Origin of the sequence: Azospirillum sp. B510, from assembly GCF_000010725.1 — a bacterium.
In the GTDB taxonomy this organism is placed as follows: domain Bacteria; phylum Pseudomonadota; class Alphaproteobacteria; order Azospirillales; family Azospirillaceae; genus Azospirillum; species Azospirillum lipoferum_B.
The window spans coordinates 1-115,343 of the sequence record NC_013860.1 but is presented as its reverse complement, the minus strand read 5'-3'; the positions used below and the strand labels follow the sequence as shown (position 1 = coordinate 115,343).

General features: G+C 65.9%; 83 protein-coding genes, 16 pseudogenes and 1 other annotated feature (1 of these 100 running past the window's edge). Of the genes and pseudogenes, 50 read left to right on the top strand and 49 right to left on the bottom strand.

Annotated features, from left to right (window positions below; genetic code table 11):
- The 7 genes and pseudogenes from istB (AZL_RS32745) to AZL_RS32715 form a co-directional block, all read right to left on the bottom strand.
- On the bottom strand, window positions 1-567 hold the 5' portion of the coding sequence (istB, locus tag AZL_RS32745; RefSeq protein ID WP_012972684.1) for an IS21-like element ISAzs2 family helper ATPase IstB. The gene continues 189 nt to the left of window position 1, outside the view; 567 of the gene's 756 nt are visible here — the first part of the coding sequence; the start codon lies at window positions 565-567; its stop codon lies off the left edge, out of view.
- 10 nt (window positions 568-577) lie between these two features.
- Complete coding sequence (gene istA, locus AZL_RS32740; RefSeq protein ID WP_012978635.1) at window positions 578-2,092, bottom strand: IS21-like element ISAzs2 family transposase; 1,515 nt, start codon at window positions 2,090-2,092, stop codon at window positions 578-580.
- A gap of 179 nt (window positions 2,093-2,271) precedes the next feature.
- Window positions 2,272-2,352 (bottom strand): annotated as a pseudogene (locus AZL_RS37750) (Tn3 family transposase); the annotation flags it as partial.
- Between the two features lie 173 nt (window positions 2,353-2,525).
- Window positions 2,526-2,798 (bottom strand): annotated as a pseudogene (locus AZL_RS35135) (type II toxin-antitoxin system death-on-curing family toxin); the annotation flags it as partial.
- A gap of 9 nt (window positions 2,799-2,807) precedes the next feature.
- A protein-coding gene (locus tag AZL_RS35130) for an IS630-like element ISAzs37 family transposase (RefSeq protein ID WP_076611132.1) occupies window positions 2,808-3,750 on the bottom strand; the annotation gives its coding sequence in 2 pieces (ribosomal slippage) (window positions 2,808-3,413 and window positions 3,415-3,750; 942 coding nt in all).
- 96 nt (window positions 3,751-3,846) lie between these two features.
- Window positions 3,847-3,969 (bottom strand): annotated as a pseudogene (locus AZL_RS37345) (type II toxin-antitoxin system death-on-curing family toxin); the annotation flags it as partial.
- Entirely contained in the window at window positions 3,966-4,193 is a 228-nt protein-coding gene (locus AZL_RS32715) for a transcriptional regulator (RefSeq protein ID WP_012978631.1), read from the bottom strand. The gene AZL_RS32715 and the pseudogene AZL_RS37345, both read right to left, overlap by 4 nt.
- 217 nt (window positions 4,194-4,410) lie before the next feature.
- On the opposite strand from AZL_RS32715, the gene AZL_RS32710 reads away from it, so the two are divergent.
- The 3 genes from AZL_RS32710 to AZL_RS32700 are packed head-to-tail and all read left to right on the top strand — an operon-like array spanning window position 4,411 to window position 7,581.
- Window positions 4,411-4,971, top strand: coding sequence for a recombinase family protein (locus AZL_RS32710; RefSeq protein ID WP_012978630.1), 561 nt, complete (start codon window positions 4,411-4,413; stop codon window positions 4,969-4,971).
- A gap of 10 nt (window positions 4,972-4,981) precedes the next feature.
- Window positions 4,982-6,616, top strand: coding sequence for a DDE-type integrase/transposase/recombinase (locus AZL_RS32705; protein ID WP_086935531.1), 1,635 nt, complete (start codon window positions 4,982-4,984; stop codon window positions 6,614-6,616).
- On the top strand, window positions 6,610-7,581 hold the full coding sequence (locus tag AZL_RS32700; RefSeq protein ID WP_012978628.1) for an ExeA family protein: 972 nt from the start codon (window positions 6,610-6,612) through the stop codon (window positions 7,579-7,581). The genes AZL_RS32705 and AZL_RS32700 overlap by 7 nt, the downstream gene beginning before the upstream one ends.
- A gap of 341 nt (window positions 7,582-7,922) precedes the next feature.
- Here the strand turns inward: AZL_RS32700 and AZL_RS32695 are convergent.
- Together AZL_RS32695 and AZL_RS32685 are read right to left on the bottom strand one after the other, a co-directional pair.
- Window positions 7,923-9,112, bottom strand: a pseudogene (locus AZL_RS32695) (IS3 family transposase).
- Between the two features lie 249 nt (window positions 9,113-9,361).
- Window positions 9,362-9,889 (bottom strand): annotated as a pseudogene (locus tag AZL_RS32685) (IS5-like element ISAzs10 family transposase); the annotation flags it as partial.
- A gap of 59 nt (window positions 9,890-9,948) precedes the next feature.
- Between AZL_RS32685 and AZL_RS32680 the strand changes: the two are divergent.
- From AZL_RS32680 to AZL_RS32665, 3 genes and pseudogenes are all read left to right on the top strand, one after another.
- Window positions 9,949-10,956: pseudogene (locus AZL_RS32680) on the top strand (IS256-like element ISAzs19 family transposase); the annotation flags it as partial.
- A 64-nt stretch (window positions 10,957-11,020) separates the two neighbouring features.
- Window positions 11,021-12,117 (top strand): IS630-like element ISAzs14 family transposase gene (locus tag AZL_RS35125; protein ID WP_148219284.1). Its coding sequence is split into 2 segments (ribosomal slippage): window positions 11,021-11,537 and window positions 11,537-12,117, totalling 1,098 coding nucleotides; the frame shifts between segments, so codons are not numbered across the junction.
- 12 nt (window positions 12,118-12,129) lie between these two features.
- A pseudogene (locus AZL_RS32665) lies at window positions 12,130-12,348 on the top strand (transposase); the annotation flags it as partial.
- A 45-nt stretch (window positions 12,349-12,393) separates the two neighbouring features.
- Here AZL_RS32665 and AZL_RS32660 read toward each other — a convergent pair.
- A pseudogene (locus AZL_RS32660) lies at window positions 12,394-12,948 on the bottom strand (IS5-like element ISAzs10 family transposase); the annotation flags it as partial.
- Between the two features lie 113 nt (window positions 12,949-13,061).
- Window positions 13,062-13,229: pseudogene (locus tag AZL_RS35120) on the bottom strand (ISL3 family transposase); the annotation flags it as partial.
- A 463-nt stretch (window positions 13,230-13,692) separates the two neighbouring features.
- On the opposite strand from AZL_RS35120, the gene AZL_RS35115 reads away from it, so the two are divergent.
- The 11 genes from AZL_RS35115 to AZL_RS32610 all read left to right on the top strand — a co-directional run bounded on the left by AZL_RS35115 (window position 13,693) and on the right by AZL_RS32610 (window position 38,325).
- Window positions 13,693-13,905 (top strand): MbtH family protein, encoded by a 213-nt coding sequence (locus AZL_RS35115; RefSeq protein WP_012978621.1) that lies wholly within the window; start codon window positions 13,693-13,695, stop codon window positions 13,903-13,905.
- A gap of 128 nt (window positions 13,906-14,033) precedes the next feature.
- Window positions 14,034-16,322: a M28 family peptidase gene (locus AZL_RS32655; protein ID WP_012978620.1), complete on the top strand. Its 2,289-nt coding sequence runs from the start codon at window positions 14,034-14,036 to the stop codon at window positions 16,320-16,322.
- A 54-nt stretch (window positions 16,323-16,376) separates the two neighbouring features.
- The gene (locus tag AZL_RS32650; RefSeq protein WP_012978619.1) at window positions 16,377-16,898 is read left to right on the top strand and encodes a dihydrofolate reductase family protein; all 522 of its coding nucleotides are present in this window, start codon (window positions 16,377-16,379) and stop codon (window positions 16,896-16,898) included.
- A gap of 371 nt (window positions 16,899-17,269) precedes the next feature.
- The gene (locus tag AZL_RS35110; RefSeq protein WP_158306035.1) at window positions 17,270-17,707 is read left to right on the top strand and encodes a nuclear transport factor 2 family protein; all 438 of its coding nucleotides are present in this window, start codon (window positions 17,270-17,272) and stop codon (window positions 17,705-17,707) included.
- A 155-nt stretch (window positions 17,708-17,862) separates the two neighbouring features.
- Window positions 17,863-18,690: a class I SAM-dependent methyltransferase gene (locus AZL_RS32640; RefSeq protein ID WP_158306034.1), complete on the top strand. Its 828-nt coding sequence runs from the start codon at window positions 17,863-17,865 to the stop codon at window positions 18,688-18,690.
- A gap of 65 nt (window positions 18,691-18,755) precedes the next feature.
- A complete protein-coding gene (locus AZL_RS32635; RefSeq protein ID WP_158306033.1) occupies window positions 18,756-27,182 on the top strand; it encodes a non-ribosomal peptide synthetase in 8,427 nt (2,808 codons plus the stop codon).
- A gap of 3 nt (window positions 27,183-27,185) precedes the next feature.
- Window positions 27,186-30,467, top strand: coding sequence for a non-ribosomal peptide synthetase (locus AZL_RS32630; protein ID WP_012978616.1), 3,282 nt, complete (start codon window positions 27,186-27,188; stop codon window positions 30,465-30,467).
- Between the two features lie 25 nt (window positions 30,468-30,492).
- Complete coding sequence (locus tag AZL_RS32625) at window positions 30,493-34,938, top strand: non-ribosomal peptide synthetase (RefSeq protein WP_012978615.1); 4,446 nt, start codon at window positions 30,493-30,495, stop codon at window positions 34,936-34,938.
- 24 nt (window positions 34,939-34,962) lie between these two features.
- Entirely contained in the window at window positions 34,963-36,027 is a 1,065-nt protein-coding gene (locus tag AZL_RS33765) for a hypothetical protein (protein ID WP_148219824.1), read from the top strand.
- A 184-nt stretch (window positions 36,028-36,211) separates the two neighbouring features.
- A complete protein-coding gene (locus AZL_RS32615) occupies window positions 36,212-36,877 on the top strand; it encodes an O-methyltransferase (RefSeq protein WP_012978613.1) in 666 nt (221 codons plus the stop codon).
- 11 nt (window positions 36,878-36,888) lie between these two features.
- Window positions 36,889-38,325 carry a cytochrome P450 gene (locus AZL_RS32610; protein ID WP_012978612.1) on the top strand — a complete coding sequence of 479 codons (1,437 nt, stop codon included), beginning with the start codon at window positions 36,889-36,891 and terminating at the stop codon, window positions 38,323-38,325.
- 358 nt (window positions 38,326-38,683) lie between these two features.
- Here the strand turns inward: AZL_RS32610 and AZL_RS32605 are convergent, their stop codons facing one another.
- Both AZL_RS32605 and AZL_RS32600 read right to left on the bottom strand, forming a co-directional pair.
- A complete protein-coding gene (locus AZL_RS32605; protein ID WP_012978611.1) occupies window positions 38,684-39,103 on the bottom strand; it encodes a type II toxin-antitoxin system VapC family toxin in 420 nt (139 codons plus the stop codon).
- Complete coding sequence (locus tag AZL_RS32600) at window positions 39,103-39,348, bottom strand: FitA-like ribbon-helix-helix domain-containing protein (protein ID WP_012978610.1); 246 nt, start codon at window positions 39,346-39,348, stop codon at window positions 39,103-39,105. The genes AZL_RS32605 and AZL_RS32600 overlap by 1 nt, the downstream gene beginning before the upstream one ends.
- 186 nt (window positions 39,349-39,534) lie before the next feature.
- On the opposite strand from AZL_RS32600, the gene AZL_RS32595 reads away from it, so the two are divergent.
- The 3 genes from AZL_RS32595 to AZL_RS32585 are packed head-to-tail and all read left to right on the top strand — an operon-like array spanning window position 39,535 to window position 42,702.
- Window positions 39,535-40,089 (top strand): recombinase family protein, encoded by a 555-nt coding sequence (locus AZL_RS32595; protein WP_012978609.1) that lies wholly within the window; start codon window positions 39,535-39,537, stop codon window positions 40,087-40,089.
- Entirely contained in the window at window positions 40,082-41,737 is a 1,656-nt protein-coding gene (locus AZL_RS32590; protein ID WP_012978608.1) for an IS481-like element ISAzs36 family transposase, read from the top strand. The genes AZL_RS32595 and AZL_RS32590 overlap by 8 nt, the downstream gene beginning before the upstream one ends.
- On the top strand, window positions 41,731-42,702 hold the full coding sequence (locus AZL_RS32585) for an ExeA family protein (RefSeq protein ID WP_012978607.1): 972 nt from the start codon (window positions 41,731-41,733) through the stop codon (window positions 42,700-42,702). Before AZL_RS32590 ends, AZL_RS32585 begins: the two co-directional genes overlap by 7 nt.
- Window positions 42,703-42,851: 149 nt before the next feature.
- Here AZL_RS32585 and AZL_RS32580 read toward each other — a convergent pair whose 3' ends face one another.
- The gene (locus tag AZL_RS32580) at window positions 42,852-43,928 is read right to left on the bottom strand and encodes an IS5-like element ISAzs10 family transposase (protein ID WP_012973766.1); all 1,077 of its coding nucleotides are present in this window, start codon (window positions 43,926-43,928) and stop codon (window positions 42,852-42,854) included.
- 255 nt (window positions 43,929-44,183) lie between these two features.
- Between AZL_RS32580 and AZL_RS35105 the strand changes: the two are divergent.
- The 3 genes and pseudogenes from AZL_RS35105 to AZL_RS32565 all read left to right on the top strand — a co-directional run.
- Window positions 44,184-45,176 (top strand): annotated as a pseudogene (locus AZL_RS35105) (ISAs1 family transposase); the annotation flags it as partial.
- Window positions 45,177-45,403: 227 nt separating this feature from the next.
- The gene (locus AZL_RS36110; RefSeq protein ID WP_148219823.1) at window positions 45,404-45,691 is read left to right on the top strand and encodes a hypothetical protein; all 288 of its coding nucleotides are present in this window, start codon (window positions 45,404-45,406) and stop codon (window positions 45,689-45,691) included.
- Between the two features lie 374 nt (window positions 45,692-46,065).
- Window positions 46,066-47,223 (top strand): HAD-IIIA family hydrolase, encoded by a 1,158-nt coding sequence (locus AZL_RS32565; protein ID WP_247894596.1) that lies wholly within the window; start codon window positions 46,066-46,068, stop codon window positions 47,221-47,223.
- 49 nt (window positions 47,224-47,272) lie between these two features.
- Here the strand turns inward: AZL_RS32565 and AZL_RS32560 are convergent, their stop codons facing one another.
- Both AZL_RS32560 and AZL_RS35100 read right to left on the bottom strand, forming a co-directional pair.
- The gene (locus AZL_RS32560) at window positions 47,273-47,518 is read right to left on the bottom strand and encodes a YkvA family protein (protein WP_371304269.1); all 246 of its coding nucleotides are present in this window, start codon (window positions 47,516-47,518) and stop codon (window positions 47,273-47,275) included.
- Between the two features lie 121 nt (window positions 47,519-47,639).
- Window positions 47,640-47,996, bottom strand: a pseudogene (locus AZL_RS35100) (hypothetical protein); the annotation flags it as partial.
- A 48-nt stretch (window positions 47,997-48,044) separates the two neighbouring features.
- On the opposite strand from AZL_RS35100, the pseudogene AZL_RS32550 reads away from it, so the two are divergent.
- Window positions 48,045-48,415: pseudogene (locus AZL_RS32550) on the top strand (transposase); the annotation flags it as partial.
- Window positions 48,329-48,421 (top strand) — a sequence feature (AL1L pseudoknot). (Overlaps the previous pseudogene by 87 nt.)
- A gap of 63 nt (window positions 48,422-48,484) precedes the next feature.
- Window positions 48,485-49,657: an IS110 family transposase gene (locus AZL_RS35095; protein WP_012978600.1), complete on the top strand. Its 1,173-nt coding sequence runs from the start codon at window positions 48,485-48,487 to the stop codon at window positions 49,655-49,657.
- Here the strand turns inward: AZL_RS35095 and istB (AZL_RS32540) are convergent.
- From istB (AZL_RS32540) to AZL_RS32530, 3 genes are all read right to left on the bottom strand, one after another.
- Window positions 49,654-50,409: an IS21-like element ISAzs2 family helper ATPase IstB gene (gene istB / locus AZL_RS32540; protein ID WP_012972684.1), complete on the bottom strand. Its 756-nt coding sequence runs from the start codon at window positions 50,407-50,409 to the stop codon at window positions 49,654-49,656. The two genes, AZL_RS35095 and istB (AZL_RS32540), sit on opposite strands and share 4 nt — an antisense overlap.
- A gap of 10 nt (window positions 50,410-50,419) precedes the next feature.
- Window positions 50,420-51,934 (bottom strand): IS21-like element ISAzs2 family transposase, encoded by a 1,515-nt coding sequence (istA, locus tag AZL_RS32535; RefSeq protein ID WP_012973785.1) that lies wholly within the window; start codon window positions 51,932-51,934, stop codon window positions 50,420-50,422.
- A 365-nt stretch (window positions 51,935-52,299) separates the two neighbouring features.
- Complete coding sequence (locus AZL_RS32530; protein ID WP_012973088.1) at window positions 52,300-53,640, bottom strand: IS1380-like element ISAzs3 family transposase; 1,341 nt, start codon at window positions 53,638-53,640, stop codon at window positions 52,300-52,302.
- 110 nt (window positions 53,641-53,750) lie between these two features.
- Here AZL_RS32530 and AZL_RS36100 point away from each other — a divergent pair.
- Together AZL_RS36100 and AZL_RS32520 are read left to right on the top strand one after the other, a co-directional pair.
- Window positions 53,751-53,870, top strand: a pseudogene (locus AZL_RS36100) (IS110 family transposase); the annotation flags it as partial.
- Between the two features lie 302 nt (window positions 53,871-54,172).
- Window positions 54,173-54,849: pseudogene (locus AZL_RS32520) on the top strand (IS3 family transposase); the annotation flags it as partial.
- A 152-nt stretch (window positions 54,850-55,001) separates the two neighbouring features.
- Here AZL_RS32520 and AZL_RS32515 read toward each other — a convergent pair.
- Window positions 55,002-56,078 (bottom strand): IS5-like element ISAzs10 family transposase, encoded by a 1,077-nt coding sequence (locus AZL_RS32515; protein WP_012973766.1) that lies wholly within the window; start codon window positions 56,076-56,078, stop codon window positions 55,002-55,004.
- Window positions 56,079-56,163: 85 nt separating this feature from the next.
- Between AZL_RS32515 and AZL_RS36090 the strand changes: the two are divergent.
- Together AZL_RS36090 and AZL_RS32505 are read left to right on the top strand one after the other, a co-directional pair.
- A pseudogene (locus AZL_RS36090) lies at window positions 56,164-56,346 on the top strand (IS3 family transposase); the annotation flags it as partial.
- A gap of 129 nt (window positions 56,347-56,475) precedes the next feature.
- Window positions 56,476-56,967, top strand: coding sequence for an RT0821/Lpp0805 family surface protein (locus AZL_RS32505; protein WP_012978597.1), 492 nt, complete (start codon window positions 56,476-56,478; stop codon window positions 56,965-56,967).
- A gap of 59 nt (window positions 56,968-57,026) precedes the next feature.
- Here AZL_RS32505 and AZL_RS32500 read toward each other — a convergent pair whose 3' ends face one another.
- From AZL_RS32500 to AZL_RS32490, 3 genes are all read right to left on the bottom strand, one after another.
- The gene (locus tag AZL_RS32500; protein WP_012978596.1) at window positions 57,027-57,971 is read right to left on the bottom strand and encodes an NAD-dependent epimerase/dehydratase family protein; all 945 of its coding nucleotides are present in this window, start codon (window positions 57,969-57,971) and stop codon (window positions 57,027-57,029) included.
- Between the two features lie 260 nt (window positions 57,972-58,231).
- Entirely contained in the window at window positions 58,232-58,816 is a 585-nt protein-coding gene (locus tag AZL_RS32495) for an NUDIX hydrolase (protein WP_042446956.1), read from the bottom strand.
- A 59-nt stretch (window positions 58,817-58,875) separates the two neighbouring features.
- Window positions 58,876-59,913 (bottom strand): kinase, encoded by a 1,038-nt coding sequence (locus AZL_RS32490; protein ID WP_012978594.1) that lies wholly within the window; start codon window positions 59,911-59,913, stop codon window positions 58,876-58,878.
- A gap of 237 nt (window positions 59,914-60,150) precedes the next feature.
- Here AZL_RS32490 and AZL_RS32485 point away from each other — a divergent pair, with 237 nt between their 5' ends.
- From AZL_RS32485 to AZL_RS32450, 7 genes are all read left to right on the top strand, one after another.
- Window positions 60,151-60,984 carry a transketolase gene (locus AZL_RS32485; protein WP_012978593.1) on the top strand — a complete coding sequence of 278 codons (834 nt, stop codon included), beginning with the start codon at window positions 60,151-60,153 and terminating at the stop codon, window positions 60,982-60,984.
- Window positions 60,981-61,946 (top strand): transketolase family protein, encoded by a 966-nt coding sequence (locus AZL_RS32480; protein WP_052293830.1) that lies wholly within the window; start codon window positions 60,981-60,983, stop codon window positions 61,944-61,946. Before AZL_RS32485 ends, AZL_RS32480 begins: the two co-directional genes overlap by 4 nt.
- A gap of 49 nt (window positions 61,947-61,995) precedes the next feature.
- Window positions 61,996-62,961 (top strand): NAD-dependent epimerase/dehydratase family protein, encoded by a 966-nt coding sequence (locus AZL_RS32475; RefSeq protein ID WP_012978591.1) that lies wholly within the window; start codon window positions 61,996-61,998, stop codon window positions 62,959-62,961.
- 5 nt (window positions 62,962-62,966) lie between these two features.
- Window positions 62,967-63,950, top strand: coding sequence for an aldo/keto reductase (locus AZL_RS32470; RefSeq protein ID WP_148219821.1), 984 nt, complete (start codon window positions 62,967-62,969; stop codon window positions 63,948-63,950).
- A gap of 71 nt (window positions 63,951-64,021) precedes the next feature.
- Window positions 64,022-64,714: a TylF/MycF/NovP-related O-methyltransferase gene (locus tag AZL_RS32465; protein ID WP_247894595.1), complete on the top strand. Its 693-nt coding sequence runs from the start codon at window positions 64,022-64,024 to the stop codon at window positions 64,712-64,714.
- 52 nt (window positions 64,715-64,766) lie between these two features.
- A complete protein-coding gene (locus AZL_RS32460; protein WP_012978588.1) occupies window positions 64,767-67,607 on the top strand; it encodes a glycosyltransferase in 2,841 nt (946 codons plus the stop codon).
- A gap of 343 nt (window positions 67,608-67,950) precedes the next feature.
- Window positions 67,951-69,440 (top strand): IS3 family transposase gene (locus tag AZL_RS32450; RefSeq protein ID WP_247894349.1). Its coding sequence is split into 2 segments (ribosomal slippage): window positions 67,951-68,377 and window positions 68,377-69,440, totalling 1,491 coding nucleotides; the frame shifts between segments, so codons are not numbered across the junction.
- Window positions 69,441-69,629: 189 nt separating this feature from the next.
- On the opposite strand, the gene AZL_RS32445 is transcribed toward AZL_RS32450, so the two are convergent.
- From AZL_RS32445 to AZL_RS32415, 7 genes are all read right to left on the bottom strand, one after another.
- Window positions 69,630-72,560, bottom strand: a complete 2,931-nt coding sequence (locus tag AZL_RS32445; RefSeq protein WP_042446950.1) for a tetratricopeptide repeat protein — start codon at window positions 72,558-72,560, stop codon at window positions 69,630-69,632.
- 58 nt (window positions 72,561-72,618) lie between these two features.
- Window positions 72,619-73,683 (bottom strand): radical SAM/SPASM domain-containing protein, encoded by a 1,065-nt coding sequence (locus tag AZL_RS32440; RefSeq protein WP_158306032.1) that lies wholly within the window; start codon window positions 73,681-73,683, stop codon window positions 72,619-72,621.
- Between the two features lie 221 nt (window positions 73,684-73,904).
- The gene (locus AZL_RS32435; RefSeq protein ID WP_012978585.1) at window positions 73,905-75,146 is read right to left on the bottom strand and encodes a tetratricopeptide repeat protein; all 1,242 of its coding nucleotides are present in this window, start codon (window positions 75,144-75,146) and stop codon (window positions 73,905-73,907) included.
- 155 nt (window positions 75,147-75,301) lie between these two features.
- A complete protein-coding gene (locus AZL_RS32430) occupies window positions 75,302-75,814 on the bottom strand; it encodes a dTDP-4-dehydrorhamnose 3,5-epimerase family protein (RefSeq protein ID WP_247894594.1) in 513 nt (170 codons plus the stop codon).
- An 84-nt stretch (window positions 75,815-75,898) separates the two neighbouring features.
- Window positions 75,899-76,993: a 3-oxoacyl-ACP synthase III family protein gene (locus tag AZL_RS32425; RefSeq protein ID WP_012978583.1), complete on the bottom strand. Its 1,095-nt coding sequence runs from the start codon at window positions 76,991-76,993 to the stop codon at window positions 75,899-75,901.
- A 127-nt stretch (window positions 76,994-77,120) separates the two neighbouring features.
- Entirely contained in the window at window positions 77,121-77,417 is a 297-nt protein-coding gene (locus tag AZL_RS32420) for a helix-turn-helix domain-containing protein (RefSeq protein ID WP_012978582.1), read from the bottom strand.
- Window positions 77,404-78,774 (bottom strand): type II toxin-antitoxin system HipA family toxin, encoded by a 1,371-nt coding sequence (locus AZL_RS32415; RefSeq protein ID WP_012978581.1) that lies wholly within the window; start codon window positions 78,772-78,774, stop codon window positions 77,404-77,406. Before AZL_RS32415 ends, AZL_RS32420 begins: the two co-directional genes overlap by 14 nt.
- A gap of 238 nt (window positions 78,775-79,012) precedes the next feature.
- Here AZL_RS32415 and AZL_RS32410 point away from each other — a divergent pair, with 238 nt between their 5' ends.
- Both AZL_RS32410 and AZL_RS32405 read left to right on the top strand, forming a co-directional pair.
- On the top strand, window positions 79,013-79,792 hold the full coding sequence (locus tag AZL_RS32410) for an SDR family NAD(P)-dependent oxidoreductase (protein ID WP_012978580.1): 780 nt from the start codon (window positions 79,013-79,015) through the stop codon (window positions 79,790-79,792).
- A gap of 46 nt (window positions 79,793-79,838) precedes the next feature.
- Complete coding sequence (locus AZL_RS32405; protein WP_012978579.1) at window positions 79,839-80,402, top strand: GNAT family N-acetyltransferase; 564 nt, start codon at window positions 79,839-79,841, stop codon at window positions 80,400-80,402.
- A 38-nt stretch (window positions 80,403-80,440) separates the two neighbouring features.
- On the opposite strand, the gene AZL_RS32400 is transcribed toward AZL_RS32405, so the two are convergent.
- The 6 genes from AZL_RS32400 to AZL_RS32375 all read right to left on the bottom strand — a co-directional run bounded on the left by AZL_RS32400 (window position 80,441) and on the right by AZL_RS32375 (window position 86,392).
- The gene (locus tag AZL_RS32400) at window positions 80,441-81,730 is read right to left on the bottom strand and encodes a DUF1501 domain-containing protein (protein WP_012978578.1); all 1,290 of its coding nucleotides are present in this window, start codon (window positions 81,728-81,730) and stop codon (window positions 80,441-80,443) included.
- A gap of 14 nt (window positions 81,731-81,744) precedes the next feature.
- Entirely contained in the window at window positions 81,745-83,379 is a 1,635-nt protein-coding gene (locus tag AZL_RS32395) for a DUF1800 domain-containing protein (RefSeq protein WP_012978577.1), read from the bottom strand.
- A 105-nt stretch (window positions 83,380-83,484) separates the two neighbouring features.
- A complete protein-coding gene (locus tag AZL_RS32390) occupies window positions 83,485-84,603 on the bottom strand; it encodes an aromatic ring-hydroxylating oxygenase subunit alpha (protein ID WP_012978576.1) in 1,119 nt (372 codons plus the stop codon).
- A 66-nt stretch (window positions 84,604-84,669) separates the two neighbouring features.
- Window positions 84,670-85,812: a sialidase family protein gene (locus AZL_RS32385; RefSeq protein ID WP_247894593.1), complete on the bottom strand. Its 1,143-nt coding sequence runs from the start codon at window positions 85,810-85,812 to the stop codon at window positions 84,670-84,672.
- Between the two features lie 47 nt (window positions 85,813-85,859).
- Window positions 85,860-86,183, bottom strand: coding sequence for a type II toxin-antitoxin system PemK/MazF family toxin (locus tag AZL_RS32380; protein WP_012978574.1), 324 nt, complete (start codon window positions 86,181-86,183; stop codon window positions 85,860-85,862).
- Window positions 86,180-86,392 carry an antitoxin MazE family protein gene (locus AZL_RS32375; protein ID WP_042446943.1) on the bottom strand — a complete coding sequence of 71 codons (213 nt, stop codon included), beginning with the start codon at window positions 86,390-86,392 and terminating at the stop codon, window positions 86,180-86,182. The genes AZL_RS32380 and AZL_RS32375 overlap by 4 nt, the downstream gene beginning before the upstream one ends.
- A 198-nt stretch (window positions 86,393-86,590) precedes the next feature.
- On the opposite strand from AZL_RS32375, the gene AZL_RS32370 reads away from it, so the two are divergent.
- The 8 genes from AZL_RS32370 to AZL_RS32335 all read left to right on the top strand — a co-directional run bounded on the left by AZL_RS32370 (window position 86,591) and on the right by AZL_RS32335 (window position 92,107).
- On the top strand, window positions 86,591-87,586 hold the full coding sequence (locus tag AZL_RS32370; RefSeq protein WP_042446941.1) for a hypothetical protein: 996 nt from the start codon (window positions 86,591-86,593) through the stop codon (window positions 87,584-87,586).
- 111 nt (window positions 87,587-87,697) lie between these two features.
- Complete coding sequence (locus tag AZL_RS32365; RefSeq protein WP_012978571.1) at window positions 87,698-87,931, top strand: type II toxin-antitoxin system Phd/YefM family antitoxin; 234 nt, start codon at window positions 87,698-87,700, stop codon at window positions 87,929-87,931.
- Between the two features lie 7 nt (window positions 87,932-87,938).
- A complete protein-coding gene (locus AZL_RS32360) occupies window positions 87,939-88,322 on the top strand; it encodes a type II toxin-antitoxin system VapC family toxin (protein ID WP_012978570.1) in 384 nt (127 codons plus the stop codon).
- Between the two features lie 28 nt (window positions 88,323-88,350).
- A complete protein-coding gene (locus AZL_RS32355; RefSeq protein ID WP_012978569.1) occupies window positions 88,351-88,959 on the top strand; it encodes an NUDIX hydrolase in 609 nt (202 codons plus the stop codon).
- A 10-nt stretch (window positions 88,960-88,969) separates the two neighbouring features.
- Window positions 88,970-89,242, top strand: a complete 273-nt coding sequence (locus AZL_RS32350; protein WP_012978568.1) for a hypothetical protein — start codon at window positions 88,970-88,972, stop codon at window positions 89,240-89,242.
- A gap of 169 nt (window positions 89,243-89,411) precedes the next feature.
- Window positions 89,412-91,340 carry a PhoX family protein gene (locus AZL_RS32345; protein WP_148219819.1) on the top strand — a complete coding sequence of 643 codons (1,929 nt, stop codon included), beginning with the start codon at window positions 89,412-89,414 and terminating at the stop codon, window positions 91,338-91,340.
- 273 nt (window positions 91,341-91,613) lie between these two features.
- On the top strand, window positions 91,614-91,847 hold the full coding sequence (locus AZL_RS32340; protein WP_042446938.1) for a hypothetical protein: 234 nt from the start codon (window positions 91,614-91,616) through the stop codon (window positions 91,845-91,847).
- Window positions 91,848-91,885: 38 nt separating this feature from the next.
- Window positions 91,886-92,107 carry a hypothetical protein gene (locus tag AZL_RS32335; RefSeq protein WP_012978566.1) on the top strand — a complete coding sequence of 74 codons (222 nt, stop codon included), beginning with the start codon at window positions 91,886-91,888 and terminating at the stop codon, window positions 92,105-92,107.
- A gap of 4 nt (window positions 92,108-92,111) precedes the next feature.
- On the opposite strand, the gene AZL_RS32330 is transcribed toward AZL_RS32335, so the two are convergent.
- Window positions 92,112-93,605 (bottom strand): bifunctional class I SAM-dependent methyltransferase/glycosyltransferase family 2 protein, encoded by a 1,494-nt coding sequence (locus AZL_RS32330; RefSeq protein WP_012978565.1) that lies wholly within the window; start codon window positions 93,603-93,605, stop codon window positions 92,112-92,114.
- Window positions 93,602-94,699, bottom strand: coding sequence for a lysylphosphatidylglycerol synthase transmembrane domain-containing protein (locus AZL_RS32325; protein ID WP_012978564.1), 1,098 nt, complete (start codon window positions 94,697-94,699; stop codon window positions 93,602-93,604). Before AZL_RS32325 ends, AZL_RS32330 begins: the two co-directional genes overlap by 4 nt.
- 182 nt (window positions 94,700-94,881) lie before the next feature.
- Here AZL_RS32325 and AZL_RS32320 point away from each other — a divergent pair, with 182 nt between their 5' ends.
- Window positions 94,882-95,976: an ISAs1-like element ISAzs12 family transposase gene (locus AZL_RS32320; protein WP_012974334.1), complete on the top strand. Its 1,095-nt coding sequence runs from the start codon at window positions 94,882-94,884 to the stop codon at window positions 95,974-95,976.
- Between the two features lie 37 nt (window positions 95,977-96,013).
- Here the strand turns inward: AZL_RS32320 and AZL_RS32315 are convergent, their stop codons facing one another.
- The 3 genes and pseudogenes from AZL_RS32315 to AZL_RS36080 form a co-directional block, all read right to left on the bottom strand.
- Entirely contained in the window at window positions 96,014-98,731 is a 2,718-nt protein-coding gene (locus AZL_RS32315; protein ID WP_012978563.1) for a right-handed parallel beta-helix repeat-containing protein, read from the bottom strand.
- A gap of 191 nt (window positions 98,732-98,922) precedes the next feature.
- The gene (locus tag AZL_RS32310) at window positions 98,923-99,978 is read right to left on the bottom strand and encodes a M23 family metallopeptidase (RefSeq protein WP_042446936.1); all 1,056 of its coding nucleotides are present in this window, start codon (window positions 99,976-99,978) and stop codon (window positions 98,923-98,925) included.
- A 201-nt stretch (window positions 99,979-100,179) separates the two neighbouring features.
- A pseudogene (locus AZL_RS36080) lies at window positions 100,180-100,344 on the bottom strand (IS3 family transposase); the annotation flags it as partial.
- A gap of 283 nt (window positions 100,345-100,627) precedes the next feature.
- Between AZL_RS36080 and AZL_RS32305 the strand changes: the two are divergent.
- Window positions 100,628-101,575 carry a hypothetical protein gene (locus AZL_RS32305; protein ID WP_042446934.1) on the top strand — a complete coding sequence of 316 codons (948 nt, stop codon included), beginning with the start codon at window positions 100,628-100,630 and terminating at the stop codon, window positions 101,573-101,575.
- Window positions 101,576-101,746: 171 nt separating this feature from the next.
- On the opposite strand, the gene AZL_RS32300 is transcribed toward AZL_RS32305, so the two are convergent.
- From AZL_RS32300 to AZL_RS32270, 7 genes are all read right to left on the bottom strand, one after another.
- On the bottom strand, window positions 101,747-102,337 hold the full coding sequence (locus AZL_RS32300; protein WP_012978560.1) for an IMPACT family protein: 591 nt from the start codon (window positions 102,335-102,337) through the stop codon (window positions 101,747-101,749).
- Between the two features lie 6 nt (window positions 102,338-102,343).
- Complete coding sequence (locus tag AZL_RS32295; protein ID WP_012978559.1) at window positions 102,344-104,827, bottom strand: calcium-binding protein; 2,484 nt, start codon at window positions 104,825-104,827, stop codon at window positions 102,344-102,346.
- A gap of 98 nt (window positions 104,828-104,925) precedes the next feature.
- A complete protein-coding gene (locus AZL_RS32290) occupies window positions 104,926-105,222 on the bottom strand; it encodes a hypothetical protein (protein WP_012978558.1) in 297 nt (98 codons plus the stop codon).
- A 136-nt stretch (window positions 105,223-105,358) separates the two neighbouring features.
- Entirely contained in the window at window positions 105,359-106,918 is a 1,560-nt protein-coding gene (locus AZL_RS32285) for a flippase (protein ID WP_158306031.1), read from the bottom strand.
- Between the two features lie 218 nt (window positions 106,919-107,136).
- Window positions 107,137-108,396 carry an aminotransferase class I/II-fold pyridoxal phosphate-dependent enzyme gene (locus AZL_RS32280; RefSeq protein WP_012978556.1) on the bottom strand — a complete coding sequence of 420 codons (1,260 nt, stop codon included), beginning with the start codon at window positions 108,394-108,396 and terminating at the stop codon, window positions 107,137-107,139.
- Complete coding sequence (pseB, locus tag AZL_RS32275) at window positions 108,396-109,388, bottom strand: UDP-N-acetylglucosamine 4,6-dehydratase (inverting) (protein WP_042447047.1); 993 nt, start codon at window positions 109,386-109,388, stop codon at window positions 108,396-108,398. The genes AZL_RS32280 and pseB overlap by 1 nt, the downstream gene beginning before the upstream one ends.
- Window positions 109,389-109,645: 257 nt before the next feature.
- Window positions 109,646-110,926 carry a glycosyltransferase family 4 protein gene (locus AZL_RS32270; RefSeq protein ID WP_012978554.1) on the bottom strand — a complete coding sequence of 427 codons (1,281 nt, stop codon included), beginning with the start codon at window positions 110,924-110,926 and terminating at the stop codon, window positions 109,646-109,648.
- 213 nt (window positions 110,927-111,139) lie between these two features.
- On the opposite strand from AZL_RS32270, the gene AZL_RS32265 reads away from it, so the two are divergent.
- Window positions 111,140-112,987 (top strand): ABC transporter ATP-binding protein, encoded by a 1,848-nt coding sequence (locus AZL_RS32265; RefSeq protein WP_042447044.1) that lies wholly within the window; start codon window positions 111,140-111,142, stop codon window positions 112,985-112,987.
- Window positions 112,984-113,487: a hypothetical protein gene (locus AZL_RS32260; protein WP_012978552.1), complete on the top strand. Its 504-nt coding sequence runs from the start codon at window positions 112,984-112,986 to the stop codon at window positions 113,485-113,487. The genes AZL_RS32265 and AZL_RS32260 overlap by 4 nt, the downstream gene beginning before the upstream one ends.
- 179 nt (window positions 113,488-113,666) lie before the next feature.
- On the opposite strand, the gene AZL_RS32255 is transcribed toward AZL_RS32260, so the two are convergent.
- Complete coding sequence (locus AZL_RS32255) at window positions 113,667-114,611, bottom strand: replication protein RepA (RefSeq protein WP_012978551.1); 945 nt, start codon at window positions 114,609-114,611, stop codon at window positions 113,667-113,669.
- Window positions 114,612-115,343: the final 732 nt, after the last annotated feature.

Below are 115,343 nucleotides of genomic sequence, written 5' to 3'. Positions count from 1 at the left end.
GCGGTCATCGATCACCTCCATCAGGTCCAGGCGCTGAGGCGCGGTCAGCTCGGTCATCGCCCAGTCATCCAGGATCAGCAGGTCGAGCCGGGCGATCCGTCGCAGCAGCCGGGCGAGCGAACCGTCCAGGCGGGCGGTGGCCAGATCGTCCAGCAGGCGGGTCAGCCGGGTGTAGAGTACGCTGTGGCCTTCCCGCGCCGCCTGGTTGCCGAGTGCACAGGCCAGCCAGGTCTTGCCGATCCCGGTCGGGCCGGTGATCAGAACCGGCCGGTTCTCCTTCACCCAGCGCCCGGTGGCCAGCTCGCGCACAACACCGCGATCGAGCCCACGCGGGGTGCGCAGGTCGAGGTCCTCCAGGCAGGCCGTCTGGCGCAGCCGGGCACGTTTCAGTCGGCTGGCGAGTGCGGTGTTGGCGCGCTCTGCCGCTTCCCGCTCGATCAGCGTGCCCAACTGCTCGTCGAAGGCCAGTTGGCCGCGATCGGGCAGGCGTTCCAGCGCCTCCAACCCCTTGGCCATGCCGTACAGCCGCAACTGGCGCAGCCGCTCGTGGTTGACGTGCTTCATCATCGTATCTCCGTCAGTGATAGTAGGAAGGGCCGCGCAGATTGGTGTGCTCGCCGGCACCGGCCGCGTCCGCCGTTGTGGCCGGGGGAGCGGTCAACCAGCGCTGGACGTAGCGGTAGGATCCGACGTTGGCCTCCAGCGCCGCCTGGCAGGCTTGCTCCAGCCGGCTGGTGCCGTGGGTGGCCGCCAAGCGGATCAGGCCGATCCCGGCCCACACCGCCTGTTCGGGGTGATCGGCGCCGGCCAGGATGCGTTCGAACAGCAGCGCGGCGGCCGGGCCGATGGCGGCCAGTTCGGTCTGGATGGCATCGGGGGTGAAGCGGGCGACGGCCCGGTGGTTGGCGGGGCGATGGGCGTCCAGCGTCACGGTGGCGCCGTCCTGCCGGCGGACATGGCAGGCCATCCGCTTGCCGCGCAGGAAGACGCTGATCACGCCGGCGGTGCTGTGCACGTCGACCGTCTTGCCGATCAGCGTGTGGGGCACCGAGTAGACGCCGCCGTCGAGAGCGAGATGATAGTCGGGCGGGACCTTGTGGCGCGCCCAGGTGCCCGGCACGAAGCGGTCCGGCGGCAAGGGGCGCAGGGTCGGCTGCTCCTCGGCGGCGAACAGGCCGGCGCGCGTGTCCTGCGGCCGGCGGCTCAAGGGAGCGGCATTGAGGGTGGCCAGCTTGTCGCGCAAGGCCGCGTTGGCGGCGTCCAGCGTGGCGAAGGGCGTATCGCGCAGCGGGGCCAGCACCCGCCGCTCGACCTGCTGCACGCCGTTCTCGGCGCTGGGCTTGTCGCGCGGGCGCCGCACCCGGGCCGGCAGGACGGCGGTGCGGTAGTGCCGGGCGAGATCGTGATAAGCCGGGTTGATCGCCGGATCGTAGAAGGAGGCGTGGCTGACGCCGACCTTGAGGTTATCCGGCACCAGCTTGCCCGGCACGCCGCCCAGATGTTCGAACAGCCGGGCGTGGGAGGCCAGCCACTCCTCCGCCTGCTGGGTCCAGGTCGCCTCGGCATAGACGTAGCCCGAATACGGCAGGCAGGCGACAAACACCTGGGCCTGCCGCGCCTCAGCGCCGAGCCCGACGGTCAGCGTCATCCCAGCGTAATCAACCTCGATCGCCGCCCCCGGCCGATGTTCCCGGCGCAGACGCGGCTCGGCATGAGCACCCTGCCATGCCCGGAAATGCTGGACGAATTGGGTGTAGCGATAGCCGCCGGGATGGACCTCCAGGTATTCCTCCCACAGCAGCCGCAGCGTTACGCCACGGCGGCCGAGTTCCCGGCTGATGTGCCGCCAGTCGGGCACCGGGCGCGCCGACGTGACCGGAGGCGGGAACAGCCGCTCCTCCAGCTCGACGTCCGTCCAGCCCAGCACATCCGCGTACTGCAGCCCGGAGGCCCGTAGCCGCTCCAGGTAATCGCGCACGGTGCTGCGCGGCAGCCGGCAGGCATCGGCAATCTGCCGTTGGCTGGCGCCAAACTCATCCCGCAGACGAAGGACTTCTCTGATCCGCCGCATGTCCGACCTCGCTCGGGGCATCCCGATCCTCCTTGGCCTGTGCCGTGGAAAGATCATGGGGATGCCAAAGGCTGGTTCGGACCCCGATACCACCACTCCTACGGGTGGGCGAATTCACCGAAACGGCTGGGCGCTTTCACCGTTCTGCCCGGGCGCTTTCCGCCGTTCCCGCTGGGTGCTTTCCGCCGAAATATGCAATCCATGTAGATCGTGTTCCACAGGATGATGGCATTGACGACCAGACCGAGGGCGCCGAGCTGATCTTCCTGACCCTCGCGGTAGTTGTAGCGGCCCGAGATCATCGGCGGCTGGACCTGAGCTTCAGGGCGATTCCGGGACCGAATTGGGTGAGACCGGATCGGCTGCTCGGCGCAGATTGTGTGAGAGGGGACCCACATTGTTTGAGACGGACCCGAGATCATGGGCGACGGCCCACACTCCGTGAGACGACTTGTCAGGGAATAAGATGCGTGCGGAACCAAGCCGCCAAGTCCTCTTCGGAGAGGCTGCCGGCGGCGACGGCCTCGACAATCCGCACGGCCTCAAGCTTGTCGAACCGCAGGCGGCAACCGTTGTCAGCGAGGAAGAGCCGGGCGACCACCCAAGCCGTCCGCTTGTTGCCGTCGGCGAAGCCATGGTTGCGCGCCAGTCCATACGCGTAGGCTGCGGCGAGCGCGGCGGCGTCGGGATCATCGTAGACAGCGCGGTTCTGAGGGCGCGCTAGCGCGATTTTCGATCAGGTTGGATATCCCGCATTTTTGAAGAGGTTTCTGCACTCGTTTGGCTTGTAGATGTCGATGATGCGTCCGATGGCGTTCCAGAGTCCGTCACGGGAGCGCTCGGCCGCTTTTCGCAGGAGCGCCTTGAGCTTGGCGAAGGCTTGCTCGATGGGGTTGAGGTCGGGGCTGTAGGGCGGCAGGTAGAGGACCCGCGCGCCGCGCGCCTCGACGGCTTCTCGGACGCCGGCGACCTTATGGCTGGACAGGTTGTCGAGGATGAGGATGTCGCCACTTTGCAGGGTCGGGGCCAGAACCTGCTCGACGTAGGCGCGGAAGACGGTGGCATTGATCGGCCCGTCGAGCACATAGGGGGCGACGATGCCGGTGGTGCGCAGGCCGGCGATCAGCGTGGTCGTCTTCCAATGCCCGTGTGGGACGGGAGCCAGGAGGCGCAAGCCGCGCGCACACCGCCCGTGGCGCCTGGTCATGTTGGTGCTGGCCCAGGTCTCATCAAGGAACACCAGGCGCTCGGGATCAAGGGCCGGCTGACGGCGGATGAAGGCGCGCCGGGCCTCGACGACGTCATCACGCTGCTGCTCGGCGGCGTGCAGAGTTTTTTTTAAGGGTGAGGTTCTGGGCCTTGAGGAAGCGCCACACCGTGCCGAGGCTGACGCTCACGCCATGGCGGGCGTTCAGTTCGGCGCGGATCTCCTCCAGCGTCAGGTCGGGCTGGTGGGCGACCAACGTCAGCACCGCCTCACGGTGATCGCTCAGGCGCGAGCGGTGGTCGCCACCCATTGGCCGCGCCTGGGCATGCCCTTCCGCGCCCAAGCGTTTGGCCCAGCGGATCGCCGTGCTGACGCTGATGCTGAACCGCGCCGCCGCAGCGCGCGCCGAGCAGCCGCTCGACACCGCCGCGGCAACGCGGTCCCGAAGATCCTGAGAATAGGGGCCTGCCATGTCCGGCTCCGGGTCGCTTAATCACCCGCTCAGAATCGCTGATTTTACCAGAAATGGGAATCCCACAGAAAAACACCGATTCAACCCGGTCGAATACCGCTCTAACGCCGATTCCACAGCGCCTTGGTCGCGAATGCCGTCCAACCCTCCATGCTCGGCAAGCTGCCGGTCATGCACGGCGTAAACGGTTTTCGGGCCGATCCAGCGCCAAGCCGTCATTTCGCCAACGCCCGCAGAATATCGCGGTCTTCATGCATGATCTCTTCCGCCAGGGCCATCTGGCGCTCGAAGTCGGGATCGTAGGGGGTCAGGCGATAGCCACCGTCCGGTGCCTCGGTGAGGTAGAGCGTGTCGCCCTTTTGAACTTTCAGGCGGGCCATGGCTTCCTTGGTCAGGATGAAACCGGCCGAGGCTCCGACGGTGGTGACCTTGAAGGTGAGCATGGCGTTCACTCCATAAATTATAATGAACATTATATAGATCGAATGGGCGCGGCGCAACCCAGCGGTCAAGAAAACGACCGTTTCTTTTACTCCGGCGGAGCCGTTGCGAACGGCTCGTCTTCCTGCCGCTGCTGTGGTAAAGAAATTCAGTCAGCCTTTCATCGTCTGCTATCGAGTATGCGCCACGGGTTTCCTGCCAAACCGGGGAGCTTGGTCCATGTTGATCGGCTATGCACGGGTATCGACCGACGACCAGAACCTCCACCTCCAGCGCGACGCGCTCAGGGTTACTGGATGCGAGAAGATCTTCGAGGATCGCCGCGGCGGCGCCAAGACGGACCGCCCCGGTCTTGCCGCCGCGCTCGGCACGGCTCGCCGGGGCGACACACTTGTTGTCTGGCGGCTCGACCGGCTGGGACGATCCCTGAAGGATCTCATTCAGCTCGCCGAACAACTTGATGCCGCCGGCATCGGCTTGCGCAGCCTGCATGACGCCATCGACACCGGGTCGAGTGGCGGGCGGCTGGTTTTCCACATGTTCGGAGCCCTTGCGGAGTTCGAGCGCAACCTGGTGCGGGAGCGCACCCAGGCCGGTCTCAGCGCGGCCCGGGCTCGCGGCCGGATGGGCGGCCGGCGCAAGGTTCTGGAACCCGACAAACGCCGGCTGGCCGTCCAGCTCTACCAGGAACGCAAGCATACGGTGATGGAGATTTGCCGGCTCATGGGCATTTCCAAGCCGACGCTCTACGCCTACGTCGAGGAGATGGCCGGTGGCTGAGGGGCGGCGGATCCCTGCCGAAGCGCTGGTGCATTTGCGCCGCCGGCTGGACACCCTGCCGCCCCGTCATCCGGACCGTGCCGAGATCCTCCGGTCGGCCAGGGAACTCTGCGGCGTGTCCCGAGCCACCCTCTACCGCGCCCTTCAGCAACATCTTCGTCCCAAGGCCGTTCGCCGGGCCGATCGGGGAAAGCCGCGGAAGATTTCCACTGCGGAGATGGAACGCTATTGCGAGATCGTCGCCGCCCTGAAGCTGCGGACCACCAACAAGAAGGGCCGCCACCTTTCGACGGTGCAGGCGATCCGGCTGATGGAGGAGCATGGGGTCGAGGCACCGGAGGGGTTGGTGCAGCCGGTGTCGGGCACGCTGCACAAGAGCACGGTGAACCGGTATCTGAGCGCGTGGGGGTTGGACTACGCCAGGGTGACCCGCGCGCCGGCGGCCGTGCGATTCCAGGCGCGGCGGTCGAACGAGCTGTGGCAGTTCGACATGAGCCCGTCGGACCTGAAGCACGTCAAGCAGCCGCTTTGGATCGAACCGGGACGCGGGGCGCCGACACTGATGCTGTTCAGCGTGGTCGACGATCGCAGCGGCGTCGTCTACCAGGAGTACCGCTGCGTCTACGGGGAGGACGCGGAAGCGGCCCTGCGCTTCCTCTACAACGCCATGGCCGCCAAGCCCGAGGAAGACATGCCGTTTCAGGGCATCCCCGAGGCGATCTACATGGACAACGGCCCGGTCACCCGGTCGCGCGTGTTCCAGAACGTCATGGCCTGCCTGGGCATCAAGGTCATGACCCATTTGCCGGCGGGAAGCGATGGCCGGCGCACCACGGCCCGGTCCAAGGGCAAGGTCGAACGGCCCTTCCGCACTGTCAAGGACGTGCACGAAACGCTCTACCATTTCCACGAACCGCAGGATGAAGCGGAGGCCAACCTGTGGCTCCGCCGCTATCTGGTTCGCTACAACGCCCAGGATCACCGGTCCGAGCCGCACAGCCGCATCGAGGACTGGGTCCGGAACCTGCCGGAGAAGGGGTTCCGTGACATGTGCGCCTGGGATCGATTTTGCACCTTCGCCCGCGAGCCCGAGCGGCGCAAGGTCGGCATCGATACCCGCATCGCCGTGGAGGGCGTGGCCTACGAGGTCGATCCGGACCTGGCGGGCGAGGACGTGGTGCTCTGGTGGGGGCTGTTCGACCAGGAACTCTACGTCGAGCATGGCGACCGGCGGTATGGCCCCTACGGTCCGGTCGGCGGCCCCATCCCGCTGCACAAGTACCGCAAGCACCAGAAGTCCAAGTCCGAGGAACGGGCCGATCGGGTGGCCGAACTGGCGGAGCGCATCGGCCTGCCGCGCGCGGCCCTGGACGGCGGCACCTCGCCCCTGCCGCCCCCCGCCACGGCACCGGCCGCCAAGGAGGCGTTCAACGACCCGGACCCCTACCGCACTCTGACCTTTCCCGACATCATCGCGGCCAAGCGCGCCATCGCCGGTGAGATCGGTTTGGCGTTGGCGAAACTGTCGGCCGAGGACCGGGCCTGGATCGACGCGCTGGTGCGGGAGACCTTGGCCAAGGATGAGGTGCTGACGAAGGTGCGGGCGTACTTCAGGCAGCGGACGGGAGGGGGCGGGCGATGCTGACGGAGGTCATGGAGCATTTCAGGCTGGAGCGGGACCTGCTGATGGCCGGGTATTACGAAACCGATCATCACCGCCAGCTCATCAAGGATGTGAAGGCGTCCATCCTGGCCGGCCGACTGGTGGCAGTCGCCGGCGTTGTCGGCAGCGGCAAGACGGTGCTGCTCCGCCGCATCCAAGACGAGCTGACCCGCGAGGGGCGCGTCACCGTGTCGAAGAGCTTGTCGGTGGACAAGGACCGCACCACCATCCCGACCCTCATCACCGCGCTGTTCCACGACCTCTCCCCGGACAAGGATCCGAAGATCCCAACCCTGGGCGAGAAGCGGGAGCGCGAGTTGCAACAGCTTGTGCGTCGCGGCCGCAAGCCCGTGGCCTTGTTCGTAGACGAGGCGCACGACCTGCATGGCAAGACGCTGATCGGTCTGAAGCGGCTGATGGAGGTGGTGGCCGATGGCGGCGGCATGCTCTCTGTGGTGCTGGTGGGCCATCCCAAGCTCCGGAATGACCTTCGCCGCCCGACCATGGAGGAGATCGGCTATCGGTCGGTGGTGTTCGAGTTCGACGGCATGGCGGGGAACCAACTTGCTTACATTCGCTGGCTCCTTGGCCGCTGCGCAGGCGAGGGCGTTGACATCGGCGATCTGATCGAAACGGTTGCCGTGGAATTGCTGGCCGGTCGTCTGAAGACCCCACTCCAGATCGAGCAGCACCTGACCCTCGCGTTCGAGGAGGCGTTCCGGGTCGGTGAACGGCCGGTCACCGTGCAGGTGGTGGAGAGCGTGTTGGCCCGCCACCTCGACGACCTTGAGCCACGGCTGACCCGTCACGGCTACACCGTGCGTTCCCTGGCCGACCAATTCAGCGTCAAGCCGGCGGAGATCCGACAGTTCCTGCGCGGCGAACTTGGCGGGGCGAGGGCGCAGGAGTTGACCCAGCAGATGCAGGCGGCGGGGCTGCCGCTCTGACCGAGCGTCGTCTCACGGAGTGTGGGCCGTCGCCCATGATCTCGGGTCCGTCTCAAACAATGTGGGTCCCCTCTCACACAATCTGCGCCGAGCAGCCGATCCGGTCTCACCCAATTCGGTCCCGGAATCGCCGTGAATCTCAGGTCCAGACGCCGATGATCTCGGGCCGCTACAGATAGTGGCTGCACATCTGCAGGAAGCGCCGGTTGTAGACACGCTCCTTTCCGGCAAAGATCGTGTCGACCGCCGTCTTCATGTTGTCGTAGATGCCCCGCGTACAGGCTCCCTTGAAGAAGGCAAAGTGACCTTGCCCGCGTGCGACGCCTCCCATAGCCGGGAGATTATGCCGCCAGCACGCCGTGCTGGCGACGCCAAGTTTCCTCGAATGCCATGGGGCTGGTGTAGCCCAGGGTCGAATGCATCCGCTTGTGGTTGTAGAAGGCGAGCCAGTCGATGATCTCGTCCTTGGCGTGGCGCCGGGTTTCAAAGCGCATGCCATGCAAGCGTTCGACTTTGAGCGATCCGAACAGGGTCTCGGTCACCGCGTTATCCCAGCAGTTGCCCTTGCGGCTCATCGATCCCTGCATGCCGTACTGGCGCAGGAGCGCCTGGAAATCCGAGCTGGCGTATTGCGAGCCTTGATCGGAATGGAAGATCACGCCCTCGGCCGGCCGGCGCCGGAACCACGCCATGGTCAGGGCGTCGATTACGAGTTGGCGGGTCATGCGCTCGCCCAACGCCCAACCGACAACCTGCCGGCTGAACAGGTCGATGACGACGGCCAGGTACAGCCAGCCTTCCCCGGTGGCGATATAGGTGATGTCGCCGGTCCACACTCGATCGGGCTGCGCCGGCCGGAACGCCCGGTTCAACAGGTTGTCGGACACCGGCAGGCCGTGGGTGCTGTCGGTTGTCGCCTTGAACTTCCGCTTGCCCCGCGCCCGGATGGCATGTTCGCGCATCATCCGGCGCACCCGCTCCTTGCCGACGCGCACCTGACGGTGCCGCAGTTCCCGCCAGATCCGGGGCCAGCCATAGGCCCCGCGGGTCTCGGCGTGGATCGCCTTGATGTGCGTCAGCAGGGCCACGTTGCCCACGCGTCTCCGAGCCGAAGGCGCCGTGTCCGGCGTCGCCTCACGGCAGAGGTATTGACGAAACCCTCGGGCGCTGACACCCAGAGCCGAACACTGAGCGGATACCGGCCACAATTCTCGGTGCCGCTGAATAAAGGCGTACTTCACAGCGACTCCCTGGCGAAGTACGCCGCTGCTTTTTTTAGGATGTCGCGCTCCATCTTCACACGCGCGAGTTCCGTCCGCAGCCGGCTGATTTCCATCTGTTCGGCGCTGACCTTCGGCGCCGCCGGCCCGGTCAAACCGCCGCTGCCGGCCGCCTTGACCTAGTTGTGCAGCGTCTGTTCCGCCAAGCCCAGCGTCTTGGCAACCGCCGCCACCCGCTGGCCGCCGGTGACCAAGCGAACCGCCTCTTCCTTGAACTCAATCGTGTACCGCGCCCGCGTCGTCTTCGCCATCTTGCCCCCAGTCCGTTGCCGAGTGTAGCCGGCTATGGGAGGCGTCGCACGCGGGCAAGGTCACATCGGGGGTCCCGTTTGGATGCCGATCACCCCCTAACAGGACGCGGAAAAAGGCTCGTGTATGGCGTCCTTGCCTCTGCGGAGGCTCGAAATTTGGGCCTTTTGCACCCGCTTTGGTCGAAATCAGCGGGTGCACCCCCGGCCTGGAGCGCCCAAGGCCGCCTTTTGGGCGGACTCCGGGCGTGATTATGCCGTCGGCAGTAGCTTTGGCAGGCGGATCAGGTTGTAGGCGGCGGCGGTCAGGGTGAACATCCAGCCGACACGGGCCATGCCGCGATGGCGGGTCTTGCGTAGCCCGGCCCCTTTGATCCAGCCGAACACCTCCTCGATGCGCTTGCGGATTCGTAGGCTGACTGCATAGCCGGGGTGGCGGGTGGTTCGGCCGTCGATGGCCGAGCGGCGGTTGCGGGTGTTCTGGGCGACGTGCGGGGCGGCGCCCAACTCGCGCATGTTCGCCACGAAATCCTTGGTGTCGTAGGCCTTGTCGGCGCCCACCGTGATGCGGTGGCGGCCGGGGATGGCCTCGACCATGGACACCGCCGCCTCGCGCTCGGCCAAGCCGGTCGCCGCGGTGAGCCGGACATTGACCACCAGGGCGTTCCGGTTCTCCATCAACGCATGACCCATGAAGGCCAGCTTCGCCGGCTGCCCGTTGCCCTTGCGGTACAGCCGCGCCTCGGGGTCGCTGGTCGAGGCATGGGTCTCGTTGGACCGCGGGACTATCCGGAATTTCGTGCTCGGCGGGGTTATCCTGAAGCAGAAGGAGACCCTGAATGGCCCGACGCAAAGAACCGGTTATCCCCGACGCGATCCTCGACCAGCTCCTGGCGGGGGCGGATGCCAAGACGGCGTTCGACCAGAACGGCCTGCTCGACCAGTTGAAGAAGGCGCTGACGGAACGGGCGCTGAAAGCGGAGCTGGATCATCATCTGGCTGGGGACGAGAGCGGCAACCGGCGCAACGGCTACGGCCGCAAGACGGTGCTGACGGAGGGCGGGTCGATGGACTTGGCGATCCCGCGCGACCGGACGGGTACGTTCGATCCGGCGCTGATCGGCAAGTACCAGCGGCGGTTCCCCGGCTTCGATGAGAAGATCATCTCAATGTACGCACGGGGCATGTCGACGCGGGAGATCACGGGGCACCTGCGGGAGCTCTATGGCATCGAGGTGTCGGCCGACCTGATCTCCACGGTGACGGATGCGGTGATCGACGAGGTGACGACGTGGCAGAACCGGCCTTTGGAGGCGGTCTACCCGCTGGTCTTCCTGGATGCCATCCGGGTCAAGATCCGGGACGAAGGGCTGGTCCGCAACAAGGCCATCCATGTGGCCATCGGCGTGCGGGCCGACGGCGCCAAGGAGGTGCTGGGTCTGTGGATCGAACAGAACGAAGGCGCCAAGTTCTGGCTGCGCGTCCTGAATGAATTGAAGAACCGGGGCGTTGAGGACATCCTGCTGGCTGTGGTCGACGGGCTGAAGGGCTTTCCCGAAGCGATCGCGGCGGCCTATCCCGAGACGATCGTGCAGACCTGCATCGTCCACCTGCTGCGCCACAGCATGGAATTCGCGTCCTGGAAGGACCGCAAGGCCATCGCGGGCGCCTTGAAGACCGTCTACGACGCTGTCGACGATAAGGCCGCCGAGGTGGCCCTGACCGCCTTCGAAGACGGACCCTGGGGCGAAAAGTATGCGGCCATCGGCAAGGCCTGGCGGCGCGCTTGGCCGGAGGTCATTCCCTTTTTCGCCTTTCCCCGCGCGGTTCGACGCATCCTTTATACCAGAGCCGGAAACTTCTGACTCGCCGGGTCTGTGGCTTGCGGTTCAGCGCCGGTAGTGATTCCCTGTGCCAGGTCTCACCATTGAGCGAAGCACAGCCATGTCCGCCCTGCCGATCCGCCCCGACCTGAGCTCGGAAGACCTGCGCCGCCTCGCCCGCGGCGAGAGCGATGGGCGGGTGTGCCGGCGCCTGCTGGCGATCGCCATGGCGCTGGACGGCGTCAGCCGGGCGGAAGCGGCGCGGCAAGCCGGCATGGACCGGCAAGCGCTGCGCGACTGGGTCGTGCGCTACAACGCCGAAGGGGTGGACGGCTTGCGGGATCGGGCGCGCTGCGGCCGGCCGCCGCTGCTCGCCGACGCCCTGGAGCCGGAATTGGCTGACCTGATCGCCGCCGGCCCCGAGGTCGAACGGGACGGCGTAGTCGAGTACCGGGTTCGCCACATCCGCGACTTGGCCCTGCGGCATTTCGGGGCGGACTACAGCCGCACCGGCATGCAGGACCGCTTGCACCGCATGAAGCTGTCCTTCCTGACGCCGCGCCCGATCCATCCCAAGGCCGACGCACCGGCCCAGGAGGCGTTTAAAAAAACTTCGCCGAACGCCTCGCCGCCATCGGAGAGGACCACCCCGAGGCGAGCGCCGTGGAGGTCTGGTTCCAGGACGAGGCCCGCATCGGCCAGAAAGGCACCCTGACCCGGCGCTGGGCGCCGCGCGGCAGCCGGCCGCGCGCCGTGCGCGATCATCGTTTCAAGTCGGCCTATCTCTTCGGCGCGGTCTGTCCTGAGCGCGACACCGGAGCCGCCATCGTCATGACGCGCGCCAACACCGAGGCGATGAACCTCATGCTGGAGGAGATCAGCCGCACCGTCACCCCCGGCGCCCATGCCGCCGTGGTGATCGACGGGGCGGGATGGCACACCAGCGGCGATCTCGCCGTGCCGGCCAACATCACCCTCGTGCCGCTCCCGCCCTACAGCCCGGAACTCAACGCCATCGAAAGGCTCTGGCAGGTCATGCGCGACACCCTGCTGTCCCACCGGCTCTTCACCGACCTCAACGCCATCCTCGACGTCTGCTGTCGCGTCTGGAACCGCATCCTCGCCGAACCCGGCCGCATCCGCTCCACATGCGGTTACCCGTGGGCCTTACAGGTCAAAATTTAACGGCTTTGGTATTACACCACAAATGCCATCGAAGCGTTGAATTCCAAGCTGCGCCGGGCGGTGCGGGCCCGAGGGCATTTTCCAAATGACGAGGCCGCGCTGAAGCTCTTGTTTCTGGTCTTGAACCGCTCCGAGAAAGATTGGAAGATGCCGCCACGGGAATGGACGGCCGCCAAGGCACAGATGGCCGTCATGTTCGGCGAGCGTTTCTCAAAGGCGATGAGCGCCTGAGATTAAAACCCGCCCCGCCGAGCACGAAATTCCGGATAGTCCCTTGGACCGCTTCTCGCCGTGAAAGTCGCGTTCGCCGTTGCGTCCCGGCCCCGGCGGCTCACCGCTGCCATCTTTGGGCCGGAAGCTCTTCACGCTGGCCCAGGCTTCGATCAGCGTCCCGTCCACCGAGAAGTGCTCGTCCGACAGCAGCGCTTTCACCTTCGGCTGGCCCAGCACGGTGGCCAGGAACTTGGCCGCCACATCCCCGGCCAGCAGACGCTCCCGGTTCTTGGTGAACACCGTCACGTCCCACACCGGAGCGTCCATCGACAAGCCGACGAACCAGCGGAACAGCAGGTTATAGTCGAGCTGTTCCATCAGCTGGCGTTCCGAGCGCACCGAGTAGAAGGCCTGGAGCAGCAGCGCCCGCAGCAGCTTTTCCGGCGGGATCGACGGCCGGCCGATCTTGGAGTACAGCCCCTCGAACGCCGGTGACATCACCTCCAGCGCTTCGTCCACGATGGCCCGGATCGGCCGCAATGGATGGGTCGCCGGAACCCGTGCCTCGCAGCTCACGTAGCTGAAAAGACCTTCGCTGCGTTCGTCCGAGCCCCGCATCATTCCCTCAACGGTCGCCTTTGCCCTCACTGGAGGGAATCACGACACGACAGCCGTGCACAGCCCTTTTTCCGCGGCCTGCTAAACGGGGTCCTTATTCCATGCCGATTCACACCGTGAATCCGCCGGGATGGCGTCCCACATGCGGTACAGGGAGCCGAAACCGTCGTCTGCTGCGCGCGCAACGTGAGGCGTGGGGAGCCATGGTCGATCTGGTCAATGATATGGAGACCAGGAAGAAAGCCAATCGAATGCAGGGAAAGGTTCAAGGAGAGGACCATGTCGAGGATGCACTTCCTCTCATATAGCGATCCGCGAACTTCGAAGGGCTCCGCCTACTTTCGACTGTTTTAGGCTGCGAGCCCAACCCCTGATTGATCACACAAAACTTCCAAGAGCCCCTTATTCCAGGCCGATTCACAGCCAGAACCGCCGATCCACCCGACCGCCCCACACTTATGCATGCTATTGCGACGATCTCTTGTAGGCACGCCGGGCGCTGCGCCTCCCTCTTCACGCAAGACCAAGCTCGGCACAAGGGGAACGCCGATGCCGGATACCATGTTCTCGTTGTGCGGCAGTCCCTGTGTTATCCCGCGCATCGGAGCATTCAGTGGAAAAAATAATTGCAATGCAAAGAGTGCTTTGCCCAGTATGTATTCATAGAACCGCAGTGCATCATGAATGAATACAAGTGTATTAGTTGATATGGCTGACTAAGCTCGGAAAGGATGTTTTGTGATGATGGATGGCGACGCTGAATTAAGTGAGTATAAAGTTGTTGTCAACGATGAAGGCCAGTATTCTATCTGGCCGGACAAGAGAAAATCTCCTGCCGGATGGCATGAAGAAGGAACGGTGGGCCGGAAAGACGTCTGCCTGAAACGCATCGAGGAGGTTTGGACGGACATGAGGCCCCTCAGTCTGCGCAAACAGATGGAAGGCGCAGTACGATAACGGCGAAACAGCGGTCAACGCGGTGTCCGGTTCGACGCTGAAAAGCCTGTGAAGCGTCTGAAGGAGATACGGGGCGTCAAGTCATCGCCAATTCATTGGCGTGCCGGGATGAGAGGGGTATCTGGCCGATGGGTGTCCGTCTCGCCGTGGCCATCGTTGTATCCGCGATGCTGGTCTTTTTCAGCCTCCGTCCGCTTGCGCAGCCCCCGATGGATTCGGGCGATGGTGCGCCCGAATCCTTTTCGGTTCTCCGCGCGGCGGATCACGTGCGCGCGCTCACCGTGACGCCGCACCACATCGGCACGCCGGAGCATGGACGGGTTTCCGCTTATATCGCCGATGCCATCGTCCGTTTAGGCCTGACCGTTGAGCGGCAGGACGGCACGGCCTCATCCGTTTTCGAGGGGATGAACACCGTCGGGCGGGTCCGGAACATTCTGACGAGGATCGAAGGCACGGACGATCACCGGGCCATCCTGCTGGTGGCTCATTATGATACCGTGCGGCACAGCCCCGGGGCGGGCGACAACACCGCGGCGGTGGGGGCTCTGTTGGAAACCATGCGGGCGGTGCTGGCCGGGCCGCGTCCCCAGCATGACCTGATCTTTCTCTTTTCCGACGGAGAGGAGGTGGGAATGCTCGGGGCGACGGCGTTTCTCGAGCAGCACCGCTGGGCAAGGAATGTCGCTTTCGTCATGAACTTCGACGCGCGGGGCCGCAGCGGCCCTTCGATCATGTTCGAAACCGGACCGGGTACGGCGCCCTACATCAAACAGTTCGCTGCGTTGGACCCTTATCCCGTCGCCGGCTCCTATTCCGCCGACATCTACCGGATTCTCCACAACGACACGGACTTCTCCGTGTTTCGCCGGGCGGGTCTGCCCGGGTTCAATTTCGCCTTTATCGACGACGTATCGGCCTATCACTCACCCACCGACACGGCGGACCGGCTCAACTTGCGCAGCCTGCGCCATCACGGCATGCACGCTCTCAGTCTGGCACGAGGGATAAAGCTTGGCCTCACCGATGCCGGTGCATTTGCCGCTGTCGGAGACGGTGATGCAAGGCCCATGGCGTATTTTACCGTTCCGTGGGCCGGGCTGGTCGTCTATCCGGCGGCCCTGCATCACCCCGTCGTGGCTCTGACCATTCTGGCAGCGGCGGCCGTTTTCCGATTCGGCCTGGTCCGGCGCACCCTGACGCTGTCCCGCTCGGCCCTGTCGATCCTTCTCGCCGCACTCGTCGTCGTTTGCGGTGGCGGGGCCGTTCTGCTCTCCCTGCTTTCAGCGTGGGCGGCCGGACTCGATTTTCCTATGCTCGCCCATCCCGAACCGATCGCCATCGGCACGGCGTTGTGGGCCGGGACGCTCGTCGCCCAGCTGATCCTCACCGCAGCGCGCAGAATCTCCATCACCGATGTTACCGCCGGAGCAACCCTCCTGTGGATCGCCGCGGCGATCCTGACCGTCTGGTTCCTGCCGTCCTCCAGCTATCTTTTCGTCTGGCCGGCGGCGGCCTGCGTCGCCGGTCTGGCAGTCACCGCCGCCGGCCCTTGGCGAGAGGCCAGCCCCCGGATGGCCGCGACGCTTCTGGGGGTTCTCGTCCTGCCCGTGATCCTGCTCTGGGCGCCGTTCGCCACGATGCTGGTGTCGGCGTTCAACGTCTTTTCCGGATTGCCGCTCACGCTTGCCGTCGGGCTGGCCCTCACGGCGCTCGTCCCACAGCTTGTCCTGGTGGCGGGGCAGGGCGCGCGCCCGCTCATCATCGGGGGCTTCTGCCTGACCATCGCTGCCGGGGTGTCGCTGATGCTGTGGTACGACAGCCGCGACGGAAACGAGCCGCGCGGCAATTCGCTGATCTATGCCGTTGATGGCGACAGCGAGCGGGCGCAGTGGGTGAGTTTCGACCGTGCGCCCGATTCCTGGACGGCGCAGTTCGTGACCGACACGCCATCGCGCATCACGCTGGAAGGGTTCCTGCCAATGGCTCTGGAAGGGCTTGCGGCGGACGTGCCGGTGTTCGACATCCCGGCGGCGCTCGTTGAACGTGATCTTGTGGACGGGGACAGTAAAGAAGCGTTCCGCCTGCGCGTGATCCCCAGCGCCGGGGCGACATCCCTCTTCATCACAATCACGTCGTCGTCGATCCGGCATCTTGCCATCGATGGCCGTCCGTTGGCGACCAGCGAAACCCCGAAACAGGAATGGCGGGGTATGTTGTACGGTTGTCCCGCCGACGGGTGTGCCCTCTCCATCGACGTGGCCGACCATGATTCCGTGCGTGTTGTGGCCGTTCAGTACATCCCGCATTTGCCCGATCGGCCGGGAATGCCACAGTCCGTCCGGGATGCGGGGACAATGCCTGCACCTTTCAAGCCGACCGATATGACGCTGATTCGCAAATCCTACGTTTTCTGACGCGGCTCTGCTTTTCCGCTCAGCCGCCCAACAGGCAAGGGAGAATCGGAAGCCATGCGTATCATCTATTACGCAGCCATCAGCGCCGACGGCTTTTTGTCCGGGAAGAGCGGGGAGGTCGATTGGCTGGAACCGTTTCAGGCGGCGGGCGAAGACTACGGCTACGCCAAGTTCTTCTCGAGCATCGACGGGCTGATCATGGGTCGCAAGACCTACGATCAGATTCTCACATTCGGCGATTGGCCATACGCGGGCAAGCCCGTATGGATGCTGTCGTCCGGCCGCCGATCGACAAGCCGGCAGGATGTGACTGTGACCTCCGAATCGCCCGGCGCCCTCGCGCAACGCCTGAGCGCCCAGGGGCATCGGCGTGTTTGGATGGTCGGGGGAACCGCAGCGGCGACGGCATTCGAGCGGGAAGAGCTGCTCACCGACTACGTCCTGACGATCATTCCGGTGTTCCTGGGGGTCGGTCAGTCCCTGTTCAACGCGTCGGTCGGTTCGGGCCAGCTCACCATGGCCGAAACCCGGACCTTTCCGAACGGTGTCGTCCAGGTCCACCACAAGAGACCATGACAGGTGCCGCGGGCATGGGGCGGGCGTGATCGAAGCCGTCCCATAAGCGCGCCGGAACAAAGGGGGCTTTCTGAAATGGGTACAGTGCAGCGGCACAATACCGCCGATTTCTTTCTGCCCATGTAAGCTGCTTTTTTATTTGACTTTATTGCATTTTTTGAGTCGAGCGGCATTAACATGTAATTATCATACAAAAGTAACTCATGACGTTATAAATAAAATATTCATCAAAATAATGGTTTCCAATGTATATATTTATATTCTCCATATTTACGGTATTTGTTTCTCTAGCTATATTTTATATATGGACTCTTTCTTTTTGCAATGTCATGGTTATGGCCTTGATTCTTCAATTTCGGAGTGATCAACCCATGAATCGGAAAGGTATTTTTGCGCTTATCGCCGCCGGGCTCTTCTGCTTTGCATCTGCTGCCAGCGCGGAAGATCTCGAAACCACGTTGCTCAATCTGGAAAAGTCGCTCTGTAAGGCCGTGCAGGAAAAGGATAAGGCAACCTTCAATCGCCTTGTGGCACCAGATGCCGTGATCGTCGAAGAAGGGCGCGTGCAGGAGGCTCGTGCCACAGGGTTTGAGTTCCACGTCGAGCAAGTCCAGATCAAGAGCTATGAGCTAACCTCACCCAAGTTGATCAAGGTGTCGGACAACGTGGCCATCCTGACCGTCGTTTCCGATACCAAGGCGACGCGTGGTGACAAGGTCCTGCCCGCCCGCCACCACATCAGCACGACCTGGGCCAAGCGGGACGGCAACTGGGTGGTGGTCCATACCACCAGCTATCCGCTGTCCTGATCGATCCTTCCCGCTCGCTGGGCGGGGGTGCAGCACCGCATGGTGCCGGCCAGGGACTATGTGCGGGGTCTTTGCACTCCGCACGTTTCCCACCGTCTCCTTTCCCCTCCGTTGCCCCGCTTCCGCCGAAGTAAGCCCCCCTTATGAGGACGTTCATGACGAAGCCTGTATGGCTGGAACGGTTGTCGAACATCATCCACGAACGGTCCATCGGTTTCCGCTATTCGTTCTTTGCGCGGCGTAGCCCGATCACGAAGAAAAGCGGCTTCATGAACATGGGCTATTGGCGTGGCAACCCGGACAGGCTGGAGGATGCCTGCCGGGATATGGCCGTGCTGATCGCCGAGAAGGGCAGGTTCGGGCCGGCGGACCGCATCCTTACCGTGGGCTCAGGGTTCGGGGAAGAGGCCCTGGTCTGGTTAGATCACTGCCGGCCGGGCCGGATCGTCGGGATGGATATCGCCAGCTTTCAGGTGAAGGCCGCGCGTGCCAAGGCCGTAGCGGCCGTCGCCGACGGTACGGTCGAGTTCGTCCAGGGGTCGGCGACGGCGATGGCTTGGCCGGGTGGTTCCTTCGACAAAGTCGTTTCGTTGGAAGCGGCCTTTCATTTCGCGACGCGGGAGGATTTTCTGCGCGAAGCCTTTCGAGTGCTGCGGCCCGGCGGGCGCCTGGTGCTGACGGATCTGATCCCCTATGCGGGCGGGGAGCACCGGCTGCGGGGACTGGCCCCGGCGGCCAACTGCTACGGCCACGACGCCTATCTCGGCCATTTGCGCGCCATCGGGTTTTCGGACATCGCCATGGAGTCGATCCGCGACGATGTCTTCGAGCCGTACCGCTGCTATGTGGCTCGATGTCTGGAGAATGCCACCGCTTCGGTGGGCCGGAACCCACTGACCCGCTGGATGCTGCGCAAGACAGCCGATCCCACGGTGTACGAGGCGCTGGACTACGTCCTGCTAACTGCGTCCAAGCAAGATTGAGCCGGGTGATGTGTCGGTGTACGGAACAGGTGCGTGAGGCTGGCGTGGACGGCGGACCGGCGACCTTGGCCGGTCTCATCGGCCTGCGCACGGAAATCAACGCGCAGGATACCGCGTTCACATTCCTGTCGGATCATGGTGAAACCGCCGTGACCTGGGCCGAACTTGCGGCCAGGGCCGGGCGAATCGCCGCACAGCTTCGGGCAAACGGTCTGAACGGCAGGAGGGCGCTGCTGCTGGCCTCCCCCGGTGCCGGGTTCGTGGCTGGACTTTACGGCTGCCTGCTGGCGGGGACCGTCGCCGTGCCCTGCCATTCCCGCGTCGGCGGAAACCACGGGGACCGTGTGAACCAGCTGGCCGAGGACGCGGCTCTGGGCGGCGTCCTCGCCGAAACCGCGGTGATCGGTCACCTCGACCAACACGATGAGCGACTGCCGGCCCTGCGCGGCCTGCCCCGGCTGCCCTTGGACAGTGACGACTTCGTCGAAGACTCCGGGGCCGGTGCGGGACACTGGGAGCCGCCGCCCATCATCGACCCGGCGGCACCGGCGATCATCCAGTTCACGTCGGGTTCGACCGGGCGGCCCCGCGGAGTAGTGCTGACCCATCGCAATCTGCTGGACAACCTGGCTCACAGCAGCCGCCTGTTCGGTCTGTCCGGCCGAAGCGTCGGGGTCAGTTGGCTGCCCCCCTACCATGACATGGGCCTGATCGGGGGCATTCTGTCGCCGCTCTACGCCGGATTTCCGGCGTTTATCCTGCCGCCCACCCATTTCCTGGGCCGGCCCCTGGACTGGCTGCGGGTCATCGCGCGAACGGGGGCAACCATCAGCGGCGCTCCCAATTTTGCCTACGATCTTTGCGTGGAAAAGGCCACGGACGAAGACATCGAAGCCCTGGACCTCAGCCACTGGGAGGTGGCCTTCTGCGGTGCCGAGCCGATTTTTCCCGACACGCTCGACCGCTTCGCCCGCCGCTTCGCCCGCGCCGGTTTCGACCCGTCCGCCTTTCGCGCCTGCTACGGGCTGGCGGAAGCGACGCTTTTCGTTAGCGGCTCGCCGGGGCGGCCGAAAGCGCGGTCCTTCGCTACCGACGCCTTGCAAAGGTTCCGCGTCGAGCCGGTGGCATCGGATGGGCAGACCTTGGTCGGGCATGGGCACCCGCCACCGGGCATCGACATCGCGATCGTCGATCCCGTGGAACGCAGGCGCTGCGAGGCGGATGAGGTCGGTGAAATCTGGGTTCGCGGTGCCAGCGTCTCCAACGGATACTGGCAGCGGGAGATGGAAACCGGCGACGTCTTTCAAGGGGTGCTTCAGGAAGCAGGGGAGGGGGGGTTTCTGCGAACTGGCGACCTGGGGTTCGTGTTCGACGGCGATCTGTTCATCACCGGGCGGTCCAAGGATCTGATCATCGTCGCGGGGGCGAATCACGCGCCTCAGAATCTGGAGCGGATCGCCGAAACTTGCCACCCTGCGCTCCGTGCCTCTGGCTGTGCGGCATTTTCGGTGCCGGACGAGGCCGCGCGCTGCGAACGGATCGTTATCGTGCAGGAAGTGCTACGCCGGCACCGGCATGGCGACCTTCGGGCCATTGCCGACGCGATACGCCAGTCCGTGCTGTCGGCTCAAGGGCTACAGGCCGATTGGGTGGTTCTCATTCCCCACGGCGCCCTGCCCAGAACATCGAGCGGCAAGGTGCGGCGCCGTGCGTGCCGCGACGCCTTTCTGGACGGTACCCTTACGCGCCGTGCACTGGCCGTCGTTTCGTCCGCTTTGGAAGCAGGGGGCGCCGCAGCGCAAGGCGCGGACATCCCCGCGGACGGCCATGAACGGCGGCATCTGGTGCGGATCTATCTGGAGGAGCAGATCGCGCGAGCCATGGGACGGGACGGGACCATCGACGGTTCGGTGCCGCTTGCCTTTCTCGGCATCGATTCCCTCTCGGGAGCCGTCCTTCTCGGCGGTCTCGAAGCCCGATTCGGCGTTAGAGGCAGTCTACAGCAACTGCTCGAAAGCAGCCTGACGGATCTGGTGGACCGGATCGCCGCCGACGCACCGAACGGTGAGCGTGGCCGGTCGGCGGAGGCGGTCCCCGGCGCCGGAAGCCGGGACGACGGGCTTTCCTTTGTCCAGAAAGGGCTGTGGTACCTTCATGCAGGGCATCCCGAGAGCTCCGAATCGATCCTGGCCTTGGCTTGGCGCCTGCCCGCCAGGACGGAGACCGCCGACGTCGAGAAAGCCTGCCGCGATCTTCTGGAGCGTCATCCTCTGCTGCGGGCTGTGTTCCCGGCGATGGACGACGGCGGTCAGCGCCGGATCGTCCGGGACGAACCGGTGTTCGCGTTCCGCCGTCACGACGGGACGGGTAGCGGGAACGCCCTGGCGGTTGCCCTGAACCGGGAGGCATGGCGGCCCTTCGATCTGACCCACGGCCCCCTGATTCGCTTCGATCTATTCGCCGGCGACGGGGACCGGATGGTGCTGCTGGTCAGCGTCCATCACATCATTTGCGATTATTGGTCGCTTTCGCTGCTGTTCGAGGAACTGGCCACGGCGATCGCCGCCCCCGGTGCGGTGATCCCGGCTCCGGACCGGAGCTTTGCCGATTACGTCGTCCAGCAGAGGGCTATGCTTGCCGGTCCCGATGGCGAACGGCTCCGCGCCTATTGGACGGGGGTGTTGCGCGACCTGCCGCCGCTGGCCAGGCTGGAAGCCGGCTCCCGCCGGATGACGCAGGCCGGCGGGAGTTCTCTGGAATTCTCCATTCCCGCTGCCGTGCTCACGGTGCTGAAGGCACTGGCGGACTCCCGTCGGGTGTCCCTATTCACGGTTCTCCTGGCCGCTTTCAACGTGGTGGCCCAGCGGTTTCTGGCGGAAGATGATTTCGTCGTCGGCTCCGCGGTCGCGGCCCGTCCGTCCCCGGACTGGGGGCGCACCGTCGGTCCCCTGGTCAATCTGCTGCCCTTGGCCGCCCGGATCCGCGGCGACGCGCCGTTCCCGGCCGTGCTCGAACGCACGTGGGACGTGGTTCTGGGGGCACTCGACCACAAGGACTATCCCTTCGCCCTGATGGTCGAGCAGCACCGCGGGGCGCGGCCGGAATCGGGCAATCCGTTCTTCGCCATCGTCTTCAATCTGCTGAGCGCCAGCGTCCCCTTCAGCCGCGGGTTCGATGCCTTGTCTGCCGAACCGATCCCCCTGACCAAGCCCGACAGCCAGTTCGATCTGATGCTCTCGGTCACGGAACGCGAGGATGGGCTGGCCTGCCTCATCGAATACGACCGCAGCGCGGTCGGCGACGAGACCGTGTCCGCCATGGCGGCCCATTACCGGTTGTTGGCCGAGGAAATCGCCCGTGACCCCGAGCGGCGGGTGTCTGAATTCCCGGTCCCCGAAGACGGGCTGGGCCAGGCGGCGGGACGGAACGGCGGTGTTCTACGCGGCGGGGATGGGGTCTGCTGGGTCCGGGATCTGTTCGAAGCTGCCGTCCGGCGCACGCCCGACGCCATCGCGGTGCGCAGCGGTGGCGAAGCACTCACTTATGCGCAGCTTGACGCGCGGGCAAACCGGCTTGCCGATCACTTGCGCGCACGTGGGGCGTTCCCGGACCGCTTCGTGGGGGTGGCGCTGGAACGGTCGTGCGCCATAGCGGTGGCGCTTCTCGCGGTCAACAAGGCCGGTGCTGCCTATGTCCCCCTCGACCCGACCCATCCGCCGGAAAGGAACGCCCGCATCCTGGCGGAGTGCGGAGCCGGAATCCTCATCACCCAGGACCGTCTGGCGCCGACTTTCAGGGGCACCGCCCCGGAACTGGTGGTGATCGACCGCGGCCCGCCGGGGGTGGAGAACCGGCCCGATAGCGATCCGGAACTGTGCGTCCGTCCGGATCATCGTGTGCCGGATCACATCGCTTATGTGCTGTTCACCTCCGGCTCCACCGGACAGCCCAAAGGGGTGATGGTCACCCAGCGCGGCCTGACCAACATGCTGCAATCGATGGTCGGGAAGACCGGCATTACGGCAGAGGACCGTCTGGCGGCCGTCACGACGTTTTCGTTCGACATGGCGCAGGTGGAGCTGTTCCTGCCCCTGATCGTCGGCGGCAGTGTCGACATCCTGCCCGCCTGCGAAACCAACCACGGTGAGGCGCTGCGGGACGCGCTGACCCGCGCGACCGTCATGCAGGCGACCCCAGCGACGTGGCAAATGCTCACCGAGGCCGGATGGCGGGAGGGGCGGCATCTGACCGTTATCACCGGAGGCGAGGCGCTGAACGAGCAGCTGGCCCAACGCATGCTGGAAACCGGCGCCAGAGTGTTGAACTATTACGGCCCGACGGAAACGGCGGTGTATTCGACCGGACAGCTGATCGATCGGGCCGACGACATCGCCATCGGCGGGCCGATCGCCGACACCCAGGTCTATGTGCTGGACGCGTGGATGCGGCCCCGGCCCGCCGGCTTGTCGGGCGAGCTTTATATCGGCGGGGCGGGGCTGGCGCGCGGCTATCTGGGCCGGCCCGATCTGACCGCCGAACGGTTCATCCCGGACCCGTTCGGCCCGGCCGGGGGGCGGCTTTACCGCACCGGCGACAGGGTGCGTTTCAGGCCGGACGGGAACCTCGACTATCTGGGCCGGCTGGACCGCCAGGTGAAGATCCGCGGGCACCGCATCGAGCCGGGAGAGGTGGAGGCTGTCCTGCGCCGGCACCCAGTGGTCGAAGACGCTCTGGTGGTGCCGCGGGCGTCCGTATCCGGCGACACGGTGCTGACGGCCTACGTCATTCTCCGGTCCGCCTTTCGGCCATCCTCCGACGCGGACGCCCGGCACCGGATCGAGGTCCTGAAAGAGCATCTCGCCGCAGCACTGCCCCGCATCATGGTGCCGCGGGATCTGGTCTTCCTCGATGCGATGCCGCGCCTGTCCAATGGCAAGATCGACCGCAAGGCGCTTCCCGTCCCCGACCCGCTGCTGGCGGGGACCAGCGACGCCGCCCCCGCCACGCCGACCGAATATGCGGTCGCGCGGATCTGGGCAGACCTGCTGGGGGCCGGCGCGATCGGGCGGGACGACGACTTCTTCGCCCTGGGAGGCCACTCGCTGCTCGGGATGCGGCTGTCCGCCGCGATCCACAAGGCGTTCGGCGTCGAACTGCGCCAGACGGTATTGTTCCACAAGTCCACATTGCGTCAGCTTTCGGCGGACATCGACCGGCTGCTGGAACGGCGGGTCGAGCCGGATGCACCGCCCCCGGCGAACGCGGCGGTGTTCCAGGAGCCTCTTCCGCTCACCGCACCGCAGCAGCGGGTCTGGTATCTGGAAAGCCTCATGCCAGGGACCCCGGCACTGAACAGCGTCTTTTGCGCCCGCATCTGGGGGACGCTTGATGTCGGGCGGCTGCGTGCGGCGCTGGGAGCCTTGGTGCGCCGCCATCCGATCCTGCGCTCGACTTTCCGGGTCATCGACGGCGAACCTCGCCGGGAGGTGCATGAGCGGCTCGCCCCCGATGCCCAAGTCGTCGAATGGCCAAACGACGCCGACAGCCGCGACGCTCAGGCTTTTGCCCATTTCGATGACGCGATCCACCGGCCCTTCGACCTGGGGACCGGTCCCCTGCTGCGGCTGTTCGTCTATCCCGGACCATCGGACCTGATCCTCGGGCTGGTGACCCACCACCTGATCGCCGACGGGCTGTCGCTCGACATCGCCATGGGCGAGTTGTCCGTCCTCTACAACGGCCTGGCTGCCGCGGACGCTTGGGCGGAGGCCGTGCCGTCTCCGGCCACGGACGGCGGGAGCGAGGCCGTGCATGTTGCCCGACACAAGGATGCACGGCTCGAGGACGGGCTGCGTTACTGGCGCGAGGCGCTGACCGGTCTGTCGCCGCTCAACCTGCCCCCCGATTTCCCGCGTCCGCCCGTCTTGTCCTGGAACGGGGATTGGCGCGAACTGCGTCTCGGTCAGGCCCGGTCGGAGCGGTTGCGTCGTTTCGCCGCCATCGAGCGCAAGACCCCGTTCATGGTCCTCCTGGCCGCGTTGAACATCGAATTGGCCCGCCTGTGCGATCAGCCGGACATAATCGTCGGCACGGCCGTCGCCAACCGGGAAGGGCCAGAGGTGTTTGAGGCCATCGGCAATTTCGTCAACATGCTGGCCTTGCGCACCCACGTGGACGGCGGCGCAACGTTCCGCGACGTTCTGGAGCGGACCCGTGCCACCTGCCTGGAGGCGTTCCGCCATCAGCACGTCCCCTTCGAACAGGTGGTCGCCGAGGTGAAGGCCGACCGCCACCTTGCTCATAGCGTGCTTCTGCCCGTCCTGTTCGTGCTTCAGCCGCCACGCAGCCGGCAGGATTTCGCCGGGATGCCCGTGGAGGTGGTGGAGCGCGGACTGAGGGCGGCTCGCGCCGATCTGGAGATTCATTTCTGGGACGAGCCGGAGTTCATCGGGCGCGTCGTCTACAGCACGGATCTTTTCGCCCCCGAAACCGTCGAGCGGTTCATCGACCGGTTCCTGGCACTGCTCGACCACATGATGGACGACCCCGAACGGAGCCTCGCCGCCGGCCTGCCGCTGGCGGCGGACGACCGGCGGCTGATCGGGCGCTTCCGGTGTGCCGAAGCCGCACTCCCGACACCGTTCGAGCCCGTCCACGCCATGATCCAGCGGCAGGCCGAGCGACAGCCGGACGCCGTTGCCGTGCGCTGTGGCGGCCGGATGCTCACCTACCGCCAATTGGACAAGGACGCCGGGCGGCTGAGCCGGCGCCTGCGACGGCTGGGGGTCGGTCCCGAGGTCCGGGCCGGGGTTCTGCTGCCGCGGTCCGTCGATGCGGTTATCGCCATTCTAGCGGTTCTGAAGGCGGGCGGCGCCTATGTGCCGCTCGATCCGCTTCACCCGCCCCAGCGCCTCAATGCCATCCTGCGGTCGTCCGATGCGGCGGCGGTGATCACCACCGGGGAACTGGCCGACGTTCTGGCGGAAACTGGCCCGGCCGCCATCCTGATCGACGGAGGACAGGACGGGGAAGAGGACGGTGAGGCGCAACGGCCGGCGACGGTCGATTCCGGCCATCTGGCATACGTCATCCACACCTCCGGCTCCACCGGCGTGCCGAAGGGCGTGCAAATCACCCATGGGGCGCTGGCCAATTTGGTCATGTCGATGCGGCATCTGATCGGCATCGGGGCCGGCGATGTCCAGACATCGCAGGCGAGCTTCGCCTTCGACGCTTCGGTCGCGGAGATCTTTCCGCCGCTGGCCGCCGGGGCGACCCTGGCCCTCCTGCCGGAGTCCGCCTTGGCGGACGGACACAGCATGAGGACGGCGATCCTGGATGCCGGAGCCACCGTGGTTCAGGCCACCGCGACCCAGTGGCGGATGCTGCTCGAAGCGGGCGGTTTCGGCAACCGGCAGATCAAGGCTTTGTTCGGGGCAGAACCGGCCGATCCGCAGCTCGTTGCCGCGATCACCGCCACTCACGACCGGGTGTGGCATATGTACGGCCCAACCGAGACGACGGTCTGGTCGGCGGCCCAGGTGGTGTCGGCGGGCATGTCGCTCTCGCTTGGGGAACCGCTGGCCGGCACTGACCTCCACATCCTTGACGACCATGGGAACCCGGTGCCCATCGGCGTGGAAGGGGAACTGTGCATCGGCGGCATCGGGCTGGCGCGGGGATACCTGAACGCCCCGGCGGAAACCGCCCTCCGCTTCATGCCCGACCCGTTCTGCGGCCGGCCCGGCGCTCGCCTCTACCGCACCGGGGACCGCGCCCGGATGCTCGCCAGCGGCGATGTCGTGCTGTGCGGCCGCACGGATCACCAGATCAAGCTGCGAGGCTTCCGGATCGAAGCGGGCGAGGTCGAAGCCGCGCTGCTCCGGCACACCGAAATCGCTGTCGCTGCCGTCACGGTGAACCACCGGCCCGGCCAAGCCGACCGCCTCGTCGCCCATGTCCAAACGGCGGCGGGGTGCGGCCTGCCGCCGCCGGAAGTGCTGCGGCACAGCTTGGGCCGGGTACTGCCCCATTACATGATCCCGTCACTCTTCATCCCCGTCGAACGGATGCCGCGGACCGCCACCGGTAAGCTGGACCGCAAGGCGCTGCCGGCCGTCGAGGATACGCGGCCTTCCCTTGGAGAAGAATTCACGGCACCACGCACCGAAGAAGAACGGAAGATTGCCGAGATATGGCGCAATGTTCTATCGATCGATAGGGTTGGTATCTATGATAACTTCTTCGCACTTGGAGGAGACTCCATGAGGGCGCTGAGGGTTATTTACGAGTCCCGTGCCATTGGGCTGGACATCACGCTTCAATATTTGCTGAGCAACCCGACAGTCTTCGCCCTGGCCCAGAACCTCCCGGAGGCTCCGGCATTGGAGGGGATGCCAGAGGGGGGGGAAGAGACGGTTCCTTTTGCCCTGCTGTCGGTGGAAGACCGCGCCCGGCTGCGCACCTTGCAGTCCCGTGCGGGTGAGAGGTGAACCATGGATTCCGGCTGCGCCAACGGCGCCGACATCATCGACGCCTATCCGTTGACCCGTCTGCAGGCAGGGATGCTGTTCCACAGTCTTTACGACGAGGATGCGGTATCCATTTATCTGAACGTCTTCAGCTTTACGGTGAAAGCCCGGTTGGACGAGACCGCCCTGACCAAAGCGGTTCAGGCCGCCGTTCAGCGCCACGCCGTTCTGCGAACCGGCTTCGACTTGGGTGGGTTCAGCGAACCCGTGCAGATCGTCTATGCCTCCTGCCCGGTTGCAGTGGCCGTGGGCGATTGGCGGTCGGTGCCGCCGGAGAACCGGAAGCAACGGGTGTCCGATTGGATTGCCGGTCAGCGGCGACGCGGCTTCGACATCAAGGCGCCGCCGCTTTTCACCGTGCATGCCCATCTCTGGGACGATGAGACTTTCCAGTTCAGCCTGCGCTTCCACCACGCCATTCTCGACGGCTGGAGCGTCGGCGTTCTATTGGTCGAGGTGTTGAACGAGTACGCGTGCCGGCTGAATGGGATAGTCCCGCCGCCGCTGCCCGGCGCCGGTGCAATTTTCCGGCGCTCTGTGGAATTGGAGCAGGCGGCCGTACGGTCGGCGGCCCAGCGGGAATTCTGGAACGATTACTTGCGCGACAACCCGGCGTCGTCGGTTTCCCGCGGCCACCGCCGGCAGGGGGAATGGGCGGGCGGCGCCACCGAACGGACGGTGGATGTGCCGGCAGCCATCGGGACGTCGCTGGGCCGTCTGGCCGCGAAGCTCGGCGTCCCGCTCAAGAGCCTGTTCTTCGCCGCACACCTCCGCGTTCTAACCGTTCTGTGCGAAAACCGCGAGGTTGTGACGGGGCTGCTGACCAACGGGCGGCCGGAGCAACCCGGCGCCGAAGCAGCTCTCGGCCTGTTTCTGAACGTCGTCCCGTTCCGGCTGCGGCTGCGGCCGGAAAGCTGGCGGGATCTCATCATTCAGACCGTCGAGGCCGAGACGCGGCTTTCCCCGTTCCGGCGCTACCCGCTGGCCGAGATTGTCAAAGAGCAGAGCGGGCGCGCTCCCTTCGATACCGTCTTTAGCTTCACCGACTTCACCGCGGCTGCGGAACGGCTCGACGGCGGACTTGCCCTGACCGACGCGGTGTTCGCCGAGATGACCAATTTCGCCCTGCTGGTGCGGGTCGAAGCCGTTGTCGACGGGGGTGGCTACAGGCTGGTGATCCAGGGCGACGAAAGCGCCCTGGACATTCCGCTGGCCTCGATCGCCGACGCTTTCCTGACCGTCCTTGCGGCCATGGCGGACGATTCCGGCGCCGACCACGACACGCTTCCGCTGGCAGGAGGTGGAGAACTGGCGGCGGCGCTTGGCGGGTGGAACGCCACTCACCACGTCTGGCCCGATCCGGCGGTGATGCCGGATCTGTTTGAACGGCAGGCCGCCCTGACCCCGGATGCCGTCGCCGTCGCCGGCCCGGCGACGATCACCTATGGGGCGCTGAACCGCCGGGCCAATCAGCTGGCCCGCCATCTGCGCGCGCACGGTGTCGGCGCCGAAACCCCGGTCGCTGTATACATCGAGCGGTCGGTGGACCTGCTCGCAGCACTTCTGGCTGTGCTGAAGGCCGGCGGCACCTTCATTCCGCTGGACCCCGCTGGCCCGGTGCCGCGCAACCGCGCTATACTGGCCGCCTGCGGCGTCCCGGTTCTGATCATGGCCGATGACGGTCCGCCGCCGCCGTTGCCCGGCGCGCGTCCGGTGATCGTCCGCCTGGACGAGGAGCGGCAGGCCATCACGGCGCATCCCGACGATGACCTGCCGCACAGGTCATCCCCCGACCAGCTCGCCTATATCATCCACACATCGGGATCCACCGGGACGCCGAAAGGAGTGATGGTCACTCGGCGTGCCCTGGGGAATCTGCTCCTGACCATGGGGAAGCGGATCGGAATCGGGCCGTCCGATCTCTGGGGTGCGGTGACGACGCCGCTTTTCGACATCGCCTATGCCGAGCTGTTCCTGCCGTTGACCGTCGGCGCTGCGGTCAAGATCCTGCCCCTCGACCGGGTGGTCGATGGCAACCTCTGGCGCTCGGAGATGGACGGCACGACCATCGTGCAGGCAACTCCGTCCGGCTGGCGTCTGCTGTTGGACGCGGGCTGGACCAACGGTTCCGGCCTGACCGCCGTCAGCGGCGGGGAGGCTTTGCCGCCCGATCTCGTCCGCCAGCTTCTCGCCACGGGTGTGCGGCTCCTGAATTGCTTCGGGCCGACGGAAACCACGATCTGGTCCAGCAGCCAATGGATCGATGCCGCGTCTGGCGATGAGGTGTCCATCGGCGTCCCGTTCGCCAACACCACCGCTTGGGTGCTCGACTGCTGGGGGCAGCCGGCGCCGTTCGGGGCAGCCGGCGAGCTATTCTTTGGCGGCGACGGTCTGGCACGGGGGTATGCCGGGCAAGCCGGCCTGACGGCGGAGCGATTCCTACCCGATCCATTCGGCCCACCAGGCAGCCGGCTGTATCGGACCGGCGACCGCGTGCGGCAGCGGCCCGACGGCAGCTTGATGTTCCTCGGCCGTCTGGACCGGCAGGTGAAGGTCAACGGCTTCCGCGTCGAATTGGGAGAGATCGAAGCGGTGCTGCAACGGCAGCCCGCGGTCCGGGAGGCCGTGGCCGCGGCCCATTCTGGCGACAGGGGGCGCCCGGAACTGGCGGTGTTCGTGGTCCTGGACGCCGCCGCTACCGCCGGCGTGACCGCGGAACAGGCGGTCGGTGCTCTGGGGGCTGTCCTGGAGCGGTCGCTACCTCGGTTCATGGTGCCCACCCGGTTCGCGGTCCTGCCGGAGATTCCGCGGCTGGCCAACGGCAAGATCGATTACCGCGCCCTGCCGGTTCCCGGAACGCGGCGGACGGCGCCGACGCACACCCCCCCCCGTACCCCCGCCGAGAGTTGGCTGGCCGGTGCCTTCGCCGACCTGCTGAAGGTGGAGCAGGTGGGTGTCCACGACGATTTTTTCGCCGCAGGGGGCGATTCACAACTGTGCTTACAGCTGGTGTCGAAGGTGGAGATCGAATTCGGTGTCCAGCTCCCCATGCGCGCCGTCTTCGAGGCGCCGACGGTGGAACAGCTTGCCGCAGTGGTGCTTGAGGAAGCCGAGCGCCGCCGCCGGATCGCGACGTCGGAAAAAGACCGGATGGACGAGGCCATTCAGAAGCTTTCTGACGCCGACATCGCCTGTCTGCTCAACGACCCTGTGATCCAGCGGGAAATGCAGATGCTGATCACTTGAACGACAAAGAACAGAGGACGGATCCATGAGCATTCAGGACGCCGCGCCGTCATCGCCCTCCGCGTTGCGCGATCTCCTGTCGAAATGGCTGCAAGTCGCCGGAAGCGGCACCAACCTTTCGGTCGAGCAGCACCGTGTGTGGCTACTGCACACCCTCAATCCGGCCAATCTGCCGCCGGTACTGGCGGCCTACTCCTTGGCCGGCGCGCTTGATCCGGTGCGGCTCAAGCAGAGTTTGGACGCCGTGGCGGGACGGAACGACCTGTTGACCACGCGCATCGTCGACATGGCCGGCAAGCCGCTGCGCATTCCGGGATGCCCCATTCCGGCATTGGAGATCGTGGATCTGAGCGGCGTGCCGGACGATCGATGCCGGCAGGAGGTGGTGCGTCTGGTCCACGATCTGGCGGGCCGGACGTTCGACATCGCCGCGGCGCCGGGTTGGCGGGCCACCCTGGTGAAAACGGCCCAAGCCGCTCACGTCCTGCTGGTCGCGATGCACAGGATCATCGCCGCCGACGATACCCCGGACATCCTGATCCGCGACCTGAGGGCGCGGTACGGGGCCGGCAGCGGACCGGCGCCGGAGGGCGAGGCCGCGCCTCCTGCCTTCTCGAACTTCGTGGAGCGGCAGCGCGCCCATCTGGACTCTGCGGCGGCGGAGGACTCACTGCGGTTCTGGCGCGGGGCGCTTGCCGGGAGTCCGGTTCTTTCCCTTCCGTCCGCTCATCAACGGCCCCCGGTTTTGACCCACGACGCCTTCTCGCGTGTCCGGCATCTGGACGGCGGGTCACTGGCGCGGCTCCGGTCCCTGGGGCAGGACGGCGGCGATCCGTCCCTCCCCTACCTGACCGCTTACCGGATCGGTCTGGCTTGGGCCTCCGGCCGGAACGATCTGGCGGTGGGCATGGAGGTCAGGCTCCCAGAATGGCGAAGCACCGCCGGCCCCTGTTCGACCATGGTGGCGCTCCGGACCGTCATCGACCCGGACCACAGCTTTGCCATGGTATTGCGGGACACGGCGTCGGTGCTGCGGAATGCGCTGGCACATGCCGCCGTTCCCTTCGGCCATGTGGTCAAAGATCTGCAACCCCAACGCGACCTGAGCCGGACACCGCTGTTCCAGGCATCGTTCCGCCACGAATGCCGGGAATCTCCCGCCGAAACGGGGGGGATCACCTGGACCCGGTTCCCGGTGGACACGGGCCGTTCACTCTTCGAACTGGAATTCCATGTCGTCGAGGAAGAAGCTGCGGCAACGCTGACCCTCCGAGCCAACCGTTCCATTTACGACTCCGGAACGATAGACCGGCTGCTGGACCATATCCTTGTCCTGCTGGACCGGATGGCCGCTCAACCCGAGGCTGCCGTCCGCCCGACCTCGGCCGATGGAGAGCCGGTTCATCCGGCTCTGCCGGCGGAAATGGGCCGGCAGGATTCGCGTTGCATCCACCACCTTGTGGAAGAGCAGGCTGCGCGCACGCCGGATGCCGACGCCCTCGTCTACGGGCAGCAGGCGCTGAGCTATCAAGAGCTGAACCGGCAGGCGAACCGCATGGCGCATTTCCTGATCCGCCACGGCATAGGGCCGGAGGTGCGGGTGGGCCTGTTCGCGCACCCCTCGCCGGAATTCGTCATTGCGATGCTGGCTGTCCTGAAGGCGGGCGGCGCCTATATACCCATCGATCCCGGCCAGCCGGACGAACGGGTGCGCCTGCTGGTCGCGCGCACAGACTTGCGGCTGATCCTGGCCTGCCCCGGCCTGTCCGGGCGGCTGCCGGACATCGCTGCGGCCAGGGCCGTGGAGATCGGCAATCCCGAGCTTGTCCGGGATGAGCCACACAGCAATCCCGCATGCCCGGTCGCCCCCGCCAACCTCGCCTACATCATCCACACCTCCGGTTCCACGGGGCAGCCCAAGGGGGTGATGCTGACGCACCGGGGCGTTGTCAGCAATCTGATCTGGCGACAGGACATCTGGCCGCTCGGCCAGCGGGACCGCGTGCTGCAGCATTATTCGTTCAGCTTCGATCCGTCGGTCTGGGCCACGTTCTGGCCACTGATGTCGGGGGCCGCCATTGTGCTGCCGCCGTCCCGGGAACGGTTCGATGCAACGCTGTTCGTGCAGGACATCATCGATCATCGGGTCACCGTGTACGGCGCCACCCCCAGCATGCACGGCGCGCTGGTGGAGACTGCCGGCATTGGTCGGGCATCGGCTCTCCGTCTGGTCTTGAGCGGCGGCGAGCAACTGACCAGCGCGTTGCAGAAGCTCATCGAAACCAGGACCGGGGCGCGGGTGGCCAACCTTTACGGACCTACGGAAGCGACCATCGACGCCACGGTCTGGGAAGGAGAGGTGGAGCCGACGTCGTCGATTGTGCCGATCGGGCGTCCGTTGCCCTTCGCGCGGGTTTTGGTTCTCGACGGCAGTCTGCGTCCGGTTCCCGCGGGCGTGATAGGGGAGATCTGCATCGGCGGGCCGGGGCTGGCCCGTGGGTATGCCGGCTATCCCGCCCTGACGGCGGAACGTTTCGTCCCCGATCCCTTCGTCGCCGAACCCGGCGCCCGTCTGTATCGGACGGGTGACCTGGGCAGGGTGCGCCCGGACGGAGCCATTGAGTTCGTCGGCCGCGAGGACGGGCAGATAAAGGTGCGCGGATACCGCGTCGAGTTGGGCGAGATCGAGCATCATTTGGCTGCGCATCCCCAGGTGCGGTCAGCGGCGGTGATAGCGCGTTCGGACGGCCAAGGCTCATCGCGGCTGGTCGCTTTCGTGGCCCCGGCCGGACCCGATTCCGGGGATCTCGCGGATTTCCTCCGGCTGCGGCTTCCCGACTACATGGTGCCCGCCGAGATCGCCGTCCTGGACCGGCTGCCCCACACGCCCAACGGCAAGATCGACCGCAAGGCGCTGGCCGAACGGAAGCCGGAAGCCGGCACCCGTTCGGAAACCGCCATCCCGCCGCGCACCCCCATGGAACGGGAAATCGCCGCCGCCGTGCAGGCCATTCTGTCTGTGGACGGAATCGGCGTTCTGGACAATTTCTTCGATCATGGTGGTGATTCGATCACCGCGGCGCGACTGGCGTCGCGTCTGTCCAATGACTACGATCTCGACCTACCCGTTCAAGAGATTTTCCAGGAACCTACTGTCGAGAGCATCGCCGCCCTCGTCGAGGGACTCCGTTCCGGCGGTGCCGCTACCGGTGCCACCCCGTGGACGGTCGAGCGGCTTCAGGCGGAGGTGCGTCCAGCCCTGGACCTGATGCCCGGCGCACCCCCCGGGGACCACTGTTGGACGGATCCCGAGCACATTTTCATCACAGGCGCCACCGGCTATCTCGGGGCGGTCCTGATCGATGCTTTGGCACGGAGAACCAATGCCACGCTCCATTGTCTGGTACGCGCCACCGGCCCCAATCAGGCGCAGGAGCGCGTCGAATCCACGCTCCGTTTCTTCCGCTGCTGGAACGACGGGCTGCGCGACCGCCTGAACGCCGTGCCGGGCGATTTGGGCAAGCCGGAACTCGGACTGCCGCCGAGAGATTTCCAAGCGCTGGCCGAGCGGATCGACGTGATCTACCACAGCGGCGCCCTGGTCAATTTCGTTTATCCCTATTCGGTCCTGAAAGCCCCCAACGTGCTGGCAACGGGCGACATCCTGCGGCTTGCCTGCACAGGGCGGCTGAAGGCGGTCCACTATGTGTCCACCATCGACACCCTGCTGGGGACCCGCGTTCCCCGGCCTTACAGGGAAGACGATCTGGCGTACCGCGTCCCAGTACGTGTGCCCGACGGCTATCCGCGCAGCAAATGGGTGGCGGAAATGTTGGTTTCGGCGGCGGGCGAACGGGGGGTGCCCGTCACCGTCTATCGGCCGGGCCTGATCATGGGCCACACCCGCACCGGCGCCACCCAGACCAACAATTATCTCGTGGTCGGTCTCAAGGGCTATCTGGAGCTGGGCATCTTGCCCGAGGACGAAAACCTCTTCGACATCATTCCGGTGGACTACGCCGCGGACGCGATCGCCCATCTTTCTCTGCAACGCGGTTCCATCGGCAAGACCTTCCACCTGTGGCATCACAACCCGATCCCCACGATGCAGACATACGACTGGGTGCGGTCGTTCGGCTATCGCGTCGAAACTGTTTCGCGTGAGGTCGCCCGCAAGCGCGTCCTGACCGTTGGCCCCGACAACCCGCTTTACCCCTTCGTCCCCCATTTCCAACGGGAAAACCCGGCCACAGCCGAAAAATCCATGTTTCACCCAGACATCATGAAGGATGTGGACAGTCGTCTGGAATGCCGCAACACGGACGCAGGGCTTGCCGGTTCCGGGATCGCCTGTCCAGAGATCAGCGAAGCGCTGGTCCACAAATGCTTCGAATTCCTTGTGGAGTCCGATTTTCTCCCCAGCCCTCCGGCGGTGTCCGCGGCGACCGGCCGGCCGGGCGCCATCGCTTAGCAGGAGAAGGGCACGATGCCTCCGATGTCTGCCAATTCGATTTCGGTGCCCCACGTCCATCTTCCAAAGCCCGAGAATCTTCCCTTGGGATGGGGGGCTTTCGCCGAACTTTCGTCCCTCGGCCGTTCGGCGGTGACGGCGGTGCTCGACGCCCGGTCGGCACCGGAAAAGCGGTTCCGCTTACGTGACGCGCTCGGGGTTCTGCCCCCGCCGTCACTGCCCGCCACGGCGTATGATCCGGTGTTCGGGGAGAGTGCCGACGGTACCGCCCACGACGTGTATTGCCGGGTGGTGCGGGTGTCCGGCGACGCCACCGCGCTTTTCGTCGGCGGCGCGTTACAGATTCTTCTTCGGCTTGCGGAGGTGCTGGAACGGGAAACGACCTCCCTTGAGCCGGAACAAGCGGTGCAGATGTTCGCCGCCATTGAAAGCGTCCTGTCGGCAGCGGTGGGGAAGGGCGCTGTGGCCCACCCGGCGGCCGGCCCGTCCCTGGCGTCGGCGGCGGATGCGGTTGCGCCCCGGCCCATGGACCGTTGGATCTTCGGTCATCACGTGTTCGTCGTTCTCATCCAGGGACTGATCGTGGCGCTCCACCATTTCGAGTCCGTTCTCACCGCGTCAGGTACCAGTGATGTGGACGGGGAGGGTGCTTTAGACGCGGCGCTCCGGCATTTGACAGAACTGCTGACCGGCTCCGCCATTGCTCTTCGGTTCACCGGCGCTTTTTCCGTCGGTGCCTACAACGATACGGTGCGTCCATCCATGATGCCGCCCGCCGCTCCGAAGGGCATGAGCGGGCTGCTGTCTTCCGATCATGCCTTTCTGGTCCACCGCCTGACCGCCCTGAAACCGCGGTTCGCCACCCTCACGCTGGCCCACCAGCCAGCCTACCGGCAGTTTCGGGACGCGTTCGCCAGCACCTACGACGCGCACAGGTTCGTCTGCCAGCAGTTCACAGGCGACGAAAAGGCAAGCCTGCGGACAACCGCAAAAGCCGAAGTGCCGGCAGTGGAGGTGCTGGACCGCTTCAAGCGAAGCCGGCTCGCCCTGTTTCCCGAAAGCCCTGACCCGGATGCCCCGGCGGGCTGACGAGACCGGCAGACGATTGAACCGCTATTTCAATCGTCTGCCGGCTCCCCTGGCGACGGTGCGCCCGCATCGGCACAGGGAAAACCGCTTGGTGTCTGAATGCGATACGGCAAGGCAAGTCATTGCCTTGCCGGTATGAGACCAGAAACATAAACGAATTCCGTGTATTGCAAGGAATGACCTCATGCTGAACAGACTTCAAATTAACGATGACCTTTACCAGTATGTCTTCGATGTATCAGTAAAAGAAACGGATGTGTTGAAGCGTTTGCGCGAAGAAACCGGAAAGTTGCCGCTGGCGGAAATGCAGATTCCCGCCGAGCAGGGGCAGTTCCTGGGCTTTCTGGTCCAGGCGCTCAGGGCCCGCAAGGTTCTGGAGGTGGGGGTGTTCACTGGCTACAGCACGCTGTGGATGGCGGGCGGACTGCCGGACGAGGGCCGGATCGTGGCCTGCGACATCAGCCGCGAATGGACCGATATCGCCCGGCGCCACTGGCAGGAAGCGGGCGTGAGCGATCAGATCGACCTGCGGATCGGTCCCGCCATCGATACCCTGGCGGGACTGATCGGGCAGGGCCACGCCGACAGCTTCGACTTCGCCTTCATTGACGCGGATAAGGAGAATTACCTCGCCTACTATGAGCACTGCGTCACACTGGTCCGTCCGGGCGGAGTCATCGCCATCGACAACGTGCTGCGCTCCGGTGAGGTGATCGACCCATCCGTCACCGAGGCCGGGACCGTCCAGATTCGCTGGCTGAATGAACGGATACGCGACGACCAGCGGGTTTTATCCTGTCTGTTGCCCATGGCCGACGGCCTGACCCTGGCCATGAAGCGGATTTCCTGAGGAGCAGGGCCATGTCGGTCACGAGCGAGCGCGCTATCCTGCCCGGTCCCTTCGCACCGCCCGGTGTCGGTCATCGCTGGCAGGGGCTTCAGATGCTGTCCGACCAGATCGGCTTTTTCGTCCGGATGCAGCGGCGCTATGGCGAGATCTGTAGTTGGGCGAAGAACGACCAAAAGTTTATCAATATCTACGGTCCGCGCTACAACAGGTTGCTGCTGAGCGATCCGGAAACATTCGTGATCGACGCGTTCCGGGAGCATCACCTGCCGGTCGGATCATCGTTCGAACGTCTGACCCTGAGCCTGATGCGGTTGAACGGCAACGCCCACCAGCGGCACCGCAAGATGATTCAGCCGGCTTTCCGCACTTATCAGCTGGAGCGATACCGGCAGATCATCGTCGACGAGACGGACCGTTTTCTCGCCGGCTGGCAGCCCGGTGAATCCCGGCAGTTGGACGAGGATTTCCTGAAACTGGTCACGCTGATCAGCATGAGGACTATGTTCGGCATGGAAGCCGAAACCGACGGCGAACGGCTGGTGGCTCTGATCAAGCAGTTGATCCGGCAGTTCTCGTCGCCGCTGATCCTCCTCCTTCCCTTCAATGTGCCCGGATTGCCGTTCCGCGCCATTCTGGACACCACGGACAAGATAGAACGGTTCGTCATGGACGCCATCGAGCGGAAGCGGGCGGACTTGGACCGTTACGACGATGTGCTGGCGGAGATGATGAAGGCCAGGGATGAAACCGGCTCCGGTTTCACCAACGAGGAGCTGGTTGCCCACGCCTACACCATCCTGTGTCAGGAAGCGGCGGCGTCGGCCCTGCTCTGGACCTTCTTCCTTCTGGATTGCCATCCTGATGTCTATCGCCGCGTGGCCGCCGAGATCGATGAGAAGCTGCACGGCGCGCCGCCCGGCATGAACGATCTGAAGGAGCTGACGTATCTGGACAGGGTTCTGAAGGAAGCGCTGCGCCTGTTTCCGTCATCGCCCTTCGGCCTGCGCTACGCCGTCCGTGACTGCACGCTCGGTGATCATGACCTGAAGAAAGGAACCGGCATCTTCTTTAGCTCGTATGTCACGCACCGGATGCCGGAGATATTCGAGAACCCGCTGGCGTTCGATCCAGATCGCTGGACCTCTGCCGCCTGTTCGCCCTTCGAATACCTACCGTTCGGGGCCGGCGCCCATCATTGCATCGGCCAGGGACTGGCCCTGGTGGAGCTGAAGGTGATACTGGCCATGATCCTGCAGCGGTTCATGGTGAGGCTTCAGCCCAAGACCCGGATCGATCTGACGGTGAAGATCTCGCTCGTTCCCAAACAGGGTCTGGCGGCAGTGCTGCGGCGGCGGGAAGCCGGCCACGATGGGACCGTTCCGGAGATCTCCGGTAACGTTCTTTCCGCCGTTATCGTATCTGGAAGCACCGCGATCGAGGGAAGCTGATGAGCCCGTCGCAAGATGGGGCGGCCCGGGCGGACGACGGCATCGGGCGGGTGTAAGAGCGGCCTTGGAAACCGCCGCAAACCTGGGGCAGCGTGGTCGGCCCCCGCTCGAGGCGAAGGACGGCGGTGTCGCTGAGCACGGTGTTGTCGTCGCCGACGATGCGGAGATGGAGTTCAACGCGGATAGCTGTAGCTGCTTGAGATCATCGGCGGCCGTGCTCGCTTTCATCGCCGAATCCTGCTCGAAATCGGTGAGAACGAGACGGGGCTTATGCTCAGATTAACTGCGACTGTGCTCACAGTCGGTGCGACATGCTCGCAATCATCCGGCCTTGCTCACATTGCGTGAGACGATGGCTTCAGCGTTCCCACGGATTGACGATGGGCAGCCCACAGTCCAGGAAATCCGCCACGTTTCTGGTTGCCAATGCGGCGCCCCGGGATGATGCGATGGCGGCGATTTGCGCATCGAAAGCGCCGGTCGGCCGGCCTTTCAGCCGCCGTCCCGCCGCGATGGGCGCGAACGCCGTGGCTGCCATGGCGTCGAAAGGCAGCACCCGGCCGGCGAAGTCCTCGGCAAACATCTGCTCGGCTGCCGCCAACAGATCGTTCCGGCGACGCCCTTCCGGCAGCAGGGCGAGGCCGAACAGGATTTCCGCTTGCGTGACGGTTGTTGTGAACAGACTGGCAGCGGGTTGCCCGGCGATCCAACGGAGTACCGCTTCGGACGGTGCGGGACGCATCAACTCCGAGAGCACGTTGGTGTCCAGGACGATCATCAGTCGAAGCTCGGCGGATTGCGCAGAGGCTCGCGGCCCACGTCCGGCACGTCAACGCCACCGAGTCGCGCGAACCGCTGTCGGATAGCCTCTCCGAGGTGGGTCGCGGGCTGGCGCTCTTCCGTGAGCGCCGCGCGCAGAATATGACGGGCTTCCTCTTCCATGGAGCGGCCATGGTGGGCGGCACGGACCCGCAGCCGCGCCTTCAAAGGATCCTCCAAGTTTCGGATCGTGATGCTGGCCATCGGTCGCTCCTGAGATGATCGAGAGGAAGATGTTAAGCGATGATTGCGTTGATTGCAATGATGTGCGGCTCGTTTTGGTAGACCCCATTGGGCCGTCCCGCTGAGACACTTATCACGTCTCATTAGGGTGGATTTCGATATCCGGAGACGCTATCGTCAGCAGGTCTAGATGCATGTGAGACGGACATGGCGATTTACGGCTACGCTCGGGCCTCGACCATTGACCAGGACGTCGCGATCCAGGAGCAGGCGCTGCATCGGGCCGGCTGCGACGTGGTGCGTTCGGAGAAGGCGAGCGGCGCCACGCGTGCCGGCCGGTCAGAGTTGTCGCTGCTGCTGAACTTCCTGCACCCGGGGGACACGCTGATGGTCACCCGCATCGACCGTCTGGCGCGCTCGATCAAGGATCTCCAGGACATCGTGCATGAACTGCGCTTGAAGGGCGCGGTGCTGAAGGCGACGGAGCAGCCGATCGACACGGCCACAGCGGCCGGCAAAGCCTTCCTCGACATGCTGGGTGTGTTCGCGGAATTCGAAACAAACCTCAGGCGCGAACGGCAGATGGAAGGCATCGCCCAGGCCAAGGCGAAGGGCGTCTACAAGGGCCGTAAGCGGTCCATCGATCCGGCGGAGGTCCGTCGCCTGAAGGAACAGGAACGGCTTGGAGCCACGGCTATTGCCGAACGCCTCGGAATCGGGCGGGCTTCCGTCTACCGCGCGTTGGCAGCCGGCGATGTCTGAGGGCCGGCGGCAGGTTCCGTCAGAAGCACTGGTGAACCTGCGCCGCCGGCTGGACGCCTTGCCGCCCCGTCATCCGGATCGCCTGGAAATCCTGCGATCCGCCGCCGAGCTTTATGGGGTGTCCCGAGCCACGGTTTACCGCGCACTGCAACGGCAGTGGCGGCCGAAAGGGGTTCGTCGGGCCGATCGGGGGAAGCCCCGCAAGCTCGATTTGGCCGAAATGGAGCGGTACTGCGAGATCATCGCCGCTCTGAAGCTACGGACCACCAACAAGAAGGGCCGGCATCTGTCCACCGCGCGAGCCATCGAACTGATGGAGGAGCATGGCGTGGAAACGCCTGACGGGTTGGTGAAGCTTCCGTCTGGATCGCTCACCCGGCCGACGGCGGACCGATATCTCAGGGCCTGGGGTTACGATCATGAGCGCCTGACCCGCGCGCCGGCGGCGGTCCGCTTCCAGGCACGACGGTCGAACGAGTTGTGGCAGTTCGACATGAGCCCGTCGGACCTGAAGCATGTCAAGCAGCCGCTCTGGATCGAGCCCGGCCGCGGAGCGCCGACCCTGATGCTGTTCAGCATCGCTGACGACCGCAGCGGCGTCGTCTACCAGGAATACCGGTGTGTCTACGGAGAGGACGCGGAATCGGCTCTGCGCTTCCTCTACAACGCCATGGCAGCCAAGCCCGAGGAGGACATGCCGTTCCAGGGTATCCCTGAGGCGATCTACATGGATAACGGTCCGGTCACCCGCTCACGCGTGTTTCAGAACGTCATGGCCTGCCTGGGCGTCAAGGTCATGTCTCACCTGCCGGCGGGGAGCGACGGCCGGCGCACCACCGCCCGGTCCAAGGGCAAGGTCGAGCGGCCGTTCCGGACCGTCAAGGACGTCCATGAGACGCTCTACCATTTCCACGAGCCGCAGGACGAGGCGGAAGCTAACCTGTGGCTGCGCCGCTTTCTTGTCCGCTACAACGCCCAGGATCACCGGTCCGAGCCGCACAGCCGCCTCGAGGACTGGGTGCGGCACCTGCCGGAGAAGGGCTATCGCGAGATGTGTGCCTGGGACCGGTTCTGCGCTTTCGCGCGGGAGCCGGAACGGCGCAAGGTCGGCATCGACACCCGTATCACCGTGGATGGCGTGGCCTACGAGGTCGATCCGGACCTGGCCGGCGAGGACGTGGTGCTCTGGTGGGGGCTGTTCGACCAGGAACTCTACGTCGAGCATGGTGACCGGCGGTATGGTCCCTACGGCCCGGTCGGCGGTCCCATCCCGCTGCACAAGTACCGCAAGCATCAGAAGACCAAGTCCGAGGAGCGCGCCGACCGGGTGGCCGAACTGGCAGAGCGCATCGGCCTGCCGCGCGCGGCCCTGGACGGCGGCACCTCGCCCCTGCCACCGCCCGTTACGGCACCGGCCGCCAAGGTGGCGTTCGCCGATCCGGACCCCTACCGCACCCTGACCTTTTCCGACATCATCGCAGCCAAGCGCGCGATCGCCGGCGAGATCGGCTTGGCGTTGGCGAAGCTGCCGCCCGAGGACCGGGCCTGGATCGACACGCTGGTGCGGGAGACCCTGGCCAAGGACGAGGTGCTGACGAGGGTGCGGGCGTACTTCAGGCAGCGGACGGGAGGGGGCGGGGCATGCTGACGGAGGTCATGGAATATTTCAGGCTGGAGCGGGACCTGCTGATGGCCGGGTATTATGAGACCGACCATCACCGCCAGCTCATCAAGGATGTGAAGGCGTCCATCCTGGCTGGCCGCCTGGTGGCGGTCGCCGGCGTCGTCGGCAGTGGCAAAACAGTGCTGCTTCGCCGCATCCAGGATGAACTGACCCGCGAGGGGCGCGTCACGGTGTCGAAGAGCCTGTCGGTGGACAAGGACCGCACCACCATCCCGACCCTCATCACCGCGCTGTTCCACGACCTCTCGCCGGACAAGGACCCGAAGATCCCGACCCTGGGCGAGAAGCGGGAGCGCGAGTTGCAACAGCTTGTGCGTCGCGGCCGCAAGCCGGTGGCCCTGTTCGTCGACGAGGCGCACGATCTGCATGGCAAGACGCTGATCGGCCTGAAACGGTTGATGGAGGTGGTGGCCGATGGCGGCGGCATGCTCTCCGTGGTGCTGGTGGGCCATCCCAAACTCCGGAACGACCTCCGGCGCCCGACCATGGAAGAGATCGGCTACCGGTCGGTGGTGTTCGAGTTCGACGGCATGGCGGGCAACCAGCTCGCCTACATCCGCTGGCTCCTCGCACGCTGTGCCGGCGAGGGCATCGACATCGGCGAGCTGATCGAGGCGGTGGCCGTGGAGTTGCTGGCCAGCCGCCTGAAGACCCCGCTTCAGATCGAGCAGCATCTGACCCTTGCGTTCGAGGAAGCATTCCGGATCGGGGACCGACCGGTCACAGTCCAGGTGGTCGAGAGCATCCTGTCGCGTCAGCTCGACGATCTGGAACCGCGGCTGACCCGTCACGGCTACAGCGTGCGCTCCCTGGCCGACCAGTTCAGCGTCAAACCGGCGGAGATCCGCCAGTTTCTCCGTGGTGAACTGGGAGGAGCCAGAGCCCAGGAACTGACGCAACAGATGCAGGCGGCTGGGCTGCCGCTCTAACAGGACGCGGAAAAAGGCTCGTGTATGGCGTCCTTGCCTCTGCGGAGGCTCGCAATTTGGGCCTTTTGCACCCGCTTTGGTCGAAATCAGCGGGTGCACCCCCGGCCTGGAGCGCCCAAGGCCGCCTTTTGGGCGGACTCCGGGCGTGATTATGCCGCCGCCAGTAGCTTTGGCAGGCGGATCAGGTTGTAGGCGGCGGCGGTCAGGGTGAACATCCAGCCGACACGGGCCGTGCCGCGATGGCGGGTCTTGCGTAGCCCGGCCCCTTTGATCCAGCCGAACACCTCCTCGATGCGCTTGCGGATTCGTAGGCTGACTGCATAGCCGGGGTGGCGGGTGGTTCGGCCGTCGATGGCCGAGCGGCGGTTGCGGGTGTTCTGGGCGACGTGCGGGGCGGCGCCCAACTCGCGCATGTTCGCCACGAAATCCTTGGTGTCGTAGGCCTTGTCGGCGCCCACCGTGATGCGGTGGCGGCCGGGGATGGCCTCGACCATGGACACCGCCGCCTCGCGCTCGGCCAAGCCGGTCGCCGCGGTGAGCCGGACATTGACCACCAGGGCGTTCCGGTTCTCCATCAACGCATGACCCATGAAGGCCAGCTTCGCCGGCTGCCCGTTGCCCTTGCGGTACAGCCGCGCCTCGGGGTCGCTGGTCGAGGCATGGGTCTCGTTGGACCGCTTCTCGCCGTGAAAGTCGCGTTCGCCGTTGCGTCCCGGCCCCGGCGGCTCACCGCTGCCATCTTTGGGCCGGAAGCTCTTCACGCTGGCCCAGGCTTCGATCAGCGTCCCGTCCACCGAGAAGTGCTCGTCCGACAGCAGCGCTTTCACCTTCGGCTGGCCCAGCACGGTGGCCAGGAACTTGGCCGCCACATCCCCGGCCAGCAGACGCTCCCGGTTCTTGGTGAACACCGTCACGTCCCACACCGGAGCGTCCATCGACAAGCCGACGAACCAGCGGAACAGCAGGTTATAGTCGAGCTGTTCCATCAGCTGGCGTTCCGAGCGCACCGAGTAGAAGGCCTGGAGCAGCAGCGCCCGCAGCAGCTTTTCCGGCGGGATCGACGGCCGGCCGATCTTGGAGTACAGCCCCTCGAACGCCGGTGACATCACCTCCAGCGCTTCGTCCACGATGGCCCGGATCGGCCGCAATGGATGGGTCGCCGGAACCCGTGCCTCGCAGCTCACGTAGCTGAAAAGACCTTCGCTGCGTTCGTCCGAGCCCCGCATCATTCCCTCAACGGTCGCCTTTGCCCTCACTGGAGGGAATCACGACACGACAGCCGTGCACAGCCCTTTTTCCGCGGCCTGCTAACTGGGCCATCGTCTCACGCAATGTGAGCAAGGCCGGATGATTGCGAGCATGTCGCACCGACTGTGAGCACAGTCGCAGTTAATCTGAGCATAAGCCCCGTCTCGTTCTCACCGATTTCGAGCAGGATTCGGCGATGAAAGCGAGCACGGCCGCCGATGATCTCAAGCAGCTACAACTATTTCTTCAAGGCTTTGGACGTTTTACGGCGGCCGAGGCGGTGTTGGGGGAATGGGCGCGCGGCTCCGGCCCGGTCGGACATGTGGCGCTCGACGGCAAGCGCCTGAAGGGCAGCGCGCCGGCCGGGCACGATGGCAGCGAAGGCGTGCATCTGCTGGCCGCCTTCGCCAGCCGGCTGGGGACGGTGATCGGCCAGTTGCGGGTGCCGCCCGAGGCCAACGAGATCACCGCCGCGCTGACGCTGCTCAAGAGCCTGCCGCTGGGCGGTGCGGTAATCACCGGGGATGCGGTGTTCTGTCAGCGCGCCATCTGCCAAGCCATCCGCGACGGCGGCGGCGATTATCTGTTCACCGTCAAAGCCAACCAACCGGCGCTGATGGCCAATCTCGCCGTCGCCTTCGGTGACGCTTTTCCCCCCGGAGCTGGTGGCGGCGTTCCAGGGCCAGCCCCCGCCTCCCGCCCTGGACCGGCCGCCGCCGGACCGTGAGAGTGCGCAGACCGTGGAGAAGGGGCACGGGCGCATCGAAACCCGCCGCATCATCGTCAGCCGCGAGGTCGTTCCCGCGCTCGACTGGCCCGGCGTGGCGCAGGTCTGCCGCATCGAGCGGACCCGCGAGGTCAAGGGCGCGATCTCACACGAAATCGTCTACGTCATCACCAGCCTGGACCGCGACCACGCCTCGCCTGCGGCGCTGCTCGCGCTCGCCCGCGACCACTGGGGCATCGAGAACCGCCTGCACTGGAGGCGTGACGTCCTCTTGAGCGAAGACGCCAGCCGGGTGCGATCCGGCGCCGTGCCCCAGGCCATGGCGATGCTGCGCAACACCATGCTGGGCATCGCCAATCTCTTCGGCGCCCCACTCCCCGCCGTCTGCATGGCATGCGCCGAAGATCGCTGTGCCACCATCGCAACCGTCAAAAACGGCTTTCTTTGGATGGCCCTGGATGCTCCCCCCCAACGCTCTGGAAAGGTTACGGCGTCGTAGATATCCTCGATCAGGGAATCCGCAGCTTGCGCCATGGGGGAAGTCCTCTGCTGCTGATCAATCTCCCGTATGCAATCGATCTCACTCAAGTGTAACCAGCCGCATATGACGATCGTTTGAAAGTCTGCCCGTCATGTGAGTGATGTGATCGTTGGGATTTTCTTCAAAAGTCAGGAGAGCGCCCCCCTGCCGCAAACAGGAGCCTTCGAACCGGAGCACGCCCCCCGATGACTGGTCCAATGATCATCCTGCTGACCGCCTCCATCGCCTCTTCCATGACCGATGACAGCCGGACGGGTCACGCCGGCCCGTTGCCGCTGCGGCGGAGCACCGAAGGCCGGGTGCGCTGGGCGCTGGTCGCCGACCGCAGCCCCTTGCTGCGCGAGGGACTGCGGCTTTACCTGGAGACGTTGGGCTGGCGGGTCGTCGCAGGCCGGGGCTATCGGCCTTCGACCGGCTGGCCGGCGTGGTGCCGTCGGCCCTGTCCTGCTGTCCATTGCCGCAGTCAACCATGACCTGATGGTCCGGGCGCGGGATCGCGGCTTCGACACCATCCACATCGACATGCCGCCGCTGAACCTGGAGGAATTGCTGCTCGGCTGCGTTCGTCGGATCGAACGCGGATGAAGCGGTAAATGGTCACTATATATTTTCATGAGATCATGATATAATTTTTTCACGTGATCGCTGTCGTCGACGGAAAACAGTGCCGGACGCGGGCGGAAAGAGAACTGCCGCATCCGGGTTGACAAGAGCGCCGTCCGAGCGGCTTTTCAACCCGATCGAATAGCAAGAGCCCACCCGAGAAAGACCATTCGCAACCATGCTGCACCAAGCCGTTATTCTTGTCGGCGGACGGGGGACGCGGCTCGGGCCGTTGACCGACGACATGCCGAAGCCCCTCCTGCCGGTGGGGGGGCGACCGTTCCTCGGCCATCTGGTCGATGAACTGGTCCGGCAGGGCTTCGACGACATCCTGCTGCTGGCTGGCTATCGCGGCGACCGGATGGATAGCTTCTGCGCGGAGATGCAGCGCCCGGGCCTGCGGCTGGTCTGTGTGACGGAGACGGAGCCCGCCGGCACCGGCGGCGCCCTGCGGCTGGCGGCGGATCTGCTGGACACGCAGTTTCTGCTGCTGAACGGTGACACGCTGTTCGACATCAACCTCAACGACCTTGCGGCCCCGCCTTTGCCGGCCGATGGCAGCATCCTGGCGAGGATGGCGCTGCGCCGGGTTCCAGACACCGCCCGTTATGGCGCCATTACCCTGGAGAACGGCCAGGTCACCGCCATGCATGAGAAGGGGCGGACGGGGGAGGGGCTGATCAATGGCGGCCTCTATCTGCTCGACCGTCGCGCGGTCGACCGCCTGCCGGCGTCGCCCTGCTCCATCGAAGCCGGCCTGTTCCCACGGCTGGCGGCGGAAGGTGCCGTTGAGGGGCGAATCTATGACCGCTTCTTCCTGGATATCGGCGTGCCCGACGATTTCGCCCTGGCCCAGAACGCCATTCCCGCCAGCCGTCGCCGCAGGGCCGCCTTCTTCGACCGCGACGGCGTGCTGAACGAGGACATCGGCTTCGCCCACCGCCCCGACCAGATCACCTGGATGCCGGGAGCGCGGGAGGCGGTGAAACGGTTGAACGATGCCGGCTTCCTGGTCTTCGTCGTCACCAACCAGGCCGGGGTCGCCCGCGGCCTCTACAGCGAGGAACATGTGCGCACCCTGCACCGCTGGATGCAGCAGGAGTTGCGCGCCGTTGGCGCCCATGTCGACGCCTTTTATCACTGCCCGCACCATCCCGAGCATGGCCAGCCGCCCTATCGCACCGACTGCGACTGCCGCAAGCCGGAACCGGGGATGCTGTTGCAGGCGATGGCGGAGTGGCCGGTGGAACCGAAGGGCAGCTTCCTGATCGGCGACCGCGACACCGACCTGCAGGCGGCGCAGCGGGCGGGCATCGAGGGAACGCTCTACCGCGGCGGCGATCTCGACGCCATCGTCGCCGGCATTCTGGCACGCTCCATGGACGGGCCGCGGGCGGGATGACGGCAAGCGGCTAAGGCAGCCAGCCTTCAAGCCACGGAGCCAGCCACCGTCACAGCAGGAGGCCCGCCGCCAGCCACAGGGCGATCATGACCGCGGCGGCGGCGATGCTAACCGGCCGGGCGGACTGGCGCGCGGCGGCCGCGGCTCGGTGTTCGGCGAGAAGCTCCGGCGGGATCAGGCGGACCACCAGCAGGATGCCGAGCGGCACGATCAGCAGATCGTCCAGATAGCCCAGCACCGGGATGAAGTCGGGGATCAGGTCGATCGGGATCAGCGCATAGGCGGCGACCGCCATCGCCAGCAGGCGGACCGGCCAGGGGGGGCGGGGGGGTGCGTCGCCAGATAGACGGCCAGAACGTCGTGCTTGACCGCGCGCGCCCATGTCTTTGCGGTTTGCGGCATGATCCGGGGCCGGGTCAGCCGATCTGCTGGAAGAGGGCGGCTGAGGAGGGGGAGGGCGAACCGGCGAGGTGGTAACCCAGCCCCGACAGCCCATGGAAGCCGACATAAAGCCCGACCGCCAGGATCAGGGCGCCGGAGACATAGGGAGCCTGCCGGGCGATGCGGCCAAAGGCGCCGGACCAGCGGCGTTCGGCATGGCGCACCCCCAGCGCCGCAACCACCCCGGCCGACATCAGGGTCAAGGCCAGCCCGATGCTGAAGCACAGCACCAACACGCCGCCCGGGGCGACCTCCTTCAGTTGCAGACACAGCAGCAGGACGGTGATGGCGGCGGGGCAGGGGATCAGGCCGCCGGTCAGGCCGAACTGAACCGCGCCGGGATTGTCGGAGGCCCCACTTCTTGAGAAACTGGGGTTATCATGACGAAACAGGCACCACCGAAATATTCTCCTGAGATCCGCGAGCGGGCGGTCCGGATGGTGTTCGAGCACGAGGGGGAGCACGCCTCGCAGTGGGCGGCGATCGGCTCGATTGCGGCGAAGATCGGCTGCACGGCGGAGACGCTACGCAGCTGGGTCCGGCAGGCCGAACGCGATCAAGGCAAGCGCCCCGGCCCGACGACGGACGACCAGGAGCGGATCAAGGCGCTGGAGCGGGAGGTCCGGGAACTGCGCCAGGCCAACGAGATTCTTCGCAAGGCGTCGGCGTATTTTGCTCAGGCGGAGCTCGACCGCCCGTTCAAGCGATGATCGCCTTCATCGACGCGCACCGCGCTGTCCACGGGGTCGAGATCCTATGAGGTGAAGAGCGACTGGAACCGGGTCAGAGTTCTGGTCCAGCACTGAACCCGGAGGCCGTCATGTCCAGCACATCCAATTCCACCGCCATTCGTGTCGATCTCGGCGCGATCTTCGTTTCGCTTGAGCTGAGCCAGTCGAAATGGCTGGTCACATCACTGACGCCGGGTGGTGGCGAGAAGATGTCGAAACATCTGGTCAAGGCAGGGGATATTGGTGACCTGCTTTTGCGATTTGCGGAATTACGACGCAAGGCTCTGGTTCGGACTGGGCAAATCTTTCCAATTGTTGTGATCCAGGAAGCAGGGTTGGACGGCTTCTGGATTCATCGGGTCCTACTCCAGGAAGGGATCGAAAGTCACGTTGTCGACCCGGCATCGGTAGCGATTTCGCGCCGCCGTCGTCGGGCAAAGACCGACAGGATTGACAGCGAGGCGCTCGTCCGAACGTTGCTGGCCTACAAGCGGGGCGAGCCTCGCGTTTGTGCAATGGTAAGGCCGCCAACGCCTGAAGAGGAAGACCGGCGGCGGATCGCGCGGGAACGCAAGGTACTGGTCAATGAACGGGTAGCGCACGTCAATCGGATCAAGGGGCTGCTCTACAGTCATGGCGTCGGAGCTTATGAACCGCTGCGGCGCGATCGCCGGGAGCGGCTTGATGAGCTCCGTACCGGAGATGGCCGCCCATTGCCACCCCACCTGCAGGCGCAGATTTCGCGGGAGCTTGACCGCCTTGAACTGGTGCTTGCACAGATAAAGGACATCGAGCGGGCGAGTACCGACATGCTTACCGCAGAGGCGCTCGCATTTCCCGGCGCCGCTCTGTTGCTGGGCCTGAAAGGGATTGGAGCGGCGGCCGCGGCCGTGTTGTGGGGCGAAGGGCTTTGCCGGCATTTCGACAACCGCAGACAGGTCGCCGCCTACGCGGGCCTCGCGCCGACACCCTGGCAGAGTGGCCAGGTGGATCACGAGCAGGGAGTTTCAAAATCAGGTAATCCACGTCTGCGCACGACGTTGATCCAGATCGCCTGGCTGTGGAACCGCCACCAGCCGGATTCCGCACTGACGCTTTGGTTTAAGTGCGTATTTCGGCGAATTCGCCCAGGCGTTTCGGTTGAAAGCGCCCACCGTTTCGGCGAAAGCGCCCACCCGAATTGCAAGCTGGTGGGAGCCGGGGCCGAACCCTGGATTTACGTTATGAAGGTTGTGGGTTTGGTTGCCAAGCACCGGCCTTAGGTGTCGGGGGTTTCGCTGGCGGCATCGGCCTTGGTGCGGCGCATGGAGTCGCCATGCAGGTCGATGCGGTAGGCCCGATGCACGAGGCGGTCGAGGATGGCGTCGGCGTAGGTGGCATCGCCGATGAGCCGATGCCAGTTGGCCACGGGAACTTGGGTGGCCAGCATGGTTGCGGCCCGGTCGTGGCGGTCATCGATCACCTCCATCAGGTCCAGGCGCTGAGGCGCGGTCAGCTCGGTCATCGCCCAGTCATCCAGGATCAGCAGGTCGAGCCGGGCGATCCGTCGCAGCAGCCGGGCGAGCGAACCGTCCAGGCGGGCGGTGGCCAGATCGTCCAGCAGGCGGGTCAGCCGGGTGTAGAGTACGCTGTGGCCTTCCCGCGCCGCCTGGTTGCCGAGTGCACAGGCCAGCCAGGTCTTGCCGATCCCGGTCGGGCCGGTGATCAGAACCGGCCGGTTCTCCTTCACCCAGCGCCCGGTGGCCAGCTCGCGCACAACACCGCGATCGAGCCCACGCGGGGTGCGCAGGTCGAGGTCCTCCAGGCAGGCCGTCTGGCGCAGCCGGGCACGTTTCAGTCGGCTGGCGAGTGCGGTGTTGGCGCGCTCTGCCGCTTCCCGCTCGATCAGCGTGCCCAACTGCTCGTCGAAGGCCAGTTGGCCGCGATCGGGCAGGCGTTCCAGCGCCTCCAACCCCTTGGCCATGCCGTACAGCCGCAACTGGCGCAGCCGCTCGTGGTTGACGTGCTTCATCATCGTATCTCCGTCAGTGATAGTAGGAAGGGCCGCGCAGATTGGTGTGCTCGCCGGCACCGGCCGCGTCCGCCGTTGTGGCCGGGGGAGCGGTCAACCAGCGCTGGACGTAGCGGTAGGATCCGACGTTGGCCTCCAGCGCCGCCTGGCAGGCTTGCTCCAGCCGGCTGGTGCCGTGGGTGGCCGCCAAGCGGATCAGGCCGATCCCGGCCCGCACCGCCTGTTCGGGGTGATCGGCGCCGGCCAGGATGCGTTCGAACAGCAGCGCGGCGGCCGGGCCGATGGCGGCCAGTTCGGTCTGGATGGCATCGGGGGTGAAGCGGGCGACGGCCCGGTGGTTGGCGGGGCGATGGGCGTCCAGCGTCACGGTGGCGCCGTCCTGCCGGCGGACATGGCAGGCCATCCGCTTGCCGCGCAGGAAGACGCTGATCACGCCGGCGGTGCTGTGCACGTCGACCGTCTTGCCGATCAGCGTGTGGGGCACCGAGTAGACGCCGCCGTCGAGAGCGAGATGATAGTCGGGCGGGACCTTGTGGCGCGCCCAGGTGCCCGGCACGAAGCGGTCCGGCGGCAAGGGGCGCAGGGTCGGCTGCTCCTCGGCGGCGAACAGGCCGGCGCGCGTGTCCTGCGGCCGGCGGCTCAAGGGAGCGGCATTGAGGGTGGCCAGCTTGTCGCGCAAGGCCGCGTTGGCGGCGTCCAGCGTGGCGAAGGGCGTATCGCGCAGCGGGGCCAGCACCCGCCGCTCGACCTGCTGCACGCCGTTCTCGGCGCTGGGCTTGTCGCGCGGGCGCCGCACCCGGGCCGGCAGGACGGCGGTGCGGTAGTGCCGGGCGAGATCGTGATAAGCCGGGTTGATCGCCGGATCGTAGAAGGAGGCGTGGCTGACGCCGACCTTGAGGTTATCCGGCACCAGCTTGCCCGGCACGCCGCCCAGATGTTCGAACAGCCGGGCGTGGGAGGCCAGCCACTCCTCCGCCTGCTGGGTCCAGGTCGCCTCGGCATAGACGTAGCCCGAATACGGCAGGCAGGCGACAAACACCTGGGCCTGCCGCGCCTCAGCGCCGAGCCCGACGGTCAGCGTCATCCCAGCGTAATCAACCTCGATCGCCGCCCCCGGCCGATGTTCCCGGCGCAGACGCGGCTCGGCATGAGCACCCTGCCATGCCCGGAAATGCTGGACGAATTGGGTGTAGCGATAGCCGCCGGGATGGACCTCCAGGTATTCCTCCCACAGCAGCCGCAGCGTTACGCCACGGCGGCCGAGTTCCCGGCTGATGTGCCGCCAGTCGGGCACCGGGCGCGCCGACGTGACCGGAGGCGGGAACAGCCGCTCCTCCAGCTCGACGTCCGTCCAGCCCAGCACATCCGCGTACTGCAGCCCGGAGGCCCGTAGCCGCTCCAGGTAATCGCGCACGGTGCTGCGCGGCAGCCGGCAGGCATCGGCAATCTGCCGTTGGCTGGCGCCAAACTCATCCCGCAGACGAAGGACTTCTCTGATCCGCCGCATGTCCGACCTCGCTCGGGGCATCCCGATCCTCCTTGGCCTGTGCCGTGGAAAGATCATGGGGATGCCAAAGGCTGGTTCGGACCCCGATACCACCACTCCTACGGGTGGGCGAATTCACCGAAACGGCTGGGCGCTTTCACCGTTCTGCCCGGGCGCTTTCCGCCGTTCCCGCTGGGTGCTTTCCGCCGAAATATGCAGGTTTAAGGATCAGGTGGCTAGCCGCCTTTATTCACCAGGGTGGCGAGCGGTCTGGTCGCCGCGTTGAGATGATCAACGTTGGGCTGTATGGGCGCGCGTCGTCGGCCGCCGCGCTGACGGCGGCGTGACGGTGTCGGAGTTGGTGGTGGAGGGGATTGGGTGACGGCTGGGGCACGCTGCCCCGGTGCTCAGCAGATGAGCCGGGGCATGCGGCCGAGGGCGAGGTGGATGATCGCCTGATCAGGCGCGCTGGTCGGCAGGTGCACCTTGATCTGCGTCTTCATCTCCACGATACGCGCGGCGGTCTTCACCAAGCGCAGCCGCAAGGTGTCGAATTGCACCGTGCGCCAGCGGGAGCGTTTCGGCATCAGCGAGCGCAGGCTCCACAGCAGCCAGTACGCCCCGGCGTGCAGGAACAGGCGGAACTGGTTGGCCGTCGCCTTGGTGCAGGAGGTCCGGTCTGCGGCAAGGTGGGATTTCCAGGCTTTTATATGATTTTCCGCCTGTCCCCTCGCGCAATACAGGCCGGCATACAGCCAGCGACCCGTGCCGTGGCGTAGGTTGGTGACGATGAAGCGGCTGTCGGTGCCCTGGTCTCCTGCCTCGACGCGCGCGACGATGCGGCGGACCCGGCTCCAGGTGCTGGCCCCGTCATAGAATTCCTTGAAGCGGCGCACCTTGTCGGCTCCGGGCATGGCCTGGAAGCGCGCCGCGGTGCTGGCCTCCAGCGTGGTGACGTGACGGCGCAGTGTGCTGCTGGTCGGCAGACCGAGCACGTAGTCGAGCCCCTCCGCCTCGCACCAGTCCAGCACCTCCGGGCAGGCGTAATGGCCGTCGGCGCGCAGCAGGATCTCGGTCTTGGGCCAGTTTGCCCGAATGGCGCGGAGCAGGCGACGCAGGAAGGTCCGGATCTCCGTCCCCTTGGGCCGCTTGGCTGGGCGCAGCACAGCGGTGACAAAGCGGCCGTTGCCGTCGAAGACAACGATGGGCTGGAAGCCGTACTCGTCGTAATGGGCGTTGAACAGGCGCAACTGCTGACCGCCATGCACCGTGTCGAAGGTGTCGTCTACATCCAGCACGATGCGCTTGGGCACCTGGCGAAAGGACGCGCAGTAGAGATCGACCATGGCTCGGCCCATGCGCAGCAGTGCGCGGGTATCCGGCAGGTTCTCCAGGCGCGAGATGGTGGCTTGCGAGCAAAGGTCACGCTCGGACGGCAGGCGTTCCAGGGCCATCTTGAACAGCGGGTCGGAGCGTAGGCTGCCGGCGTCGTTGCCGTCCTCGTAGCCCGCCGCGATGGCCAGCAGGCGAAAGCCGATGATGTCGGCCAGCGAATGCACGGTGCGCGTTGGATCGCGCGGGTCCTCAATACAGGCGGCCAGCCGATCGGCAATCCGCAGCCGCTTCGCCACCTCCCGCAGCACCAGCAGCCCGCCATCGGAGGACAGGCGGCCGCCATCAAAGCGCCCGATCACCGGCTTTCCAGCAACGGGTGACAGGCCGGGCAGCGGCAGGGTATGATCAACCATGGCGGGTGGGCGCTCCGGAAACGGCAGGAGTTGGCGTCAGCACCCAAATCCTACGGCCGCTCAACGGATGCCGCTACACCCGCCAACCCTCATGAATTTTCCCGGCTAGGAATGGGGGACGGCTCAAGAAGACGATGATCGTCGCCGTTGCCCGAAAACTGTTCGTCGCGCTTTGGAAATATACCCGTGCGGGCGTCGTCATTGAAGGTGCCGTGCTGAAGGCCGCCTGACGTTCCGAGCGCTCATCAATTTCTCCGGGGAAAACCTTCCCGCTGGAGCCCGTACGGGCGAACCGAAGATCGGCATGGCTGTCAAACAGCCGCGGTTTGAGAATGGTCTCGCCCAATTGAGCCTTGCCCGCCGCATGCGGGATGTTGGTGCAGTCGCCCCAGTCGACTGACCGTATATAAGTTGGATCAGGCCCGGTTTCCGGGCCGCGTCATTGAAGCAGGCTCACGCCGTGGATACCAGATAGCGCTACAGGAGCATAAAATGAAAAGCTGACGAACATTTCCGTTGATTCTCCTCATATAAGCCGATCTGCAAAGTGCTGCCGATCGCCCCGTCGACCTACCGCGCCCATGCCGCCCGGCGGGCCGATCCGGCCAAGGCGCCGGCCCGCTCGCGAAGCGACGCCGAGCTGAGTTTGGCTATCCGACGGGTCTGGGACGCGAACTTCCAGGTCTACGGGGTACGCAAGGTGTGGCGGCAGTTGCGGCGGGTGGGCATCGATGTGGCGCGCTGCACGGTGGCACGGCTGATGAAACACATGGGCCTGAAGGGGGCGACGCGTGGCAAGACGGTGCGCACCACGATCAGCGACCGGGCGGCGTCATGCCCGCTGACCGGATGAACCGGCAGTTCCAGGCACCGCGTCCGAACGCCTTGTGGGTGGCCGATTTCACGTACGTATCGACATGGCAGGGCTTCGTCTACGTGGCCTTCGTCATCGACGCCTTCGCCCGCCGCATCGTGGGTTGGCGGGTGTCCAGCACAGCCCACGCCGGCTTCGTTCTGGATGCGCTTGAACAGGCACTTCACGACCGCCGGCCCGCCAAGGGCAGCGGCCTCATCCACCATAGCGACCGTGGATCGCAATACGTTGCGATCCGCTACACCGAGCGCCTCACCGACGCCGGTGTTGAGCCTTCCGTGGGCAGCGTTGGCGATTCCTACGACAACGCTTTGGCCGAGACCATCAACGGCCTCTAACAGGACGCGGAAAAAGGCTCGTGTATGGCGTCCTTGCCTCTGCGGAGGCTCGCAATTTGGGCCTTTTGCACCCGCTTTGGTCGAAATCAGCGGGTGCACCCCCGGCCTGGAGCGCCCAAGGCCGCCTTTTGGGCGGACTCCGGGCGTGATTATGCCGCCGCCAGTAGCTTTGGCAGGCGGATCAGGTTGTAGGCGGCGGCGGTCAGGGTGAACATCCAGCCGACACGGGCCGTGCCGCGATGGCGGGTCTTGCGTAGCCCGGCCCCTTTGATCCAGCCGAACACCTCCTCGATGCGCTTGCGGATTCGTAGGCTGACTGCATAGCCGGGGTGGCGGGTGGTTCGGCCGTCGATGGCCGAGCGGCGGTTGCGGGTGTTCTGGGCGACGTGCGGGGCGGCGCCCAACTCGCGCATGTTCGCCACGAAATCCTTGGTGTCGTAGGCCTTGTCGGCGCCCACCGTGATGCGGTGGCGGCCGGGGATGGCCTCGACCATGGACACCGCCGCCTCGCGCTCGGCCAAGCCGGTCGCCGCGGTGAGCCGGACATTGACCACCAGGGCGTTCCGGTTCTCCATCAACGCATGACCCATGAAGGCCAGCTTCGCCGGCTGCCCGTTGCCCTTGCGGTACAGCCGCGCCTCGGGGTCGCTGGTCGAGGCATGGGTCTCGTTGGACCGCTTCTCGCCGTGAAAGTCGCGTTCGCCGTTGCGTCCCGGCCCCGGCGGCTCACCGCTGCCATCTTTGGGCCGGAAGCTCTTCACGCTGGCCCAGGCTTCGATCAGCGTCCCGTCCACCGAGAAGTGCTCGTCCGACAGCAGCGCTTTCACCTTCGGCTGGCCCAGCACGGTGGCCAGGAACTTGGCCGCCACATCCCCGGCCAGCAGACGCTCCCGGTTCTTGGTGAACACCGTCACGTCCCACACCGGAGCGTCCATCGACAAGCCGACGAACCAGCGGAACAGCAGGTTATAGTCGAGCTGTTCCATCAGCTGGCGTTCCGAGCGCACCGAGTAGAAGGCCTGGAGCAGCAGCGCCCGCAGCAGCTTTTCCGGCGGGATCGACGGCCGGCCGATCTTGGAGTACAGCCCCTCGAACGCCGGTGACATCACCTCCAGCGCTTCGTCCACGATGGCCCGGATCGGCCGCAATGGATGGGTCGCCGGAACCCGTGCCTCGCAGCTCACGTAGCTGAAAAGACCCTCGCTGCGTTCGTCCGAGCCCCGCATCATTCCCTCAACGGTCGCCTTTGCCCTCACTGGAGGGAATCACGACACGACAGCCGTGCACAGCCCTTTTTCCGCGGCCTGCTAAAAGACCGAGGTGATCCGGCGTCGCGGGCCATGGCGCACTCTGGAGGCCGTCGAGTTCGCCACCCTGGAATGGGTCGACTGGTTCAACCACCGGCGCCTCCTCGAACCCATCGGCAATATACCTCCCGCCGAGGCCGAAGCACGCTACTATGCTCAAGCCGAGGACGGCGACATGGCGGCCTGACTCAACACAAATGGCCTCCGACAAACCCGGAGCAGTTCAGTGAAGGGCAGGGAGAGGGCTGCTGCACAAACGGCGACGCTTGCGCTATAACTGGGGGAACAACCCTCGGAACAGAGATTGAGTCCTCCGATGCGTGCCCAGTCCCGTTTCTCCCGTATCGCCGCCGTCGCGGTGCTTGCGCTGTCCACCACCCTGGCCGGCTGCCAGACCGGGTCGATGGGCACCAAGGAGGGGTTCGGCACCGTCGGCGGCGCCGTCGCCGGCGGCCTGATCGGCTCGCGCTTCGGCGGCGGCTCGGGCAAGCTGGTGGCGGTCGGCATCGGCACGCTGCTGGGCGCCTTCGCCGGCCGCGAGATCGGCGCCTCGCTCGACCGTGCCGACCAGCAATACGCCGACCGCGCCGCCTATCAGGCCTACAGCGCCCCGATCGGCCAGCGGATCAGCTGGAACAACCCGCAGTCCGGCAACCAGGGTGTCATCGTGCCGGTCAAGGACGGCTATGACGGCTCCGGCGCCTATTGCCGCGAATTCCAGCAGACCATCGTCGTCGGCGGCCGCACCGAACAGGCCTTCGGCACCGCCTGCCGCCAGCCAGACGGATCGTGGAAGATCGTGGGCTGATGACGAACCGGGCGCAGGAACTGCTTTCCTGCGCCCGCCCAGGGTTTCAGGCCAAGATTTCAAACGTTGCCGTGCGCACCGTTGCGCAGCATGCGATAGCCTTTGATTAATTCCAGAATGCCGTCGTCCAGTGAATGGGCCGGAAGATAGCCGGTGCTTTCGATCCGTTCATTGGACACGATATAGTCGCGCTTGTCCGGGTCTTCGCCGATCGGGGCTTCCAGGAAGACGAAGCGCGGCAGATGCTCGCGGATTTTTTCGCACAGCTGCCATTTCGACAGATTGGCGTCCGATAGGCCGACATTGTAGGGGCGGTCCTTCATCGTCTCGAAGTTTTCAAGGCCATGAAGGAAAGCGCGCGCCACGTCGCGGATGTGGATGTAGTTGCGTTTGAAATGCGGTTCGAACAGGACGACCGCACGGTCGTAAACCGCACGATAGACAAAGTCGTTCACCAGAAGATCGACCCGCATCCGCGGGGCCATGCCGAACACCGTCGCCAGCCGGAAGGAAATGGCGTTGCCGCGCGCCAGCACGGCCTCCTCCGCCTCGACCTTGGTGCGGCCATACAGCGAGATCGGACGGAGGGGCGAGTCTTCGGTACAGAACTTGCCCTGCTCGCCGATGCCATAGCCCGAGTTGGTGACCGGCATGACCACCCTCTGGTCGGGGGACAGCAGGTCCAGCAGGGTCAGCACGGCATCACGGTTGGTGGACGCCGCGGCGATGCGGTCGGCGTCGCACATCGGGGCCCCGACGAGCGCCGCCAGCGGAACCACCACATCGGCCGCGGCAACCAGCGGCTTCAGCGTATCCCGGTCTCGGGCATCGCCGCGCACGATGTCGAAATTCGGGTTGGCACAGAGATGCGCCAGGGAAATCTGGCGAAACATGAAGCTGTCGAGAACCGTCACCCGATGGCCCGCGTCGAGAAGGGCCGGCACCAGGATCGAGCCGATATAGCCGGCTCCGCCCGTGACCAGAATGTTGAGACCTTCAGCCATTTTCTTTCTTCTTCCTCCGTTGTTCGCCAACACCCGGCCTTCGGGATTCCCGCATCAAAATACCGAAGGAGCCGTATATAATCCGGCACGGAAAGGCCAGTCGTTTCCCCGGCCTGAAATCCGGCCGCCTCTGTCGCGACGCGATGGAACGGAAGCTTTGGCCACCGCTAGGCAAATTCTGCCGCAACCCGGCAAATTCTGCCTCCGGACGGCAAAATTTTCCCATGCGGAAGCAATGGAATTGCCGGCGCGTTTTGCGGTCATGTGTAGGATTTTCGACGGGCATAACGGTAGAGCATGAGGGCGGTCGACGAATCCTCGATCTCCGAACTGTCGGCAAGGGCAAGCGCTTCCTCCAGGGTGAAGAGACGCAGCGCCCCAAGGCCAATCTCTGCCATGTCCCGGTCCTGGACCCGGACGCAGCCTTCGGCGGCGAACAGGGCGCCACGCGCCTGGATGGTGGAGTTCTCCGGGGTGTAGAAGCCCAGCGAAACCAAGCTTCCGGCTGGGCAGGCCAACCCGGTTTCCTCGGCCAACTCGCGATGGGCCGCCGTTTCCGGAGGCTCTCCGGCATCGACGAAGCCACGTGGCGTTTCCCAACCCCAGCGGTCGCTTCCCAGACGGAAGACGCGCATCAAGGCGACACGTCCGTCAAGCACGGGCAGAACGGACACCCCACAGAGCATGTCCGGATGGTCGCCACGCGGGACAAGGACAAGATAGTCTTCAACTTCGGTCCCGTTGTTGCCGACGATGTGGTCGAAATATCCGCACCATACCTTGTTGGTGAAGGCCGGGCGCCGTCCAAGGCGGGTGAGGGGGGGCTTTTCGTTCCGTGTGGGCATGAAACCTCGCGGCACGGGGCTGGATGTCCGCCGCCGGTAAAGGGAAGGGAACCGGCCGGTCAGGCCGTCGCGCCGGCTGTCTGTGGCAAGGCCGGCACGGCGACGGGCAACGCTTCGGACGGGCTGTAGAAGATCAACTGTGCGCCGCTTTCTTCGAAACGGAAAGGAACATGCAGAAGCCCGGCAAGCGCCTGGCGGATGCGCAGATGCGCTTCCGGTGGCGCGAAGACAAGGAAGAAGCCGCCGCCTCCAGCCCCCAGGAGTTTGCCGCCCAATGCGCCGTTCACACGGGCTCTTTCATAAAGCTCGTCGATCAGGCTCGTGGAAACATGGGACGAGAGCGAGCGTTTCAGTCGCCAGGATTCGTGGAGCAGCAGGCCGAAATCCTCTATGTCGCTTCCCCCGCTCAGAATGCCCAGGGCGTCGTCGACCATCTGGCGCATGGCCATCAACTCTCCCTGACGGTTTGGGATGTTGCGGATCTGGTGCGCCGCGACATCCGATGCCATGCGGGAAATGCCGGTGTAGAACAGCATCAGGTGGCTTTGAAGCTCGTCCTTTCGCGCCAGGGGAAGGGGAACCGGCCGGACGGTAAAATTATCCGCATTGAAGGTAACGTGTTTCAGCCCGCCGAAAGCGGCCAGGATCTGATCCTGGGAGCCGACATTCTCCTTGATGACGTTCTGTTCCAGATGGATGGCGAGTTCCGCCAAGCCGCGCTGGTCGGACATCTGGCCCTTCAGTGCGTTCAGAACATGAAGAAGGCCGACGGTGAAGGATGAACTGGAGCCAAGGCCCGTGCGTGCGGGCAAGTCGGCATTGTGAACCAGCTCTATTCCCTCCGTGATACCCATGTATTGCAGGCAGCACCGGACGGAGGGATGCTCGATCTCGCCAATGGTCTTGGCAAGTTCGATCCGGGAATAGACAATCCGATATTTCTGATCGAAGAATGGAGGAAGATAACGGCAGGACAGATAGCAGTATTTATCGATCGACGTGGCCAGAACGGCCCCGCCATGCTCCTTGTACCAAGCCGGATAATCGGTCCCGCCCCCGAAGAACGAAATGCGGAAGGGGGTGCGGGATATGATCATCGTCATCCTCCTGGAAACGTGCCGGTGTGGGGAGAGTTTCCCGCCAAGCACCGACACCGCAAAGCATTTTTCTTGAAATGCAATTATCACGCCAGGAAAAAGACGGGTTTTGGTTCAAGAATTGCATCGAATAGGGTTGGGCTCTTGGGATTGCGACCGGGTGACGGCTGTGGTTCATTAGCGGAAGACGCCTTTGCCTGTCATGAAATTGACTAGAATTCTCAATGGAACCAAAGAATGGCAACTGACATCAGCGAGCTTCGCCGAACGGCAAAACGGCTAAGGCAAAAAGTTTTGGAGATGTGCTACGCACATGGCGGGCATATCTCGACTTGCTATTCTTCTGTTGAGATCTTGGTTTCTTTGTATTACGGGGGAATTTTGCGGATTGATCCGCAAAACCCCGCTTGGGAAGAACGTGATCGCTTTATCCTGAGCAAGGGGCATGGAGAGACGCTCATGTACGCCCTGCTCGCCGACCTAGGCTTCTTCCCCGAGGAATGGACGCGCACCGCCTACCGCAGCGGTTCCTGTCGCCTGGGCGGCCATGTCGATCACAAAATCCCGGGCATCGAAGTCACGGCGGGCGCGCTCGGCCACGGTCTCGGCCTCGGTTGCGGCATGGCGTTGGCGGCCCGGATGGATGGGCTGCCCAATCTCCATGTGGTCCTGATGGGCGATGCGGAATGCTCGGAAGGCTCCGTCTGGGAAGCCGCCATGTTCGCGGCCCAGCACAAGCTGGGGCAACTCGTGGCCATCGTCGACCGCAACGGCATCGGCTCGCTCGACTACACGGAAAACTACATCGCGCTGGAGCCCTTCGCCGACAAGTGGCGGAGCTTCGGGTGGGAGGTGGTCACCGTCGACGACGGCCACGACTTCGACAGTCTGATGGCCGCCCTGCCGCGCTCACGCCCGCGCGCATCGGAGCGTCCCCTCGCCATCATCGCCCGGACGACCAAGGGCAAAGGCGTTTCCCTGTTCGAAAACGATCCGATCTGGCACGTCCGGCCGGTGACGTCGGACATCATCGAACAGGCGCGCGCCGAACTGCTGGAACAAGACGCATGACCATACTGTCCAAGACCGACATGCGAGACGCCTTCTTCGGCACATTGTACGGGATCGCGCGCGACGACCGCGACGTGGTCGTGCTGTCGAACGATTTCGGCGCGCCGAGCCTCGACCGCTTCCGGGCGGACCTGCCGGACCAGTTCGTCAACGCCGCCATTTCTGAACAGAACATGATGTCGACGGCGGCCGGGATGGCCATGCGCGGCAAGAAGGTCGTGGTCTATTCGATCGCGACCTTCGCCACGTTGCGCGCCCTGGAGCAGACCAAGGTCGACATCTGCTCCATGAAGCAGCCGGTCACCATCCTGGCGGTCGGAGCCGGCTATGCCTACAGCACCGACGGTCCGACCCACCACGCGACCGAGGACATCGCCGTGATGCGCAGCCTTGCGCATATGGAGGTGCTGTCGCCGTCCGAGTCGGCCCTGGCCGCTGCCCTGGCATCGCAAGTCCCGCATGCGTCCGGCCCCCGCTATATCCGGCTGGACCGCGGCAAATGGCCTCTGCTGGACCAGGGTGGGCAGGACGATTACGCGGCCGGCCTGCGCGTCGTCCGCGACGGAGGCGATCTGGTGCTCGTGGCGACCGGGATCATGGTGCATCGCGGCATCGAGGTCGCCGAACGTTTGGCGACTCTCGGGATTTCGGCGCGCGTGGTGGACCTCTACCGGTTGAAGCCGCTGAACCTCGATCTGCTCGGCCAGGCGCTCGCCGGCGCGGGGGCTGTCGCCACCATCGAGGAACACACGAGCCACGGCGGCGTCGGCAGCATCGTCGCCGAGGCGATGGCCGATCTCGAAATACTGAAGCCCTTGAAGCGGTTCGCCATTCCGGACGAGTTGCTGTATGCCTACGGTGACCGCGACACCCTGCACGCCGGGCGCGGCCTGGACGTGGACGGCGTCGTCGGGAGATTGACGCAGTGGCTCGGCCGTCAGGGGGCGGCCGGCCGCCGGTGACGCGCTGCCAGCCGCACAGACACGGATTTCAAACACGAGGTTTGGTCGCATGTTCAAGAAGATTCTGGTGACCGGCAGTTCCGCGGTCGCTGGCTCCGCCGTGCGGGCTGTCCACGGCGACTACCCCGGCACCGAGTTTGAATTCCTGACGTCGCGGGACTGCGACCTGACCGACGCGGAGGCGACGCTGCGCTTCGTCGAGGGATCCGGCGCCGATGCTATCCTGCATCTGGCGGCGGTGAGCGGCGGCATCGGCCTTAGCCTGAAGCATCAGGGCAGCATGCTGCGCGACAACGTCATGATGACCTTCTCAGTCCTGGAGGCGGCTCGCAAGCTGGGAATCCGCAAGACGCTGATGACCCTGACCACGGGCATGTACCCGCCGAACGCGCCGCTGCCCCTGCGCGAGGAGTCGATCCACGACGGCGCGCCGCACGGGTCGAACTATGGGTCGTCCTTCGCCAAGCGTCTGATCGAACCGGCGATCCGCGGCTATCGCGAGGAATACGGGCTGAACGTGGTCGGCGTGATCCCGAACGGCATCTTCGGCGAGAACGACAACTTCAATTATGACGACGCGCCGATGCTGCCGGCGCTGATCCGCCGTTTCTACGAGAACCGCCACACCGACGAACCCATCGTCATCTGGGGCGACGGGACCCCGTTGCGGGAATACACCTATTCCCGCGACGTCGCCCGCGCCTTCCTGTGGGTGCTGCACAATCACGAAGACGCGCAGGTCCTCAACACCGGCACCACCGAAGAGCTCAGCATCCGCGACATCGCCTTGATGATCGCCGACATCATGGGCGTAGACCGCAACCGGATCGTCTTTGACACCACCAAGCCGAACGGCGTCTTCCGCAAGAACAACGACAACTCGCGGTTTGTGGAACTGTCCGGTTTCACCTACACACCCTTCCGCGAAGGGCTGGAACGGACGATCCGCTGGTTCGCCGATGCCTACGAGAACGACCGCAGCCGGCTCCGGCTGTACGGCAAGAGCAAGGGGTGATCGCCATGCGGTACCGCCCCCTGGGCCAGACCGGCCTGACGGTCTCTGAAATCGGCTTCGGCACCTGGGGCCTCGGCGGCGATTCCTACGGACCGGTGGACGACGAGGTCTCGCGCGCCGCATTGCGCGCCGCCTTCGACCGCGGCATCACCTTCTACGACACGTCCGATCTGTACGGCACCGGGCACAGCGAAAGCGTTCTGGGCGCCGCCCTGGAGGATGTGCGCGAGCGCATCGTCATCGGCACCAAGGTGGGGCTGCTGCCGCACAGCGGCTTCGCCATGCCGCAGGACTTCTCGGTCGGGCATCTGCGCGACGGGCTGGCGGCCAGCCTGGACCGCCTGCGCACCCGGTACGTCGACCTCTACCTGCTGCACAGCCCCGAGCTGGATCTGCTACGCGCCGATCCGGAGATCATCGCCACGCTGAAGGAATTCCAGGCGCAGGGCAGGATCCGCGCCTGGGGGCTGTCCGCCCGCTCTCCCGCCGACGCCAAGGCCGGCGTGGAGGAGTTCGATTTCCCGGCGGTCCAGGTCAACTACAACATGATCGACCAGCGGGCGCAGGACGATGGCCTGTTCGCCCTGGCGCGGGCGCGGGGAACCGGCATCATCGCCCGCACCCCGCTGTGCTTCGGCTATCTGACGGGCACGCTGTCCGGGGAACACCGCTTCACCGGCCGCGATCACCGCGCCAACTGGCCGGCGGACCAACTCCGTCGCTGGGCGGAGGCGCCCGGCCTGTTCGGGCATCTGTATGGCGGAGAGGGGCAGCGCAGCGCCACCCAGCTCGCCTTGCAGTTCTGTCTGGCCGACGATGCGGTGGCGACGGTGATTCCAGGCATGATGACCCCGATGGAGGTCGAAGAAAATGTCCGGGCGGCCGAATGGCCGCCGCTCGACCAGGCGGAGCTTGCCGAAATCCGCCGCATATACACCTCCAACAGCTTCTACGATCGTTCCGCCAAGCAAAGGGGAAAGCAAACGTGAGCCTGCGCGACCCAAACCGATTCCACGAACCGTCGCGTACGACTTCGGAGGAAGTGGATTTCCGTATCGGCATGGAGCAGTACTTCGCCGAAGGAATCGGCTCCAACGTCGAGAAGCTGCAGAACTTCCCCAAATATGTGCCGACACAGGATTTGCGCCGCTTCGTATCCAGGTACGAGCTGTTCAAGCAGGTTCTGGACGTGCATGGCTCGATCGTCGAATGCGGCGTCCTGTTCGGCGGCGGGCTGATGGGTTGGGCGCAGTTCAGCGAAATCTTCGAACCCTTCAACCATCTGCGCAACGTCATCGGCTTCGACACCTTCGAAGGTTTCGTGGACGTCAGCGAGAAGGATCGCACCGGCACGGCGGCCCAGCTCAAGGCCGGCGGCCTGGGCGTGGATGCGCAAGCCGATCTGGAGCGTGCCATCGCGCTGTTCGACCAGAACCGCGTCCTCAAGCACATCCGCAAGGTCCGCCTCGTCCGCGGCGATGCCTGCAAGACCATTCCATCCTTCATCGAGGAGAACCCCCATCTGGTGGTCAGCCTCCTGTGGCTGGATTTCGACGTCTACGAGCCGACCGTCGCGGCCCTGCGCCATTTCCTGCCGCGGATGCCCAAGGGGGCCATCGTCGCCTTCGACGAGCTGAACCACGAGGTGTGGCCCGGCGAGACCGTGGCGGTTCTGGAAGAGGTCGGATTGAAGAACCTGCGCATCCGCCGGCTGCCCTACGGCTCCACCATGTCCTACGCCGTGATCGAATAGGCGCGCCCATCCGGCGCAACAATATCGGCTGCGGGGGAGGGGAACCGGAACGATGACAGTGGCAATCGAAAAAAATCTGGGGGTCGCCGAACTGGCTGCCCTGTTCGGGGGCAGCGAAGAACAGGTCGCCCGATGGTGCGCGCCCTACCTCGACAGCTTCGACTTCGGCTATACGGAGCTGGCCGGGGCCGAGCGGGACCGCATGCTCCTGGAGGCGCTGAAGCGGCTGGAGCCGAACGCCGTCTCGGTGTCCGGCAAGGACCGCCAGCCCGAATGGGAGACAGGCTGGACCGAGAACCTGACCGAATTCGTGAACGACGGCTATCGGCTCGATAGCCTGGTGCCCAAATACATCCGCCCCAACGAGGTGGTGCGGCTGTTCGGCCAGTATGCGCGGCCGCACAATCCCCATTTCATCCGCGACTACACCAAGACCTACCGGGCCTGGCTCGCCCAGCGCTTCTTCGCCGACGCAAGCGCCATCTATGAATTCGGCTGCGGCCCCGGTTCCCACGTCGCCTATTTCGCCGAGACCTTTCCCGGAAAGCCGGTCGTCGGGCTGGACTGGGCGGAGGCGTCCGTCCGCATCATGCAGGCGATGGCCGACCATTACGGCTGGCCGGTTTCCGGCCATCGCTTCGATTTCTTCGCCCCGGACCACGGCATCCGCCTGCCGGAAGGGGCGGCGGTCCTGACCTTCGGAGCGCTGGAACAGGTCGGCGCCAACCATGGCCCGTTCCTCGACTATCTTCTGGCCAGCCAGCCGCTTCGCTGCGTGCATGTGGAGGGCATCAACGAGCTCTACGACGAAGAGGATCTGCTCGACCGCCTCGCCCTGCGCTATCACGAACGCCGCAACTACCTGTCCAACCTGCTGACCCGCCTGCGGGAACTGGAGGCAGAGGGCAAGGTGGTGATCGAGGCCGTTCATCGGCAGCGCTTCGGCACCCGCTTCAACGACACCTTCTCCTACGTGGTCTGGCGGCCCGTCCGCCCGGACGAACGGAACCGCCGCGATGCCGGGACGGCCGGGCGGGCGGCTCCGGCAACGGGAAAATCGGGAGTTGGGAACTCTGCCGCGGCGGATACCGGTCCCGCCTCCCAGGCCCGTCTGTTCGACCTGAAGCCGGTGGCCGACCTGTTCGCGGCGGTCCGTTACGAGGATGCCTTGGCCGAACTGGGCAGGGTGTCCAACGCCGCCGGCGGCCGCGCCGAAAGAGGGGCGGCCGCCGGCTGGCGCCGCCGTCTCCTGGCGAATCTCGGCGATCTCGACGGCGCCCTGGCAAGCGCCGCGGAAGCGGTCTTCTGCAATCCGGACTCCGCCGAGGACCATTACCGCCAAGCCGAGATCCTGGCCCGCCGCGGACGCTATGCCGAGGCATTCGCCTCGGCGCGGGCTGCGCATGACCGGGCTCCGGCCGACCTGCGGCCTCTGGCGGTGTGCATGGAGGCGGCGCTTGCCGCTCCTAGCCTGCGGTCAGAGTTCCTGTCGTGGTGTGCCCGCTCTGCCTCCCCGCGGGCGATGGATTCGGCCGGACCGGTCGTTCGTGCCGCATCGGGCATTCTTCTGCCGGACAAGCGGGCCGCCTTCGAGCTTGCGGACGGCAGCCATCCCGACGCGCTCAATGTTCTGCGCACCGCCGAAGGAGTGTCGTTCCTGCCGGCGGCTCCCGCCGAAGGCGGATCGCTGGCGGCGCTTGCGGCCGGGTTCGATCACTGCGTGCGTGTCTGCGACGCACTGACCGGCGTGCATCCACTGGTCGACCGGGCCAGTGCCGCACGTTACGTCGGCCATCGGGCGTTGTCCCTGGTCGACGACGGCCAAGGGGCAGTCATGGATCTTCTGACAACCATTCCGATGACGGTTGGACAGCGGCCCTATACTCTTCTGCTCGATCTGATCCCGGCCATGTTCCAGCCCTTCGAGCCTTATGTGCGGCATGCCGTCTCGGCCGACCGCTCGCCTCTGTACTGGATCGTCCGGGCTTTTCTGGAATCGCCGCATTGTCTGGCGATCTACTCCCCCTACCAGGAGGGGCAGTCGCTCCTCGGCCGCTTCTTCCAGAGTCCTGCCATCGAGCGCAAAACCGCGATGGTGGATCATCTGACGCCGGATGAAACCCGCAGCCAGGCGATCACTCTTCGCCCTTCGTCGGCCGGCGGACGACGGGAGGGCGGACCGACCCTGCTGTTCACGGCGAGCGCCGTGAATCCATCCACCAAATTCTACCTTCGGGGCGGGGTGTATGTGCTGGCCCTGTTCCGGGAACTGGTGGAGCGTTACCCCGACCTGCGACTGATCATGCGCACGCCGCTGCCGGACACGCTGGGCTTGGCCTTGCGTGACCTTGCGGTCACCCACCCCAATATCCGGTTAATCGAGACCAAGATCGACTACGCAAGCTATCACGACCTGTTCCGGCAGTCCGATATCTTCCTGTCCCCGTCAACCGGTTTCTATATGAACAGCACGTTGAACGCGATGCGTTACGGAGCTGTGCCGGTGCTGACCGACACCTTTGGCTGCCGTGACATGATTGCGGACGGCCGGAACGGCGTTCTGGTGGCCATGCCGCCGGATGCCCTGGTCATCGATGCCGATCGTGGTGCCTATTCCCAGGATTTCCGTGGCTTCATGCGGCCGGATGAACCAGGGGATCCGGCCCTGTTCGGCCGCCTGCGCGAGGCGGTGGTTGGACTGATTGAAAACCCCGATCGGCGGCAAGAGCTGTCCCACCAAGCGATGGACGACCACGCCCGCGGCTTCCCCGGACGCCCTCAAGGCCGGCCGATCACGAACATCCTGAAGCAGGCACTGGCGAGCGAGCAGGTCTTGCGGCAGCAGGAGCCGCATATCGTTCTACCTGCCTCGTGGAAATCGTCCGTCTTGTGAATCCCGGCCATCCAACGGCCCCTCGATGCTTCCGATGATCGTGGTCGAGCGGCCCCCGATGGTCTTTCCGGTCCCGCCACAACTCAGCATAACGTGATCCTCAGGATCACGTTCTTCCGCCCCCGTTTCGGATCGGATCTGCGTAGGACCCGACCCGACTTGAAGCGTAACCCCGATTGATCCGCTCTAACAGGCACGACGGCAAGTTCCTGGAAGCGCTGGTCGATGCCTGCCGTGCCGGCAATCCGCCAATGTGCTGGCCGGCCAAGACCCCTCTGTGCCAATGAGAGTGAGACACCGTGCCCCCTGAAGTTTAAGCTTGAGGGGGTAGGAAACTGATTTCGTGGTTATGCCCAACAAGATGCCCCTGTCCGCCCCTGTATCGGAGGCGGTTCCCGACGCCGGTGAGACGCCGCGGGTTGTTGCCGCGCCTGTGGCAGTTCCCCCGGAGTTTTCGTCGCGTCCGAAGCGCCGGACCTTCACGGCGGCGGAGAAGCTGCGGATCCTCGCCGAGACGGATCGGGCGGCGGACACCGGTGGGATCGCCGCGATCCTGCGGCGGGAAGGTCTTTATTCGTCGGCCCTGACCGACTGGCGCCGGCAACGCGATGCCGGTGCCTTCGAGGCGCTGAAGCCGCTCAAGCGCGGGCCGAAGGCGGCTCCCGCCAACCCGCTGGAGGCGGAGTTGGCCAAGGCCCGCCAGGACATCGCCCGCCTCCAGCGCCGCCTGGAACGGGCCGAGGCGGTCATCGACGTCCAAAAAAAAATCTCGGACCTGCTGGGGATTGCCTTGCCTCCCGCCGACAGCGACGAGACGCCGCGATGAGCGCGATCGCCACCTTGGCCCCCGACCGCGGTCTTGTGAGTGCGGCCTGCGCCGCTGTCGGCGTCGCCCGCGCCAGCGTCCATCGGCATCGGGTCCGGCTGGCCGGCCGGGAACCGGCGCCTCGCCCCCGGCCACGCCCGCCGCGGGCGCTCGCGGTCCAGGAGCGCCAGACGGTGCTCGCCCTTCTGCGCGAGCCGCGCTTCGTCGATCTCGCCCCGGCGGAAGTCTACGCCACCCTGCTCGATGAAGGCGTCTATCATTGCTCCATCCGCACCATGTACCGCCTGCTGGCGGAGCATGACGAGGTCCGCGAACGCCGCGACCAGCTCCGTCATCCGGCCTACCGGAAACCCGAATTGCTGGCCAAGGCCCCGAACGAGGTCTGGTCCTGGGACATCACCAAGCTGATGGGGCCGATGAAGTGGTCCTATTACTACCTCTACGTGATCCTCGACATCTTCAGCCGCCGCGTTGTCGGCTGGTGCGTCGCCGATGCCGAGAGCGCCACCCTGTTCAAGGCGCTGTTCGAGGAGACGCTGACCAAGAACGCCGTCCCACCCGGCCAGTTGACCCTGCACGCCGATCGAGGCGGCCCGATGAAGGCCAAGGCGACCGCTCTCCTGCTCGCCGACCTCGGCGTCACCAAATCGCACAGCCGGCCCCACACCTCCAATGACAACCCGTTCTCGGAGGCCCACTTCAAGACCCTGAAATATCAGCCGCAATTCCCCAAGCGCTTCGGCTCCATCGAGGATGCCAGGGCCTTCTGCCGGGACTTCTTCACCTGGTACAACCGGGATCACCACCATGCCGGCATCGGCCTGATGACCCCAGACCAAGTCCATTACGGCCAAGCCGACGCCGTCCATGCCGCCCGCCAGCAAACCCTCGACCGTGCCTTTCGCCGCACACCGGAGCGTTTCGTTCGCAAAGCGCCTCAACCACCCGCAAAGCCAATCGAAGTCTGGATCAATCCGCCGCAAAAGCCAGAGACCATCCAAGCCTAATTCATAACTCGGGCTGTCTCACAGTCGTTGACACGTTCCGGACGACGCCCGGCCAAACAGTACGCGGACAAGGGCTGCGACTTCGCCCACTGTCGGTGGGCGCAGCGCCGACATCTTCACCGCATTCCATCAAATAGCCGCCAGCCTCATCTGCTGGTGTTTCATCCAAAGATGATTCTGTTGGATGCTCTAAACCCGAAAAGATGTCGGCGGCAGCCCTGTGCAATGGCGATCCCACATGACTTCAATCGCCTTTTCCAGTTTGCGCAGGATTTTTGCGGGATCAAGGGACTCCGAATGGATTACCTGCGACCCGATCCGCTGCCTGATGGCTTGGACGTCTTCCGGGGTGCGGTAAAGAGCGACGGCACGTTCGATGAATTCCTTCCGATCATGGCACACCCAGTCGTTCAGACCGATGCCGTTCATCATGATCTGCCCAAAACGGGAATACAGGTTCGCTTCGACCAACGTGATTCGAGGGACCTTCATGTACAGGGCATCGGCCCCCGTCAATGCGGCGGAGGTGAAAGGATTGGTGTCGAGGAACAGGTCCGCCACTCCCAGGCGCATCAGATGTTCGACCTCGGTCCTCACAAAGCGGAAAAACATGATGCGAGATGCATCGATGCCGTGACTGCGTGCAAGATTACGGATTATCCACGGGTTCGTCCAGTTGAGGATCAGGATACTGTTGGGACAATTGCGCAAGACCTCCATCCAGAGATCGAGCGTTTTCTTGTTAATCTTCATGACTTGGTGATAGCCAAGGAAAACGAAGCAGTCCTCCGGAATTCCAAGTGCGGAGCGGGACAACGGCTGCGGAACATGGGTTCGCGGCTTGACCGGGATGTAGGCTCCATCCAGACGGACGACACCCTCCGGAAGGCCGTCCTCCTCACCGGGACGGAACAGGTCGTCGTTCCCGACGATGTAATCCATGATGTCCTCTTTGCCCGGGCGGCTCAGACCGCACCATGTCGCCTGCACGGGTGCCGGACGCTGGGCAAAGATCCGGGGGATTTCCCCGGCCCACCAACCGAAGGTGTCGAACAGCACGCCGACGCCCTCCGCGTTGATGAGGGCGGCGCTGTCCTCCGGAGCCAGGCCATTGATGTTATGCACCCGTCCCGGGAAATCCCTCAACAGCGGCGGCAACCCTTCCAGCCGCCGCGCCGTGGGGCTGTGCTGCGGCGTTGCGAAAAAGACGCTCACATCGAAGCGTTCGGTGTCGTGAAGCCGCACGACATTGTGTTCTGGGCAGAAATCCTGATATCGGAAGTCATGGACGACATAGCCGACACGCATTTTCCGGTCTGCGGCGGAGGCAGGAATTCGGGCAGGAATTTCACCGGCAAACCGGTGCCAGTGTTCCCATCCCCGCAGCCGTTCGATCCAGAACCGCGTGACCAGGGCATAGACTGCATCGCTGCGTGCCAGGAAGCAGGCTGCCAGCAGGATGTGGGGAAGCAGGTCGTCAAGGTCCGGACGGTTCCTTGTGAACTCCAGCATGCGGGCCGTTCCGGCGAACATCGCCTCCATCCAGGGATCGGCGCAGCCGGCTCGGGCATTGGAGATGCCAAAGGCCTCCAGCCAGGCCGACAGCAGCAGGTCGTCCTGTTCGAAGAGAACGTCGGCAACGGCCCGGCACATCGGCATGTCCCGGTCTTCCCAAAACTGTATCAGGCGCCAAGCCTGATACAGCGCAGTCTGGCAGGCGCTACGGTCGGCGCCGCGATGCAGCTCCGCCCAACGGCGCAGGTGATCGGGCCACGGGCCGGAACCATCCGGTTCGCAGGTCAGGGCGCTCAGCACCAATCGATAGCGGCCATCGTCGGCGGTTTCCGGGCCATCCAACACAAGCGGCAGAACGGACTGCAAGCGTCGCCATACCGAGGGAGTCTGTGTCAGGGTCTTGCGCCACCAGCTGCCGAGCAGGTCCATGCCATTGAACGCTTCGTGCAGGACGACGCTTTCCAGCCAGTTGTTGCAGACTGCGTCCCCGGTGGCGAAGAGCCGGCCCAATTCGGTGGCTGCGTCCGCATCATCGGACATCATCAGCCTGGCAAGCTCCCGGTCGAGTTGAAACAGGACATGCCGGGGGGCAGCCATGACCGCCCTGTCGAGGGCTTCCAGGCATCCATGGGCATCGCCTTCAAGCCCTCTCGAATAGGCAACGATCGCCCAGGCCGGCCCGTCGCGCCAAGCATGCGCCGACGGCAGCACCCCCGCCAGCAGACGTGCGATATCGCCCGTCTCGGGAGCAAACAGGCTCTCCGGCAGTTCCGCCAGCGTCTCCGGCAACGTCTGGACGGATGCCACGCGCCCCCTGTCAGCGATGACAGTCCGCTGCAGAGCCGCGGCTTCGTCAGGGCGATTGCTGATCAAATGTACATCGGAAAGGCTCGTCCTGATTGCAACGGATGCGGGATCGAGGATCAGCGCCCGCCGGAAATAGAAGCCCGCATCGTCCAGCCGCCGCAGCACATACATGACGTTGCCGAGGTTGCGCCAAGCCTCCGCATGGTCGGGCTCAAGGGCGAGCACCCGCTGATAATTCCCGATCGAGGATTCAGACGCGTTCCGGGCAAGCCGGCAGCGGGCCAGATTCCGCCTCCCTTCGACATAGGTGCAGTTCAGTCGAATCGCGCGTTCGAGCAGCGAACTCGCCATCGCGGTATCTTTCGCATAGACTGAACAGGACAGATGCCGGTACAGCCGTGCGTCATCGGGTTGCAGAACCAAGGCCCGGCGGTAGCATGCCCAGGCCAGCACCAAGGCGCCCATGCCGAAATGCAGGTGCCCAAGCCAGACATGGCCGGGAGCCCACTCCTCGTCCTCGGCGACACACAGATGGAAGGCCTGGATTGCAAATCCAAGATCGGCCTTCAGCAAGCGGCATGCACCCAGCAGAAAATAAAGCTCTTTCCGGTCGGCGGGACGCTGCTGCAGGCGACTGCGCAGCGTGGCTTCGAAAACCGTCAGTGTTTCCTCGGGCAAGGACACGCCATGCTCGGGAGGATTGCGCCAGATTTTCCCTTCCGCGGAAGCGTGGTGGCATTCCAACCGCGCCAGAAGCTCAAGAAGCGTCTGGCGGATGCCATCGATGTCTGGCTGCATTCTTCCTGACCCGAGATGATTCAACAGCAGTGGAAAGGGGAGCGGGCGCAGGGTGTCGTCACGGCACCGCACCCTCCACGGGGCCGCTGAAGAGCGGCATCAGACGCTCCACGTCATCATCGATGAACGAGCAGGCCGGCAACCCCTTCATGTAATGGCAGTCGGCACAGGCCTTGTTTTCGTTTCGCCGGCCCGCCAGATGCATCCGACGGAATTCCTGCAACGCGGCCCCTCGCCAGATATCCCCCACGCGCTGCCGGCGCGTATCACCGACGACGGTGCTGTGGCTCCAGTCGACACAGCAGACGGAAACCGTTCCATCGAAGTTGATGGCGAGTTTTGTGAATGGTTCGGAACAGGTCTGGCGTTCCCGGATTTTCGAAAACCCATACACTCCCGTTTCGGGTTCCGTTCCCAGCATCCAATCTCTCTCGTTGGATCGGGACCACCCCATCAATGTGTCTATATGAATGGAGTCGCAGATTTTCCCAAAATCATCAAAGAATTTTTCTTTTTCCTCTTGGGAAAAACCGCTGTCGACTATCTTGCAATGAACATGGAGACGGCTGTTCACACTCTTCTTATAATGATAAAGAAATTTCACATTTCTTTTGATTGCTTCATAATTCGAATAAGTTAACGTTACATCCTTGTATCCGGTCTCCGTAACATGCTCGACAGAAATACGGATGGCATCGAGGCCGGATTCGACCAGTTCCACCGCCCGCTTCTCGTCGAGCAGGGAACCATTGGTAGTAGTTTCAACGGAAACAGCGATGTTCGCCGCCTTGGCATATGCAATCATCTGCGCAAGTTTTTTGTTGATCAGCGGTTCGCCGTCCTTGTGCAGATTGAGTTTCTCGATCCGCTTTCCGGAAGTCGCCACCATATCGGCGATGTCGTCGACAATCTTCCGGAAAAGGTCAAAATTCATTGCTCCTTTCGGTCGTCCAACCGTACGGAGCATATCAAGGTCTCCGGTAGGACAGAACGTACAGCGGAAATTACAAGCGTTCGCCGGGTCTATGTTGATGGCAAATGGAACATCCAGAGGCAATAGATCCCGCAAAGGAATGATGTCTTTATTATCGTAATGATCACGAAAAGGTCGAACATCAGCCATGGCCTGCTCCTCCATTATAGATCACACTGTATCTCACTCATTGTTAATTTTTAATTAACGCTTTATTCACTTGAGAAAGTCACCAGTTAATATTTGCATAGTGCATCAAATTTATTCCTGATGGCATCACAAGTAATCTATAGAAGCTGTCTAGATTTTTATTGAAGACCCTAAGAAATCCCCTACGTTTTTCACGAAATCCATAATTTCCCAGAATTTTCCTATACTTGCTTTGCCTCTTGTACAAGCCACCACTCAAGCATATCCGGCATTACGGTGCCGGATGAACGCAAGCGCGCATAGGCGTCTTTGAAATACGGCCGTGCCCAAGAGGGTCTTTGATGGATTTCGATTGGGATGTTGGGAGTGTCATCACAGGAGAGCGAGCGGACGAGCAAAGCATCGGCATCGGCTTCCCGTCCCGCTTTCCAAAGGGCCAAGGCATGGTTTCCCAACATCCAGGCGTTGGCTGCGCTGTTGCCGGTTGCCACCGAATGCTGGTCCAACGCCCCCTGTACATCGCCAGCCTCCTGAAGACCGAGGCCGATAAAGCTGTGAACCATCGGCTTGCAGTCGTCGCGGCTCTCTTTCAAGGCTCTCTCATAGCATGCCAAGGCATCGGGGAGACGCCCCATCGCCTGAACCACAAGCCCCTCGTAACAGGCAAGCCACCAGGAAGCCGAATCATCCACCAGCAGCAGGGAACGAATAAAATCCACAGCCTCGTCATAACGGCCCATCACATGAAGTATTGTGACATGTGCCAAGTTGCAAAACTGGTTGGGGCTCGGTTGTTTACAATGCTTTTCGGTGATGGAAAAGGCAGCGTCGAAACGCAGGAATGCCAAATAGCAAAAAGCGAGGTTTCCGGCCACCTCAAGATCGAAAGGAAAGGCAGGCGCGGCTGTTTCCAGAGAATGCAGAGCTTCGGAGAGCTTGCCCCGCACACGAAGCAGCAGCCCTCTTTCCCGATGCGCTTCACACAGATCGGGGGCTGTTTCCAATGCCGTATTGGCAAAGGACAGCGCTTCCTCGGAAAGGCCCCGCAGCCGGTACACTCTGGCCAGATCCGCCCACAACTGGGCACCATGCACCGATGGCCTTGTGACACTGCGCAACAGCGTCACCGCTTCGTCAATACGGTTTGCAACGATGGCGGCAGCGGCCTGCTCTTCCGTCCATTGATCCTGATAATTGGGGCAGAGGCGGAGGGCCCTGTCGCGAGCCGCTTCCAGCTGCGTCCCGCCACCGCTTCGTTCCAAAAGCGCCAGAAGACACCAGTGGCTTGATCCATGCGAGGGTTTCTCGCTGATCGCACGCTCGTAAGCGGCCAGGGCCGCCTCCGTACTTCCAGTATTCTCCAGGGCGACGCCCATCTTATAATGGTAGTACGCAAACGTGTCCTGCCGAATGGCTGTCCGCCACGCGCCAACATCGATCTGCTCTAAGCGGTTGTTCTGCATGACACCGTCCCCGGTCTACCCTTACGATTGGTGCCATTGTTCCGACGCCTGAAGCAAGCCTTACTTCGGCAAGGCGCAGGTGCGCACAGACGGTTGACAGGAGCGGTTCCATCGTCCGTCGGACCGGGGATTCCGGTGGACCTATGCTATGGGCATCACGGCACGCCCGCATCCCTCATCGACAGTATGGGGCTCTGGACGGGCCAGTAAATTCCAACATCCTTATCATCCCAGTGGATGGTGAACTGAGACTCCCTTTCATAGGTTGTGGTCTGCTTGTAATGGAACACACAATATTCGCTCATGACCAGATGGCCGTTGCCGAATTTCGGCGGGATCAGGATCTGGCGACGGTTCCGATCCGATAGGGTGAAGGCCTCCCACATCCGGTATTGAGGTGAGGTTTCGTCCCAGTTCACCACCACGAGGTAGAAGCGCCCCACCAGAGCACTGACCAACTTCCAAGTCTTGGCATCGCCATGCAGTCCCCTGAGGACATTCATGGAAGAAACGGAGATATCATCCTGGATGAAATCCTGGGTGATCCCAGCCTGATGGTAGAGCTCTTTATTGTAAAGCTCCACATATTCACCCCGAAAATCCTCAAAGCGAGTGGGGGGATCGATGGCAAGAACCCCATCAAGCTTGGTACGAGAAACGTTCATCATGATCACATTTACCTTATATTTTCCAAGGATATCGTGTGTGTTGGGGAGGGGCAGGCGTCGAGCGTTCATCCACCTCCCGGTATCTCACACCGCCAGCACCGGATAGCCGTCCGGCAAATCCACCACCTGCGGCTCCGGCATCGGCCCCAGCTCCGCCACCATCGCTCCCCAGGACCAGCCCACCCCGAAGCCGGCCATTAGCGTCTTGACGGGCCCCGCCGACAGTTGCGCCCCCATGCTGTGGCAGATCGCCAGCGGGATGGAGGCGGAACTGGTGTTGCCGAAGCCCTGCATGTCGATGACGAAGCGGTCGGCCGGCGCCTTCACGCGCTTGCGCAGATGCTCCAGCATGAAGGCGTTGGCCTGGTGCAGGACGAAGCGTTCGATGCCCTCGACGTCGGTGCCGGCATGCTCCATCGCCTCGCGCAGCAGCGGCGGCACGGCGCGCAGCGTGAAGGAGAACACCTCCGCCCCGTTCAGCGTCAGGCGGGAGTCGCGCTCCAACTGGGCGGCGGCCTCCTGGTTGGCGATCCGGCCGGCGGTGCCGACCGGCGGGATCAGGCTATGGCGCTTGCCGCCGGCCTTGACGAAGATGTGCGGCGCGCCGACGCCGTCGGTGCCGATCACCACCGGGATGGACGGCGCCGCCGCGTCGACCTCCAGCGCGGTGGCCGATCCGGCATCGCCGAACAAGGGCAGGGTGGCGCGGTCTTCGGGGTGCAGATGGCGGGTCGGGTTGTCGCCGCACAGCACCAGCGCCCGTTTGGCCGAGGACCCGCCCAGCAGCTTCGCCGCGATCCACAGGCCGTAGACATAGCCCGAGCAGCCCAGCGGCACGTCGAAAGCCGCCGCGCTGGTCGGCAGCCCCAGCCGGTGCTGCATGATGCAGGCGGTCGCCGGCAGCACGTAATCGGCGTCCTGAGAGACGAAGACCAGCACCTCCACCGTCGCCGGATCCCAGCCGAGCTGCTCCATCAGCCCTTCCGCCGCGGCGAGGCAGAGGTCCGACGCGCAATAGGGCGGCGGCAGCACACGGCGCTCCTGCACGCCGATGGTGGCGGCCAGCTTCTTCGCCTCCTCCACCGTGAACATGCCCGGATCCTCGACGAAGGAATGGCGCTGGGGCGGCACCACCGCGCGCAGGCCGGCGATCCGGATGCCGTCGATGATGGCTTTCATGGCTGTCCTGTCCTTCGCGTGTTCAAGGGCCCGGTAGGGCCTCTTCGGAAACCGGTGGCCGGCACCATAGCGCACAGTGGCGCCGGATTGGTTTCCAGAAGATTGATTGCGTCACATGGCCCCGCCGTCACCGCTCCCACTCCTTCACTCCAGGCTCCGGAATCAAGCCGACGGTCAACCCGAAGGGCCGGGCCAGCCGTTCCAGCGTCGCCACCGTGGGATTGGCGGCCCCGGTCTCCAGTTGCGAGACCTGCCGGGTGGTGAGACCAAAGGCTCGCCCGAACTCCGCCTGGGTCATGCCGAAGCAGCGGCGCATGCCCCGCACCCCTTCAGCCCAGGGCAGGTCGCTCCCCTCCGCCATCCGCAGAAGGGCATGACGCGCTTCCAGCAGCGCCTCGCGACTGGGCGGCTTACGGCGCGGCATCACCGTCCTTGTTTCTTGAGCCACTTGTCGGCAGGGCCGCGAGCGCTGCGGCAAGCTCGCCGCAAGCGGCGAAAGCACGGGCGATCACCGGTTCCGGCACGCCATGGATGCGCGCAGTCTCCGGCAGGGCGGCGACCGCATCGGCCTTCGCCGACAGCACCCCGGCCAGCCGTTCCCCCACCCCCTCATTCCCAGTGACGGCGGCGGCGGCCTCGCAAATCCGCTCGAACCGGATGGGGAAGCCGCTACCGCGCAGGCACTCCCAGCGGGTCGACGGCGCGATGATCCCCGGGTCGAGCACCATCGGCGCAAAATCGAAGCGCGGGGTCAGGCCGATCCAGCCGTCGGAACGCTTCTGCAAGGCGGTGTTGCGGCCATGGTTGTCGGTATCGCCCATCGCCCGGTTCAGCAGGTCGCGCAGCACATACTCGATGATCTCCCCGGCCGGCTCGGTGCAGACGGCATGGAGGACGGCGATGTAGGCCTCATGCGTCGTCTGATGACCGAAGGCGGCGACACCTGCCGCGGACACCAGGCTTTCCTGGCCCAACCGTGTCACACCGTTCACCGACACGGCACGGTCGAAGCGGGGGATCGCCAACGTGTCGCCGCGGTGGATCATCGGTCGGCCGACCCGCAGACCGAAGCCGCGGGCGATCTCCAGATAGGGTGCCTCGCAGGCCAGGATCAGGCGGTCCTCCGGCCCCTTCGCCCGCGACATCTTGACGATGATATGGTCGCGGGCCTCGTCATCCCCGACCAGGGAATCGGGATACCACAGCCCGTCACCCTTGCGCGTCAACAGCAGCTTCGGCCATTCGCCCTGGACGCCGCTCGACCCCGAAGCGATCAGGGCGAATCGGCCGGCCATGTCCTGGAAGGCCGGCGAACGGTCGAAAACCTCGTCCAGCGTCACCCCGGCCACCGTTTCGCCGCTCAGGCGCTCCTGCTCGGCCTCGTAAGCCTGCTTGATGCGGACATTGCCGACGGGATTTCCCGCCCCACGCAGCAGAAGCGGCAAGGCGAAGCCCTCGTCATCGGGATCGAACCTCATCTCGCCCGCCAGACGGCGGCGGGCATGGCCCTGGGGCAGCAGGTCGAGCAGGAAGGGCGGCCAATGGTCCCGGCGATGCGTCGCCATATCCACCCGGTCCCGGACCGATACCGCCCGCCAATCGGTCACCGGCCGGCCTTCGGCAAGTTCCGCATTGCCGAAGGCGATGAAATAGAAAGGGTCGTAATCGAGCCGGGTGGGTGAGCGGATCCCAACTTGGACATCACTGACCGCCAAGTCGGCGGCATCGTGCCAAGCAGCGTGATGATGAATCTGAACGGTCAGGCTTGTATCGTCACCCATGACGGCGCACCCTAAAAATATTCCATTATAATAGAATATATTCGACAGGATAACCAAGACACCATACCATCACAATGGAATGTTTTCTTGTAAGCCGGTATTGGCAATACCGTTGCTGTCGGACGGAAACGGGCGGGGCGCCCCGCACCAAATGGCCGTAGCCCTGGACGCGCTGATGTCGGCCCGTGGTCGTGCTATGGTCCGCATCCGACCCGCCACCAACCTGGACTTCCCCGCCATGACAGCCGCCAGTCCCCCGGCCGCCTACAACCCCATGGACCTGACCGGCCGCCGCATCCTGGTGACCGGGGCGTCGGCCGGGATCGGCCGGGCGACGGCGGTGGTGCTGGCGAAGCTGGGGGCGCGGCTGGTGCTGAACGGCCGCGACGAGGAACGGCTGGCCGAAACTGCCGACCGTCTGGAGGGAGAGGACCACGCCATCGCCCCCTTCGATCTGTCGGACCTCGAAGCGGTGCCCGGCTGGGTGAAGGGGCTGTGCGCCGACGACACGCCCCTCGACGGCATCGCCCACTGCGCCGGCATCCAGACCTTGCGGCCAATCCGCATCTTCTCCGCCGCCTTCTTCGACGAGGTGATGCGGGCCAACCTGGGCAGCGCGCTCGCGCTCGCCCGCGGGCTGCGGCAGAAGGGCTGCCATGCCGAACGGGCGGCGATGGCGTTGATCTCCTCCACCGCGGCGACGGCGGCTTCGCCGGGCAATGTCGTCTATGCCGCCAGCAAGGGCGGCATCATCGCCGCCACCAAGGGGCTGGCGGTGGAGTTGCTGAGCGACGGTATCCGCGTCAACTGCGTGGTGCCCTCCATTGTCGAGACCGAGTTGATCGAGCGCGGCAAGCAGAAGCTGACCGCCGAACAGTACGAGCATCTGCGCATGTTGCAGCCTCTCGGCTTCGGCCATCCCGACGACATCGCCCACATGATCGCCTATCTGCTCGCCGACACCAGCCGCTGGATGACCGGGTCCATCGTCACGGTGGACGGCGGCCGCACCGCCTGAGGCCGGCGATGCGGCCCCCCGACAGGACGGAACCGGGAGCGATGGCATGAGCGGCTCGCTGACCTTCATCGAACCGACCGAGGAGCATGCCGAACTGCTGCTCGGCTGGCGCACCCGACCCGACATCGCCGGCCAGATGCTGAGCACCGTCGCCTACGACGTGGAACGGCAGAAGGCGTGGCTGCGGCGCAGCAAGGAACGCGACGATTATGTCCACCGCCTCCTCTGCGTCGACGGCGTGCCGGCCGGCCATGTCTCCATCACCATCACCGAGCCGGAGTGGAAGATCGCCACCTTCGGCGTGCTGATGGGCGAGCGGGCGGGGCGGATGGGCGCCGCCCCGCTGAACTTCGCCTACATGCTGAACCACGTCTTCTTCACGCTGGGGCTGCGCAAGGTGGTCAACCACATCCTGGGCACCAACAGCCCCCGGCTGCTGAAGGGCCAGCCGATGATCGGCTACCGCCCGGTCGGCGTGCTGAAGCGCCAGGTGGTCAAGGACGGGCAGGAGATCGACCTGCACATCTTCGAGATGCTGGCCGAGGACTGGCTGGCGGTGCGCGAGCGCTTCCGCATCTACCAGGACATGGACGGGCGGGAGTGGCGGTAGGAGGGACAGGGCCGATCCTGAGCCCACCGCCCCGCTCCTCACCCCCGCAACACCCCCAGCGGCGTCCCCTGGAACCCCGGAAAACCACGCGCCGCCGACGGGCCGATCAATTCCGACAGCACCGTCCGGTAATCGGTGGTGACCGCCAGATCGACGCCACGGTCCAGCTGGTGGCTGGCCAGCCCCGGCCATTGGCCCAGCATGCGCCCCCCCGCCACCCGGCCGCCCAGCACCAGCATGGCGCCGCCATGGCCATGGTCGGTGCCCTGGCTGCGGTTGCCGCGCAGGCGCCGGCCGAACTCGCTCATCACCACCACCGTCAGGTCGCGCTCATAGCGCCGGGTGTCGGCATGGAAGGCGGCGACGGCGCGCGACAGCTGGCCAACGGCGGTGGCAAGGCGACCCTGCTGGTTCTCATGAGTGTCCCAGCCGCCGACATCGACGCAGGCCACCCGCAGGCCGATGTCCATCTTCAGCACGCGCGCCACCGTTTGCAGGGCGCGCCCGGCCTCGGTCTCCTCATAGACGGCCCCGCCCTCCGCGTCATAGGCGGCGACCTTGCCGTCGGTGCCGCGCGGCAGCCGGCCGTCGACCGTGGACAGCCCGTCGAGCGCCGCCCGCGCCGCCCGCTCATAGGCGCCGTCACCCTGCCGGGACAGCGCCGCCAGCACCGCCGCCGCCTGCGGCCCGCCGGGAGGAGCCAGCCCGCCGCGCAGGTCGGGCACGGCGAGCGCCCCACCCATCCCGGCCAGGGCGGCGACCGGAGCGGCGGCGGTCCCGATGGCCGGAACCAGCCCCGCCGCCTCATGCACCCCGTCCCCAAGCCAGCGGGCGACCCAGCCGGTGCCGGTACGGGCGAGTTCCTCCTCGCGGGCGATGCCGCGTTCCATCAGATCCTGGGCGACGAAATGACTGCGGGTGCCGTCGGTCAGCCCAACCGCGTGGATGATGGCGAGCTGGCGGGCGGCATAGAGCTCCGCCAGTGGAGCGGCGTCCGGATGCAGGCGGAAATCGAGGGCCGGCGCCAGCGTCTGCTCCAGCCGGATGCCCACCCTCGGCCCCTCGGCCATCACCCGCAGGTCGGGGGTGCGGGCGGCGCGATAGTCGGGGTCGTCGGCCGGCGCCACCAGCGCCAGCATGTCCGCCCCGCCACGCAGGAACACCACCACCAGCGTCCCGGCCGGGGCTTCGGCGGAAACACCGGCAGCGGAGGGATCGGCGGCGAAGGCGAGGCTGCGGACACCGGGCAGCCCGGTCAACCCGCAACCGGCCAGGCCGAGTCCGGCCGCCAGCCCGCCCCGCATCACACCGCGACGTGAGATCGTCATGGCTCAGCTCTCCCTCAACGCTGGTTGAAGCGTGGCGCCATCGCCACAAAGGCGGCGACCCGCCGCAGCCGGTCGTCGCCGGCCTTGCTGCCGGGAGCCAGCATGGCATCGGCCGCCAGCCCCATGCCGGCCAGGATGGCGGCGGTGGTCGCCGGTTCCGGCTCGCGGCCGTGCAGAATCCGTTGCCAGCGGTCCACCGCCGCCACCGCCGGCAGCGGGGCCGGGAATTGGGAAGCGAGATCCATCGCCCCGGTCTCCCAGCGATTCTCCGCCAGCCCGAGCAACAGGGACCAGCGCCGGCGCATGGCGGCGGCCCCCAGCCACGCCTCCATCCGGTCGGGATGGCCGGTCGGGGCGGGCCAGCCGAACAGCCGCTGGCCGCTGCCGTCCAACTCGCCCAGCAGCGGGTTGGTCGGGACAAGGTCGATGCCGGCACCGCGGGCGAAGGAGGCGACCAACTCCAGCGGGCGCTTCACCTTGGCGTCGCGAATCCGCATGAAGTCGGGGGAAAGCGCGATGGCGCGGACGACGCGGGCGATCTGGTCCGGCTTGCTGCGGTTCTCCGTCCACACCCGCGCCGCCAGGGCGACCAGCCCGGCCGGCGGGTCGTCGGCCACCAGCCGGCGGCACAGCGCGGTGCAGAGGTTGCGGGCGGTCGCCGGATGGTCGGCGACGAGGTCGAGCACACGGTGCCCGTCGGCCATCGGCGGCTGGAAAGGATCGAACTCCCGCCCAAGCACCCGCTTCTGGTAGCCGTCATGCCAGCCCTCGACATAGGTGAAGCGGCCGGTCACCGGCAGCTTGGCGTCGCCACCCAGCCCGGCGCCGTCCTCCAGCGTCCAGCCGGTGAAGGCGCGGGCCGCCTCGTAGACATCCTGGTCGATGTAGCCGTCGGGGGCGCCGCGGAGCGCCCCCGGCACGTCGCGCCAGCGGTTGTAGAGCGCGTTCAGATAGGCGTCGCGCCCCAGCCCGTGCAGCTCGAACAGCTCGCGGGCGTAATTCTCGTTGGCGGCGCCGGCGCGGGACGACCGGTTGTTCAGATAGACCTGCATGGCGCTGCTGGTCGCCACCGCCTCCAGGAAGGCGCGGAAATTGCCCAGCGCATGGCGGCGGATCACGGCGCGGTCATAGACCGGCAGGGCGGCGGCCACCGCCGGCTCGCCAGCCGCGTTGACGTTGAAATGATTGTGCCAGAAATCGACCAGCACCTCGCGCAGCTGCCAGCGGCTGTGGACGGCGCGGATCAGGGTGGCGGCGGCCACCTCCATCCGCGGTCTCTGCCGCTCCGGCCCGGCGACCGCCGGACGGTTGGAGGCCAGCGGCCACAGCGCCTCGATCGGTTGGCCCAGGCAGGCCAGCGGCCGGTCCTCGTCCACCGCGCCCCAGCCATCTCCGGCCGGATAGCGGATGCGCAGCTTCGCTTCGGCGAGACGGCGCCCGACCTCGGGGTCGTCACGCTCGTCAGAGGAAGGATCGGGGGGGGAAAGCTGGCGATCGAGCCAGCGGGCCAGCCAATCGGATCGGCCGGTGTCGCCGGTGTCGGCTTCGAAGTCCGCGGGCCGCGGACCGAAGGCGAGCCGGTTGAGGACGATGACGGCAGAGGGTACGGCAAGGGAAACGGAAGACGGATTCGGGACGGTGCCGCCCATGGTGGATCAACCTCCGACGACCAAGCCCCCCACGCGATAGTGACAGACCGTCAGCCCCCCGGACAGTGACAAAAAATGGAATCGGCGGCGGAGGAGACCACGGCGTCAGCCCATCATTCCCCGCCACACCGCATGGAACTGCTGGATACGCTCCTCGTTGAGGCCGAGCAGGGCGGGGCGCTCCGTCTGGCGGCACCCCCGGAAGGCCAGCTCCGACGCCTCCTGATCCTCGCGCAGCAGGGCGATGTTGAGGTCCCGCGCCCCCTCCTCGATCAGGCGGCGGGCGGCGGGACCACCCTTGCCGGAGTCGCCCGCCGGGTCGGCCAGGAACAGCCGGAGAGTCAGCGCGCAGCGCTCAGGCCCCAGCGGATCATAGGTCTGGACACTCATCACAGCACCACGGGTGAAGCCGATCTCCAGGTTGGGGAAGATGTGCAGATGATCGTACTCGCGCAGGACCGGGCTGGAATGGAAGCCCAGCCGTTCCGACACGCCGTCCCACCAGCGGGCACTCTTGTCCGATACCGAGGTGACGCCGCGGGAATGGGCGCCGTCATAGTCACAGAGCCAGTCGCCCTTCACCAGCTTGCGGAAGGTGGTGGGGTGGGTGAGGTCGGCATGATAGACCTCCAGCACGCTCTCCACCCCCATCTTCCAGTTGGCCGCCCACTCCATCGATCGCTCGTCGAAGGAACGGACGAAGATCTCCGAGGCATGACGCAGCACGTCGCCATACACGCCGAGCCAGTCGGCCAAATCCGGCCCCTCCGCCGCCACCCGCAGGAAGACGAAGCGCCCGCACAGCCCGACCGCCACCGGCGTCAGGGCGCGGCCGCAGCGACCGGCCTGGTCGAGGCCGAAATTCGCCTCGTTGCCGGGGATGCCATAGGGGACGCCGTCGCGATCGAAGGTCCAGCCATGATAGCCGCAGCGCAGCATGCCATTGCCGCGCGGCGCCCGGTGGATCATGGCGAAGCGATGGGTGCAGACATTGCGGAAGCCCCGCAGCTCGCCGTCGAAATTCTGCACCAGCACGTCGAGCCCGCCGATGCGCCGGGTCAGATAGTCGTTGGGCCGGGCAAGATCGTCGGTGAAGCCGGCGAAGACCCAGGCGTGCCGGAAGATCCGCTCCTGCTCCGCCCGGAAAATCTCCGGATCGTGATAGCCGGCGGGGAGAATGCCGGGGACGGCTTTCGCCGGAACGAAGGGCGGGATCTTTTCCATGGGGACGAAGGGTAGCCCGCGCCCCACCGCCCGGTCCAGGGTACAGCGGGTCGCAGGCGTCCCCGATCACGGCCGGAACAGCGTCGCCTCGATCCCGCGCAGCCCCGTCGCGTCGCAGATGTAATAGGCGACCATGGCGCGGCCGTCCGGCAGCACCGCCGCCCACGGATAGCCCAGGTCCGGCGCCGGCCCGTCGTCGCGCAGCACCAGTTCCGTCCCCTCGTCCGGCTGCTGGCGGCGCGGGTCGTAGAGACGGGCGCGGATGCCGTAGGGCGCATGGCGGTAACCGCCGGCCAGCAACAGCCGGCCGTCCGGCAGCGGACAGGCGTCATAGGGGTGGCCGACCACCGCATGGCGCCGCCACGGCTCCCAGCTGTGGCCGAGATCGGTGGAACGCGAGGTCGCCAGATGGTCATCCAGCCCGGTGGTGCGGTGGAAGGCGTGCAGCACCCCGTCGGCGTCCAGATGCAGAGCCGTCTCGCAGAAGCCGGCTTTGGCCTCGGGATCGATGGCGATGACCGCCCGATGCCCCCAGCTCTCCCCCCGGTCGGTGGAGGCGAAGAGATGGCTGGCGTAGGTGCCGGTGGAGGGATGGTGGGTGTAGCCGGTTTGCAGGATCGTGCCGTCCGCCGCCTCCACCGCGCGGCCGCGCACCGCCCCGCCATGGAAGGGCCGCCGGCCCGGCACGATGTCGGGATGGCCGGGCAGGGGAGGGAGGTCGCGGTGCGGGGTCCAGCTCCGCCCGCCATCGTCGCTGTGCCGGCTATAGCCGCCCCAGAAGATGTAGAGGTCGCCGGTCCTCTGCGGACTGCCGGCCAGCCCGATCCCCAGCGCGCGCAGGTCCTCCCCCTGCGAGGACGGCACCGGATACCAGCGGAAGCCGGCCAGCAGGATACGGCCGTCGCGCAGGGTCAGCAGGCTGGCGTCCTGGTCGGCCGCCTGCGGATCGGGAGACAGTGCCAGCTCCTCCCCCAGCGGGTCCGCGTCGGGGCCGAGTCGCAGCAGAACGGTCTGGGAGCGGGAATCGAGATGATCGACATGGTTGAAGCCGGTTTTCCCCGCCCGGTACTCCGGCCCACGCAGCCAACGATGGTCGCGGGCGCGCCGGAAGGCGAGCAGCACGGAACCGTCCCCCACCGGGGCGAGCGACGGAAAGGACGCATAGAAACGCGGATCACGATACAGCACGCGATGTTCGACACCGGTCATGGCCATCGGGTTTCCCTGCCTCTTTCGAAAAACAGCAGCAAGCCAGCTCAGGCCAGTCCGATCCAGAGGAGGAACGCCCGGTTCACCGCGAGCATGCTGTCATCCCCCAACCGTCCGAACGCCTCGCCGATCTTGTCGCGGGCGATCGTCTGGACCTTGTCGACCATCACCTGCGAGCGTTTGCGCAGGCCGTTGCCTGGCGTCGGGTCGACCGACAGGCGGAACAACGGCGCCTCCACCAGCTCGCCCGTGATCGGCAGGATGGTGACGCTGGGATGCCCGTCGAACAGATCGGACTGGATGACCAGCGCCGGACGCGGTTTCCCGGAATCGCCTTGCATGGCGACCGTCACCAGATCGCCGCGCCTCACTCCCAGCCCTCCCTATCGCGGACCGCGTCCAGCCAGTCCAGCGTCTCCTGTTCCCGCAAGGTGTCCCGGACCAGCCGCGACTGGCGCCGGCATTCGGTGGCGAAGCCGGGCCGGCGGGTGTCCGGCACCCAGATCTGCAAGGGACGCAGCCCGGCGGCACGCAGGTTGTCGCGGTGGCGCTGGACCCGGAAGGAAAGCGGTGTGGACATGGCCGGATACTCCATCTGTTACATGTAACATTGACCCTTCATCGACGTGATGCAAGCCCGCCCACCCTATCAGAGGCCCCGCGACACCGAGCCTCAGCGGCGGAGCGATGCGGAGAAGCGGATACGCCTTGAAAGACCGCTGCCCTTATGGAGAGTCTTCGTCACGAACGATTCTCCTTTCGCGCGGTGCCTCATCCCATGGCGTCCTCCGTCGTCCCCACCTCCGCTCCCGCCCCCGTCGGCAGCTTTCTGGACAATGTGCGGACGCGCATCCCCTCGCCGCTGGCCTACTGGCGCAAAGCGAAGGCAGACCCGCGCTACGCCATCTACGACATCCTGCCCATCGTCACCGACCCGGTCCTGCGCGACCGGCTGGCGGCGCTGATCGCGGCGCGGCGGCCGCGCACGCCGGGCTTCTACCCGTCGCTGGAGGCGCGGGACTGGTGCCGGACGCTGAAGAGGGACGGCATCACCCCGCTGCTGCCACCGATCGCCCCGGCCGTCGTCGCGGATCTGCACAGCTATTTCGGGAATACCCCCTGCCACGATCCCTTCCGCCCGCATCTGGGCTGGTTCCGGCCCGACAGCCCGCCCAGCCCGGAGTCCAACATGGGCTATCACGGCATCGACCAGATCCTGCGGGCCCCCCATGTGCTGGATCTGTTCAACGACCCGCAGGTGCTGGAGACAGCGGAGCTGTATCTCGGCTGCAAACCGATTCTCGACAACATCGGCTGCTGGTGGTCCTGGGGCGGGGAGAGCTTCGGCGGACGCGACGCCGCCAAGGGCACCCAGCGCCACCACCGCGACCTCGACAGCCTGCGCGGCTTCAAGATCTTCTTCTACCTGACCGACGTGGACGATGACGGCGGCCCGCACATCTTCGTCAAGGGCAGCCACCGCAGCCGCCGGCTCTCCACCGGCCGCGCCCTGACCGACGCGCAGGTGGAGGCCGCCTTCGGCACCAGCGGCACCGTGACGATGACCGGTCCGGCCGGCAGCCGCTTTATGGGCGACACCTACGGCATCCACAAGGGTGCCTTGCCGCGGCGCGGCCGGCGCCTGCTGCTGTCGGGGCAGTACAACATCAACCGCACCCCCCACGGCCCGACCGTCCCGCTGCTCGACCGCCACTCGACCGCCATGCTGGATGGGCTCGACCCCTTCGTGAACCAGATCTACGTGGCGCCGTGAAAGAACCGGTCCCCCGATCCCCGACAAAAGACCTGCACCTCATTGACTTAGCCAACTTGACCAACCGCAACCCGGTCCCTAGATTCCATCGGAAAAGACGGAGGTGCCAGGATGCGGCAGGTCACCATCCACGCGGCCAAGACCAACCTGTCCAGGCTGATCGAGGCGGCACTGCGCGGTGAAGAAGTCGTCATCGCCAAGGGAAGCAGGCCGGTCGTGCGGCTGGTCCCGGTTTCCCGCGGAGCCTTCACCATCGGCCTGCTGAAGGACAAGCTCGGCAGCGGACCAGACTTCTTCGAGCCGATGAGCGATAAAGAGCTGGACGGCTGGGAAGGCGGAGCCTGAGGAGAGCATGACGGCGGTCCTGCTCGATACCCATGCCTGGGCCTGGAGCCTGTCCGGCGACTCCCGCCTGTCTAAACCGGCCATCGCCGCCATCGCCGGGGCCGACATGGTGCTGGTCAGCCCGATCACCTTCTTCGAAATCGCCCAAAAGGTCCGGCTCGGCAAATGGCCGGAGATGGAGCCCTTCGTGGGGCGGCTGGATGCGCTGCTGGCCGAACAGGGCGGTGTGGCCGCCGGCTTCGATCCGGCGGTCTGCCTGCTCGCCGGCATGATGAACTGGTCCCATCATGACCCTTTTGACCGTCTGTTGGCGGCCACGGCGATGCATTACAAGCTGCCGCTGGTCTCCGCCGACGCGGTCTTCGACGGCATCGTCACGCGGCTGTGGTGACCGCCCCCATCGCAGAGCAGGCCCCCCAATGTCCGGACACCGCCCCGACCGCCTCCACTGCCCCTGGACCGTGCTGGACAGCCGCGAGCTGCTCGACGCCGTTCCCTTCCTGAAGGTGCGGGTGGAGACGGTGGAACTGCCGGACGGACGGCGGATCGACGACTATTACCAGCTCGACCAGCCCTCCTTCGCCTGCATCTTCGCCGAGACGGCGGACGGGCGGATCGTCACCTACCGCCAGTACCGCCACGGCCCGCGCAGGGTCGGGCTGGTCTTCCCCGGCGGCCATCTGTCGCCCGGCGAGGACCCGCTGGCCGCCGCGAGGCGCGAACTGCTGGAGGAGACGGGGATGGAGGCGGAGCGCTGGACCGACCTCGGCGCCTACATCGTCAACGCCAACCAGGGCGGGGCCTGGTCGCACATGTTCCACGCCACCGGCTGCCGCCGCGTCGCCGATCCGATCGCCGACGATCTGGAGGAGACCGAGATCCTGTTCCTGACGCGGACGGAGCTGCTGGACGCCATCGGCCGCGGCGAGATGCATCTGCTGACCCAGATCGCGCTGGTCAGCATGGTGTGGCAGACCGACATCGCCGGCGTGCTGTCCCGCCCGCAACCGTCCCACACGGCCCCCTGAGGAAGAACCGATGATCCGCCTCGCCATCCCGATGCTGCTGATGATCGCCGTCAGCCTGCCCGCCGCCGCCGAGCCGATGAAGGGCCGCTACGAGCTACGCTGCCAGGACCCGCAGACCCGGCAATGGAAGGTCGCCGGCCAGCTGACCGACCCGGAGATCATCGATCGACCGCCCACGGATGGAAAGGCCGGCGGCCGCGTGGTGCGCGGCACCGGGCCCGATGGCAAGGCGGCGACCCTGCCCATGCCCTCCGACCGCACCTGCATGCTCAGCGCGCGCTGAGGGAGGAGGCGCCCTGCCGAAGGGGAGCGCGCCCGTCAAACTGTAACATCCCCGCTGTAGCTTCCCGGACGCTCGCCAAGAACAAGGGCGTGCCGGACGGGCCTCCATGCCCTGATGGCACCGCTCATGCCAGCAGTTTGCCCTGATGAGGGTTCGGGAGACACCAGCCATGACCAACCTGCCTGTTCAGCTGCCTGAAACGTCGCGCCGTTCGGTGCTCCGCGCCCTCGCCGGGCTGCCGCTGCTGCCGGTCGCCGGCATCGGCGCCGGGGAACTGCTGTTCGCCTCGGGCGCCGAGGCCGCAGCCGCCAAGGGCGCGCCGGTCGCCGTCGAGTTCGTCGGCATGGCCGCTCCCACCGCCGCGGCCGCCCAGGCCAAGACCACGGTCGAATCCAGCATGGTCGTGACCTGGGCCGACGGCTCCAAGCAGAGCTTCGCGCTGGGCTACCAGCCGCTGTTCATCACCGGCGACATGGTTCCGGACGGCAAGGGCGGCACGATCATGGCCGGCGGCTATGTCGACATCAACGGCAAGCCGATCCTCGACGGCTCGCTGGCGACCCCGACGCAGTTCTTCTCCGACTGCCCGGACGGCTGCAACATGCTGGCCCCGATCACCGGCGCCAAGGTGGCGGGCGTGACCGGCAACACCCTGTTCGCCGTCGTCCAGTTCGAATACACCACCCGCGATTCCAAGGACGCCTCGATGTACGGCAAGCTGCCGTCGCCGATCGCCGTCCTGACGCTGGACCAGAACAAGGAGACCGGCGCGCTCAAGCTGGTGCAGTACCACAATGTCGACACCAGCGGCGTGCATGGCCTGTGGATCACCTGCGGCGCCAGCCTGTCGCCCTGGAACACCCACCTGTCGAGCGAGGAGTACGAGCCGGACGCGACCGCGCCCGACGACCAGTTCCGCGCCTACAGCAAGAACCTGTTCGGCGACGAGACCAAGGCCAACCCGTACCACTACGGCCATCTGCCGGAAGTGACGGTGAACCTCGACGGCACCGGCAGCATCAAGAAGCACTACTGCATGGGCCGCATCTCGCACGAGCTGGTGCAGGTGATGCCGGACGAGCGCACGGTGCTGATGGGTGACGACGCCACCAACGGCGGCCTGTTCATGTTCATCGCCGACAAGGCCAAGGACCTATCCGCCGGCACCCTCTACTCCGCCAAGATGGAGCAGGAACCGGGCAAGGACATCGACAAGGGCGGCGCCTTCGCGCTCAAGTGGATCAAGCTGGGCCACGCCACCAGCGACGAGATCAAGCAGCTGGCCGACACGCTGAAGGCCGCCGACATCGTCGAGGTGAAGAAGGAGGACCCGAAGGATCCGTCCTTCACCGCCATCGGCTTCAGCGGCAAGACCCAATGGGTCAAGTTCAAGCCGGGCATGGAAAAGGCCGCCGCCTTCCTGGAGACCCACCGCTACGCCCCGACCGTCGGCGCCACGCTCGCCCTGACCAAGCTGGAAGGCGTCACCGTCAACGCCAAGGACAAGACCGCCTACATGGCGGTGTCCTACATGTACAAGTCGATGAGCGACGGCAAGAGCGGCATCAAGGTCGACACCATCAACGCCGGCGCCGTCTATCAGCTGCCGATGACGGGCGGCCAGACCGATCTGGCCGGTGCAGCCATCGACAGCGACTGGGTGCCGGTGCATTTCAGCGCCGTCCCGGCCCTGGTCGGCCGCGACCTCGCCACCCCGGACGCCATCGGCAACACCGCCGACGCCGACCTGATCGCCAACCCCGACAACCTGAAATTCTCCGAGAAGCTGCGCACGCTACTGATCGGCGAGGACAGCGGCGCCCACGTCAACAACTTCCTGTGGGCCTACAACGTCGATACCAAGCAGCTGTCCCGCATCCTGTCCTGCCCGGCGGGGGCCGAATCGACCGGCCTGCAGGCGGTCGACGACGTCAACGGCTTCTCCTACATCATGAGCAACTTCCAGCACCCCGGCGACTGGGAGAAGGGCCTGCACGACAAGGTCAAGGACAGCCTCGCCGGCCTGATCAACGACGCCTACCGCAACCGCCGCAGCGGCGGCGTCGGCTACATCCACGGGCTGCCGCAGCCTGTATAATTGGGCCGGTGTGATGGGGCCTGATCGGCCCTTGCCGAGACGATGAAGAACGCGGCCGGTTTCCCGGCCGCGTTTTTTCATGCCCGATCAAACCCTCGATCGAAAGAAGTAATACTACCGCCAAATCGCAGAATATAATTTTCTTTGGAAGAGGTAATCACCAATCGACCTGAGACCAATCGGCGATCTTAACGCCTCGTTAACTGGCAAAATGGCTCAATAAACCCATCAGAACAGGCGGCAGCCGCCACCAGAAATACAGGGATTTTCGCCATGTCAAAGATCGATTGCGCCGTCACCGTCTTCGTCTCTGCTTCCATACACCTGAAAATGATCGATGAATTCATCGCGATCGCCCAGTCGAAACTGAACGGTGTCACCTGCGATTTCACCCGCGACAGCCTGACCGACCTGCTCGCCGGCCTGACCGAACAGCGCGAGACCTACCGCGCCGTGCTTGGCACCCCTGAGGTCGCTGACCAGCCCGTCACGGTGCTCGCCGCCTGATCCGATCGCCGCTTCCCCTTCCGCGAAAGACCGCCATCATGACCGCGCCCATCGCCGCCCCCATCGCCAAGGACGTCCTCGCCTCCGCGACCCTGCATCTGGAGGTGCTGGAGGAGTTCATAGCCGTCGTGCGCCGCCGGCTGGCCGCCACCGACGACGCCTTCGCCCGCGACAGCCTGGCCGACCTGCTGCTCAGCCTGACCGAGCAGCGCGACGGCTATCAGGCCTTCCTGCCGCTGGCCGCCGCCGAACCGGTGTGAAGTCTCAGAACGCCTTCAGCTTCTTCCAGGCGAACACCACCATGCGGGCCAGGAGCCAGCCATGGCTGAAGCGGGAGATCTGGGTTTCGCCATAGCTGCGGTCGGCATAGCGCACCGGCACCTCGACGATCTTCAGGTTCTGCTTGGCGGCGCCGAAGATCAGGTCGAAATCGCCGAAGGGATCGAAGTCGCCGAAGTAATGACGGTTGGCGACGATGGTCTCGTAATCCCGGCGCCACAGCACCTTGGTGCCGCACAGCGTGTCGGTGAAGCGCTGGTTCAGCAGGAAGGAGAAGATGCGCGCGAAGGCCCGGTTGGCCAGGAAGTTCAGGAAGCGCATCGCCTCCGGCGCCATCGGATAGACCAGCCGGGTGCCGTTGACGAACTCGCCGCGCCCCGACACCATGGCCTGATAGAATTTCCCCATGGTTTCCGGCGGCACCGTCAGGTCGGCGTCGAGGATGATCAGGATGTCGCCGCGCGCCACGGCGAATCCGGCGCGTACCGCGTCGCCCTTGCCCTTGCCGGGCTGCTTCATGACCTTGATGTCCCAGTCGGGATAGGCGTCGCGGACGCGCAGGCATTCATCAAAGGTGTTGTCCTGGCTGTTGCCCTCGACATAGATCACCTCGATGTCGGGAGCGAAGCGGGGCAGGCGGCGGATGGCGTTCTCAATGTTGCCGCGCTCATTGCGGCAGGGGATCAGCACGGTGACCGAGGCCGGCTTGCCGTCGACCATGACCTCCTGCGCGGCGGGTTGCGGCCGGGCGACGACATAGTTGCGCAGGCACAGCCGGCGGATGCCCGGCAAGGGTGCGATGTAGCGGTTGACCAGCGTGCCCAGCCCGAAGAGCCGCTTCGGGATCAGCTGGCGCCATTCGCGGCGCACCGGCTCCCAGCCGGCCAGATCCAGCAGATTGACGATGTCGCTGGTGGACAGCCAGTTCTGCTGCCCCTGCGGCATGCGCATCCCCAGCTTTTCCGCCGCCCACAGGATCGGCTCCCAGACGCGGGAGTGATAGCTGACGATGATGCGGGTCTTAGGATTGGCGACCCGGCGCAGCAGGCGCAGCGTCTCCTCGATGTCGTCGAGGAAGCCGATGGTGCCCGACAGCAGGATGTGGCTGAACGGCCCCTCCACCGCGTCGATGGTCGCCGGATCCTCGGCGTCGGCGGCGATCAGCTCCAGATGCGGATGGCGCGCCTTCGCCACCTCGATCGTCGCCGGGCTGAGGTCGATGCCGACGCCGCGCGCCGGCTTGAGCGCCGCCAGCGTGTCGCCGACACCGCAACCGATCTCCAGCACCGTCGCCTCTTCCGGGATCAGGAAACGCAGATAGGCGCGGTCGGCGTCATGGAAGGCGCGGTTGCGGTCGGCCCAGCCCTCGCGCAGCGGAGCCATGGCGTCGAACAGGGCGCGGATCCGCTGCTGGCGGGGGGAAAGGGCACGCGTTTCGGCGGACGTCTCGGAAAGCGTCGGAGTGGGCAGGTCTGTCATCGGGAAAAATCCGTGGGAAAGGCGTCGGGTCCGCCGGAGGAGCCGGCATCGGGCGCCGCCGCCGTCTCATTGCGCAGCAGCAGCCAGAACAGGCCGCCGGGCAGCGACAGGACAGCGATCGACAGCCCGACCAGCAGCGAGACCAGAAGAGCCGCGTCGGCATCGAAGCCAAGCAGCGCGAAGCCGGCGACCATCGCCCCCTCGCGCACCCCCCAGCCGCCGAGCGAGACGGGCAGTGCCGCGGCGACGATGGCGGCCGGCACGATGGCGAGCCCGTCCAGCCAGCCGAGCGGCAGGCCGACCGAGCGGGCGAAGAGAATGGTTGCGGTGATGGTGGCGAGATGGACGCCGATACCATGGCCCAGCGCCGCCCAGGCGGCTGGGGTGCCGGCCATGGCACGCAACTGCGCCACCGCCCCCCAGGCGGTACGCACCAGCGCCCCGTCGCGCAGCCGCTTCGGAATCGGCAGCCGGTCGCGGGGGAGACGGCCGGCCAGCAGCAGAAGCCCCATGGCGACGGCCAGGACCAGCCCGCCGACCAGCACGGTGGCGGCGACGGCGGGCGGCGCCACCGCGGCCAGATGCGGCAGCCCGACCAGCCCGATCAGCACCACGCCCAGGAGCGCCATCAGCCGGTCGACCAGCAGCGCCAGCATCACCGGCCCGGCGGGGTGGCCGAGCCGCCAGGTGAACCAGCCGCGCAGCAGGTCGGCCCCGACCGATCCCGGCAGGATCTGACCGAGAAAGCTGCTGGCCATCTGCAAGCGGAAGGCGGTCCAGCGGGTCAGGGAAAAGCCGGCGGCCCGGCCGACCGACCGCCACCGCTGCGAGGCGAAGGGCAGGGTCAGCGCCTTCGCGGCGAAGCCGGCGGCGAACAGCCAGGGGTCGGCAGCCGACAGGCGCGCGCCAATGCCCGCCCAGTCGGCCCCGGCGGCGAGTGCGCCCAGGACCGCCACCGTCACCGCGAGCTTGACCAGCAGCGGCCACCGCCGGCCGGCCGGCTTGTCCGGACCCTTCCCCAACGGGCCGCGTCCCAACGGATCGGGATCGGCCGATTGAGTGAAGGGGGTGTCGAGAAGAGCCTGAGCCATCATCCCCGCATGGAAATCCGGGTGCCGCGGGACAGCGGCGCCGAACGGGCCGTTGTAACGGCTGACGCCCGCCTTGTCACCCAATCAGGCAAGGCGGACCAGGGGAATCGCATACGGAAAAGCCTTGCCATTCCTATCGGATTTGATTCTACCCGGCGGACCGATTTGGGCGTTGGGGGAACGAGATGGAAGGGTTCAAAGCGTGCTTTGGAGCGCTGGACGATCCACGACGGGGCAATGCTCGTCAACACGACCTTCATGAAATGCTGATGATCGCTCTCTGCACGTTCCTGTGCGGTGGGCGAACCTGCATCGACATGGCGGAGTTCGCTGACGAACGTCAGGAGTTTCTGGGCGAATTCCTCACCTTAAAGGGCGGTCCGCCATCGCACGATACCTTCAGCCGGCTGTTTCGTCTCCTTGATCCCAAGCAGTTTCAGGCCTGTTTCCGCACCTTCATGGACCGCTTTGCCGAGACCTGCCAGGGCGTCATCGCCATCGACGGCAAGGCGCTGCGGCGCTCCTTCGATACGGCGAGTGCTAAGTCGCCCCTGCACATGGTCAGCGCCTGGGGGTGCGAGCAGCGTCTGGTGCTCGCTCAGATCGCCACCGACGCCAAGTCCAACGAAATCACCGCCGTGCCCACGTTGTTGGAGATGCTGGCGCTCAAAGGGACCATCGTGACCGTCGACGCGCTCAACTGCCAGCGCGACATCGCCCAGAAAATCATCGATCGGAAGGGCGACTACGCCTTGGCGCTCAAAGGCAATCAGGGCACGCTCCATGCTGACGTGAGCCTGTTTCTCGACGATCCCGAGACCACGACCACCACCAGCCACACCACCGTTGATGGCGATCATGGCCGCATTGAGACCCGTACCAGCGTCGTCTCCACCGACATTACCTGGCTCCAGGCCATTCACCAATGGCCTGGGCTGGCGGCCATCGGCAAGGTGGTCCGTACCCGCGAAACCCCGGCCAAGACGACGACGGAGACCGCCTACTACCTGTTCAGCACGCCGCTCTCCGCCGAACGCTGCGGTGAGGTCGTCCGCGCCCATTGGGGCGTGGAGAACAGCCTGCATTGGCGCCTCGACGTCACCATGAACGAGGATCAAGCCCGTAACCGCAAGGACAACGGCCCCGAAAACCTCGCCGTCCTCCGGCACCTCGCCATCAACCTCGTCTCAAAGGATGCTTCCAAGGGGTCTACCCGCGTCAAGCTGCTGCGAGCCGCCTGGAATTCCGCCTTCCTCCGAAAACTGCTCGCCCAAATCTGATATGCGATTGCCCTGCAAGGCGGACGGAAGGCACCGCTCATGCTCGTCCCATTCCGGTGGCGGCCAGGGTGGCGGCCTCCGGCGGCAACCCAGCCGCGTGGACGCTGGAAGCGGTGGGGCTCAGCATCCGGCCTTCCAGGCGGCCATACAGGATGTAATGCCGCATCGCCGCGTTCAGATCGCCGCCGGTGGCCGCCGCCACGTCGCCGTTCGCCGCCAGATAGGCCCCGGCATCGAAGGTGGTGCGCCGCCCCTCCGTCCGGCCGGTGCCCAGGTAATGCAGCTCGGCCCGACCGCTGTCGGCACCGAAGGCGGCGGCAAGGTCGGCGTTGGCCGCCAGATAGGCAAGCGGGTTGAAGGTGACGGTCCGCCCCTCGACCCTGCCGTTGGTGATGTAATGGATTTCGGCGCTCCTGCGGTCGGCGCCGAAGGCGGCGGCCAGATCGCCGTAGGAGGCGAGATAAGCCAGCGGGTCGAAGCTGACCGTCCGGCCCTCCGCCCGGCCATTGGCGATGTAGTGGGCCGCACCGGCACCGCCGTTGGCCCCGAAGACGTTGGCGAGATCGCCATAGGAAGCGATGTAGGCCAGCGGATCGAAGCTGACCGTCCGGCCTTCGCGCCGGCCGTTGGCGATATAGTGGGCCGCGCCGGCGTCGCCGTTGGCCCCGAAGGCGTTGGCAAGGTCGCCATAGGAGGCGATGTAGGCCAGCGGATCGAAGCTGACCGTCCGGCCCTCCGCCCGGCCGTTGGCGATGTAATGGGCGGCGCCGGCCGCGGCGTCGGTACCGAAGACGGCCGACAGGTCGGCATAGGAGGCGATATAGGCCAGCGGCGAGAATACCGGTTCCGGCATCGGGCCCGGACCGGCCGCCGGGGAGGAGGAGGCGCCTCCCGTTTCCGTGACAGGAGCCGGAATTCCCGGCACAGTCAGCGCTGCGGAGCCCATCCGCGACCAGTCGAGGTCATGGATCCCGAGAGCCGCCGCCACGCCGGTGCCCAGCCGGAAATCACCGGCCGCCGGGTTGGCGAACAGTCCGGACGATACCCTGTCGCCACCATTCAGCCCACGCGCGCCCTGCAGCAGATTGCCGGTGACGCTGTAGGAACCGGGAGTCCAGAACTCCCAGTAATCGACGCCAGTGGAGGAGGAGACGACGTTTCCGGTGACGCTGTTGTCGGCAAGCCGCCCGATGCTCCCGGCGCTCGGCACCCATTCCAGCCGGATGAAGCGTTCGCGCGGGTTGGACAGGACGGCGAAATTGTTGGTGACGCTGTTGGAATCGCCGCCATGGATGAAGACGCTGGCCCAGCCGGTGTTCTGGATGAAATTGTCCCGGACGGCGACGCCGTTGGCCATGTCGTCCAGATAGACGCCGAAGCTCTTCTGGCGGTCGAGCCAACCGGACCCGTCGGTCGCCAGCCCGCCGACGGCACGGATGTCGTTGCCGCGGATGACCGTGCGGGTGTCGAGGTTGGACCGGCCCAGCATCTCGATGGCGCCGCCGTCGGCGGTCTCGGTCATCGTGTTGTAGATCCGGTTGTATTCCACCACCGTGCCGGTGTTGACGGTGGCGCCGTCCCAGTTCTTGATCGAGATGCCGTAGCGCGGGCTGTTGCGGATATCGTTGCCGGAGATCAGCGTGCCGCTGGTGCCGTAGAGCTGGATGCCGGCGACATCCTTCAGCACCTCGCCGATATCGGAAATGCCGTTGGCGGCGATGCGGTTGCCGTTGCTGCCGTAGGTCACCTTGATGCCGCCGGCTCCCAGATGCTCCAGCCGGTTGGCCTCGATCACGTTGGACGACGAGCCGGTCAGCGTCATCGCCGTACCGACATTGACGAAGCGGTTGCCGGCGATGCTGTTGCCAGACGCATTGGTCAGCGTCAGGGCAGAGCCGTCCCAGCTGGTGTCGGCGAAGGTCAACCCCTGGAGGGTGACGCCGCTCGCCCCGTTGAGCGCCAGCAGCGTGTCGAGCCGCGCCACCACCGCGCCCTGGGCAAGCAGAGTGCCGGGATCCTGCGGCTTCACCACCAGCCGGCCGGTCTCGGCCTGCCAGGCGAATTCTCCGGCGTCGCGGATGAAGGCGTCGTCGTTCAGCAGGCGGTAGGTGCCACCGCTGCGCAGGGCGTATTTCACCCCTTGCGTGAAATTGATGGTCCGGCTGCCGGCATCGGCGGAGGCGACGCCGACGATGCTGTCGGACAGCCGTTCGGTGTCGAAGGTCTGGACCATCGTTCCTGGCTGGATCCCGGCGGCCAGCACCGCCGCCATCGCCCCGTCGCCGGCGCCAACGCGCAGGCTGGTCCTGCTGGCGCCGCCGGCCGCCGCCTCCAGCACCGACCAGCCGGATTTGGCGTCGCCGGCGGTCCAGTCGCCGGTCTGCGCCACCTTCTGCCGCACCCCGCCGATGGAGAGGTCGAGCCCCGTCGCGGACGTCGTCGCGGCATAGAGCCCGCCGCCGATGGCGGTGAAGCCGCCGACCCGCTCGCCGCCGCTGAACACCGGCGTCTCGCCCGGATAGGCCATGATGCGCACGCCGCTGTCGGCCCCGGTCAGCGTGACCGTGCGCGTCATGGCATAGCTGCCGCCGCGGACATAGGTGTCGCGGATGCCGGTCGCCCGCATCGCGCTCTGCGCGCGCTCCAGCGTGACGAACGGGCCGTCGGTGCCGTCGACATTGGGTGCCGCCAGACGCCCCGACCAGGAATCGTTGCCGTTGGTCGCGACGAAGAAAGCCTGCTGCGTGTCTGTCATTGCCGGATCGCCTTGCCGATACCGGACGATCAAACGACAAGAATACTTAATAAGGAGGTAGGCTCATCCTTCTGGATGGCCAATTTTGCGTGGGGAAGCGGTGTTCATTTCGTGACAAATGCTGATGAGTTGACAGTTTTCACTTGCATAATTCTTAAAGTTTCTCTGACAGACCCCCGCTCAACCGGCTTTCAGCGCAACTCCACCCGGCGCTCTTCCCGCAACACCGTCTCGTCGCCGTGGCGCAGCGTCACCGTCACCCGGTAGGGGCCGGGCGTCCAGGGGCCGGGAACCGGCTTCTTGACCTCGGCGGCGAGGAACAGCACGACGAGCGGACGCGGCACCGCGCCCTCGTTGCGGAACAGGCGGCGGCCATCGGGACCGGCCACCTCCAGCGTTACCCGGTCGCCCTGCCGCCCCCCCATCAGTTCCGCCCACACGCCGAGCATCGGCGTGTGGGCCGGCAGGGGTTGGCCGCCATAGCCGCCATCCCGGACCACCTCGGCCCTCGGCGCCTCGGGAGCCAGGCCGGCGCCGAGCAGCGCACTCGGCCGGTAGGCGAGCGTCCGGCGCGCCTCGGCGCTCCACAGCGTCCCGGAGGACGACACTGGGGCCTCACCCTGGCCGGCGGCGCAGGTCGGAGCCTCTCCGGCCCCGGCCTCCTTACCGGTGTAGGGGTCGAGAGTATGGTCGTCATGGCGGATGGTGAAATCGACATGGGGGAACTCGGTGTTGCCGGACAGTCCGACCTGGGCCAGCGGCGTGCCCGCCTCCACCCGGTCGCCCGGCCTGACCACGATGCTGCCGCGCTTCAGGTGGCTGTACTGGGTTTCCCAGCCATTGCCATGGTCGACCACCACCGCATTGCCGGCCTCCCGCCCGGCCGCCGCGCCGCCGCTCTGCCGGATGCTGACATCCTCCATGCCGTCGCGCACGCGGGCCACCGTGCCGGGTGCTGCGGCCACCACCGCCACCCCGCGCCGCATCGCCTCCAGATCGGTCAGCCGGAAATCGGTTCCCTTGTGCCCGTCATAGGTCAGCCGCCCGCAGGCGAAGTCCCGCATCCCCGGCCCCGGATCGGCATCGACATAATTCTGGACGAAACAGTCCGTCCCAATCCGGCAGCGCACCGGCAGTTCCAGCACCGGCGCACCGGCGGAAGAGGGGGCAGGAGCTTGGGCGACAGCGCCGGACGGCAGGAACGCCAGGACGGCGACTCCCCAGCGATACTGAACCGGCAGCTTCATCCAGACCCCTCGCACGGTACCGCTCCTTCTTGCCGACCATTCCCCAGCAGGTGGGGTGTCGGCGGGAAAGGGCCAGATCTCCATACCCTTATGCCTCCGTTCATGCGACGGCGCATAGGGATGGGGTCGGCCCCGTCGCCTTCCGGCCCGGCCGCTGGAATCCGGCCTATCGCCGTTATCACGGGGGCACTTGACCAATATGATCCGCTCCTGCTCGTCCGTAGTCGGACCGGGCCGCTTGCCCTGGTCACGTTCGGCCTGCCGGACCCAGCCCCGCAACGTCTCCGCCGTGCAGCCGATCTTCGCAGCGATCGAACTGATCGCCGCCCACTGCGACGCGTGTTCGCCTTCGTGGTCAAACACCATGCGAACCGCGCGTTCGCGCACTTCAGGGGCCTATTTGGGTGATGCTTGCTTCGTCTTGTCGACCCCAGTCTCTCAAGAAACGGGGCATCCAGCAAACCCGGTGCGGTTCAGAAGGCCGAACGTCCTTGAACACTCTTGCGCGTGCTCTGCGACGGTCCATCTTGAGCGCAGGCTTTTCCCAACGGCTTTTCCTGGACCGGACGCGGCGCTTGGGAGTAGGCATGCGGGGCATGCCGGACCGTCGGGACCGGCGCCGCCACCCTTTCGACGGACACGAGCCGCCTTGTCGCCAATCCCCCAGCTTCTGCGCCTTCTGCTCCTGCTGCTGACGCCCTTCTGGCTGTCGCTGGCGGTGGAAGGGCTGGGGCTGTACGGGTCGATGCCGTCGCTGATGTCCGGCTGGCGCCGCACCTCGGAAATAGACACCAGCATGGCGCAGCCGGCCGGCTGGCGGGAACGCGCCTATCTGGACGCCAACCCCGATGTCGCCGCCGCCGTCCGCAACAAGCAGATCTCCAGCGGCTACGCCCATTACGTCCAACAGGGCCGCGCCGAGGGCCGCCAGGGCGGCTTCAGGGACACGGTCAAGAGGCAGGCGGAGGTTCAGCCGGCGGCTCCCCAACCAACTGTAATCCAACCGACCGCGCCCCAGCCTGTCACGCCCGCAGTCGCGGCCCAGACGGCCCCAGCCCCGGCTCCCCTCCCGCTTGCCCCGCTCCCGGCGACGAAACCCGAACCGCAGGAGACCGCTCTTGCCCTGCGGACGGAAGGGGCGGTGGAACCCCCGCACCCCAGCGTGAAGCCGGCACCCGACACTCACGCCCGCCCGTCCGGGAGCAAGAGCGCGGCGAACCCGGCACTCCCGCGCCATGTGGAGCGCATCCGCACCGCAAATGGTGGGGACGGGCTGCGCGTCGTGCTCGATCTCGATCAGGATCCGCGCGTCGAAACGCCGGTGCGCCGCCCCGACGGTCGGCTGGAGGTGAAGCTTCCCGGTACGCTGTGGCAGGCACCGCCATCCGGCCGCCTGCCGGCGACGGCGCTCGGCTACCGGACGGAGCGGGACGGTGGCGGGACCCGCCTGCTGTTCAGCGACGAGGGGGGGGAGGCTGGTCCCGTGCGCCTGCTCGGCCTTTCCACCCTGCCTCCCGACAAGGAACGGGGACACCGACTGGTAATCGACATGGCACTGCCCTCCATGGCGAAGGCCAGCCGCGGCAAGGCCCGCTGACCTGGATGCGCCGACGTTCGGCAAAATCGATCTGAGAATAATGTGCTCCCATCAGCACTTACCACCCGTAAACCACTGTGATTACAGGAAAGTCGCACTTCAGAATAGAACCTACCGCGCGTACACGCAAAAAACACATAACTATACTTATGGTAAATAAAGAGGTGGGCTTCAGTCGGCGACAAAGTCCACCACAGCCTGGCCGCGGGAAAGATCGGTGACCAGACGGACGAAGCGGTCGGCATGATCACGGGGCAGCACGACCTGGATCTGGACACCGTCGGCGGTGAAGCCGACGGTCTCGGCCCGGCTGCCGGGAAAGGCGTTCAGGCCGGAGCGGAGGCGCGCCTCATCGGCGAAGCCGCAGACGACGGACAGGGTGGCGTAGGTGATGATGGGCTCGCGCGCCGCCGCCTTCAGGCAATTCGCCGCCGTGCCGCCATAGGCGCGCACCAGCCCGCCCGCCCCCAGCAGAATGCCGCCGAACCAGCGGCTGACCACCACCGCCACCCGGTCGAGGTCCTGGCCCTCGATGGCCTGCAGGATCGGGCGGCCGGCCGTCCCGCCCGGCTCGCCATCGTCGTTGAAGCGATAGACGTCGCCGACCCGCCAGGCCCAGCAATTGTGGCCGGCCTCCGGAATGCTGGCTTCGGCGATGAAGCGACGCGCCTCCTCCTCGCTGCCGGCCGGGGCGGCCTGGGCCAGGAAGCGGCTCTTCTTGATCTCCTGTTCGAACCGTTCGGTCCTGGTGAGGGTGAACATCGCCGCCTACAGCACGAAATCGAAGGCGGAGAAGCGGTAGTTGGCGATGTTGACCTGGATGCGGAAATCGGCCACCCCATTGCCGTTCACCTCACCCTCGATCAGTGTCACCGTACCGGAGGACTGGTAGCGCAGTTGACCGGCGGCACTGAAGCCGGCGGTGCCGATGAAGGTGAAGGCGTCGTTGTCGATGGTGCCGGCGATGGCATCGATCTCCGACAGGTCGATGCGGTCGCCCTCCGCCCCGGCGGTGGCATAGCTCGCCAGCCCCTTCAGCGCTTCCGCCGCCACGACGGCACCGTTGAAATTGATGATGATGTCCGGGGCGGCGAGGGTGGATTCGTTCAGGTTGCGGATCGAGAAGATGTCCGCTCCGACGCCGCCGTCCAGCAGGTCGGCGCCATAGCCGCCGATCAGCGTGTCGGTGCCGGCACCGCCCAGCAGCACATCCTCATAGCCGGTGACGGAGTCGTTGGGATTGACGGAGATCGCGTGGCTGCGGTCGGTATAGACATCGCCAAACAGGATGTCGTCGCCACTGCCGCCACGCAGCACGTCGCTGCCGATCCCGCCATAGAGCGTGTCGACGCCGGCGCCGCCGTCCAGCCAGTCGTTCCCCGGTCCGGAATCAAGCCAATCGTTGCCTTCTTCACCCAGCAAGGTGTCATTGCCGGCGACATCGATGATATCGCCACGCAGCAGGTCGTCCCCGGCGCCGCCGAACAGCAGGTCTCTGCCCGCCCCGCCCTCCAGCTGGTCGGCGCCGTCGCCGCCCAGCAGGACATCGTTGCCGGTATTGCCGAACAGCGTGTCGTTGCCGGCCAGCCCGCTGATGGTGTCATTGCCCGCCCCGCCGCCGATGGCGTCGCCCCGGAACGTGCCGATCAGATAATCATTGCCGGCACTTGCCGCCGCCGAAACGGTCAGCCCGGCCAATGATGGTTGGGAGAAGCCAACCAGTGAGCCGACCGGATGGATCCCGTCGGTGGCTTGCAGCAGCTCGATGCTGGTCAGCATATCGGTGCCGTCGGGACCGCTGATCAGCAGAGCGCCGCCGGAATCGATGGACAACGAATAGGAGGCGAGCGCGCCGGTCAGCACGAAGCTGTCGACGCCGGCCAACCCGTCCACCGCGTCGGAATCGGCGGTGCCGCTCAGCGTGTCGTTGCCGGTCGTGCCGGTCAGCACCACCGGCGCCCCCTGCGGCAGCGGAGCCGCCGCCAGGGACGGGACGGCGAGCCGCTCGGCTTGCCGTGGGGCGGGATGCGCCATCCGGCCCTCGCGCCGCCCGGCGATGATGTAATGGGCCTCGGCCGCCGCGGGATTGCCGCCGGTGGCCGCCGCCACGTCGGGGTTGGCGGCCAGATAAGCCGCCGCATCGAAGGTGATGCCGCGCCCCTCCGCGAGGCCGCTGGTGAGATAATGGCGGACAGCGGCCTTGCCGTCGGTCCCGAAGGCGGTGATCAGGTCGGGATAGGAGGCGATGTAGCCGAGCGCATCAAATCCGGTCGCCGTCCGCCCCTCGCGCAGACCGGATTGACCATAATGGATCAGCGCCGCCACGGGGTCGAGACCGTAGACCGCCAGCACATCCGGGTTGGAGGCGAGATAGCCATAGGGATCGAAACCGGCTGTCCGCCCCTCACGCGCACCGCTGACCAGATAGTGGTGAAGCGCGGCATTGGCATCGGCACCGACGACGCCGAGCAGGTCCGGATTGGCGCCCAGATAACCCAGCGCATCGAACCCGCCGAGGCTGCGGCCCTCGTTCCGGCCGCTCCAGGCGTAATGGGCGGCGGCCGCGACCACATTGTCGCCGAAGGCGACGGCAAGGTCACGGTTGGCCGCAAGATACCCCCGCGCGTCAAAAGCGAAGGCCACCAGGGCGGCGGTGCGGCCATCGATGGTGACCATCTCCACATCGGTCAGCACGTCCGCGCTACGACTCGACACCACGGCATAGCGCCGGCCGCCGCCGTCGAGCGCCACCACCACCGGCGTCTCCGCCCGGTGGCTGCCGTCCTGCAGGGCGTAGCGGCGCGGATCAGTGCCGTAGATGGCCCGGTCTATGCCGCCGCCGCCGTCGAAGCTACGCCCGCCGGGCACGCCCAGATAGACGCTGTCGTCGCCATCCGCCCCGACGAAGCCGTCGATCTGCTGGAAGGCGCGGGCGCCGAACCGGCCGAGCGTCCCGCCGGTCAGGGCGACATCCAGCCCCTCGATCCGATAGCGCAGGGCGCCATCGGCATCGCGGTCGGTCAATGCGGTGAAACGGATGTTGGACGCCGTCCCGCCACCGGTGGCGGCATAGTCGATCGTGGTGGCATGCGCCCGGCCGGCGACCTTGCGGGTGACGGTCTGGCTGCCCGGACCGGCGGCGATGGACAAGGCGTCGGGCAGGGTGGTGAAGGCGTCGGCGACGAAACCATTCGCCAGCCGGGCCTCATCCAGATCGAGGGTGAAGCCCTGCCCCGCCACCAGCCGTGCCATGCCCGCTCCTCTGCCCGTCTCCCTCGCGACGTCACTCCCGGTCCCGCCCGGTCAGAGCTGCGAACAGCCGGCTGAACGGGCCATGGGATGGAAGGAGGTCAGATGACCTGGAGATAGGCCGGGTCAAGCGCGCCGTGACGGAACGGGATCCAGTCCTTGTGATCGGCACGGTACTGCAGGCCGTAGGGGTTCTTGAAGAAGATCTTCTGCAAGGGCTGGCCGCCTTCGGCGCGGGTGCGCTCCAGATCGATCAGCGGCGAGGCGGCGAACACCTTCTCCCACAGCTCGGTGTTGTCCACCTCGCGACCGGCGTTCTTCACATAATCGCGCGCGGTGTCGCTGAGCTGCCAAGCCTCTTCGACCATCGCGTAATAGTCCACAGTACCCTCGGCCATGGCCTTCGAACTCCAACCAGCGTTGCACAGAGTTTCCGCTCACATAGCGCATTTCGAACGGCAAAGGAACCACCTGCGCGACCGTGCCGCTAGAGTGCGTCCGGCGGCCCAGCCGGCCCCGCTCCCAAGACGGTTGTCACGGACGGTCCGCCGCCGCTCCGTCGATGCCTCCCCCACGGGCCCCGGACGCCGATAGACCGCTGGACCTCGAGGCCAGCCGGCTTTTGCGCAGCGGGGAGGCCAGCTTTTCCCAGGACCGGGTGCGCAGCAGCTGGCCGGCCACCCCCAGCCCGACCGCCAGCAGGCCGGTCAGGCTGATCGCCGCCCCCACCGGTCCGCCGACCAGCAACCCGGCCAACCCGGCCGCCCCGGCCAGCAGCGCGCGCAGGCCGATGGTCAGCGCCACCCCCCCCGTTCCCGGCGCCACCCGCGGCAGCAGCAGCAGCAGCAGCCCGCAATCGACCGCGGTGCGTAGGCTCCAGGCCGCCGCGGCGCCGACCGCGCCATAGCGCTCCGCCAGCAGCCACAGCACCCCCAGATAGACCGGCAGTTCGACCAGTTGCAGCCGTGCCGTCACGTCGACGCGGCCGACGCTCTGGATCAGGGTGTTGGGCACATAGGCGGTGGCGTTGAAGAAGACGCCCAGCATCAGGATCGACAGCACCGACGCGCTGTTTGCGGCGAAGGCCGGCCCCAGCCACAGCTCCAGCGCCGTCTCGCCGCCGACGATGGTGGCGGCCTGCATCGCCAGGAATACCGCCAGCGTCAGGTGGCCGCCGGCGTCCAGGATGCGGCCCAGCGCCGGCGGATCACGCCGGAACAGGCTGGAGGCCAGCGGGAACAGCGCCAGCGACAGGGCGCCGGGGATCACCATCAGCCGCGACAGCAGCTCGAACGGGGTGGTGTAGAAGGCGACCATCGCCGCCGGAACGAGGCTGAGCAGGATGAAGCGGTCGGCATAGAGCATCGCCGGGCCGACCAGATTGTTCAGCATCATCCAGGCGCTCATGGTGAACAGCCCGCGCAGGGACGGATGGCCCCAGCGGCCGGGACGCAGCAGATCCGGCATCTGCCGTACCGCCAGCACGCCATAGCCGACCAACCCGATGAAGCGGCCGACGGCGATGGCGGCGATCACCGGCACCAGGCTCTGGCTGAAGGGCAGCACGCAGAGCGGACTGAGATAATTCAGCACCCCCACCGTCATTCGCACCAGGCTGATCGGACGGAAACGCTGGTGCGCCTCCAGCACGCCGCGCAGGCCGGCCGAGACCAGCGCGATCGGCACGATGGCCGCCGCCACCAGCAAGCTGCCCCGGATCTCCTCCGGCGAGGTGCCGGTCTCCAGTTGGAAGCGGTTGGCCAGCAGCCCGGCCCCCAGCGCCACCACCCCGCCGGTCAAGAGGCCGATGGCCCCCATCAGAGCGATGGCCGGCCCGGCGATTCCCGCCACACCGCCAGCCCCATTCCCCGCCGCCGGCTGTCCGCCATGACCGATCCGGTCGGCGACGACCTGGACCAGCGACCGCCCCAGCCCGAGATCGAGCACCCCCAGATAACCGAGCAAGGCCCAGATCAGGGTCAGCGCGCCGAAGCGCTCCATTCCGACGGCGGAGATCAGCCACGGAATCGACAGCAGGGCCGCCACCATGGGCAGCCCCTCGCCAAGCAGATTCCAAAGCGTGTTGCGAAGCAAATTCGGAGGTCCGTACGCGAAACACTGTGGGAACGGCGTTCGGGACGACCGGACCTCGGCCATACGGCTGTTCAGCCGTTCGGCCTGGGCCTATGCCCTCCTGACGACGCCATTGTTATCGGTCCATCCTCTCCAAAACGCTAACGGAATCGCTCAATCGAAATGGTCGTGACCCTGAACATACGCCGTCATGACCGGCAGGGCAGGCCGGTGCGCGGTCAGGAGAGGACCTGCTCCAACGCCGCGGCGACGCGCGCGACGTCGCCGTCGGCCATGGCCGGAAACAGGGGCAGCGACAGGGTCTGGGCGTAATGCCGCATGGCGCCGGGCAGGACGGCGTCAGACATGGCGAGATCGCCATAGCGGCGGCGCCAGTAGGGTTGGCGATGAACCGGGATGTAATGGACCTGGCTGCCGATGCCCAGGGCACGGAGCCCCGTCATCACCGCCGCGCGGGTCCGCCCCACAGCATCGAAGTCGATGCGCGCGGCGCACAGGTGCCAGGCCGGCCGGCACCAAGGTACCAGGGCCGGTGGCCGCAGCAGCGGGGCCAGCGGGACCAGTCGCTCGGCATAGAGCGCCATCAGCCGGGCACGGCGTTCGACGAAACGGTCGAGCCGTCCGAGCTGGCTCAGCACCAGGGCGGCATGGATATCGGACAACCGGTGATTAAATCCGGGCTCCGCCATCTCATAGTACCAGGGGTTTGGCCTCCCTTCCGCGTCGAGGGCGGCCTTGGGGTCGGCGAAGCCCTCCCCCGCCGGTGGATCGCGCACCATGCCATGGTTGCACAGGCGCCGGACCCGGGCCATCAGCGCCGGGTCGTTGCCGGTGACCGCCCCGCCCTCCCCGGCGGCGATGGTCTTGACCGGATGGAAGGAGAAGACGGTGAGCGAGCCCGCCTCCACCTCCGGCCAGCCGGCGCCGACCGGCCTCTCGCCGGCGGACAGATCGACCGTGCCGATGGCGTGGGCGGCATCCTCGACCAGCGCCAGCCTCTCCGCCCGGGCGAGCGCCGCCAGCCCGGCCATCGGCGCGGTCTGCCCGGCATAATGGACGGGGGCGAGCGCGCGGACGCGCCAGCCGGCATGGCGGGCGCGGGCGATGGCGGCCTCGGCCTCGGCCACGCCCATCAGGCCGCTGTCGGGATCGACGTCGGCGAAGGCGACCTCGGCCCCGGTGTGGCGGGCGGCCGAGGCGGTGGCGAGGAAGGTGTTGGACGGCACCACCACCGCATCGCCCGGCCCGATGCCGAGTGCGGTGTAGGCGAGCCGCAGCGCGGCGGTGGCGTTGGCGCAGGCCACCGCCCCGGCGGCCCCCACCCGGCCGGCGAGCGCCCGCTCGAAAGCGGCCACCGCCGGCCCCTGGGTCAGCCAGTCCCCGCGCAGCACCGCGGCCACCGCGGCGATGTCCTCCTCCTCCACGGATTGGCGGCCATAGGGAAGGAAGGACGGATCCGGCTGCCAGGCGGCCGCCATCAGGGCGCTTCCGTCAACAGGACGCGCAGCCGCTCGCCGTCCAGCCAGTCGTCATTGCCGTCGCTGGCATAGCGGAAGCCGTCGGCCACCGGGCGGGCGTTCAGCCGCTCGTAGGGCGCATGCTGCCAGAAGGTGAAGGCCGGCTCGATGACATAACGGTCGGCCAGCTCGTAGGTCTGGCGGGAATCATCCTCGGTGATCATCACCTCGTGCAGCTTCTCGCCCGGCCGGATGCCGACGATCTTCCGCGGCAGCTCCGGCGCCATGGCGTGGGCGAGGTCGGCGATGCGCATGCTGGGGATCTTCGGCACGAAGATCTCGCCGCCCTGCATCATGGCGAAGCAGGACAACACGAAATCGACACCATGCTGCAGCGTGATCCAGAAGCGGGTCATCCGTTCGTCGGTGACCGGCAGATGGTCCGCCCCCTCGGCGATCATCTTGCGGAACAGCGGCACCACGCTGCCGCGCGACCCCACGACATTGCCGTAGCGCACCACGGCGAAGCGGGTGTCGAGCGCGCCCGACAGGTTGTTGGCGGCGATGAAGATCTTGTCCGACGCCAGCTTGCTGGCGCCATAGAGGTTGATCGGGTTGGCCGCCTTGTCGGTCGACAGCGCGACGACACGCCGCACCCCGGCCGACAGCGCCGCCCGCACCACATTCTCCGCCCCGTAGACGTTGGTGTGGATGCACTCCATCGGATTGTATTCGGCGGCAGGCACATGCTTCAGCGCCGCGGCGTGGACGCAGAAATCAACCTCGCGCATCGCGAGGTTCAGCCGTTCACGGTCGCGCACGTCGCCGATGAAATAGCGCAGCGTCGGCGCCCACTCCGCCGGCATGCGCTGCTGCATCTCGTACTGCTTGAACTCGTCGCGCGAGAAGATGATGACCCGGCGCGGCTTGGCATGCCGCATCACCGTCTCGACGAAGCGGCGCCCGAAGGAACCCGTCCCCCCCGTCACCAGGATCGACCGGCCGTCCAGCATGCGCAGGCCAGCTTCCAGCCCGATACCGGCGTCCTTGTTCTGTCGGTCCGCGTCCGCCGAGATCGCTGCTGCGGGCTTGCCCGCCTTGCTGGAGTGTATGGTCACCGCCGGTTCCGTCCGTTGAAGCCGCATCGTTCGAAACCGCCGGGCCGCCGCGTGATCCAGGGGACCCTTGCCGGAATCGCCATGCATCCCGACCGTAACCGGCGCTTTCTGACGATCGGGTTAATTCAGGACGATGCCCGGTGCAAGGCCCGTCAGGCCGGACGAGTCTCGGGACATGCCGGGGCGGGCGGCAGCCGTCCGTCCCGCACATCCTCAAGCAGGCGGAGCTGCGCCGGCAGGCAGACGGTGGCAAGGTCGAAGCGCTCCACCACCGTCCGCCGGGCGGCGGCCGACAGGGCGGCGCGCAGGTCCGGATCGTCCAGCGCCGTTTCCACCCGGTCGGCGAGCGCCATCGGATCGAAGAAGCCCGTCAGCAGACCGTTCACCCCGTCCGCGATCACCTCGGCGACCGGCGGCGTGTCGGAGCCGACGATGACGGCGCCGCAAGCCATCGCCTCAAGCATCGACCAGGACAGGACGAAGGGGAAGGTCAGGTAGACGTGAGCGCGCGAGACGCGCAGGACCGACAGGTAGCGGTCATAAGGCAGCTTGCCCAGCACATGCAGCCGCGCCGCTTCCGGCTTGGGCGCGCCGGTGGCGTCCAGCATCGTCTCCCGCCACATTTTCTCGCGCCAAGTGCCGCCGCCCTCGGGCGGCGCGCCGTAGCTGATCTCGTCGCCGCCCACCATCAGGATGTGCAGGTTGGGCCGGCGCCGCAGCAGTTCCGCCGCTGCCCGCATGATGGTGGGAAAGCCGCGGTAGGGCTCCAGGTTGCGGGCGACATAGGTCACCACCTCGTCCTCGCGTGACAGGCTGCGGCCGTCGGGCAGGGTGACGATGGCGGCCGGATCCGGCCGGCAGACCGCGGTGTCGACCCCGTCATGGATCACCGAGAGGCGCGGACGGAAGACGTCGGGATGCTGGTGCCGCTGCCACTCCGTCGGGCTGACGCCCCAGTCCATCGCCTCCAGCCCGGCCAGCAGGGCCGAGTTCTTGGCGCGGATGCGGCAGCGCGTTTCCAGCGTCACCGGCCGGTCCGGATCGAAACCGACGTCCGACCCGTCGGCCCGGTAGAAGAACTCGCAATAGAGCAGCAGGCGGGCGTCCGGGAACAAGTCCTTCAGGAACAGCGCCTCGCCCCAGCCGGGATGGGCGCAGATCACGTCGGGGGTGAAGCCCTCCTTCCGCAGGGCCAGCCCGGCGCGGACGGCCCCCTGCCCGTGCAGGATCTGCCCCTCGAACATGCGGATATAGGGGTGGGTCGCCTCCCCCGGCTCGCGCGTCGGACGGTAGAGCGCCATCTGCGTGCCCCCCGGCAGCTCGCGCCGGACCTTGCCGATGAAGGCGACCTGATGGGCCGGATCCGCCGCGAAATGGCGGACGAGATGCTTGTACTGGCCAGGAGTGTTCTGGTGGACGAACAGGATCCGCATGGAAGGACGATGCCTGGAAGACGGAGAATGGGGCGACAGCCTGCGGGCATCCGGCGCCGCTGTCGATGGGGAAGAGAGGGGGAACCGGCGCCCCCGGAAGGATGGATTCCGCTGATGCCGCCTTGCGCCTATAAGGAGGCGGTCCGCCGGCAGCGCCCGGCCAATCGCGCGACGGAGCGCCGACGCCCCTTGCCTGTTTCCAACAAAGCCCTCGTGGCCGAGCCCCTTCTCTCCGGTCGGCCCCTGCCCTCCTCGCCCTGGCGCTTCCTGTGGATGTTCGTGCGCAACGGCTTCCTCGGTCGCGCCATCCTGCTCAACCTCGCCGCCGCTGGTGGAATCGGGCTGATGGGGTTGGAACCGGTGGCGATGCGCGGGCTGGTCGATTCGCTTGCGGGACTGTCTGGAAATCCACCAAACGGCTCGCCAGCCTGGACGGCGGAGGTGATGCGCTGGTTCCTGCTGCTGGGTGGGCTATGGATCGCGTCGGCGCTGTTCAACCGCCTGCGCGAGCTGGTCGATCTCCATACCTCGCCGGCCTTGCGCCACGCCATCCAGGTCCGGCTGTTCGACCATCTGATCGATCATTCGCCGCGCTACTTCCAGGATAATTTCGCCGGCAACCTGGGTCAGAAGGTCAAGCAGGCCGGGCAGAGCGCCATCCAGATCCTGGAAATCCTGACCAACGACATCATCCGCATCGTCGTCGTCCTCGCCATCGGCCTGACCCTGCTGGCCTCGGCCCAGACGCTGTTCGCCGGCCTGCTGGTCGGCTGGACCGCGGCGCATCTGACCCTGTCGGCCCTGTTGGCGCGGCGCTGCCTGCGGCTGTCGCACGCCTTCTCCGAGGAGGTGTCGTCGACCACTGGCCGCATGGTCGACATCATCGCCAATGCCGAACTGGTGCGCGCCTTCGCCCGCCGCCGGCAGGAGCTGGCCAGGTTGTCCGACGCCCTGACCGGCGAGATCGCCCGTTCCAAGGAACTGCGCTGGTTCCTGACCAAGATGTGGTTCTGGCTGTTCAACGCCCTGCTGGTCTTCCAGATCACCCTGATCGGCATCGCCGTGTCGGAGGCGATGGCCGGGCGGATGAGCGTGGGCGATTTCGCCATGGTCTTTTCGCTTGCCAGCATCGTCGGCACCAATGTCTGGGGCCTGTCGACCCGCATGCTCGGCTTCTTCGAACAGCTGGGCGTCCTGTCGGGAGCGTTGGAGCTGATCGTCCGCCCGCACGAGATCCCGGATCCGCCTGGCCGTCCCGAGCTGGCGGTCAGCGACGGCGCCATCCGTTTCGAGGACATCCGCTTCGCCCATCCCGGAAACGGGGCGGTGTTCGACGGCCTGTCGCTCACCATCCGGCCGGGGGAGCGGGTGGCGCTGGTCGGTCCGTCGGGAGCGGGCAAGAGCACCATGGTCCGGCTGCTGCGCCGCCAGTTCCCCGTGCAGGGCGGGCGTATCCTGATCGATGGGCAGGACATCGCCACGGTCAGCCTCGCCTCGCTCAACCGTGCGGTGGCCGAGGTGCCGCAGCTGCCGAGCCTGTTCCACCGCTCCATCCGTGACAACATCGCCTATGGCAGCGAGGGGGCGACGGACGAGGCGATCCGGGCGACAGCCATCCGCGCCCATTGCGACCGTTTCATCGATGGCCGTGCCGGCGGTTATGGCACCGTGGTGGGTGAGCGTGGCATCCAGCTGTCGGGCGGTGAACGCCAGCGGGTCGCCATCGCCCGCGCCTTCCTGAAGAATGCGCCGATCCTGGTGTTGGACGAGGCGACCTCCTCCCTCGATTCCGAGACGGAGCATCTGATCCAGGACGCGCTGCTCGGCCTGTTCGAGGGGCGCACCGTGATCGCCATCGCCCACCGGCTCTCCACCGTCACCGGGATGGACCGCATCCTCTATCTGGAGAAGGGGCGGATCCTGGAGCAGGGTGACCACGCCACCCTGTTGCGCCGCGACGGCCCTTATGCCCGGTTGTGGCACCGTCAGGTCGGCGGCTTCCTGCCGGATGATGCGGCCTCTGCGGCCGGCAGCGAAGCCACCGACAGGGAAAAACTGTGAGGGGCCGGATCCGCCCGGCACTGTCGCTCGCCATCTGCCTGCTCAGCATGGAGGCCGCCGCTCTGTCGCCCCTGCCCTTCTTCCAGCGGATCGAGCGCGTCGGCCTGCTTTGCGCGGTGGACGCCGATGCCGCCCTTGGTGCCAGTCCCGACGCCGCCGACCTTGGAGAGGATACTCTTTGTGGCCGGGCTGCCGCACTGTTGTCGGAGGTGCTGGTCTCCGGTCCGCCGGTCACGACGCTTGCCCCCAATGACGCCCGTATCGCCGACCCCGGCACCCTGCTGGTATTGCTTCACGCCACCTTGCGGCCGGAAGGCGACCGCCGTCTTCTGGCGCTCGCGGCGACCCTTCAGCGCGCCGGCTCAGCCGGTGATGCGCCTTTCTTCATGACGCCGCCTCAGGCGCTTGCCATGTCGGGCAAGCTGGATGAGAGCTCTTTGAATTCCATGCTTGAGCGTTTGTTCAGTCCGTTGGCACGAGCGCTGCGTTCCAGCCCTTGAGCGGGCAAGTGAGCGAACAAATTTGGAGTCTTGTCGCAGGGGGCATGAACGCGGCAGCGAGAGCCAGAACATCAGAAAACCTTGATTCGCGCAGAGGTGGAATCCATCCACGCCAAGCGTTTGGACCGCCAGCCTGGATCCCATCATTTGCGGGAACAGGTTTGATACAGGCTGCGTCTTCACCGGCAAAGCTGTGCGAACTTGCGCTCCGGGATCGGCGGCGGTGAGGGGTGCAGCATCAGCCCCTGCTCCTCCACATCGACCCGCGCATCGGGATAGACCGCAAGGGCCAGTTGAAGCGCCTCGATGAACCGTTTCCTGAAATCGCGCAGGCGGCTGTAGCCCGCGCCGAACTGTTCGAACACCGCCGGCCAGGTGATCGGTGTGGAACGGTTCAGGCTGTGCAACCGGTAGGCCAGCCAGATATAGATGTCGATGCTGGTGCTGTTGTTCTGGATGTGGCGCAGCGCCGGTTCCCAGATTGGCACCGGATGAGCCTTCAATTCGCGGAAGAAGGCTTCTGACAGCAGGACGCGGTCCTCCCACAGCGAGCCCTGGCCTGGTTCCGCCCCGGCATTGGCCGAGAAATGGATACCGCCCTTGACGATCGACCCCTTTTCAAACCCGATGCTGTGGGCATCCTCCCAGGCGAAGGTCAGGTTACAGGCGGCGATGCGGGAAGCCTGTTCGCGGATGTCGCGGTAAGTCTGACCGCCCACCGACAGGCCCATCCGGTCGAGCCACTCATGCATGCTGCGGCCCAGCTCGACCTCGCGGCTGTCGGTCTGAATCGCCCGTGTTTGCAGATACAGAAGGATCATCCGCGCGCGGCTGCCATACGGAACACCGTATAGTTTAAAGCCACCGTTGCGGATTGGCAGTCGTCCCGGTTCGATCAGTAAACGGATCTTATGTCCGCGCCGTTCCCACGGCTGGTCGTCGGGAAGACGACGATGTGGAAGAGCGGTTAGCGCAAAGCCTGAATAGGTGATGCCAAGCTCTTGCCGTTCCTCTTCGAGGACGGCGGCGGCGACGTCGACTAGCGAACGCTGATCCGGATCGGTCTGGAGCGCCTTCGCCTGGTCACGTCCAAGCTGGGTGATCAGGGTGTGTATCTGTCCCATAGCGAGCTGACCTTGGCACGACTTTGCGGTGAACGCTATATCACGGCCGGTTAGTCCCAGCAATTTGGAGTCTTGTCGCCCAAACTATTTGTACGGTTATTTGATTCAGTTAATAGTTTGCGCGACAAGACTCCAGTAGAGAATCGCGAGTCGCGCGACAAAACTCCAGAACTCCCGCGACAAGACTCCAGCGGATAGTCCCGATTGCCTGTGGATTTTTCCGTCGACGCGACAAGACTCCAGGTGGGACATTTCGATTCGGCGCCGAATCGCTTCCGATTCGTTGATTTCCGAGTCGCAGAGGCGAGTCGGTGATGGTTCGTGGCTGATTTACGTTTCGACACCCCTCCTCCCCGGCCGGGCATTTGGAGTTCTGTCGCGCCCCGCCCGCTCCAGGCGTTTCCGAACCCGTCCCGCCATCCGTAACCAGCCCGTTGTCCTTCCTGGATCCGGGGGCTGGCGAGTCGTTCCGAGGGGGGGCGCGACAAGACTCCAACCCCGGCTCCGGCCATTCCTTGTCGGGAGGTGGTGGGATGGAGGGGTTGGAGTCTTGTCTCGCCCCCCTCCCGTAAGGGGCGCTCCTCTCGGATGGGTCTCGGAGGGGGGCTTGTGAAGCGTGGAAAGCGCAGTCTATAACCAACCGCGACGGCGCCGGCCCTTGGTTTTGACCTTCGGGGTTCCGGTGTCCGACCATTTGCTCACCCACTTGCTCACACAACAGATGGCGGCAGG

Excerpts from the sequence above, each read along its gene's own strand:
- istA (WP_012978635.1), bottom strand. The coding sequence starts at position 2,092 with ATGCCCCGAGCGAGGTCGGACATGCGGCGGATCAGAGAAGTCCTTCGT.
- AZL_RS32715 (WP_012978631.1), bottom strand. The coding sequence starts at position 4,193 with ATGCTCACCTTCAAGGTCACCACCGTCGGAGCCTCGGCCGGTTTCATC.
- AZL_RS32710 (WP_012978630.1), top strand. The coding sequence starts at position 4,411 with ATGTTGATCGGCTATGCACGGGTATCGACCGACGACCAGAACCTCCAC.
- AZL_RS32700 (WP_012978628.1), top strand. The coding sequence starts at position 6,610 with ATGCTGACGGAGGTCATGGAGCATTTCAGGCTGGAGCGGGACCTGCTG.
- AZL_RS35115 (WP_012978621.1), top strand. The coding sequence starts at position 13,693 with ATGGATGGCGACGCTGAATTAAGTGAGTATAAAGTTGTTGTCAACGAT.
- AZL_RS32655 (WP_012978620.1), top strand. The coding sequence starts at position 14,034 with ATGGGTGTCCGTCTCGCCGTGGCCATCGTTGTATCCGCGATGCTGGTC.
- AZL_RS32650 (WP_012978619.1), top strand. The coding sequence starts at position 16,377 with ATGCGTATCATCTATTACGCAGCCATCAGCGCCGACGGCTTTTTGTCC.
- AZL_RS35110 (WP_158306035.1), top strand. The coding sequence starts at position 17,270 with ATGAATCGGAAAGGTATTTTTGCGCTTATCGCCGCCGGGCTCTTCTGC.
- AZL_RS32640 (WP_158306034.1), top strand. The coding sequence starts at position 17,863 with ATGACGAAGCCTGTATGGCTGGAACGGTTGTCGAACATCATCCACGAA.
- AZL_RS32630 (WP_012978616.1), top strand. The coding sequence starts at position 27,186 with ATGGATTCCGGCTGCGCCAACGGCGCCGACATCATCGACGCCTATCCG.
- AZL_RS32625 (WP_012978615.1), top strand. The coding sequence starts at position 30,493 with ATGAGCATTCAGGACGCCGCGCCGTCATCGCCCTCCGCGTTGCGCGAT.
- AZL_RS33765 (WP_148219824.1), top strand. The coding sequence starts at position 34,963 with ATGTCTGCCAATTCGATTTCGGTGCCCCACGTCCATCTTCCAAAGCCC.
- AZL_RS32615 (WP_012978613.1), top strand. The coding sequence starts at position 36,212 with ATGCTGAACAGACTTCAAATTAACGATGACCTTTACCAGTATGTCTTC.
- AZL_RS32610 (WP_012978612.1), top strand. The coding sequence starts at position 36,889 with ATGTCGGTCACGAGCGAGCGCGCTATCCTGCCCGGTCCCTTCGCACCG.
- AZL_RS32605 (WP_012978611.1), bottom strand. The coding sequence starts at position 39,103 with ATGATCGTCCTGGACACCAACGTGCTCTCGGAGTTGATGCGTCCCGCA.
- AZL_RS32600 (WP_012978610.1), bottom strand. The coding sequence starts at position 39,348 with ATGGCCAGCATCACGATCCGAAACTTGGAGGATCCTTTGAAGGCGCGG.
- AZL_RS32595 (WP_012978609.1), top strand. The coding sequence starts at position 39,535 with ATGGCGATTTACGGCTACGCTCGGGCCTCGACCATTGACCAGGACGTC.
- AZL_RS32590 (WP_012978608.1), top strand. The coding sequence starts at position 40,082 with ATGTCTGAGGGCCGGCGGCAGGTTCCGTCAGAAGCACTGGTGAACCTG.
- AZL_RS32585 (WP_012978607.1), top strand. The coding sequence starts at position 41,731 with ATGCTGACGGAGGTCATGGAATATTTCAGGCTGGAGCGGGACCTGCTG.
- AZL_RS32580 (WP_012973766.1), bottom strand. The coding sequence starts at position 43,928 with ATGCGGGGCTCGGACGAACGCAGCGAAGGTCTTTTCAGCTACGTGAGC.
- AZL_RS36110 (WP_148219823.1), top strand. The coding sequence starts at position 45,404 with ATGACTGGTCCAATGATCATCCTGCTGACCGCCTCCATCGCCTCTTCC.
- AZL_RS32565 (WP_247894596.1), top strand. The coding sequence starts at position 46,066 with ATGCCGAAGCCCCTCCTGCCGGTGGGGGGGCGACCGTTCCTCGGCCAT.
- AZL_RS32560 (WP_371304269.1), bottom strand. The coding sequence starts at position 47,518 with ATGGCGGTCGCCGCCTATGCGCTGATCCCGATCGACCTGATCCCCGAC.
- AZL_RS35095 (WP_012978600.1), top strand. The coding sequence starts at position 48,485 with ATGTCCAGCACATCCAATTCCACCGCCATTCGTGTCGATCTCGGCGCG.
- istB (WP_012972684.1), bottom strand. The coding sequence starts at position 50,409 with ATGATGAAGCACGTCAACCACGAGCGGCTGCGCCAGTTGCGGCTGTAC.
- istA (WP_012973785.1), bottom strand. The coding sequence starts at position 51,934 with ATGCCCCGAGCGAGGTCGGACATGCGGCGGATCAGAGAAGTCCTTCGT.
- AZL_RS32530 (WP_012973088.1), bottom strand. The coding sequence starts at position 53,640 with ATGGTTGATCATACCCTGCCGCTGCCCGGCCTGTCACCCGTTGCTGGA.
- AZL_RS32515 (WP_012973766.1), bottom strand. The coding sequence starts at position 56,078 with ATGCGGGGCTCGGACGAACGCAGCGAGGGTCTTTTCAGCTACGTGAGC.
- AZL_RS32505 (WP_012978597.1), top strand. The coding sequence starts at position 56,476 with ATGCGTGCCCAGTCCCGTTTCTCCCGTATCGCCGCCGTCGCGGTGCTT.
- AZL_RS32500 (WP_012978596.1), bottom strand. The coding sequence starts at position 57,971 with ATGGCTGAAGGTCTCAACATTCTGGTCACGGGCGGAGCCGGCTATATC.
- AZL_RS32495 (WP_042446956.1), bottom strand. The coding sequence starts at position 58,816 with ATGCCCACACGGAACGAAAAGCCCCCCCTCACCCGCCTTGGACGGCGC.
- AZL_RS32490 (WP_012978594.1), bottom strand. The coding sequence starts at position 59,913 with ATGATCATATCCCGCACCCCCTTCCGCATTTCGTTCTTCGGGGGCGGG.
- AZL_RS32485 (WP_012978593.1), top strand. The coding sequence starts at position 60,151 with ATGGCAACTGACATCAGCGAGCTTCGCCGAACGGCAAAACGGCTAAGG.
- AZL_RS32480 (WP_052293830.1), top strand. The coding sequence starts at position 60,981 with ATGACCATACTGTCCAAGACCGACATGCGAGACGCCTTCTTCGGCACA.
- AZL_RS32475 (WP_012978591.1), top strand. The coding sequence starts at position 61,996 with ATGTTCAAGAAGATTCTGGTGACCGGCAGTTCCGCGGTCGCTGGCTCC.
- AZL_RS32470 (WP_148219821.1), top strand. The coding sequence starts at position 62,967 with ATGCGGTACCGCCCCCTGGGCCAGACCGGCCTGACGGTCTCTGAAATC.
- AZL_RS32465 (WP_247894595.1), top strand. The coding sequence starts at position 64,022 with ATGGAGCAGTACTTCGCCGAAGGAATCGGCTCCAACGTCGAGAAGCTG.
- AZL_RS32460 (WP_012978588.1), top strand. The coding sequence starts at position 64,767 with ATGACAGTGGCAATCGAAAAAAATCTGGGGGTCGCCGAACTGGCTGCC.
- AZL_RS32445 (WP_042446950.1), bottom strand. The coding sequence starts at position 72,560 with ATGCAGCCAGACATCGATGGCATCCGCCAGACGCTTCTTGAGCTTCTG.
- AZL_RS32440 (WP_158306032.1), bottom strand. The coding sequence starts at position 73,683 with ATGGCTGATGTTCGACCTTTTCGTGATCATTACGATAATAAAGACATC.
- AZL_RS32435 (WP_012978585.1), bottom strand. The coding sequence starts at position 75,146 with ATGCAGAACAACCGCTTAGAGCAGATCGATGTTGGCGCGTGGCGGACA.
- AZL_RS32430 (WP_247894594.1), bottom strand. The coding sequence starts at position 75,814 with ATGATGAACGTTTCTCGTACCAAGCTTGATGGGGTTCTTGCCATCGAT.
- AZL_RS32425 (WP_012978583.1), bottom strand. The coding sequence starts at position 76,993 with ATGAAAGCCATCATCGACGGCATCCGGATCGCCGGCCTGCGCGCGGTG.
- AZL_RS32420 (WP_012978582.1), bottom strand. The coding sequence starts at position 77,417 with ATGCCGCGCCGTAAGCCGCCCAGTCGCGAGGCGCTGCTGGAAGCGCGT.
- AZL_RS32415 (WP_012978581.1), bottom strand. The coding sequence starts at position 78,774 with ATGGGTGACGATACAAGCCTGACCGTTCAGATTCATCATCACGCTGCT.
- AZL_RS32410 (WP_012978580.1), top strand. The coding sequence starts at position 79,013 with ATGACAGCCGCCAGTCCCCCGGCCGCCTACAACCCCATGGACCTGACC.
- AZL_RS32405 (WP_012978579.1), top strand. The coding sequence starts at position 79,839 with ATGAGCGGCTCGCTGACCTTCATCGAACCGACCGAGGAGCATGCCGAA.
- AZL_RS32400 (WP_012978578.1), bottom strand. The coding sequence starts at position 81,730 with ATGACGATCTCACGTCGCGGTGTGATGCGGGGCGGGCTGGCGGCCGGA.
- AZL_RS32395 (WP_012978577.1), bottom strand. The coding sequence starts at position 83,379 with ATGGGCGGCACCGTCCCGAATCCGTCTTCCGTTTCCCTTGCCGTACCC.
- AZL_RS32390 (WP_012978576.1), bottom strand. The coding sequence starts at position 84,603 with ATGGAAAAGATCCCGCCCTTCGTTCCGGCGAAAGCCGTCCCCGGCATT.
- AZL_RS32385 (WP_247894593.1), bottom strand. The coding sequence starts at position 85,812 with ATGACCGGTGTCGAACATCGCGTGCTGTATCGTGATCCGCGTTTCTAT.
- AZL_RS32375 (WP_042446943.1), bottom strand. The coding sequence starts at position 86,392 with ATGTCCACACCGCTTTCCTTCCGGGTCCAGCGCCACCGCGACAACCTG.
- AZL_RS32370 (WP_042446941.1), top strand. The coding sequence starts at position 86,591 with ATGGCGTCCTCCGTCGTCCCCACCTCCGCTCCCGCCCCCGTCGGCAGC.
- AZL_RS32365 (WP_012978571.1), top strand. The coding sequence starts at position 87,698 with ATGCGGCAGGTCACCATCCACGCGGCCAAGACCAACCTGTCCAGGCTG.
- AZL_RS32360 (WP_012978570.1), top strand. The coding sequence starts at position 87,939 with ATGACGGCGGTCCTGCTCGATACCCATGCCTGGGCCTGGAGCCTGTCC.
- AZL_RS32355 (WP_012978569.1), top strand. The coding sequence starts at position 88,351 with ATGTCCGGACACCGCCCCGACCGCCTCCACTGCCCCTGGACCGTGCTG.
- AZL_RS32350 (WP_012978568.1), top strand. The coding sequence starts at position 88,970 with ATGATCCGCCTCGCCATCCCGATGCTGCTGATGATCGCCGTCAGCCTG.
- AZL_RS32345 (WP_148219819.1), top strand. The coding sequence starts at position 89,412 with ATGACCAACCTGCCTGTTCAGCTGCCTGAAACGTCGCGCCGTTCGGTG.
- AZL_RS32340 (WP_042446938.1), top strand. The coding sequence starts at position 91,614 with ATGTCAAAGATCGATTGCGCCGTCACCGTCTTCGTCTCTGCTTCCATA.
- AZL_RS32335 (WP_012978566.1), top strand. The coding sequence starts at position 91,886 with ATGACCGCGCCCATCGCCGCCCCCATCGCCAAGGACGTCCTCGCCTCC.
- AZL_RS32330 (WP_012978565.1), bottom strand. The coding sequence starts at position 93,605 with ATGACAGACCTGCCCACTCCGACGCTTTCCGAGACGTCCGCCGAAACG.
- AZL_RS32325 (WP_012978564.1), bottom strand. The coding sequence starts at position 94,699 with ATGATGGCTCAGGCTCTTCTCGACACCCCCTTCACTCAATCGGCCGAT.
- AZL_RS32320 (WP_012974334.1), top strand. The coding sequence starts at position 94,882 with ATGGAAGGGTTCAAAGCGTGCTTTGGAGCGCTGGACGATCCACGACGG.
- AZL_RS32315 (WP_012978563.1), bottom strand. The coding sequence starts at position 98,731 with ATGACAGACACGCAGCAGGCTTTCTTCGTCGCGACCAACGGCAACGAT.
- AZL_RS32310 (WP_042446936.1), bottom strand. The coding sequence starts at position 99,978 with ATGAAGCTGCCGGTTCAGTATCGCTGGGGAGTCGCCGTCCTGGCGTTC.
- AZL_RS32300 (WP_012978560.1), bottom strand. The coding sequence starts at position 102,337 with ATGTTCACCCTCACCAGGACCGAACGGTTCGAACAGGAGATCAAGAAG.
- AZL_RS32295 (WP_012978559.1), bottom strand. The coding sequence starts at position 104,827 with ATGGCACGGCTGGTGGCGGGGCAGGGCTTCACCCTCGATCTGGATGAG.
- AZL_RS32290 (WP_012978558.1), bottom strand. The coding sequence starts at position 105,222 with ATGGCCGAGGGTACTGTGGACTATTACGCGATGGTCGAAGAGGCTTGG.
- AZL_RS32280 (WP_012978556.1), bottom strand. The coding sequence starts at position 108,396 with ATGGCGGCCGCCTGGCAGCCGGATCCGTCCTTCCTTCCCTATGGCCGC.
- pseB (WP_042447047.1), bottom strand. The coding sequence starts at position 109,388 with ATGCTGGACGGCCGGTCGATCCTGGTGACGGGGGGGACGGGTTCCTTC.
- AZL_RS32270 (WP_012978554.1), bottom strand. The coding sequence starts at position 110,926 with ATGCGGATCCTGTTCGTCCACCAGAACACTCCTGGCCAGTACAAGCAT.
- AZL_RS32255 (WP_012978551.1), bottom strand. The coding sequence starts at position 114,611 with ATGGGACAGATACACACCCTGATCACCCAGCTTGGACGTGACCAGGCG.